The sequence below is a fragment of the Micromonospora phaseoli genome (assembly GCF_900109115.1).
GTDB classification, from domain to species: domain Bacteria; phylum Actinomycetota; class Actinomycetes; order Mycobacteriales; family Micromonosporaceae; genus Micromonospora; species Micromonospora phaseoli.
The window spans coordinates 343323-458261 of sequence record NZ_FNYV01000002.1; the positions used below are offsets into that span (position 1 = coordinate 343323).

Annotated in this window: 102 protein-coding genes (2 of these 102 running past the window's edge); 56 read left to right on the top strand and 46 right to left on the bottom strand. The window is 70.8% G+C overall.

What is annotated here, in order from left to right; all coding sequences use genetic code 11:
- Positions 1-830, bottom strand: the 5' portion of a protein-coding gene (locus BMY89_RS06360; RefSeq protein ID WP_175510314.1) for an ABC transporter substrate-binding protein. The gene continues 532 nt to the left of window position 1, outside the view; 830 of the gene's 1362 nt are visible here — the first part of the coding sequence; the start codon lies at positions 828-830; the stop codon falls past the left edge of the window.
- Positions 831-1237: 407 nt separating this feature from the next.
- Between BMY89_RS06360 and BMY89_RS06365 the strand changes: the two genes are divergently transcribed.
- Positions 1238-2233, top strand: coding sequence for a LacI family DNA-binding transcriptional regulator (locus BMY89_RS06365; protein WP_232521088.1), 996 nt, complete (start codon positions 1238-1240; stop codon positions 2231-2233).
- A 77-nt stretch (positions 2234-2310) separates the two neighbouring features.
- A complete protein-coding gene (locus BMY89_RS06370; protein WP_092376414.1) occupies positions 2311-3246 on the top strand; it encodes a glycoside hydrolase family 68 protein in 936 nt (311 codons plus the stop codon).
- Here the strand turns inward: BMY89_RS06370 and BMY89_RS06375 are convergent, their stop codons facing one another.
- From BMY89_RS06375 to BMY89_RS06390, 4 genes are read right to left on the bottom strand one after another with little or no spacing between them, the layout of a single operon-like run.
- Positions 3247-4290, bottom strand: a complete 1044-nt coding sequence (locus BMY89_RS06375) for a sulfate/molybdate ABC transporter ATP-binding protein (RefSeq protein ID WP_092376417.1) — start codon at positions 4288-4290, stop codon at positions 3247-3249.
- Positions 4287-5123 (bottom strand): sulfate ABC transporter permease, encoded by an 837-nt coding sequence (locus BMY89_RS06380; protein ID WP_092376420.1) that lies wholly within the window; start codon positions 5121-5123, stop codon positions 4287-4289. Before BMY89_RS06380 ends, BMY89_RS06375 begins: the two co-directional genes overlap by 4 nt.
- Positions 5116-5964, bottom strand: coding sequence for a sulfate ABC transporter permease subunit CysT (cysT, locus tag BMY89_RS06385; RefSeq protein WP_092376423.1), 849 nt, complete (start codon positions 5962-5964; stop codon positions 5116-5118). The genes BMY89_RS06380 and cysT overlap by 8 nt, the downstream gene beginning before the upstream one ends.
- Positions 5961-6983: a sulfate ABC transporter substrate-binding protein gene (locus tag BMY89_RS06390; RefSeq protein ID WP_092376426.1), complete on the bottom strand. Its 1023-nt coding sequence runs from the start codon at positions 6981-6983 to the stop codon at positions 5961-5963. Before BMY89_RS06390 ends, cysT begins: the two co-directional genes overlap by 4 nt.
- A gap of 433 nt (positions 6984-7416) precedes the next feature.
- Here BMY89_RS06390 and BMY89_RS06395 point away from each other — a divergent pair, with 433 nt between their 5' ends.
- Entirely contained in the window at positions 7417-8607 is a 1191-nt protein-coding gene (locus BMY89_RS06395; protein WP_092376429.1) for an epoxide hydrolase family protein, read from the top strand.
- Positions 8608-8635: 28 nt separating this feature from the next.
- Here the strand turns inward: BMY89_RS06395 and BMY89_RS06400 are convergent, their stop codons facing one another.
- The 5 genes from BMY89_RS06400 to BMY89_RS06420 are packed head-to-tail and all read right to left on the bottom strand — an operon-like array spanning position 8636 to position 14005.
- Entirely contained in the window at positions 8636-9637 is a 1002-nt protein-coding gene (locus tag BMY89_RS06400) for an ABC transporter ATP-binding protein (protein ID WP_092376432.1), read from the bottom strand.
- A complete protein-coding gene (locus tag BMY89_RS06405) occupies positions 9634-10620 on the bottom strand; it encodes an ABC transporter ATP-binding protein (RefSeq protein ID WP_092376435.1) in 987 nt (328 codons plus the stop codon). Before BMY89_RS06405 ends, BMY89_RS06400 begins: the two co-directional genes overlap by 4 nt.
- Entirely contained in the window at positions 10617-11510 is an 894-nt protein-coding gene (locus BMY89_RS06410; RefSeq protein ID WP_092376439.1) for an ABC transporter permease, read from the bottom strand. Before BMY89_RS06410 ends, BMY89_RS06405 begins: the two co-directional genes overlap by 4 nt.
- Positions 11507-12451: an ABC transporter permease gene (locus tag BMY89_RS06415; RefSeq protein WP_092376442.1), complete on the bottom strand. Its 945-nt coding sequence runs from the start codon at positions 12449-12451 to the stop codon at positions 11507-11509. The genes BMY89_RS06410 and BMY89_RS06415 overlap by 4 nt, the downstream gene beginning before the upstream one ends.
- Positions 12452-12469: 18 nt before the next feature.
- Positions 12470-14005 carry an ABC transporter substrate-binding protein gene (locus BMY89_RS06420; RefSeq protein WP_092376446.1) on the bottom strand — a complete coding sequence of 512 codons (1536 nt, stop codon included), beginning with the start codon at positions 14003-14005 and terminating at the stop codon, positions 12470-12472.
- Between the two features lie 454 nt (positions 14006-14459).
- On the opposite strand from BMY89_RS06420, the gene kdpF reads away from it, so the two are divergent.
- From kdpF to BMY89_RS06450, 6 genes are all read left to right on the top strand, one after another.
- Positions 14460-14549 carry a K(+)-transporting ATPase subunit F gene (kdpF, locus tag BMY89_RS06425; protein ID WP_092376449.1) on the top strand — a complete coding sequence of 30 codons (90 nt, stop codon included), beginning with the start codon at positions 14460-14462 and terminating at the stop codon, positions 14547-14549.
- Positions 14549-16204, top strand: a complete 1656-nt coding sequence (gene kdpA, locus BMY89_RS06430; RefSeq protein WP_092376453.1) for a potassium-transporting ATPase subunit KdpA — start codon at positions 14549-14551, stop codon at positions 16202-16204. The genes kdpF and kdpA overlap by 1 nt, the downstream gene beginning before the upstream one ends.
- A 20-nt stretch (positions 16205-16224) precedes the next feature.
- The gene (gene kdpB, locus BMY89_RS06435) at positions 16225-18435 is read left to right on the top strand and encodes a potassium-transporting ATPase subunit KdpB (protein ID WP_092377460.1); all 2211 of its coding nucleotides are present in this window, start codon (positions 16225-16227) and stop codon (positions 18433-18435) included.
- Complete coding sequence (locus BMY89_RS06440; RefSeq protein ID WP_092376456.1) at positions 18435-19316, top strand: potassium-transporting ATPase subunit C; 882 nt, start codon at positions 18435-18437, stop codon at positions 19314-19316. Before kdpB ends, BMY89_RS06440 begins: the two co-directional genes overlap by 1 nt.
- Before the next feature lie 71 nt (positions 19317-19387).
- A complete protein-coding gene (locus tag BMY89_RS06445; protein WP_092376459.1) occupies positions 19388-21940 on the top strand; it encodes a sensor histidine kinase in 2553 nt (850 codons plus the stop codon).
- Positions 21937-22620, top strand: coding sequence for a response regulator (locus BMY89_RS06450; protein ID WP_092376463.1), 684 nt, complete (start codon positions 21937-21939; stop codon positions 22618-22620). Before BMY89_RS06445 ends, BMY89_RS06450 begins: the two co-directional genes overlap by 4 nt.
- Positions 22621-22632: 12 nt before the next feature.
- Here BMY89_RS06450 and BMY89_RS06455 read toward each other — a convergent pair whose 3' ends face one another.
- Positions 22633-23265, bottom strand: a complete 633-nt coding sequence (locus BMY89_RS06455) for a M23 family metallopeptidase (protein ID WP_092376466.1) — start codon at positions 23263-23265, stop codon at positions 22633-22635.
- 42 nt (positions 23266-23307) lie between these two features.
- Positions 23308-23772, bottom strand: a complete 465-nt coding sequence (locus BMY89_RS06460; RefSeq protein ID WP_092376469.1) for a universal stress protein — start codon at positions 23770-23772, stop codon at positions 23308-23310.
- 235 nt (positions 23773-24007) lie between these two features.
- Between BMY89_RS06460 and BMY89_RS06465 the strand changes: the two genes are divergently transcribed.
- The gene (locus tag BMY89_RS06465) at positions 24008-24856 is read left to right on the top strand and encodes a fumarylacetoacetate hydrolase family protein (RefSeq protein ID WP_092376472.1); all 849 of its coding nucleotides are present in this window, start codon (positions 24008-24010) and stop codon (positions 24854-24856) included.
- A complete protein-coding gene (locus tag BMY89_RS06470) occupies positions 24853-25629 on the top strand; it encodes an SDR family NAD(P)-dependent oxidoreductase (RefSeq protein ID WP_092376475.1) in 777 nt (258 codons plus the stop codon). The genes BMY89_RS06465 and BMY89_RS06470 overlap by 4 nt, the downstream gene beginning before the upstream one ends.
- 8 nt (positions 25630-25637) lie before the next feature.
- Here the strand turns inward: BMY89_RS06470 and BMY89_RS06475 are convergent, their stop codons facing one another.
- A complete protein-coding gene (locus tag BMY89_RS06475; protein WP_092376478.1) occupies positions 25638-26093 on the bottom strand; it encodes a MerR family transcriptional regulator in 456 nt (151 codons plus the stop codon).
- A 41-nt stretch (positions 26094-26134) separates the two neighbouring features.
- On the opposite strand from BMY89_RS06475, the gene BMY89_RS06480 reads away from it, so the two are divergent.
- Together BMY89_RS06480 and BMY89_RS06485 are read left to right on the top strand one after the other, a co-directional pair.
- Positions 26135-27307, top strand: coding sequence for an MFS transporter (locus BMY89_RS06480; protein WP_092376481.1), 1173 nt, complete (start codon positions 26135-26137; stop codon positions 27305-27307).
- A 1-nt stretch (position 27308) separates the two neighbouring features.
- Positions 27309-27695, top strand: a complete 387-nt coding sequence (locus BMY89_RS06485; protein WP_092376484.1) for a GNAT family N-acetyltransferase — start codon at positions 27309-27311, stop codon at positions 27693-27695.
- 214 nt (positions 27696-27909) lie between these two features.
- On the opposite strand, the gene BMY89_RS06490 is transcribed toward BMY89_RS06485, so the two are convergent.
- On the bottom strand, positions 27910-28416 hold the full coding sequence (locus BMY89_RS06490; protein ID WP_139217913.1) for a hypothetical protein: 507 nt from the start codon (positions 28414-28416) through the stop codon (positions 27910-27912).
- Positions 28417-28532: 116 nt separating this feature from the next.
- On the opposite strand from BMY89_RS06490, the gene BMY89_RS06495 reads away from it, so the two are divergent.
- The 3 genes from BMY89_RS06495 to BMY89_RS06505 all read left to right on the top strand — a co-directional run bounded on the left by BMY89_RS06495 (position 28533) and on the right by BMY89_RS06505 (position 31205).
- A complete protein-coding gene (locus tag BMY89_RS06495; protein WP_139217914.1) occupies positions 28533-29714 on the top strand; it encodes a helix-turn-helix domain-containing protein in 1182 nt (393 codons plus the stop codon).
- Between the two features lie 82 nt (positions 29715-29796).
- Positions 29797-30990, top strand: a complete 1194-nt coding sequence (locus tag BMY89_RS06500; RefSeq protein WP_170147667.1) for a helix-turn-helix domain-containing protein — start codon at positions 29797-29799, stop codon at positions 30988-30990.
- Positions 30987-31205 (top strand): hypothetical protein, encoded by a 219-nt coding sequence (locus BMY89_RS06505; protein ID WP_092376493.1) that lies wholly within the window; start codon positions 30987-30989, stop codon positions 31203-31205. Before BMY89_RS06500 ends, BMY89_RS06505 begins: the two co-directional genes overlap by 4 nt.
- A gap of 12 nt (positions 31206-31217) precedes the next feature.
- Here BMY89_RS06505 and BMY89_RS06510 read toward each other — a convergent pair whose 3' ends face one another.
- The 5 genes from BMY89_RS06510 to BMY89_RS06530 form a co-directional block, all read right to left on the bottom strand.
- On the bottom strand, positions 31218-33761 hold the full coding sequence (locus BMY89_RS06510; RefSeq protein WP_232521089.1) for a DEAD/DEAH box helicase: 2544 nt from the start codon (positions 33759-33761) through the stop codon (positions 31218-31220).
- A gap of 214 nt (positions 33762-33975) precedes the next feature.
- Positions 33976-34749, bottom strand: coding sequence for a hypothetical protein (locus BMY89_RS06515; protein WP_092376496.1), 774 nt, complete (start codon positions 34747-34749; stop codon positions 33976-33978).
- Positions 34739-35257 (bottom strand): sigma-70 family RNA polymerase sigma factor, encoded by a 519-nt coding sequence (locus tag BMY89_RS06520; RefSeq protein WP_092376499.1) that lies wholly within the window; start codon positions 35255-35257, stop codon positions 34739-34741. Before BMY89_RS06520 ends, BMY89_RS06515 begins: the two co-directional genes overlap by 11 nt.
- 84 nt (positions 35258-35341) lie before the next feature.
- Positions 35342-36022 (bottom strand): hypothetical protein, encoded by a 681-nt coding sequence (locus tag BMY89_RS06525; protein WP_092376502.1) that lies wholly within the window; start codon positions 36020-36022, stop codon positions 35342-35344.
- Positions 36023-36164: 142 nt separating this feature from the next.
- On the bottom strand, positions 36165-36578 hold the full coding sequence (locus BMY89_RS06530) for a hypothetical protein (protein WP_092376505.1): 414 nt from the start codon (positions 36576-36578) through the stop codon (positions 36165-36167).
- Between the two features lie 389 nt (positions 36579-36967).
- On the opposite strand from BMY89_RS06530, the gene BMY89_RS06535 reads away from it, so the two are divergent.
- Positions 36968-37321 carry a DUF4212 domain-containing protein gene (locus BMY89_RS06535; protein WP_092376507.1) on the top strand — a complete coding sequence of 118 codons (354 nt, stop codon included), beginning with the start codon at positions 36968-36970 and terminating at the stop codon, positions 37319-37321.
- Positions 37318-38997: a sodium:solute symporter family protein gene (locus BMY89_RS06540; RefSeq protein ID WP_092376510.1), complete on the top strand. Its 1680-nt coding sequence runs from the start codon at positions 37318-37320 to the stop codon at positions 38995-38997. The genes BMY89_RS06535 and BMY89_RS06540 overlap by 4 nt, the downstream gene beginning before the upstream one ends.
- A 252-nt stretch (positions 38998-39249) precedes the next feature.
- Here BMY89_RS06540 and BMY89_RS06545 read toward each other — a convergent pair whose 3' ends face one another.
- A complete protein-coding gene (locus tag BMY89_RS06545; RefSeq protein WP_092376513.1) occupies positions 39250-39510 on the bottom strand; it encodes a YciI family protein in 261 nt (86 codons plus the stop codon).
- Positions 39511-39559: 49 nt separating this feature from the next.
- On the opposite strand from BMY89_RS06545, the gene BMY89_RS06550 reads away from it, so the two are divergent.
- The gene (locus BMY89_RS06550) at positions 39560-40216 is read left to right on the top strand and encodes a Crp/Fnr family transcriptional regulator (RefSeq protein ID WP_092376516.1); all 657 of its coding nucleotides are present in this window, start codon (positions 39560-39562) and stop codon (positions 40214-40216) included.
- A gap of 314 nt (positions 40217-40530) precedes the next feature.
- A complete protein-coding gene (locus BMY89_RS06555) occupies positions 40531-41760 on the top strand; it encodes a multidrug effflux MFS transporter (RefSeq protein WP_092377468.1) in 1230 nt (409 codons plus the stop codon).
- Between the two features lie 10 nt (positions 41761-41770).
- Here the strand turns inward: BMY89_RS06555 and BMY89_RS06560 are convergent, their stop codons facing one another.
- Positions 41771-42241 carry an SRPBCC family protein gene (locus tag BMY89_RS06560; RefSeq protein ID WP_092376519.1) on the bottom strand — a complete coding sequence of 157 codons (471 nt, stop codon included), beginning with the start codon at positions 42239-42241 and terminating at the stop codon, positions 41771-41773.
- Positions 42242-42350: 109 nt separating this feature from the next.
- On the opposite strand from BMY89_RS06560, the gene BMY89_RS06565 reads away from it, so the two are divergent.
- Together BMY89_RS06565 and BMY89_RS06570 are read left to right on the top strand one after the other, a co-directional pair.
- A complete protein-coding gene (locus tag BMY89_RS06565; RefSeq protein WP_092376522.1) occupies positions 42351-43688 on the top strand; it encodes an SWIM zinc finger family protein in 1338 nt (445 codons plus the stop codon).
- Complete coding sequence (locus BMY89_RS06570; RefSeq protein WP_232521091.1) at positions 43685-46336, top strand: DUF6493 family protein; 2652 nt, start codon at positions 43685-43687, stop codon at positions 46334-46336. Before BMY89_RS06565 ends, BMY89_RS06570 begins: the two co-directional genes overlap by 4 nt.
- A 145-nt stretch (positions 46337-46481) precedes the next feature.
- Here BMY89_RS06570 and BMY89_RS06575 read toward each other — a convergent pair whose 3' ends face one another.
- The 3 genes from BMY89_RS06575 to BMY89_RS06585 all read right to left on the bottom strand — a co-directional run bounded on the left by BMY89_RS06575 (position 46482) and on the right by BMY89_RS06585 (position 49702).
- Positions 46482-48743, bottom strand: coding sequence for a catalase (locus BMY89_RS06575; RefSeq protein WP_092376525.1), 2262 nt, complete (start codon positions 48741-48743; stop codon positions 46482-46484).
- Between the two features lie 102 nt (positions 48744-48845).
- Positions 48846-49343, bottom strand: coding sequence for an SRPBCC family protein (locus tag BMY89_RS06580; protein ID WP_092376528.1), 498 nt, complete (start codon positions 49341-49343; stop codon positions 48846-48848).
- Entirely contained in the window at positions 49340-49702 is a 363-nt protein-coding gene (locus tag BMY89_RS06585; RefSeq protein ID WP_092377472.1) for a metalloregulator ArsR/SmtB family transcription factor, read from the bottom strand. Before BMY89_RS06585 ends, BMY89_RS06580 begins: the two co-directional genes overlap by 4 nt.
- 220 nt (positions 49703-49922) lie before the next feature.
- On the opposite strand from BMY89_RS06585, the gene BMY89_RS06590 reads away from it, so the two are divergent.
- The 5 genes from BMY89_RS06590 (at position 49923) to BMY89_RS06610 (ending at position 54118) form a co-directional block, all read left to right on the top strand.
- Positions 49923-50624 carry a DUF998 domain-containing protein gene (locus BMY89_RS06590; RefSeq protein WP_092376531.1) on the top strand — a complete coding sequence of 234 codons (702 nt, stop codon included), beginning with the start codon at positions 49923-49925 and terminating at the stop codon, positions 50622-50624.
- A gap of 7 nt (positions 50625-50631) precedes the next feature.
- Entirely contained in the window at positions 50632-51804 is a 1173-nt protein-coding gene (locus BMY89_RS06595; RefSeq protein ID WP_232521092.1) for a sensor histidine kinase, read from the top strand.
- Between the two features lie 2 nt (positions 51805-51806).
- On the top strand, positions 51807-52487 hold the full coding sequence (locus BMY89_RS06600) for a response regulator (protein ID WP_092377475.1): 681 nt from the start codon (positions 51807-51809) through the stop codon (positions 52485-52487).
- A 130-nt stretch (positions 52488-52617) separates the two neighbouring features.
- Positions 52618-53010, top strand: coding sequence for an SCO5389 family protein (locus tag BMY89_RS06605; protein ID WP_092376537.1), 393 nt, complete (start codon positions 52618-52620; stop codon positions 53008-53010).
- Positions 53000-54118 (top strand): LLM class flavin-dependent oxidoreductase, encoded by a 1119-nt coding sequence (locus BMY89_RS06610; RefSeq protein ID WP_092376540.1) that lies wholly within the window; start codon positions 53000-53002, stop codon positions 54116-54118. Before BMY89_RS06605 ends, BMY89_RS06610 begins: the two co-directional genes overlap by 11 nt.
- On the opposite strand, the gene BMY89_RS06615 is transcribed toward BMY89_RS06610, so the two are convergent.
- From BMY89_RS06615 to BMY89_RS06625, 3 genes are read right to left on the bottom strand one after another with little or no spacing between them, the layout of a single operon-like run.
- Positions 54090-54479, bottom strand: a complete 390-nt coding sequence (locus BMY89_RS06615) for a VOC family protein (protein ID WP_092376542.1) — start codon at positions 54477-54479, stop codon at positions 54090-54092. The genes BMY89_RS06610 and BMY89_RS06615 overlap by 29 nt on opposite strands.
- On the bottom strand, positions 54461-54745 hold the full coding sequence (locus BMY89_RS06620; protein ID WP_232521093.1) for a metalloregulator ArsR/SmtB family transcription factor: 285 nt from the start codon (positions 54743-54745) through the stop codon (positions 54461-54463). Before BMY89_RS06620 ends, BMY89_RS06615 begins: the two co-directional genes overlap by 19 nt.
- A 33-nt stretch (positions 54746-54778) precedes the next feature.
- The gene (locus BMY89_RS06625) at positions 54779-55345 is read right to left on the bottom strand and encodes a hypothetical protein (protein WP_092376545.1); all 567 of its coding nucleotides are present in this window, start codon (positions 55343-55345) and stop codon (positions 54779-54781) included.
- A gap of 189 nt (positions 55346-55534) precedes the next feature.
- Between BMY89_RS06625 and sthA the strand changes: the two genes are divergently transcribed.
- On the top strand, positions 55535-56938 hold the full coding sequence (gene sthA / locus BMY89_RS06630) for a Si-specific NAD(P)(+) transhydrogenase (protein WP_092377480.1): 1404 nt from the start codon (positions 55535-55537) through the stop codon (positions 56936-56938).
- Between the two features lie 99 nt (positions 56939-57037).
- Here the strand turns inward: sthA and aceB are convergent, their stop codons facing one another.
- Positions 57038-58648, bottom strand: coding sequence for a malate synthase A (gene aceB / locus BMY89_RS06635; RefSeq protein ID WP_092376548.1), 1611 nt, complete (start codon positions 58646-58648; stop codon positions 57038-57040).
- The gene (aceA, locus tag BMY89_RS06640; RefSeq protein WP_092376552.1) at positions 58645-59916 is read right to left on the bottom strand and encodes an isocitrate lyase; all 1272 of its coding nucleotides are present in this window, start codon (positions 59914-59916) and stop codon (positions 58645-58647) included. The genes aceB and aceA overlap by 4 nt, the downstream gene beginning before the upstream one ends.
- 217 nt (positions 59917-60133) lie before the next feature.
- Here aceA and BMY89_RS06645 point away from each other — a divergent pair, with 217 nt between their 5' ends.
- On the top strand, positions 60134-61528 hold the full coding sequence (locus tag BMY89_RS06645) for a short-chain fatty acyl-CoA regulator family protein (RefSeq protein ID WP_198413967.1): 1395 nt from the start codon (positions 60134-60136) through the stop codon (positions 61526-61528).
- Here the strand turns inward: BMY89_RS06645 and BMY89_RS06650 are convergent.
- Positions 61503-62525: a LacI family DNA-binding transcriptional regulator gene (locus BMY89_RS06650; protein ID WP_232521094.1), complete on the bottom strand. Its 1023-nt coding sequence runs from the start codon at positions 62523-62525 to the stop codon at positions 61503-61505. The genes BMY89_RS06645 and BMY89_RS06650 overlap by 26 nt on opposite strands.
- Before the next feature lie 160 nt (positions 62526-62685).
- Here BMY89_RS06650 and BMY89_RS06655 point away from each other — a divergent pair, with 160 nt between their 5' ends.
- A complete protein-coding gene (locus BMY89_RS06655) occupies positions 62686-65034 on the top strand; it encodes an AbfB domain-containing protein (protein ID WP_092376557.1) in 2349 nt (782 codons plus the stop codon).
- 158 nt (positions 65035-65192) lie between these two features.
- A complete protein-coding gene (locus tag BMY89_RS06660) occupies positions 65193-66044 on the top strand; it encodes an endonuclease/exonuclease/phosphatase family protein (RefSeq protein WP_092377485.1) in 852 nt (283 codons plus the stop codon).
- Positions 66045-66051: 7 nt separating this feature from the next.
- On the opposite strand, the gene BMY89_RS06665 is transcribed toward BMY89_RS06660, so the two are convergent.
- Positions 66052-66909: a DUF4253 domain-containing protein gene (locus BMY89_RS06665; protein WP_198413968.1), complete on the bottom strand. Its 858-nt coding sequence runs from the start codon at positions 66907-66909 to the stop codon at positions 66052-66054.
- 265 nt (positions 66910-67174) lie between these two features.
- On the opposite strand from BMY89_RS06665, the gene BMY89_RS06670 reads away from it, so the two are divergent.
- Together BMY89_RS06670 and prfH are read left to right on the top strand one after the other, a co-directional pair.
- Positions 67175-68353, top strand: coding sequence for an RNA ligase RtcB family protein (locus tag BMY89_RS06670; RefSeq protein WP_092376560.1), 1179 nt, complete (start codon positions 67175-67177; stop codon positions 68351-68353).
- The gene (prfH, locus tag BMY89_RS06675) at positions 68350-68958 is read left to right on the top strand and encodes a peptide chain release factor H (RefSeq protein WP_092376563.1); all 609 of its coding nucleotides are present in this window, start codon (positions 68350-68352) and stop codon (positions 68956-68958) included. The genes BMY89_RS06670 and prfH overlap by 4 nt, the downstream gene beginning before the upstream one ends.
- 30 nt (positions 68959-68988) lie before the next feature.
- Here the strand turns inward: prfH and BMY89_RS06680 are convergent, their stop codons facing one another.
- Positions 68989-69486, bottom strand: a complete 498-nt coding sequence (locus BMY89_RS06680) for a DinB family protein (RefSeq protein WP_092376565.1) — start codon at positions 69484-69486, stop codon at positions 68989-68991.
- Positions 69487-69544: 58 nt separating this feature from the next.
- Between BMY89_RS06680 and BMY89_RS06685 the strand changes: the two genes are divergently transcribed.
- The 6 genes from BMY89_RS06685 (at position 69545) to BMY89_RS06710 (ending at position 75339) form a co-directional block, all read left to right on the top strand.
- Positions 69545-70585 carry a sigma-70 family RNA polymerase sigma factor gene (locus BMY89_RS06685; RefSeq protein ID WP_232521095.1) on the top strand — a complete coding sequence of 347 codons (1041 nt, stop codon included), beginning with the start codon at positions 69545-69547 and terminating at the stop codon, positions 70583-70585.
- A gap of 33 nt (positions 70586-70618) precedes the next feature.
- Positions 70619-71467 carry a YybH family protein gene (locus tag BMY89_RS06690; RefSeq protein WP_092376567.1) on the top strand — a complete coding sequence of 283 codons (849 nt, stop codon included), beginning with the start codon at positions 70619-70621 and terminating at the stop codon, positions 71465-71467.
- Between the two features lie 132 nt (positions 71468-71599).
- On the top strand, positions 71600-71830 hold the full coding sequence (locus tag BMY89_RS06695) for a hypothetical protein (RefSeq protein WP_092376570.1): 231 nt from the start codon (positions 71600-71602) through the stop codon (positions 71828-71830).
- Positions 71831-71850: 20 nt separating this feature from the next.
- Positions 71851-73359 (top strand): multicopper oxidase family protein, encoded by a 1509-nt coding sequence (locus tag BMY89_RS06700; protein ID WP_175510316.1) that lies wholly within the window; start codon positions 71851-71853, stop codon positions 73357-73359.
- Between the two features lie 67 nt (positions 73360-73426).
- A complete protein-coding gene (locus tag BMY89_RS06705; RefSeq protein ID WP_092376576.1) occupies positions 73427-74659 on the top strand; it encodes a sensor histidine kinase in 1233 nt (410 codons plus the stop codon).
- Positions 74656-75339 carry a response regulator transcription factor gene (locus tag BMY89_RS06710; protein ID WP_092376579.1) on the top strand — a complete coding sequence of 228 codons (684 nt, stop codon included), beginning with the start codon at positions 74656-74658 and terminating at the stop codon, positions 75337-75339. Before BMY89_RS06705 ends, BMY89_RS06710 begins: the two co-directional genes overlap by 4 nt.
- A gap of 34 nt (positions 75340-75373) precedes the next feature.
- On the opposite strand, the gene BMY89_RS29805 is transcribed toward BMY89_RS06710, so the two are convergent.
- Positions 75374-75628, bottom strand: coding sequence for a hypothetical protein (locus tag BMY89_RS29805; protein WP_332455091.1), 255 nt, complete (start codon positions 75626-75628; stop codon positions 75374-75376).
- 83 nt (positions 75629-75711) lie between these two features.
- Here BMY89_RS29805 and BMY89_RS06715 point away from each other — a divergent pair, with 83 nt between their 5' ends.
- Entirely contained in the window at positions 75712-76815 is a 1104-nt protein-coding gene (locus BMY89_RS06715) for a pyridoxal phosphate-dependent aminotransferase (RefSeq protein WP_092376582.1), read from the top strand.
- Positions 76816-76817: 2 nt separating this feature from the next.
- On the opposite strand, the gene BMY89_RS06720 is transcribed toward BMY89_RS06715, so the two are convergent.
- Positions 76818-77930: a sugar kinase gene (locus BMY89_RS06720; RefSeq protein WP_092376585.1), complete on the bottom strand. Its 1113-nt coding sequence runs from the start codon at positions 77928-77930 to the stop codon at positions 76818-76820.
- On the bottom strand, positions 77927-78565 hold the full coding sequence (eda, locus tag BMY89_RS06725; RefSeq protein WP_232521096.1) for a bifunctional 4-hydroxy-2-oxoglutarate aldolase/2-dehydro-3-deoxy-phosphogluconate aldolase: 639 nt from the start codon (positions 78563-78565) through the stop codon (positions 77927-77929). Before eda ends, BMY89_RS06720 begins: the two co-directional genes overlap by 4 nt.
- 46 nt (positions 78566-78611) lie before the next feature.
- Here eda and BMY89_RS06730 point away from each other — a divergent pair, with 46 nt between their 5' ends.
- Positions 78612-79388, top strand: coding sequence for an IclR family transcriptional regulator (locus tag BMY89_RS06730; protein ID WP_092376590.1), 777 nt, complete (start codon positions 78612-78614; stop codon positions 79386-79388).
- 91 nt (positions 79389-79479) lie between these two features.
- Here BMY89_RS06730 and BMY89_RS06735 read toward each other — a convergent pair whose 3' ends face one another.
- Entirely contained in the window at positions 79480-80853 is a 1374-nt protein-coding gene (locus BMY89_RS06735) for a glycosyl hydrolase family 18 protein (RefSeq protein WP_092376593.1), read from the bottom strand.
- Between the two features lie 394 nt (positions 80854-81247).
- Here BMY89_RS06735 and BMY89_RS06740 point away from each other — a divergent pair, with 394 nt between their 5' ends.
- Together BMY89_RS06740 and BMY89_RS06745 are read left to right on the top strand one after the other, a co-directional pair.
- Entirely contained in the window at positions 81248-82681 is a 1434-nt protein-coding gene (locus tag BMY89_RS06740) for a glycoside hydrolase family 62 protein (RefSeq protein ID WP_092376595.1), read from the top strand.
- Positions 82682-82843: 162 nt separating this feature from the next.
- On the top strand, positions 82844-84412 hold the full coding sequence (locus BMY89_RS06745) for a glycoside hydrolase family 43 protein (RefSeq protein WP_092376598.1): 1569 nt from the start codon (positions 82844-82846) through the stop codon (positions 84410-84412).
- A 191-nt stretch (positions 84413-84603) separates the two neighbouring features.
- On the opposite strand, the gene BMY89_RS06750 is transcribed toward BMY89_RS06745, so the two are convergent.
- Positions 84604-85983 (bottom strand): glycoside hydrolase family 10 protein, encoded by a 1380-nt coding sequence (locus BMY89_RS06750; RefSeq protein ID WP_092376601.1) that lies wholly within the window; start codon positions 85981-85983, stop codon positions 84604-84606.
- A gap of 586 nt (positions 85984-86569) precedes the next feature.
- Here BMY89_RS06750 and BMY89_RS06755 point away from each other — a divergent pair.
- The 7 genes from BMY89_RS06755 (at position 86570) to BMY89_RS06785 (ending at position 97340) form a co-directional block, all read left to right on the top strand.
- The gene (locus BMY89_RS06755; protein WP_092376604.1) at positions 86570-87175 is read left to right on the top strand and encodes a DUF4956 domain-containing protein; all 606 of its coding nucleotides are present in this window, start codon (positions 86570-86572) and stop codon (positions 87173-87175) included.
- Entirely contained in the window at positions 87172-88002 is an 831-nt protein-coding gene (locus tag BMY89_RS06760) for a polyphosphate polymerase domain-containing protein (protein ID WP_092376607.1), read from the top strand. The genes BMY89_RS06755 and BMY89_RS06760 overlap by 4 nt, the downstream gene beginning before the upstream one ends.
- Entirely contained in the window at positions 87993-90122 is a 2130-nt protein-coding gene (locus tag BMY89_RS06765; RefSeq protein ID WP_232521097.1) for a CotH kinase family protein, read from the top strand. Before BMY89_RS06760 ends, BMY89_RS06765 begins: the two co-directional genes overlap by 10 nt.
- Positions 90123-90358: 236 nt before the next feature.
- Positions 90359-91960: a lectin gene (locus BMY89_RS06770; protein ID WP_139217915.1), complete on the top strand. Its 1602-nt coding sequence runs from the start codon at positions 90359-90361 to the stop codon at positions 91958-91960.
- Between the two features lie 101 nt (positions 91961-92061).
- Entirely contained in the window at positions 92062-92844 is a 783-nt protein-coding gene (locus tag BMY89_RS06775) for an SDR family NAD(P)-dependent oxidoreductase (RefSeq protein WP_092376613.1), read from the top strand.
- A gap of 602 nt (positions 92845-93446) precedes the next feature.
- Positions 93447-96443: a glycoside hydrolase family 95 protein gene (locus BMY89_RS06780; RefSeq protein ID WP_092376616.1), complete on the top strand. Its 2997-nt coding sequence runs from the start codon at positions 93447-93449 to the stop codon at positions 96441-96443.
- Positions 96444-96644: 201 nt separating this feature from the next.
- Positions 96645-97340: a FadR/GntR family transcriptional regulator gene (locus tag BMY89_RS06785; protein WP_092377497.1), complete on the top strand. Its 696-nt coding sequence runs from the start codon at positions 96645-96647 to the stop codon at positions 97338-97340.
- Positions 97341-97459: 119 nt separating this feature from the next.
- On the opposite strand, the gene BMY89_RS06790 is transcribed toward BMY89_RS06785, so the two are convergent.
- The 4 genes from BMY89_RS06790 to BMY89_RS06805 all read right to left on the bottom strand — a co-directional run bounded on the left by BMY89_RS06790 (position 97460) and on the right by BMY89_RS06805 (position 102517).
- On the bottom strand, positions 97460-98788 hold the full coding sequence (locus BMY89_RS06790) for an enolase C-terminal domain-like protein (protein ID WP_092376619.1): 1329 nt from the start codon (positions 98786-98788) through the stop codon (positions 97460-97462).
- An 87-nt stretch (positions 98789-98875) separates the two neighbouring features.
- On the bottom strand, positions 98876-99916 hold the full coding sequence (locus BMY89_RS06795; RefSeq protein WP_092376622.1) for an ABC transporter permease: 1041 nt from the start codon (positions 99914-99916) through the stop codon (positions 98876-98878).
- Positions 99909-101450 carry a sugar ABC transporter ATP-binding protein gene (locus tag BMY89_RS06800; protein ID WP_092376625.1) on the bottom strand — a complete coding sequence of 514 codons (1542 nt, stop codon included), beginning with the start codon at positions 101448-101450 and terminating at the stop codon, positions 99909-99911. The genes BMY89_RS06795 and BMY89_RS06800 overlap by 8 nt, the downstream gene beginning before the upstream one ends.
- Positions 101447-102517, bottom strand: coding sequence for a sugar ABC transporter substrate-binding protein (locus tag BMY89_RS06805; protein ID WP_092376628.1), 1071 nt, complete (start codon positions 102515-102517; stop codon positions 101447-101449). The genes BMY89_RS06800 and BMY89_RS06805 overlap by 4 nt, the downstream gene beginning before the upstream one ends.
- A 643-nt stretch (positions 102518-103160) precedes the next feature.
- On the opposite strand from BMY89_RS06805, the gene BMY89_RS06810 reads away from it, so the two are divergent.
- The 4 genes from BMY89_RS06810 (at position 103161) to BMY89_RS06825 (ending at position 107974) form a co-directional block, all read left to right on the top strand.
- Positions 103161-103364, top strand: a complete 204-nt coding sequence (locus BMY89_RS06810) for a cold-shock protein (RefSeq protein WP_092376630.1) — start codon at positions 103161-103163, stop codon at positions 103362-103364.
- 121 nt (positions 103365-103485) lie between these two features.
- Complete coding sequence (nudC, locus tag BMY89_RS06815; protein WP_092376633.1) at positions 103486-104400, top strand: NAD(+) diphosphatase; 915 nt, start codon at positions 103486-103488, stop codon at positions 104398-104400.
- 146 nt (positions 104401-104546) lie between these two features.
- Entirely contained in the window at positions 104547-106226 is a 1680-nt protein-coding gene (locus BMY89_RS06820; protein ID WP_092376636.1) for an ABC transporter transmembrane domain-containing protein, read from the top strand.
- Positions 106223-107974 carry an ABC transporter ATP-binding protein gene (locus BMY89_RS06825; protein WP_092376639.1) on the top strand — a complete coding sequence of 584 codons (1752 nt, stop codon included), beginning with the start codon at positions 106223-106225 and terminating at the stop codon, positions 107972-107974. The genes BMY89_RS06820 and BMY89_RS06825 overlap by 4 nt, the downstream gene beginning before the upstream one ends.
- 50 nt (positions 107975-108024) lie before the next feature.
- On the opposite strand, the gene BMY89_RS06830 is transcribed toward BMY89_RS06825, so the two are convergent.
- Complete coding sequence (locus BMY89_RS06830; RefSeq protein ID WP_443673925.1) at positions 108025-108726, bottom strand: winged helix-turn-helix transcriptional regulator; 702 nt, start codon at positions 108724-108726, stop codon at positions 108025-108027.
- Here BMY89_RS06830 and BMY89_RS06835 point away from each other — a divergent pair.
- Positions 108608-108940 (top strand): YciI family protein, encoded by a 333-nt coding sequence (locus tag BMY89_RS06835; protein ID WP_092377503.1) that lies wholly within the window; start codon positions 108608-108610, stop codon positions 108938-108940. The two genes, BMY89_RS06830 and BMY89_RS06835, sit on opposite strands and share 119 nt — an antisense overlap.
- Here the strand turns inward: BMY89_RS06835 and BMY89_RS06840 are convergent.
- The 3 genes from BMY89_RS06840 to BMY89_RS06850 form a co-directional block, all read right to left on the bottom strand.
- Positions 108937-109722 (bottom strand): DUF4184 family protein, encoded by a 786-nt coding sequence (locus BMY89_RS06840; RefSeq protein ID WP_170147747.1) that lies wholly within the window; start codon positions 109720-109722, stop codon positions 108937-108939. The two genes, BMY89_RS06835 and BMY89_RS06840, sit on opposite strands and share 4 nt — an antisense overlap.
- 134 nt (positions 109723-109856) lie before the next feature.
- Entirely contained in the window at positions 109857-111206 is a 1350-nt protein-coding gene (locus BMY89_RS06845) for a CE1 family esterase (RefSeq protein ID WP_092377506.1), read from the bottom strand.
- 250 nt (positions 111207-111456) lie between these two features.
- Positions 111457-112293: an aldo/keto reductase gene (locus tag BMY89_RS06850; protein WP_092376645.1), complete on the bottom strand. Its 837-nt coding sequence runs from the start codon at positions 112291-112293 to the stop codon at positions 111457-111459.
- A 160-nt stretch (positions 112294-112453) separates the two neighbouring features.
- On the opposite strand from BMY89_RS06850, the gene BMY89_RS06855 reads away from it, so the two are divergent.
- The gene (locus BMY89_RS06855) at positions 112454-114337 is read left to right on the top strand and encodes a Xaa-Pro dipeptidyl-peptidase (RefSeq protein WP_092376648.1); all 1884 of its coding nucleotides are present in this window, start codon (positions 112454-112456) and stop codon (positions 114335-114337) included.
- Between the two features lie 433 nt (positions 114338-114770).
- Here BMY89_RS06855 and BMY89_RS06860 read toward each other — a convergent pair whose 3' ends face one another.
- A protein-coding gene (locus BMY89_RS06860; protein ID WP_092376650.1) for a low temperature requirement protein A crosses the window boundary here: on the bottom strand, positions 114771-114939 show its 3' end. 1043 nt of this gene lie beyond the right edge of the window; only the last 169 of its 1212 coding nucleotides appear in the window; its start codon lies off the right edge, out of view; the stop codon is at positions 114771-114773.

A 114939-nucleotide genomic window follows, 5' to 3' on the forward strand; every position in this document is an offset into this window, starting at 1 on the left:
GCGTTCGCGTCCTTCGGGAAGTAGCCGGACTCGGCCCACTTCTGGATGGTCTGGGTGGCCTTGAGCGCGGCGGGCGTGTCGAAGGTCGCGCCCGGCTTCTGGAAGATCCAGTCGGCGATCGGGGTCGGGTCGCCGTACTGGTTCTGCAGCGCCTGGTGCGGGAAGTTGATCCCGGCGGTGTTCTTGTTGAACTGCATGATCGGCTGCAGGCCGGCGGTCTTGGCCTTGGCCAGCAGCTCCTCGAACTCGGCGATGGTGGCCGGCGGCTGGGCCATGCCGACCTGCTCGGCCTGCTTCTTGTTGTAGAAGACGCCGGTCACGCTGTAGCCCAGCCCCATGCCGTAGAGCGATCCGCTGCCGCGCACCGCGCCACCGTCGGCGAGGCGCAGCTGGACCAGGGACGAGGCGGGGAACTTGTCCCAGCCGTACGCGTCGAAGTACGGGTCCAGGTTCTTCAGCAGCCCGTCCTTGACCAGGTCGACCATGGTGGGCAGCCGGATGACGTCGGGCGCGTTGTCCGAGGCGAGCACCCGGGGCGCGTTCTCCGTGATCACGGTGAACTGGTCCTCGCGGATGTTGAACGTGACGTTCGGGTGCTGCTTGGTGAACTCGTCCGCCAGCGCCTTGGCCAACGGGAAGCCGGTCTCGGCGTACATTTCCAGGGTGATCGGGTCGCTGCCGAGTTCCGTGCTGACCGTCGCGTCCGAGTCGTCCGGCGAGGTCTGCTCCGAGCCCGGTGCGCTACAAGCGGTGATGGTCATACCGACGGCCAGTAGTGGCACCAGCAGTGCCAACCGGCGTCGGGTGAATCTGGTCGAGAACTCCGACACCTCATGCTCCTTGACTCGTCCGCGCGCCTCGCCGGTCGACGGCCTCGCTCGTGGCGACCACCACGAGCCTCGACCCTCGGCCGCCACGTGTCCCATGTCGCGCGCCCAACCCCGGCTCGCGGCCCGCGGTAACCAATATGACGTCGGAGGACGCGTCAGCGTCCACCGCAGAGGCGAAACAGCGCCGCTAAACTGATTTAGCAGAGCATGCGCGCGTTGCCGGGGGCTGTCAAGGACGAGTTCGCAACGGTCTGGAAACAGACGGTTCACCGACCCGCGCACCCGGCACGGAACACCGCCGATGACCGGGAACGTGGCTCGACGCAGAATGGTGGGACAACGGCGGCGTCCGACGTACCGCCGTGATCGGAGGACTCATGGGCCGCGACAGAGCGACACTGGCCGACGTGGCACGACGGGCGGGCCTTTCCAAGACCGCCGCGTCGATGGTGCTCAACGGGCGTGAGGGCACCCGGCTCTCCGCCGAGGCGCACCAGCGGGTCTTCGCGGCGGCGGAGGAGCTGGGTTACCGGCCCAACGTGGCCGCGCGCAGCCTGCGTACCCGCAAGACCGCGACCATCGCCTTCGTCTCCGACATCGTCGCCACCACCCGCTTCGCCGGCGGCCTCATCCGGGGCGCGCTGGACGCATCTCGCGAGCGCGACCACGTCCTGTTGATCACCGAGACGCAGGGCGACGCGGCATTCGAGCAGTACGCCATCGAGGCGATCCTCGACCGCCAGGTCGACGGGGTGATCTACGCGGCCATGGCGACCCGCCGCCTGGCGGTGCCGCCGGCCATCCTCGGCGGCCCGGTGGTGCTGCTCAACGCGACCAGTCCGGAGCAGTTGCCGTGCGTGCTGCCGGACGACGAGCGGGCCGGCGCCATGGTGGCCGAGACCTTGCTCGCTCAGGGGCACCGGGACCGGATCGCGCTGATCGGCCGAAACCGGCAGAAGGAGCGCGATCCGGAGATCTCGCTGGCCGCCGAGGCTCGGCTACGGGGCATCCGGGACACCCTCACCGCGGCCGGCGTCTCGCTCTGCGCCGAGGTCTTCAGCCCGGAGTGGCTCTCGGAGCACGGTTACGCCGCCATGCGTACGCTCCTCGACCGACCGACCCGCCCCAGCGCGGTGATCTGCATGAACGACCGGCTCGCCTTCGGCGCCTACCAGGCGCTCGGCGAGGCCGGCCTGACCATTCCCGGCGACATCTCCGTGCTCTCGTTCGACGACGACCCGATCGCCGGCTGGCTGCGGCCGGGGCTCTCCACCGCCGCGCTGCCGCACGAGCAGATGGGGCGCCGGGCGGTGGAGATCCTGCTCGACGGCGAGGGCAAGGGCCCGTGGCTGGTGCCGATGCCACTGCGTCGCCGTCGGTCCGTAGCCGCTCCCGCCGACTGAGCCCCGGTCGGCCGGCGGGCCGCACAGTCCGTCACCCGACGTCGCCGCTAAACCGATTCACTGGTACGTTTCCGGCCATGCTACGACTGCCCGACCACTGGGTGTGGGACAGCTGGTACGCCCAGGACGACGACGGACTCCGGCACGCCTTCTTCCTGCGCGCGTCCCGGGCCCTGCTCGACCCGCACCGACGCCACCGGCGCGCCTCGATCGGTCACGCCGTCTCCACCGACCTGCGCAACTGGCGACTGCTCCCCGACGCGCTCGTACCCGCGGACGCGCCGGCCTGGGACGACCTGGCCACCTGGACCGGCTGCACGGTCCGTGGCCCGGACCGGCGGTGGTACCTGTTCTACACCGGGGTCGACCGGGCGCACGACGGGCTGGTCCAGCGCATCGGGCTCGCCGTCTCCGACGATATGGTCAGCTGGCACCGGCACGGCGACGGTCCACTCGTGCAGGCCGACCCCACCTGGTACGAGCTGCTCGATCGCGAGATGTGGTACGAGCAGGCCTGGCGCGACCCGTGGGTCTTCCCCGATCCCGACGGTCACGGCTGGCACATGCTGATCACCGCCCGGGTCAACCACGGAGCCGCCGACGCGCGTGGCGTCCTCGGCCACGCGACCTCTCCCGACCTGCTGAACTGGACCGTCGGGCCGCCGCTGTCCGCACCGGCCGGATTCGGACACCTCGAGGTGCCGCAGGTCGCCGTCGTCGACGGCCAACCGCTGCTGCTGTTCTGCACCAACGCCGTCGCCGCCGGCCGGGAGTCCGGGCAGCGGCTCTGGGTGACGACCGCGCCGAGCCTCCAGGGCCCGTGGGACGTGGCGTCCGCCCGGCCGGTGGCGCAACCGCACCTGTACGCGCCACGCCTGGTCCCCGACGCCGACGGCTGGTCCCTCATCGGCTTCGTCGAGCACGCCGACGGCGAGTTCGTCGGTGAACTCAGCGACCCGGTTCCGGTCCGCTACGACCCCACCGCCGGCCTCATCCCCGACATCCAGTCGTGATCAAGAAGTTTGCGTCAGATTCGCTCCGCCGGCCGACGCAAACTTCTTGGTCAACGAGACCGGTGCGCTCTGGGCGGGCGTGGTCGAGGTGGTGGTGGGACTCTCCGGGGCCAGCCGGATCCGTACCTCGTCGCCGACCTCGGTGCCGAGGGCGAGGAGTTCGTTGCGGGTGAGGGTCACGGTCACGGCCTGCCCGTCGTCCGTGATGACCCCCACCCGGCTCTCGAAGCCGACCCGGGTGACCCGGGTGACCCGACCGGGTACCCCGGCGCGGTCGCCGGCACCGGTGGAGAGCTGTAGGTCGTGCGGGCGCACCAACTGGTCGCCGAGCTGGGTGACCGGGCCGAGGAACCGCATGACGAACTCGTTGGCCGGGCGGTCGTACAGGTCGTCGGGTGACCCGATCTGCTCCACCCGCCCTTCGTTGATCACCACGATCTCGTCGGCGACCTCAAGGGCCTCCTCCTGGTCGTGGGTGACGAAGACGGTGGTGACGTGCACCTCGTCGTGCAGCCGACGCAGCCAGTCCCGCAGCTCCTTGCGGACCTTGGCGTCGAGGGCACCGAACGGCTCGTCGAGCAGCAGCACCGTCGGCTCCACGGCCAGCGCTCGGGCGAGCGCCATCCGCTGACGCTGCCCACCGGAGAGCTGCGCGGGCAGCCGGTCGCCGAACTGTTCCAGGTGGACCAGCGCGAGCAGTTCGTCGACCCGACGCCGGATGTCGTCCTTGGACCGCTTGCGGATCTCCAGCCCGAAGGCCACGTTGCGCCGGACCGAGAGGTGTTTGAACGCCGCGTAGTGCTGGAACACGAAACCGACGTTGCGCTTCTGCGGCGGCAGGCCGGTCGCGTCCACCCCCTCGATCTCGACCCGCCCGGTGTCGGCGCGCTCCAGTCCCGCGATGATCCGCAGCAGCGTGGACTTGCCCCCGCCGGACGGGCCGAGCAACGCCGTGAGCCGGCCGGACGGGATGTTCACCGACACGTCGTCCAGCGCGACGAAGTCTCCGAACCGCTTGCCGACGTTGGAAATCTCGATGCTCAACGCTCTTCCTTCGGCCTGAGAACGGATACGACGATGATGCAGGCCACCGCGACGAGGGCGAGGAGGAAGGCGGTGGCGTACGCCCCGCCCTTGTCGAAGTTCAGGTACTTCTCCTCGACCACGAGGGTGGCCGTACGGGTGTCACCGAGCACGTTGCCGGAGACGACCTTGACGGCGCCGAACTCGCCGAGCGAGCGGGCGAGGCTGAGCACGACCCCGTAGACCACGCCCCATTTGATGGACGGCAGCGTGATTCGACGGAACGTCTGCCACGCGTTGGCGCCCAGGCTGCGGGCGGCCTGCTCCTGCTCGTCGCCGACCTCCTGCAGGACCGGCACGACTTCCCGGACGACCAGCGGCAGCGCCACGAAGACGGTCGCCATCACCATGCCCGGCACCGCGAAGATGATCTGGAATCCCGCGGCTTCCAGGCTCGGACCGAACCAACCGTCGCGCCCGCCGTAGACCAGGATCAGCGCGAGCCCGACGACGATCGGCGAGACCGACAACGGCATGTCGAGCAGGGCGTTGAGCGCCCGCTTGCCGGGGAAGTCGTAGCGGACCAGCAGGATCGAGATGCCGACACCGAACACGGTGTTGATGACGACGGCGACCACCGCGATGACCACGGTGAGTTGCAGCGCGTGGGTCACGTCGGGGTCCGTGAGGATGTCCTGGAAACTGGCGGACCCCCCGGCGAAGGCGTTACGGCCGACCAGATACAACGGCCAGGCCACCAGGAAGAACAGGTACGCCGTGACCACGGTCCGCAGGACGTAGCGGCCAGGGCGGTGACCGACCGGGGTACGGGCGGCAGTGAGGCGGTCAGCCACGGCGCATCACCCTCCGCTGCAGGACGTCGAGCACGACGATGACGGCCAGCGAGATGGCCAGCAGCACCACCGCGACCGCCGCCGCGCTGTCCGGGTTGTCGTTCTCGATGCTGCTGAGGATGCGCACCGACGCCACCTCGGTACGCATCGGCAGGTTGCCGGAGAGCAGCACCAGTGAGCCGTACTCGCCGACCGCGCGGGCGAAGGAGAGGGCCGCGCCGGCGGCGATGGCCGGCGTGAGGCTGGGCAGGATGATCCGTCGGAACGTACTGAATCGGCTGGCGCCCAGCGATGCCGCCGCCTCCTCGGCCTCCTGGTCCAGTTCGGCCAGCACCGGCTGCACGGTCCGCACGATGAACGGCAACGTCACGAAGAGGAAGGCGAGGAACACCGCGATCCTGGTGTTGGCGATGTTGACGCCGAGCGGGCTGTCCGGCCCGTACAGCGACAGCAGCACCAGGCCGGCGACGATCGTCGGCAGCGCGAACGGCACGTCGATGAGGACCTCGAGCGCCCGCTTGCCGAAGAAGCGGTCGCGCACCAGCACCCAGGCGATCAGGGTACCCATCACGATGTTGACCAGCGTGACGAGCAGCGCGGTACCCACGGTCAGCCGGATGGTGGCGGCGGTCTGTTCGTTCGTGACCGTCCGCCAGAACCCGTCCCAGCCGCCCTCGGAGGCGGTCACCACGACGGCGGCGAGCGGGATCAGCACCAGCAGGCTGAACCACACCATCGCCACGCCGAGGCCCAGGCCGGAGACCCGGGTCAGCGGGCGGCCGGCCCGGACCGGCCGGCGGTTGCCCGCCGGCAGGTCCGGAACCAGGGTCGTCGTGGTCACGTAGCCTTCCCGGAGGCCGCGATGACCTTGCTGACGATGCCGTCGCTCTCGTCGAAGAACTTCTCCGACAGCGCCGACCAGCTCTCGAAGTCGTTGTCCACTGTGAGCAGCTTCTGCGGTGCGGGGAACGGGTTGCTCGGGTCGACCGCGCCCTCGATGCCGCTGGTGTCGACGCCGTCGATGATCGGCCGGAAGCCGGTGCGCGCGAACTGGCGCTGCCCCTGCGGGCCGAGGACGAAGTCGAGCCACTCCTTCGCCTTCGGGTCCGCGTCCTTGAGGATCGCGCCCGGGTTCTGAATCAGGATGGTGGTGGCCGGCAGGACCCAGTCCAGCTTCTCGCCGTTCTGCCGAGCCAGGATCGTCTCGTTCTCGTAGGCCAGCAGGACGTCGCCGGTGCCGCCGAGGAAGGTGGTGGTGGCGTCCCGGCCGCTGTTGGGCAGCGACACCACGTTGGCGAAGAGCCTGGTCAGGTACTCCTGCGCCTGGGCTTCGGTGCCGCCGTTGGCGGCGATGTGCCCCCACGCGGCGAGGGCGTTCCACCGGGCGGCGCCCGACGAGGCGGGGTTCGGCGTGACGATGCCGATGCCCGGCTTGATCAGGTCGTCCCAGCCCTGGATGTTCTTGGGGTTGCCCTCACGGACGGCGAGGACCACGACCGAGGAGGAGACGATCCCCTTGTTCGGCCCGTCGTCCCAGCTCTCCTCCACGAGCCCGGCCTCGACCAGCCGGGTCACGTCACTGCTCACCGAGAAGTGGACGTAGTCGGCCTTCAGGCCGGAGACCACGGCCCGACTCTGGTCGCCGGAGGCGCCGTACGAGGTCCGGAAGCGAACCCCCTTGCCCGCCTCGGTCTTGTTCCACTCCGCGGCGATGGCCTTGTTTGCCGCCTCGGGTACCGCGAAGCCGACGATGCTCAGCGTGGCGGCGCTGCCCGTCGCGCTGTCACCGCCACCGCAGCCGGTGAGCGCCAGGCCAGTGACCATGGCGAGGGCGATGGCTGCTCTGATCCGGTGCCTCATGTGCGAACCCGTCCTCCTCCAGTGCGCAGCCGCACCTCGTAAAACCAACCAAACAGATAGGTAATTTTGCCTGCTGAACTGCCGTCACAAAACGATGGAGAGTGCGGCCGGAGACCGGGCCTTGATGCCCACACGTACGGAATCAGGCGGCACCGTTGCCAGCCCGGACCCTTGGGCGGCGCATGACACCCCGATCAACACGCCGACCGCGCACCGAATATCCCACTAACTTGACGGGTTTTCAAGACTTGCTGTTTGCAGGGTTTGCCGAGCGAGCGGCGGACGAGGCGTAGCCGCGCCGCCGGGGCACGGTCCGTTGGCCCGACCACGAAATCGCGTTCCGGCCCACCGGTCGCCGGGCCGGTGTGAAGATGGGCGCGTACCGGCTGCGCCGGGGCCCGGTGCCGGTCGATCCGACCCGACAGGTGGAATCATGTCCAACGACAACGGAATCCGTCCCTTCCAGCTCGACACACCGGAAGAGGCGATCGCCGACATGCGTCGCCGGATCGCGGCCACCCGCTGGCCCACGCGAGAGCTGGTCACCGATCGCTCCCAGGGCGTGCAGCTGGCGACGATCCAGGAGCTGGCCCGCTACTGGACGACCGATCACGACTGGCGCGCCTTCGAGGCGCGGCTGAACGCCCTGCCGCAGTACACGACGGAGATCGACGGCGTCGAGATCCACTTCATCCACGTGCGGTCGCGACACGAGGACGCGCTACCGCTGATCATGACGCACGGCTGGCCGGGCTCGGTGGTCGAGCTGCTCGGCGTCGTCGGCCCGCTCACCGACCCGACCGCGCACGGCGGACGGGCCGAGGACGCCTTCCACCTGGTGCTGCCCTCCCTGCCTGGCTACGGCTTCTCGGGCGAGCCGACCGAGCTCGGGTGGGACTCCGCCCGCATGGCACGCGCGTGGGCAGAGCTGATGGACCGCCTCGGCTACCCGCGCTACGTCGCCCAGGGAGGCGACGTGGGCGCCTCCGTCACGGACGCGCTGGGCCGCCAGGCACCCGAGGGGCTGCTCGGCATCCACGTCAATCTGCTCGCCGGGGCGATCGATCTCAAGGACCAACTCCCGGCGGAGTCCGAGCAGGAACGCGCGGCGCACGACGCGCTCGCCACGTTCATGACGGACGGTTTCGGCTACTTCCTGGAGCAGACCACCCGACCGCAGACGGTCGGCTACTCCCTGCTCGATTCACCCGTCGGGCTGGCGGCCTGGATGCTCGACCACGACACGGACAGCTACTACAAGATCTCCCGCGCGTTCGTCGACGGCGAGCCCGTGGGTAGCCTGACCCGGGACACCATCGTCGACAACATCATGCTGTACTGGCTGACCGGCACCGGCACCTCGGCCGCCCGATGGTACTGGGAATTCGGACGGTTCCTGGCCGCAGCTCGTGCCGCTGGCCAGGCTCCTCCGCCGGTCGCGGTTCCGGTCGGCTTCACGACGTTCTCCGGCGAAATCTGGGCAGCCCCACGCAGCTGGGTCGAGACCGTCTACCCCGGCCTCGCGTACTTCAACGAGGTCGACCGCGGCGGCCACTTCCCGGCCTGGGAGGAGCCGGAGCTCTTCTCCGCCGAAATGCGGGCCGCGTTCCGGCCGCTCCGATAACCCTGAGTGCAGGCGGCGGCGCGCCGGATCAGGGTGACCGCATCGCCCGTACCGCCGCCCCGGCGAACAGGCAGGCAGCGCGATGGTCGGGATCGACCTCGGCGAGCACCGGATCGGTCTCGGCGCACTCCGGCCGGGCCTGCGGGCATCGGGTCCGGAACCGGCAGCCGGCCGGCGGGTCGACCGGGCTGGGGATGTCACCACTGAGGATGATCCGGCGGCGCTCCCGCTCGACCTGCGGATCGGCCACCGGCACGGCCGACAGCAGGGCGGCGGTGTACGGATGGGCCGGCTCCCGCCAGATCTGCGCCGGGGTGCCGCTCTCCACTATCCGCCCCAGGTACATCACGGCCATCCGGTCGCTCATGTGCTCGACGGCGGCGAGATCGTGGGCGATGAAAAGGTAGGTCAGTCCCAGGTCCCGTTGCAGGCGGCGGAGCAGGTTCATGATCTGTGCCTGGACGCTGAGGTCGAGCGAGGCGATCGGTTCGTCCAGCACGATCAGGTCGGGCTCGCCGGCCAGCGCACGGGCGATGCCGACCCGCTGCCGCTGGCCGCCGGAGAGTTCGTGCGGGTGCCGGTCGGCGAGGTCGCCGCGCAGCCCGACCATGTCGAGCAACTCCTCGACGCGCCGGCGACGGGCGGCACGACCGTCCGAGAGACGGTGGACGACCAGCGGCTCGGCGATGCTCGCCCCGATGGTGCGCCGTGGGTCGAGAGACGCCTGCGGGTCCTGGAACACCATGGCGACCCGGCGGCGCAGCGCACGCAGCCGCCGCCGGGACCACCGGGTGACGTCCTGCCCCGCCACCCGCACACTGCCCGAGGTGGGGTCGACCAGCCGCAGCAGCGCCAGCCCCGTGGTGGACTTGCCGCTGCCGGACTCGCCGACCAGCCCCAGGGTCTCGCCGCGACGAACCTGCAACGACACCCCGTCCACGGCACGAACCATCCCGGCCGGGCTCGGAAACCACACCGTCAGGTCGTTCAGTTCGGCCACGACCTCGGCCGGCGTTCGCGGCGCGCTCATTGGGCCTCCTCGTCGACGCGCCGCGGATAGAAGGTGCGTACCTGGTGCCCCGCCGACACCGGGACCAGCGGCGGCAGTTCGTGCTCGCACCGGGCGTCCCCGCGTACCGGGCAACGGGGCCAGAAGGCGCAGCCCGGTGGCAGATCCAACGGGTTGGGCGGCGCGCCGGCGATGGTGACCAGGTCGCCGCCGCCGGCCGCCGGGTCCGGCCGGGCCGCCAGCAGAGCCGAGGTGTACGGATGCGACGGCGCACCGAAGACCGCGTCGACCGGCCCCTGTTCGAGGATGCGGCCGGCGTACATGACCGCCACCGTGTCCGCGATGCCGGCGACCACACCGAGGTCGTGCGTGATCCAGACGACCGCCGTACCGAGCCGCCGCTGCAGGTCGGCGACCAGCTCGACGATCTGGGCCTGAGTGGTGACGTCGAGGGCCGTCGTGGGTTCGTCGGCGATCAGCAGGTCAGGCTCGCAGATCAGGGCCATCGCGATCACCACGCGCTGACGCATGCCCCCGGAGAACTGGTGCGGGTAGGCGTCCACCCGCTGCGCGGCGGACGGGATGCCGACGAGGTCGAGCAGTTCCACGGCGCGGGACCGGGCGGCCCGCCGGGTCAGGCCGAGGTGCTCCTCACCCGCCTCGGCGACCTGCCGGCCCACGGTCAACACCGGGTTGAGCGAGGTCATCGGATCCTGGAAGACGAAGCCGACGTGTCGCCCGCGCAGTCGCCGCCGGCGCGCCTCGGGCAGCTCGGTGAGTTCCGTGCCGAGCAGACGCACCCGCCCGGTCACCCGCGCGGAGCGGGGCGCGAGACCTGTGGCGGCGAGCACGCTCATGCTCTTGCCACTGCCCGACTCGCCGACCAGCGCCAGGGTCTCCCCCGGGCGCACCGACCAGTCCACCCCGGCGACCGCCCGCGCCGGCCCTCGCCGCGTGCCGATGGTGACGGTGAGGTCCTCGATCGCCAGCACATGCTCGCTCATGTGGCGCTCCTCCTCGCTTCGCTGACGGTCAGCTGACGGGGATCGAGCACGTCGCGCAGAGCGTCACCGACCAGGTTGAACGCCAGCACGGTCAGGAAGATCGCCGCGCCGGGAAAGAAGCCCAGCCACCACGCCTCGGTGACGAACCCTCGCCCGTCGTACAACATTCGCCCCCACGCGGGCGCCGGCGGTTGCACGCCGAGGCCGAGGAAGGACAGCGCCGCCTCGGAGAGAATGGCGAAGGCCAGCGACAGCGAGGTCTGCACGATCAGCGGTGCCGCGATGTTGGGCAGCACGTGCCGCCGCATGATGCGCAGGTCGGACGCGCCGATGGAGACCGCCGCCCGGACGAAGACCTGCTCCCGGACGGAGAGCACTCCGGCGCGGGTGACCCGGGCGAAGATCGGGGTGTAGACCACTCCGATCGCGACCGTCGCGGTGAGCAGCCCCGGCCCCAGCACCGCCACGATCGCCACCGCGAGCAGCAGGACCGGGAACGCGAAGAGCACGTCCATGCAGCGCATCAGCACGTTGTCGAGCCAGCCACGGTAGTAGCCGGCGAACAGTCCGAGGGTCACCCCCACCGCCAGCGCGATGCCGACGCTGACCAGCCCGACCTGTAGCGAGACCCGAGCCGCGACCATGACCCGGCTGAGCACGTCGCGACCCAACTCGTCGGTGCCGAACGGGTGCGACCAGCTCGGCGGCTGGAGCATCCGGTCGACGTCCACCTCGTTGATCCCCGACGGCGCCAGCCACGAACCGGCCACGCCCACCACGACCAGCAGGGCGAGCACCACGCTGCCGGTCAGTGCCAGCGGATCGTGCCGCAGCGCCGACAGCGCCCGGCGCAGCTGCCCCTCGCTCGTCCGCTCGCTGTGCTCGCTCATTTGACGGTGATCCGGGGGTCGAGGCGGGCATAGAGGATGTCGACCAGCAGGTTGACCAGGAGGAACAGCGCCGCCACCAGCAGCACGGCGCCCTGCAGCACGGGATAGTCACGGGCCTGGACCGCGTCGTAGGTGAGCCGGCCGATGCCGGGCCAGGCGAACAACACCTCGATTACGATCACCCCGCCGAGCAGGCTGGCCAGCTGCACCGCCACCACGGTGACCACCGGGATGAGCGCGTTACGCAGCACGTGCCGCAGCACCACCACCCGGGTACGGAGCCCTTTCGCCTCGGCGGTGCGCACATAGTCCTCGGAGAGCACCTCCAGCATCGACGAACGGATGAACCGGGTGAGGATCGAGGCGGTGACCAGGCCGACCGTGGCCGCCGGCAGCGCCACGTGGGAGGCCCATCCGGCCGGATCCTCGGTGAGCGCGACATAGCCCGACGGTGGCAGCCAGCCGAGCACCCCGGCGAAGAGCAGGATGCCCATGATGCCCATCCAGAAGTCGGGCACCGAGACGCCGACCTGGCTGAAAACCCGGGCCGCATGGTCGATCAGCGAACCGCTGCGGATGGCCGAGACGATCCCCAGCGGGAAGGCGATCAGCACCGCGAAGAGCACTGCGGTGACCGCCAGCGACAGCGTCGCCGGCAGTCGCTCCAGCACGATCGTGGTCACCGGCCGTCCACTGCGGAAGCTGACACCGAGGTCGCCGGTCAGCGCCCGCCCGAGGTAGTTGACGTACTGCACCACGAGGGGTTGGTCCAGCCCCGCCCGGGCCCGCAGCGCCTCGTACGTCTGCGGGTCGAAGCGGGTGCCGAGGGCCACCCGGACGGGGTCACCCGGCACCAGTTGAAGCAGCAGGAACACGACGACGGTCACGCCGAGCAGCACGACGGCCGACTGCAACAGCCGACGGATGACGAAGCGGGCCACCTGTGGTCACCCGCCGGCTCACTTGGCCAGTGCCACGTCGCGGAACCGGATCGCCCTGTCGGTGCGTACCTCGTAGCCGGAGACCCGCGTGGACCAGCCCTGCGCGACGTCGGGGTTGTAGAGGTAGATGTAGCTGGCGTCGTCCACGATCTGCTTGGCCACCTGGTCGTACTGCTGCTTGCGGGCGGCCTGGTCGACCTCCGTCCGGGCCTGGTCGAGCAGCCGGTCAACGTTCGGGTTGTTGTACTTGTGGAAGTTGAACGTCCCGCCGCTGTGGTGCTGGGCGTAGTAGAACTCGTCGGGATCGATGTTGCCCAGCCAGCCGAGCATGAACGAGTCGAAGTTGCCGGCGCCCTGCTCGTCGAGCCACTGGGCGAAGTCCAGCGTACGGATCTTGACGGTGATGCCGACGCCCTCCAACTGCGACGCGATGACCTGCGCGGCGGTGACCGTCTCCGGGTACTCGTTGGTGACCATCAGGTCCATGGTCAGCCCGCTGACGCCGGCCTGGTCGAGCAGTTGCCGCGCCTGGTTCACATCGTGCGAGTACGGCGCGTACTCGTAGTGGAAGGCGCTGTTCTGTGGGATTGCCGCCTGGTTCACCGTGGCCAGCCCGAACTTGGCGGCCTTGGTGATCGCCTCCCGGTCCAGCGCGAAGGCGATCGCCCGGCGCACGTTGACGTCGTCGTACGGCTCGCGGGCCTGGTTGAGGGCGAGGTACCAGTAGTCGGTCGACGGTACCGACTGGACCGTGGGGTCGTCGCCGTCCCGCAACGCCGGGACCTGCTGGGGCGGCAGGTTGTCGGTCCACTGGACCTCACCGCCGCGCAGGTTCTGCAGCGCCACGGTGGGGTCGCTGACGAAGGTGAAGGTGACCCCGTCGAGCTTGGGCCTCTCGCCCCAGTAGTTGTCGTTGCGGACCAGTTTGATGCTGTCGCCGGAGGTGTAGCTGCCGATGGCGAAGGGGCCGCTGCCGACCGGCTTGGTCGTCACCTCGCCGGACTCCACGTTGGCCTTCTGGACGATCGCCACGCCCTTGAAACCGCCGAGGTTGGCGAGCAGGTTGGGGGTGGGCGCGTCGAGGGTGACGACGACGGTCCTCGGGTCGGGCGCGGTCACCGACTCGACGGTGCCGAACTTGTACGCGGTGTTCAGCTTCTCGTCGATGATCCGGTTGTAGGAGAAGACGACGTCCTCGGCGGTGAGCGGCGAGCCGTCGGAGAACTTCACTCCCTCGCGGAGGGTGAACGTCCAGGTCAGCTGGTCGTCACTGGTGGTCCACTCGGTGGCCAGCGAGGGCTTCATCTCCAGGTTCGCGTCCGGCTCGACCAGCGTGTCGTAGACGTTCTCCAGCACCTGGAAGCTGTAGTACGCGGAGGTCTTGTGCGGGTCGAGCTGGTCGGGCTCACCGCCGATGGCGGCATTGAGGACGCCGCCGGCGGATGCCCCGTCGGCTCCGTCGACCTCGACGCCGTCGCCCGCGCTACAGCCGGCCGCAGCGGCGAGCATCAGTGCGAAGGTGGCACCGGCCATTCGGAATCTGGTGCTGGACATGGTCCTCCCCCTGGATTCTTCCCCGGCAGTTGAAAGATTTTTGCGAGTCTGGCCTCCAGGCCGGCGGATGTCAACACAAATCGTGGCAAATTGCCCGTCCGACCGGGCTCCGGCCTCCCCTCCTCGCCCCACGCTAACCGCAAACCCGCCGGCCGGCAGACCACGGACCGTGCGGGCAACCCCGATCGCCGCCGTTCTGTGACCTGCTGTGAACGGCGTCACCCGACGGTTGGGCCAGCGTGAAAGCCGCGTCAAGAATTCGGCGTCTCTCGTCATGGTCGCGTCACGGCCGCTTCCACCGGCGCAGTGGCGGCGTTGTGATTGCCAGGCGGCCGGAGGGCGGTCGCCGAGGCAATCTGTCAAGGGAGTCAGCAGTGTCTGACGTGCTGTTCGTGGTGTCGACGGTGGTGCTGTTCGCGGCACTCACGCTGGTCGTGCGGGCGGTGGAGAAGCGGTGACCGGAGTCAACGTCGTGGGCCTGGTGCTGGCGATCGGCCTGGCCGTGTACCTGGTGGTCGCCCTGCTGTTCCCGGAGCGCTTCTGATGAGTACGACCACAGCCGGCGTCATCTTCGTCCTGTCGCTGGCCGCTGCGCTGGCCGCCGTACACCGACCGTTCGGTGACTATCTGTACCGGGTGGTCTCCGGCACGCGGCACCTGAAAATCGAGCGGGGCCTGTACCGGCTGGTCGGGGTGAACCCGGCCACCGAGCAGTCCTGGGGCGTGTACGCCCGCGCGGTGCTGGCCTTCTCGGCCGTCTCGGTGCTGTTCCTCTACGCCTTCCTACGATTGCAGCACCATCTGTGGCTGTCGCTCGGACTCGACCCGGTGGTCACCCACGAGGCCTGGAACACCGCGGTCTCGTTCGTGACGAACACCAACTGGCAGTGGTATTCGGGTGAGTCCACCCTGGGTCACCTGGTGCAGATGTCCGGGCTGGCGGTGCAGAATTTCGTCTCCGCCGCGGTGGGCATCGCCGTCGCGGTCGCGCTGGTCCGTGGGTTCGCCCGCAGCCGAACCGGCGAGTTGGGCAACTTCTGGGTCGACCTGACCCGGATCACGGTGCGGGTGCTGCTGCCGATCTCGGTGCTCGGGGCGGTAGTGCTGATGCTCGGGGGCGTGGTGCAGAACCTCTCCGCCGGTACGGAGATCACCACGCTGACCGGGGGCAGCCAGACCATCACCGGTGGGCCAGTGGCCAGCCAGGAGGTCATCAAGGAGTTGGGCACGAACGGCGGCGGCTTCTACAACGTCAACAGCGCCCACCCGTTCGAGAACCCGACCACCTGGACGAACTGGCTGGAGATCTTCCTGCTCCTGGTGATCCCATTCAGCCTGCCCCGGGTCTTCGGCCGGATGGTCGGCCAGGTCCGGCAGGGCTACGCGATCGTCGCGGTGATGGCGATCCTGGCGCTCGCCAGCATCACCCTGACCAACGTCTTCGAGCTGTCCGGTCACGGCACGGTCCCGCAGGCGGTCGGTGCGGCCATGGAGGGCAAGGAGGCCCGGTTCGACGTGTCGAACTCGGCCACCTTCGCCGCCGCCACCACACTCACCTCCACCGGTGCGGTGAACTCGTTCCACGACTCGTACACCTCGCTCGGCGGCATGATGCCGATGGTCAACATGATGTTCGGCGAGGTCGCACCCGGCGGCGTCGGCGCCGGCCTGTACGGCCTGCTGGTCCTCGCGCTGATCACCGTGTTCGTCGCCGGGCTGATGGTCGGCCGTACCCCGGAGTACGTGGGCAAGAAGATCGGGGCCCGGGAGATCCAGTTCGCGTCGCTGTACTTCCTGGTCACCCCGGTGCTGGTGCTGATCGGCACGGCGGCGGCGTTCGCCACCGGGAACAACTCCACCGCGCTCAACGTCGGCCCGCACGGTCTGTCGGAGGTGCTCTACGCCTTCACCTCCGCCAGCAACAACAACGGCTCCGCGTTCGCCGGCATCACCGTCAGCACGCCCTGGTGGAACACTGCCCTGGGCCTGTGCATGCTGCTCGGCCGATTCCTGCCGATCATCTTCGTGCTCGCACTGGCCGGCTCGCTGGCCCGCCAGCATCCGGTACCCGCCTCCGAGGGCACCCTGCCCACGCACCGGCCGCTCTTCGTCGGGATGGTCGTCGGCGTCACGGTGATCCTCGTCGCGCTCACCTTCCTACCCGCGCTCGCACTCGGCCCCCTGGCCGAGGGGCTGTGACCACCATGAAAGAGAAGGACATGACCACGTCCACGCCGGCACCGCACGGCACCGCCGACGCGGCGACCGCCGGCACACCGGCCACCCAGGGCAACCGGGCCGGCGGCGGCCTGCTCGACCCCGGGCAGCTGATCAGATCCCTCCCCGACGCTCTACGCAAGCTGGACCCGCGCACCCTGTGGCGCACCCCCGTGATGCTGATCGTCGAGATCGGGGCCGCGTTCACCACCGTGCTCGCGGTGCTCGACCCCTCGGTCTTCGCCTGGGCCATCACGGTCTGGCTCTGGCTGACCGTGCTCTTCGCCAACCTCGCCGAGGCGGTCGCCGAGGGGCGCGGCAAGGCGCAGGCAGCCACCCTGCGCAGGGCGAAGAAGGACACCATCGCCACCCGGTTGACCGGGTGGACCCCGGGCGCACCGGCCAGCCGGTACCAGGAGACGGCCGTGCCGGCCCCCGATCTCCAGCAGGGCGACATCGTCCTGGTCGAGGCCGGTGGCATCATCCCCGGTGACGGCGACGTGGTCGAGGGCATCGCGAGCGTCGACGAGTCCGCGATCACCGGCGAGTCGGCCCCGGTCATCCGGGAGTCCGGTGGCGATCGCAGCGCGGTCACCGGCGGCACGAAGGTGTTGTCCGACCGGATCATCGTCAAGATCACCCAGAAGCCGGGTGAGAGCTTCATCGACCGGATGATCTCCCTGGTGGAGGGCGCCAACCGGCAGAAGACGCCGAACGAGATCGCGCTGAACATCCTGCTCGCGACACTCACGATCATCTTCCTGCTGGCCGTGGTCACCCTCCAGCCGCTGGCGATCTTCTCGAAGGACTTCCAGGCCGCCGCGGCCGACACCCAGGCGATCACCGACGAGGGCGTCACCGGCATCGTGCTGGTCTCCCTGCTGGTCTGCCTGATCCCGACCACCATCGGGGCGCTGCTGTCGGCGATCGGCATCGCCGGCATGGACCGCCTGGTCCAGCGCAACGTGCTCGCCATGAGCGGGCGGGCCGTGGAGGCCGCCGGCGACGTCAACACCCTGCTGCTGGACAAGACCGGCACCATCACGCTGGGCAACCGGCAGGCCGCCGAGTTCCTACCGGTCGAGGGGGTCACCGCCGACGAGGTGGCCGACGCGGCCCAGCTCTCCAGCCTCGCCGACGAAACCCCGGAGGGCCGGTCGGTCGTGGTGCTCGCCAAGAACGAGTTCGGACTTCGCGAACGCGAGCCCGGTTTCATGCCGCACGCCACCTTCGTACCGTTCACCGCGCAGACCCGGATGAGCGGCGTCGACCTGACGCCCGACGCCACCGGCGACGGTGACACCGCCGGAGGGGCCCGCCGGATCCGCAAGGGCGCCGCCGCCTCGGTGATGAAGTGGGTACGCGACCTCGGCGGCCACCCCACCGAACAGGTCGGCCAGCTCGTCGACGAGATCAGCGGCGTCGGCGGCACCCCGCTGGTCGTGGCCGAGCACCTCGACGGCCAGCCGGCGCGGGCACTCGGCGTGATCCACCTCAAGGACGTGGTCAAGGCCGGCATGCGGGAACGCTTCGACGAGATGCGCCGGATGGGCATCCGGACCGTCATGATCACTGGCGACAACCCGCGTACCGCCAAGGCGATCGCCGAGGAGGCCGGGGTGGACGACTTCCTCGCCGAGGCCACGCCGGAGGACAAGCTCGCGCTGATCAAGCGGGAGCAGGAGGGCGGCCGGTTGGTCGCGATGACCGGTGACGGCACCAACGACGCCCCGGCGCTCGCCCAGGCCGACGTGGGAGTCGCCATGAACACCGGCACCTCCGCCGCGAAGGAGGCCGGCAACATGGTCGACCTCGACTCCGACCCGACCAAGCTGATCGAGATCGTCGAGATCGGCAAGCAGTTGCTGATCACCCGGGGTGCGCTGACCACCTTCTCCATTGCGAACGACATCGCGAAGTACTTCGCGATCATCCCGGCCATGTTCGCCGGCATCTACCCGAGCCTCGACGCGCTGAACATCATGCGGCTCTCCAGCCCGGAGTCGGCGATCCTGTCGGCGGTGGTCTTCAACGCGATCGTCATCGTCGCGCTGATCCCGCTAGCGCTACGCGGTGTGCGGTACCGACCGGCAGCCGCGTCGAAGCTGCTCGGCCGCAACCTGCTGGTCTACGGCCTCGGCGGCATCATCGTGCCGTTCATCGGCATCAAGCTCATCGACCTGCTCATCCAGTTCATCCCAGGGATCTCGTGATGCGCCTCCCCAACTGGCTCGCCCAACACCTCGCCGCCCTGCGCGCGCTGCTCGTCTTCACCGTGCTGCTCGGCCTCGCGTACCCCCTCGCCCTGGTCGCCGTCGGCCGCGTGCCCGGCCTCGCCGACAAGTCCGCCGGCTCGTTGATCACGGCCGACGGAACGACCGTCGGCAGCGCCCTGATCGGCCAGTCCTTCACCGACGCCGACGGCAACCCCGTCCCGCGGTACTTCCAGTCCCGCCCGTCAGCCGCCGGCGACGGCTACGACCCCACCTCCACCGCCGCCAGCAACCTCGGCCCCGAGAGCGTGGTCGACACCGTCGCGATCGATCCGGAGGAGTCGACGCAGAGCCTGCTCACCCAGGTCTGTGCCCGCAGCGCGGCCATCGGTCAGCTCGACGGGGTCGACGGGCGCCGCCCGTACTGCACCGCCGACGGGGTCGGCGCCGTCCTCGCGGTGTTCCGCAGCGACGGGCTGACCGGCCCGATCACCCGAGTGGTCAGCGTCAACCAGACCGCCCCGGCCACCCCGTTCCTCGCCAGCTACGAGGGCGTGGCGGTGGAGTTGGCCCAGCCCGGGCAGGACTACCTCGCCGCCGGTGGGCTGGTCACCCCGATCCGCGGCGACGCGCCGGCCGAGCCCGCGGTACCGGCCGACGCGGTCACCGCCAGCGGCAGCGGTCTCGACCCGCACATCAGTCCGGCGTACGCGCGAATCCAGGTCGATCGGGTGGCGCGCGAGCGCGGCGCGGAGCCGGCCGAGGTCTCTCGCCTGGTCGCCGCACACACCAGCGGCCGGGCGCTCGGTTTTCTCGGCGCGCCCACGGTCGACGTGCTGCGGCTGAACCTGGCGCTGGACCGGGAGTTCCCCGCCGGTTGAGGTGTTAAGAAGGGCCCCCTGCTATACAAAAGGCGATAACAGGGGGCCCTTCCTTCGGAGGGAGGGATGCGATGGCGCGGGGTGAACTGCGCATCTATCTCGGCGCCGCCCCCGGCGTCGGCAAGACGTACGCGATGTTGGAGGAGGCGCACCGGCGGGCCGCGCGCGGCACCGACGTGGTGATCGGGTTCGTGGAGACGCACGGCCGTGAGCACACCGCGGCGATGATCGGTGACCTGGAGCAGGTGCCTCGGCAGACCGTCCCCTACCGGGGCACCGAGTTCACCGAGATGGACCTCGACGGCGTCCTCGCCCGCCGGCCCGAGATCGCCGTGGTGGACGAGCTGGCCCACACCAACGTCCCGGGCTCTCGCAACGTCAAGCGCTGGCAGGACGTCCAGGAACTGCTCGACGCCGGCATCACCGTGCTCACCACGGTCAACATCCAGCATCTCGACTCGCTCAACGACGTGGTCGCCCAGATCACCGGCACCGTGCAGCGGGAGACCGTGCCGGACGCCGTGGTCCGCGCCGCCGAGCAGGTCGAGCTGGTCGACATGACTCCCGAGGCGCTGCGCCGCCGGATGGCGCACGGCAACATCTACCGACCCGACAAGATCGACGCCGCGCTCGGCAACTACTTCCGGGTCGGCAACCTCACCGCCCTGCGCGAGCTGGCCCTGCTCTGGCTCGCCGACAAGGTCGACGACCAGCTCGACCGCTACCGCAACCAGCAGGGCATCTCGGCGACCTGGGAGGCACGCGAACGGGTCGTGGTCGCCCTCACCGGAGGGCCGGAGGGCGACACCCTCGTCCGCCGTGCCGCCCGCGTCGCCGCCCGCAGCAAGGGCGCCGATCTGCTCGCCGTGCACGTGGCCCGCAGCGACGGCCTGGTCGGTGCCGACCCCGCCCAGCTCGCCCGGCAGCGGGTCCTTCTGGAGAGCCTCGGCGGCACGTACCACCAGGTGCTGGGTACCGACATTCCGGCGGCGCTGCTCGACTTCGCCCGAGGTGTCAACGCCACCCAGCTCGTCCTCGGCGCCAGCCGTCGGGGACGGTTCGCGCAGTTGTTCTCCCGGGGCGTCGGGGTCACCGCGACTGCCCTGTCCGGGCCCATCGACGTACATCTGGTCACGCACGCCGAAGCCGGTCGCGGCCGGCGCACCGGCGGGGTGCCCGCCGCGTTGTCGCGGCGGCGCCGGCTGCTCGGCTTCGCGCTGGCGGGACTCGGCATGCCGCTGCTCACCCTCCTCGTCGGTGCGCTGCCCGACCTCACCCTGACCAGCGACATTCTGATCTTCCTGGCCGCCGTGGTGGGCGTCGCGCTGGTCGGTGGGCGGTGGCCGGCCCTGGTCGCCGCGCTCGGCGGCACCTTACTGCTGAACTGGTTCTTCACCCCGCCGTCGCGCACCCTGACGATCGCCGGCGCGGACAACGCGATCGCCCTGGCGGTGTTCGTCGGGGTCGCGGTCGCGGTGAGCTGGGTGGTCGACACGGCCGCCCGGCGCACCCGGGAAGCGGCCCGAGCGTCCGCCGAGGCGCAGACCCTCGCCACCGTCGCCGGCAGCGTGCTGCGCGGCGGAGATCCCCTGCCGGCCCTGCTCGACCGGCTGCGGGAGACCTTCGCGTTGCGCTCGGTGAGCCTCCTCGAGTCGGTCACCGACGCCGCGGGGCGGCCGGACCGGGCCCGCGCGGAGGGCGCCTGGCGGGTCGTGGCGAGCGTCGGCGAGGCCCCGGCCACCAGCCCCGCAGCCGGTGAGACGGCCGTGCCGGTGGACGAGCGGCTCACCGTCGTGCTCTGCGGGCGCCGGCTGGAGGCCGCCGACCGGCGCGTGGTCGAGGCGTTCGCCGCCCAGGCCGCGATCGCGCTGCGTCAGGAACGTCTCGCCGAGGAGGCTGCCACGGCCCGTCCGCTCGCCGCCGCCGACCGGATGCGCACCGCGCTGCTCGCCGCCGTCAGCCACGACCTGCGTACGCCGCTCGCCTCGGCCAAAGCGGCCGTGTCCAGCCTGCGCAGCCACGACGTCGAGTTCGACGCCGAGGATCGGGACGAGTTGCTCGCCACCGCGGACGAGTCCCTCGACCGGCTCGGCCAACTGGTGGCGAACCTGCTCGACATGAGCCGCCTACAGGCCGGTGCCCTCGGCGTCCACCCGGTCGCCGTGTGGCTGGAGGACGTCGTCCCCCGGGCCCTGGACGAACTCGGGCCGGCCGCGTCGCAGGTCGGCACCGAGATTCCCGCCGACCTGCCGGCCGCCACCGCCGACCCCGGCCTGCTGGAGCGGGTCCTGGTCAACATCGTCGCCAACGCCCTGCGGCACAGTCCACCCGACCAGCCACCGGTCGTCACCGCGAGCGCCCACGCCGGGCACGTCGAGCTGCGGATCATCGATCGTGGCCCGGGCATCCCCGTCGACCAGTGGGAACACGTCTTCCAACCGTTCCAGCGCCTCGGCGACCGCGACAACACCACCGGCGTCGGGCTCGGCCTCGCCCTGTCCCGTGGCCTCGCCGAGGCGATGGGCGGCGGCATCACCCCCGAGACCACCCCCGGTGGTGGACTGACCATGGTGCTGCGGCTACCCGCCGCGCCGACCGGGCCCACGGAAGGCGTGCCGCGATGACCCGCATCCTCGTCGTCGACGACGAGCCCCAGATCCTGCGCGCCCTGCGGATCAACCTGCGCGCCCGCGGCTACGAGGTGGACATCGCCGCGACCGGTGCCGACGCGCTCAAGGCCGCCGCCAGTCACCCGCCCGACCTGGTCGTACTCGACCTCGGCCTGCCCGACCTGGACGGCGTCGAGGTGATCGGCGGGCTGCGCGGCTGGACCACCGTGCCCATCATCGTGCTGTCCGGGAGGGCCGGCAGCGACGACAAGGTGACCGCCCTCGACGCCGGCGCCGACGACTACGTGACCAAGCCCTTCGGCGTCGACGAACTCCTCGCCCGCATCCGCGCCGTCACCCGCCGGCTCGGCCCGGCCGGCGAGGCAGCCGGCGCAACGGCCCAGGTCGGCCGGCACACCGTGGACCTCGCCGCCCGCACCGTGACCCGCGACGACGGCACCGAGGTCAGGTTGACGCCCACCCAGTGGGGCGTGCTGGAGAAGCTGCTGCGCAACCCGGGCAAGCTGATCAGCCAGCGGCAGCTGCTGCACGACGTGTGGGGTCCGGAGTACCAGACCGAGACCAACTACCTGCGGCAGTACCTGGCCCAGCTGCGCCGGAAGCTGGAGGACGACCCGGCCCGGCCCCGTCACCTGATCACCGAACCCGGCATGGGCTACCGCTATCAGCCGTGAGCGGCCCCGGTCCTACGGGCAGTTGTTGCTGGTCAGCCGCGCCGTGTACTCGGCCTCGTCGGTGGTGATGCCCGACGGGGCACCGTCGAACCAGGTCTCGACCTTCTGCCAGCCCTGACGCTGCTCGTAGTGCAGGTGCGGGGCGCCGGAGTTGCCGGTGCTGCCGACCCGCCCGATCTGGTCGCCCTGGGAGACCCGCTGGCCTTCCGCCACCAGGGGCGGTTCCAGCAGGTGCAGGTACTGGGTCTCCCACCGGCCGCCGTGGTCGATCTTCACCCAGTAGCCGCCGCCCCGGCCCCGGGGACCGTCCGGGTTGTCCGGGGTACGACCACCCAACGACCCGTTGATGCCGGCCACGGTGACCGTGCCGTCGGCGGAGGCGAGCACCGGCTGCCCCCAGGGGTCGCCGGAGAGCGGGAAGAAGTCCACGTCGTAGTCGCCGTGACCGGGGTAGGTGCCGATCTGCCACGTCTCACCGCAGGCGACGGGCATCTGGAACAGCGGGCGCGGACCGGGCGGGCGGAGCACGAACACGGCCGCCACCGCCAGGGCGATCACGACACCGAGACAGAGCAGGGCCCACCGGGCCCGTCGGCGGGCGCGGCGGTGGGAACGAGGGTGGCCGGACGTCACCGTCCAGAGCATGGCAGACGCCGGCCACACCCGATCTCTGGGCACCCGGCGGGATCAGCCGGGCAGCACCGGCACGGCGGCGTTGGTCGGTACCGGAGCCGGCACCGGGATCACCACGACCGGGCAGGTCGCCTTGCGTACGCATTCCTCGCTGACGGAGCCGAGCACGGTGTGCCGCAGTCGACCGTGGCCGTGGCTGCCGAGCACCAGCAGGTCGGCGCCGCGGGCGGCGGCGGAGAGCACGTCGGCGGGCCGGCCCTCGACGACCTCGGCGGCGACCGGCGCCGCCGTCCCGTCCCGGGTGACCGCGGCGATCTCCCGCGCCAGCAGGGCGTGGGCCCGCTCCTCCTCCTCGATCGGATTCGGCGCGACCATGGCGCCTCCGTCCAGGCCGTCCCACCGCCACGCGGTGACCGCCTGCACGGTGCCGCCACGACCGGCCGCCTCCTGCACCGCCCACCGCAGGGCTCGCCGTCCACCGTCCGAGCCGTCGACACCCACAACGATCAGATAGGTCATCGTCCTCACTCCTCTCCTGCTCCCCTCCAGTGCAGCGTGCCGGCGGTGGCCGTACCAGAAGCCGAGGTCCCGAAGCGGCGGGGCTGACGGTCCGATCGGACGGGACCTGCGGCCCGGGTCGACCACCTCGGGCAGCTGTCCTGATCGATCTCGCGGCCTTGTGACACGTCTCGATCACCTGGTAGACATCAGACGTATTGCTGGCCCATTGCGACGCGGATTCTGGGGGCGACCGGTGAAGCTGTTGCGGGTGGGCGCGCCGGGGCGGGAGCGCCCGGCGCTCCTCGACGAGGCCGGCGGGCTGCGTGACCTCAGTGGGCTCATCGACGACCTGGATGCCGCCTTCCTGGCCGCCGACGGTCTCGCCCGGCTGGCCAGGGTGAGGCCGGACGAACTGCCGGCGCTCGACGGCGTCGACCTGCGGATCGGTCCCCCGCTGCGCCCCGGCAAGATCGTCTGCATCGGCCTGAACTACCGGGACCACGCCGCCGAGACGGGCGCGGCGCTGCCCGCCGAGCCGGTGGTCTTCCTCAAGGCACCGGACACAGTGGTCGGTCCGGACGACACTGTGCTGGTGCCCCGCGGCAGCACCAGGACCGACTGGGAGGTGGAACTCGCCGTCGTGATCGGCCGGAAGGCGCGCTACCTGGCCTCCGCCGAGGAGGCGTCGGAGTGCGTGGCCGGCTACGCCATCTCCCATGACGTGTCCGAGCGGGAGTTCCAACTCGACCGGGGCGGCCAGTGGGACAAGGGCAAGTCCTGCGAGACGTTCAACCCGCTCGGCCCGTGGCTGGTGACCGCCGACGAGATCCCTGATCCGCAGGACCTCGGGCTGCGGCTCTGGGTCAACGGCAGGCTCCGTCAGGACGGCACCACCAAGAACATGGTGTTTCCGGTGGCCGAGATCGTCCGCTATCTGAGCCATTTCATGGTGCTCTACCCCGGTGACGTCATCAACACCGGCACTCCGGCCGGCGTCGCCCTCGGGCAGCCGGACCCGAAGCCGTACCTGTCCGCCGGCGACGTGGTCGAGCTGGAGATCGACGGCCTGGGCCGGCAACGTCAGACACTGGCACCGGCGTGACCGGCGCCGAGGCACCGGAGTTCGCCGGGCTGTCGGCGGTGGTAACCGGTGGGGCCTCCGGCATCGGCCTGGCCACGGCCACCCTGCTCGCCGAGCGTGGCGCCCGGGTGGCCTGCCTGGACCTGAACCCACAGCAGGTACCCGAGCCGTTGCTCGGCCTGGCCGCCGACGTGACCGACGACGCGTCCGTCCGGTCCGCTGTCGCCGCCGCGAACGAGGCGTTCGGCGGCCTCGACGTCCTGATCAACAATGCCGCCATCGGCGCGGTCGGCACCATCGAGGCTGACACCGATGACGAATGGCACCGGGTACTCGACGTCAACGTGGTCGGCATCGTCCGGGTGACCCGGGCCGCGCTGCCGCACCTGCGCGCCTCCGCGCACGCCGCGATCGTCAACATCGGCTCCATCGCCGCCTGGCTCGGGCTACCGCAGCGGGCGCTGTACAGCGCCAGCAAGGGCGCGGTGCAGGCACTCACCCTGGCGATGGCCGCCGACCACGTGACCTCCGGCATCCGGGTCAACTGCGTCAATCCGGGCACGGCGGACACCCCGTGGGTGCGCCGGCTGCTCGACGCCGCCGACGATCCGGCGGCGGAACTGGCCGCGCTGCGGGCTCGCCAGCCCACCGGCCGCCTCACCACCCCGCGAGAGGTGGCCGCCGCCGTCGCGTACCTGGCCAGTCCGCTGTCCGGGTCGACCACCGGCAGCGTGCTCGCCGTCGACGGCGGGATGCACGGCCTGCGGCTGCCCACACCGCCGGGTGGGGCCTGAGCGGCGACTCAGCGGGCGTGACCGACGGCCGGGCCCGCCTTGCGGACCGACCGGCGGACCACCGCGCGGCCCGGGTCACCGGGACGGCCCGGTCCCACCACGTCACCGCGTACGTCGGCGACGATGGTGGCGAGCAGGTCCCGGCTGGACCGCAGCGACTCGATCTTCCCGGTCAGCAGGTCCAGCTCCCGCTGAAGGGTGTCGGCCAGGCGGGCACGGTCAGCCGGCTGGTCGGGGATCGCCGCCCGGCCGTCCAGCAGGAACCTCAGCGCCTGTCCGACCACTCCGGACGGCAGCGCGGCCGACAGCATGCACCGGATGCGGGCCACCCGGTCGACGTCGGACTCCTGATAGATCCGGTAGCCCGAGTCGGTGCGTACCGGCGTCAGCAGGCCCTGCTCCTCGTAGTACCGCAGCATCCGCACCGACGCGCCGGTCCGCGCGCTCAACTCACCGATCCGCATCGCTTGACTCTAACGTCGATGTCAGGCTTTAACGTCCGTCTGTGATCATCTATGTGCTCTTCGTCTGCTCGTTCGCCGTGGCCACCGCCGAGTTCGTGCTGGTCGGCCTGCTCCCCCAGGTCGCCACCGACCTGGACGTGTCCGTTGCCGCCGCCGGACAGCTGGTCACCGCGTACATGATCGTGGTCACCGTGGGCGGCCCGGTCGCCACCGTGCTGACCCGACGGCTGCCGCGCCGCGAGCTGCTCGCCGGCACCATGGCGCTGGCCACGGTGTCCGCGATGGCCAGCGCCATGGCCACCTCGTACCCGATGCTGCTGTCGGCCCGGCTGGGCTCGGCGCTGGCACAGGCGCTGTTCATGGCGGTGGCCTCCCAGGTGGCCATGGCCTCGGTGCCGCCGGAACGACGGACCGTCGCGGTGGCCCGGCTGTTCGGCGGATTCGCCCTGGCCACCGTGCTCGGCCTGCCGCTGGGCAGCCTGATCGGTGAGGCGCACGGCTGGCCGGTCACCTTCGTGGCCGTGGCCGGCATGGCCGCGCTGGGGCTGCTCGGCGTGCTCGTCTTCTGCCCTCGGATCCCCAACCCACCACCGGCCGGCGTCCGGGACAGCGTCGGCGCGCTGCTGCGCCCCAGCATCTACGCCGGACTCGGGGTCACCCTGCTGGCGCTTACCGGTTTCGTGGCCGCCTTCACCTACGTCGCCCCGATGCTGCGCACCGTCACCGGGCTCTCCCCCGGCTGGGTCAGCGTCGGCCTGGTCGGCTACGGCCTCGGCACCATCGCCGGCAACCTGCTCGCCGGCCGGGTACGCCCCGAGGCGATCACCCGACGACTGCCCCTCGCCGTCGGCGCGCTGACGGCGATCCTGCTGGTACAACCCCTGCTGCTGCCGATCGCCCCGCTGGCGCTGGCCGGGCTGGTGCTGTTGGGTGCGGCGGCGTTCCTGGTCGTACCGCTGGTCCAGACCTGGCTGATGGGTCAGGTCGAGGCGTCCACCACGGGCTTGGTCGCCGCCGTCAACATCTCGGTCGCCGGTGCCGCCGGAGCCCTCGGCGCCGCGCTCGGCGGCACCGTGCTCGCGATCGGCCTCAGCCCGGCCTGGATCGGCCCGGTCGCCGCCGTCTCCGTGCTGGCGGCCACCATCGTCGCCACCCGCCTCAACCGGGTCTCGTCGTCTCGCAGGGCTTCGTCCGACGCACTGCTCGGGCGATGAGGTGAGCTATGGTCCGCCGCATGCGGTTGGAGAGGATCACGCCGGAGAACTACGAGGCTGCGCTGGCGTTGTCCGTGCGCCCCGATCAGGAGGATCTGGTCGGGCCGGTGGTCAAGTCCTGGACATCCCATGGAACTCCGGTCGTGATCCCGAAGATCGCCGGTCCGGCCTCTGGCGGCTGAACATCGCGGCTGACGCCCAGGGACGCGGCTATGGCCGTTTCGCCGTGGAAGCCGTGTGCCGGGAGATCCGGGCCAGGGGCGGCACTCGGGCGTACGTGACCTGGAAGCCCCGGGCCGGCGGACCGGCACCCTTCTATCTCAGGCTTGGCTTCCGCCCGACCGGCGAGCAGAGCGGCGGCGAGACGGTCGCTGTGCTCGACCTCTGAGCACCGCCCCTTGTCGTGCCGCTGGCCCGGCCCTGACTGACCCTGCTCGTGCCGCTGGCCCAGACCTCACCGGTGAGCGAGAAGCAGTCTTCATTGGAGGCCTCATGTCAGGAAGACATAATCATGTCTCCCTGACATGACATCAGATTCAGTCGGTCCAGTCCTCGATCCGCGTCGTAGGCGTGGCGCACAGGAAGGGACGCGGCGCAGGGTGTCAGCGGATGATCGGGGTGGTCTTGACGAAAATGGGTGGTGGCTCTGGCGGCCGGGGCGGCAGCGCGATGCCGACCGGCAGCGTCTGACCGTCCCACAGCAGCAGGATCTCGTTGGTCCGCGAGCCGGTGCTGATCCACTCGTTCAGGATCACCACGAAGGAAGCGCCCGGCAGGACCACGCCCTCGTCAAGCCCCTCGATTCGGCTGATCTTGAATCCTCGGGACATCACTTCGACACCGGTCGCCGGTTCGCTGCCGACGTTTCGGATCACGTACGGCGTCCCGATCTCCCCCCAACGGGTGCGGGGAAGCTCGGCCTGCCAGGACACCGGTGGCGGTGCCGGCGGCACAGCTAGTTCGGCGGCAACCGCCTGGCGCTCGGCGGCATCAGCGGCGCGCTGAGCGTGCCGCAACGACCGTACCGACACCGCCAGTGCCGTCGTGGAGAAGATGACCGACGATACGACGCCGGCCCAGGCCGCCGCGTCGGCGTAGCTCACCGCCATGCGCGGAAGCGTAGCCCCACCCCGCACCTGCTCCACCCGCTGTCGAGGCAGGCCAACCCGGCCGATGTCCGCACTCGTCGGGACCGGCCACGTGAGGTCACTCAGCGATTACTTCGGTGTACCGTCCGAAGTGGCGGCTCTGCGGTGGAGCCTGCCAAATCCTCGCGCTCGGGGGTATCGCCATGGCAGCCATCGCGGATGGCCGGTTCGGTGCTGAACTGCGCAGGCTCCGCATGTCGACGGGTCTGTCGCTGCGGCAACTCGCTCCGCTCGTCCTGTCCAGCCGAGGGCACCTGCACGACCTGGAGACGGGTCGACGCCGTCCGACCGTAGACCTGGTCGCCCGGCTCGACGACGCGCTCGTCACCGGCGGCGTCCTTTCCGGCATGCTGCACCCGTCTCCCACGCCGCGTGACCCTGAGCGCCTGGCCTACGTCGCCCAGCATCCCCGCCGTGTCGATCCGGCGACCCTGCACACCTTGGCCGAGTTGCTCGCCGCGCATCGTCGGCTGGAAGACACCCTCGGCTCCACTCCGTTGTTGCCGACAGTACGCACGCAACTCGACCTGATCGCCACGCTCGTCGCGGAGACGGCCTCGGCGCTGCGACCGCAGGTGGTTGACCTTGCCGCGCAGTGGGCCCAGTTCGGTGGATGGCTGTACGCCGCCAGCGACCGGAGTCGACTCGCCAGCCGCTGGTACGGCACGGCCCTGGAGTGGGGCACTGAGGCGGGCAGTCCGGACATGGTCGCCACGGTACTCAGCATGCGCGGGCATATCGCATGGTCGGAGCGGCGTCCAAGCCCGTTGATCGGGCTTTCGGCGGCGGCAGCACGACAGCCGGCCAGCCCTGGCATTCGGGCCATTGCCATCCAGCAACAGGCCCGTGGTCACGCGCTGACCGGCGAAGCGGACTTCGTCAGCGACCTGCTCGATCAGGCCGCGGAGCTGGTCGAGGCGGCCCGTCAGGCACCCGACCGCGAGCCACCGTGGATCTACTTCCACTCGGCTGCCTACCTGAGCATGCAGCGTGGCCTCGCCTATCGGCTCCTCGGCTGGAACGCGCAGGCGATCGAGCATCTGCGGCTGGGGCTGGCCGGGCTGCCGCCAGAGTCTGCCGGTGCCGCGTGGACCGGGCCCTACCTCCTGCGTCTGGCGGCGGCGCTCGTGGACACTGGAGACGCCAGCGAGGCGCTGAGCATCTACGAGGGGGTCCGAAGCATCGGGCAGGCAACCCGCACGGTCAGCCTGGTTGACCAAGCCGAGGACGCCGTCCGCGCGTTGTCCGCAGGCGGATAGCAGACACCTCCAGCCTCGACCGTAACCACCCGATCACTGAATGCTGATCGAGGGCACACAGTGCCTGCTCAGGGAGGTGACGATGACGGATACGGTGCCGATCGGGCGACGGGTGGCGTACTGGCGGGCGCGGCGGAGGATGTCGCAGCAGGTGTTCGCCGATCGGCTCGGCAAGTCGAAGAGCTGGGTGGACAAGGTCGAGCGCGGGGTGCGGGCCCTGGACAAGGTTTCCACGCTGCGGGACATCGCCGCCGCGCTGCGGATCGATCAGGCGTTGCTGCTCGGCCAGGACAGTCGACCCGCCGAGGTGACCACGCGGGTCGAGGGCGTGGAGTCGATCCGGGCGGCACTGTCCGCGTACGACATCGCTTTGGATCGGCCGGCGGCGCGCCGTGACGTGCCGGACGCGGCTCGGCTGGCGCGCGGCGTCGCGCATGCCTGGACCAGTTTCCAGCATGCGCGGTACCCGGCGCTGATCGACCTGCTGCCGGAGTTGCTGGCCGGGGCGCAGCGCGGTAACGCCCACGATCCGGCCGCGGGCCCGGTGTCGCTGGTGGAGGCGTACCGGGTGACCGCGTCTCTGCTGGTGAAGCTCGGCGAGACCGAGCTGGCCTGGCTGGCCGCCGACCGGGCGATGACCGTCGCCACCGGTGATCCGCTGCTGGTGGCCGCCGCCACCGTGCAGCTCGGCCAGGTGTTGCGGGCCGCCGGTCGGGCGCGGGAGGCGGGCACGGCGACGCTGGCCGCCGCGTACCGGATCGGGACGCCCGACCTCGACGTGGCGCGGCTGTCGCTCTGCGGGACGCTGCTCGTGCAGGCGGCGCTCGCGGCGGCCCGGCACGGCGACGACCGGGCCGCCGCCGTCCGCGTCGATGAGGCCGCCGACCTGGCCGCCGAGGTCGGCGACGGCAACGATCATCATCACACCGGCTTCGGTCCGACCGTGGTGGCGCTCGCCCGGGTCACGGTCGCGATCGATCTGGGTACGCCGGACGAGGCGATCGCCCGACACGAGGCGGCTGTCGGACGGGACGGCTGGCGGTGGCTGCCACCGGAGCATCGGGCCGCGCACCTGATCGACGCCGGGCGGGCCTACCTTCAGGTTGCCGACCCGGTCAACGCGGCCCGGGTGCTGCTGGAGGCCGACCGGACCGCACCCGCCGAGGTACGCCACCGGCCCGCCGCCCGGAACGTGCTCGCCGCCACGGTCCGCCATCCGGGCGCTCCCGCCACGATCGTCGCGCTGGCGGCCACCCTCGGGGTGAGCCGCCGATGACCGCACCGTTGCTCACCCTGGCGCAGATCCTCAACCGGCTCACCCTGACCGCTCGCTGGACCCTGCGCGATCACCAGCCCGGCCCCGACGGCCGCTGCCCGATCTGCCGCATCGCCGACTGTGCCGTGGCCACCGCCGCCCGCGACCTCCTCACCGCCCTCAGGCAGACCCGCTGGACCGGGGGTGCTGGCACGACCCGATCGGGTGGCCGATGAGGACGCGTCTGGTCAGCGGGATGGGGCGGGGAGTTCGGGTGGGTGCTCGAACAGGCGTTGCCGCTCGGCGGCCAGGACCTCCCGGACGAGTTCGGCCTCGGACAGGTCCACCGCTTCCGGGCTTGAGTCGGCCATGTCGCTGACCCGGGCGAAATCGTCGAAGATGCGCCGCTTCCCGGCCAGCAGTTCGGTGATCCGCTGGTCGACGCCCTCCTCGGAGAGCAGCCGGTGGACCTGCACCGACTGGACCTGCCCCATCCGGTGCGCACGGGCGATGGCCTGCGCCTCGGTGGTCGGCTTGAGCTGGGGTTCACAGATGACGACGACGGAGGCCGACTGGATGTTGAGCCCGACGCCACCGGCCACGATCTGGGCCACCAGGACGGCACCGTGGCGGGCGGCCGAGAACTCGTCCACCATCTGCTGACGGTGGTTGGCGGGCACCGATCCGGTCAGGGGCCCGAACAACGGACCGGGAAGGGCGCCGGCAACCCGGTCGAGTACGGCCCTGAAGTGGGAGAACACGATGACCCGGCGCTCGTTCTCCGCCGCTTCCCGGACGATCTCGACGAGTCGCTGCATCTTGGTGGACTGGGCTGCCTGCAGCATGGCCACCTGGCGCATCTGCATGAAGTTCCCACGCTTGACCGCCTCGCGGTAAGCCGTGGTGTCCGCCGCGGACATCGGCAGCCACTCCTCGACCTCGATGAGCTCGGGAAGTTCGGCGAGCACATCGTCCTGGTTACGGCGTAGGTACGCCGGTGCGATCTGCCGGCGGAAGCGCTTGGGCGACAGGTCGGTGGCGTCGACGGTGAGGTCGGGGCGTACGTAGGAGGCGAGGTTGCGGAGCTCGTCGACCCTGTTCTCCAGCGGCGTACCGGTGAGCAGGATGGCCCGTTCGGCGCGCGCGACCAGCTCCTTCGTCCTGGCCGTCCGCTGCGCCTGCGGATTCTTGATGTAGTGGGCCTCGTCGACCACGACGCACGCCAGGTCGGGAAACTCCCGCAGCACCGGCTCCCACCAGGCGAGGGTCTCGTAGGTGGTGACCGCCACGCCCCCGTGCCGCAGCCAGGTGCGGGCTGCGACATCGCGTTCCGGGCCGTGCACCCGGTGTGGACGCAGCGTCGACTTGCCGATGATCTCGCGGACCCAGTTGGTCACCACGGCGGCCGGGCACACCACCAGGAAATGGGTGCTTCCCCTGCTGTGCAGGTGCGCCAGCACCGCGATCGCCTCGACGGTCTTACCGAGGCCCATCTCATCACCGATGATGACCTTGCGCTGTACGAGGGCGAAGCGCGCGGCGAAGCTCTGATAACCGCGCAGGGAGGCGGTCAGGTGTTCACCGTCGAGTGCCTGGTCGCGTACCGCCTGAATGATCTCGTCTGGGAGGTCGCCGTGCACCGCGTTCTCGTCGTCGGTGGCGAATCCCAGCTCGGAGAGCATGGCGAGGTAGTCGGCGGGTCGGGTGAGGAAGTCGTCCCACGGATCGAGGCGCACGCTCCGCCGGCCGGCTGCGGACGACCCACCGAGCAGCTCGGCTCGCCGTTTGACGATCTGGATGCTCTCGCGCAGTCCGGTGGCGGCGAGCCCTCGGGTCGGTACCACGAGGAGATGGCTGGTCTTACGGTCGATGGTGCTGCCCAGCGGCGCGAGTTCGGCGGCGCGTTCGAGGTCGGCTGCCGCACCGTGCGTCCGCCGGTGCGCGTCCCACTCGGCAAGGCACCGCAGCAGGTGCGTGGTATCGGGGCTGCGGTGGTCGATGTCGATCCGGACCGGGCTGTCGTCGTACGTCGTCTGCCAGAGGGCGCGGGCTGCTCCGATCATGCGACGGGCTGAGGTCTCGCCGACCCCCGGAAGCGCTTGAAGGGACGCGCCGACGCGCAGCACGTCCTGCACCGTGTTGATTCCCGCCTCGGCCAGTGGCCCGAGTCGGAACCGGTCGCGGGTGACGGTCCGCAACGCATCCACCGGCATGTCCCGCAGGATCCGTTGCACCTCGGCGTGTCTGACCTTCTCACCCGCTTCACGTGCCGCCGAGCGGTACGAGGCTTCGCCGGCCACGACCTTGTCGATGGTGGCCAGGGCCGCCGGCAGGCCCCCGAAGACCGACCGGTCCACCAGCTCGGGCTCCGGGCCGGTCCGCTCGGCGAGGAGGGCGAAGCGAAGGGCCGGGTCGAGCAGGTCGTCGATGCTGGCCGGGGCCGGGTCGAGGGGCGCGGTGTGGACGCCGAGGTGCGCCAGACGCTCGGGGCCGCCGGCGCCGATGACCTCCGCGTGCCGGCGACGCAGGAGTTCACTCGCGGTGACCGCCGACTGCATCTTGGCCGGCCCGGTGAAGTAGCGACGTACGCCGAGCATGGGTGCGACATCGGCGACGGCGCGGGGTGCGTCGTCGGTGAGTAGGCGCAGCAGGGCACGATCGGCGGTCGTCGTCGCGGGAAGCAGGGCCCGCTCCCGTAGTCGCTGGACGACGTCGCGGTCGCTCTCCCGCAGCGCGAGCACGCGCCACGCGGCCCGGCCGGACCGGTCGACCACGACGCTGCGGGCACGCATGGTCCCTTCGGCGCTGCTGGCCGCGTGCTGCACAGCCCGGTGCCAGTTCTGTGCCGTCTCCGCAAGATGACCCCATCGCCTGAAGTCCGCCACGAGGCGACGGAGTTCTTCACGCTCGGTCTTGTTCAAGCCCACCCGAAGCCGGTACCCGACCGCCTGCCTCACCATGCGCCGTGGCCTGATCATGCAGTTCTGCCCACTCGGACACCCTCGGTCACCCCGGCGCGGCTCCGTTGTCGACGAGCCGGAAGTAGGTGGTCAAGCTCGCGTCGCCGAGCTCTTCGAGGATCAGACCCCGGGTCGGTGAGTTCTGCAGATAAGCCGAGTTGCTGCTGATCGCATACGTCGGCTCGCCGTCGCGCTGCCCGTCGCGGACAACCGAGAACTGCTGCCTCGGCTCGTCCGGCAGGCAGGGTGCCGCGGCGACCCGCAGCGGATCGCTGCCCGACGAGCGCACCTCCCAGCACGTGTCGGTCAGCCCCTGCTCCACGGCACGGATCAGATAGGTGTCGGGCCCCTGCGGCGCGAACACGAACAACTGGCGACCCTCGTCACCATCGACCTCGGCGAGCCGACCGTCGTCGAGCAGTGACACCCCAGCGGCCTGGTCGGACACCCGCACGACAGTGACCTGACGCTGGCCGGACAGCACCGGATCACTGCTCTGCGGGATGCCGGGCGAGCCGGACGTCACGCTCGGGCTGGCCGGCACGCTCGGGCCGGTGCTCGGCAGGGCGGTGGCCGGAGGCAGTGTCGGGCCGGCCGGACCGACGGGCATGCCGTCCGGCCCGCCGGCCAGGCGGACCAGGACGGCACCGGCACCGAGGACCACGACGAGCAGGGCGCCGAGCCCGACGGAGGTGGCCTGCCGGCGGCGCCGACGGTTGTCGCCGCGACGCCGGATGTCGGCGGCGGCCGGGACTCTGCCCTGCCCGCCGTGCCGGGCCAGCGCCCGCAGCGCCTCATCGAGATGCGGCTCAGGCCCCATGGCTGTTCCCCCCGCCCGTTCTCTGGTAATCGTCGTCATCGGTCAGGTGTGCGGCGAGCGCTCGGCGTCCCCGGGCCAGCCAGGTCTTGACGGTGTTCGCGTTGGCGTCGACCTCCACCGCGATCTCGGCCACGCTGAGACCGACCAGGTGATGCAGCACCACGACCCGACGCTGATCGGCGGGGATCCGGCGCAGCGCCGACACGACCGCCACGTGGTCGACCCCGCTGGCCTCGACCTGCTGGCCGGCGATCTCCCGGCGGTGGGCCCGCAGCCGGTTCACTGTCTTGCGCCACGCGCTCACCGCGAGGCGGTACGCCACCCGGCGGACCCACGCCTCCGGGCTGTCACACTCCCGCACCGTCGACCAGCGGTCCCAGGCTCGGGCGTACGCCTCCGCCACCGCGTCCTCGGCGTCGGCCCGGCTGCCGATCATGGCAGACAGGTGCCCCAGGACGCGCTGCGCCGACGCCGCGTAGAAGGCGTCGAACTCCTCAGCGTCGCGCATCGCTCACGTTCCCACTCGTACTGGTCGTTGCTGGTCAGCCCGGCGGCGGACGGACGCACCCGGACCGGGTGCGCCGCCGGAACCCTATCCTCGGGGCGCCGGGCCGGTGTCGTTGAACCGGAAGCTGCTCGCCGGCGGCGCGTCGCCCAACTCCTCCATGATCAGACCCGATCGCGCGGAATCCCGCAGGTACGCCCACCGGTTGCTGATCACGAACTCCCGGGGACCGCCACCGGCTGCGGCGGCGATGCCGAACCGCTGGGCGGGGTCGTCCGCGCGGCACGGCGCACCTCGTACGACCAGCGGATGCGAGTTGCCCGGGTTGTGCACCTGCCAGCAGACCGGCTGCCCGGTGCCGCCGCTGCGGTACGCCTTGACCAGGAACTCCGCTCCACCCAGCGGAGTCGGCACGAACACCTGCCGGCCACTGTCGTCGTCCACCTCGGCCAGCCGTCCCCGGTCGAGCAGCGACAGCCCTGACTCGAACGCGCCGACCCGGACGATCGTCACCCGCCGCGTACCGGTGAGCACCGGTGGCGGGCTCGGCGACGCCGCCGGTACACCCGTCGCCGGCTCGGCCGGTGCCGCTGGCACCGCCGGTATCTCGGCTGCCGGTGCCTCGGCTGCCGGGACCACCACGACCGGAGCCGGCCCGGCGGACCCGCCGCCGTCGGTACCCGTCGCGGGTGCCACCTGGCACGCCCCCAACGCCGCTGCGGTCAACCCCAGCAGGCCCACGCCGACGAGCCTTCTACCCACCAACATCGTTACCTCCCCAGCTGCTGTGGCCGCCGCGTGCACGCCGGCCGTCGTGCCGGTCGCTCGCGGCCGGTACAGCCTCGTGACGTCTGGGCGCGGGGAGTGGTTTCACCGGTCCGCCCAGGAATTTCCGGGCGGATGGGACGGGCTATCGCAGCGAGATCAGCCGCATACCGGTACGGATCAGGACCACCGCACCGCCGGCAGCCATGACCAGGCCGATGCCGGGCATCAACTGGCCCCAGCTGCCAGTGCTGGCGCTGAGACTGATCAGCCGGGCGACCTGCCAACCGACGATGACGGCGACAACGAGCCCGGGAATCAGGCTGTGCGCGATGGCGACCCTCCGGTACGGCAGGAGGGCACCTGCGATGGCGAGGAACGCCACGCTCAGCGTCCACAGGCCGGGTCCGGCCACGCCGGACAGCGACCCGAACGGCGTGATGACCCAGGGCAGCAGCGAGCCGACCAGCGCCAGCAGGCCGCCGACGATCATGCCGATGCTGCCGGCGTGCAGGATCCGGCGACGGGCCGGTACGGCGGTGGATGCGGTGTCTGCCATGTCCGGATGCTAGGCGCTCTCCGCCGCCGACCGGACGGGCAGATCGGTGAGCGGTCGGGCAGCGTCGGTGGGCGGCCGGACCGCCACCGCGAACGCCCACAAATCGGTCGACACCCGCCGCTGTCAGGGGCCGGGCGACCGTTCACTGCGCCCAACGGACCGTTCACCGACCCGATCCCGCGCCTGGCGGATCGCCTCTTGCCTGGCCAGGCCCCGTCACGTTCGCTTCGCAGAACGTGTGACCGAGCGCACAACCACGTCGAGCAGGACGGCGGCGTGGAGGTGCGAATCGGGCAGCGGCACCAGCACCGCGTCACCACCAGCCGGGCGCCGTGTCGTAGGCCCCTCGCCGGATCAACCGGTTCCGTACCGACTAGGAGGCTCCAGACATGACCGAGGTAACCCCCGATAAAGAAACCCGAGGCGGGGAACCGCCACCTGCATCACCACCACCGGCGTCCCCGCCGGACAACGGGTGGCGTAAGGAGTACTGGAGCCGGAACCTTCGGCTCATGGTGATCCTGCTGGCCATCTGGTTCATCGTCTCGTTCGGCTTCGGCATCCTCCTGGTCGAACCGCTGAACGAAATCGTCATCGCCGGCTTCCCGCTCGGCTTCTGGTTCGCCCAACAAGGATCGATCTACGTCTTCGTGATTCTCATTCTGGTGTACGCGAAGATGATGGACCGTCTGGACAGCCAGTTCGGTGTCGATGAGCAGGAGAACCAGGAGGCTGGCAAATGAGTCAGATCCAGACCTGGACGCTCATCTTCATCGTCGCGTCCTTCTCCGTCTACCTCTACATCGCCTGGCGCAGCCGGGTGAAGGAGACCGCCGGCTTCTACGTGGCCGGCCAGGGCATCCCCACCATCGCCAACGGGGCCGCCGTCGCCGCCGACTGGATGTCCGCGGCGTCGTTCATCTCGATGGCCGGCCTGATCGCGTTCCTGGGGTCGGACGGCACCATCTACCTGATGGGCTGGACCGGCGGCTACGTGCTGCTGGCCCTGCTGATCGCCCCGTACCTGCGCAAGTGGGGCAAGTTCACGGTCCCGGAGTTCGTCGGTGACCGGTACTCGGAGACCGTCCGCACCATCGCCGCCGTCGCCGCGATCATCATCTCCTTCACCTACGTGGTCGGCCAGATGCGCGGTGGCGGCATCGTCTTCAGCCGCTTCCTGAAGCTGGACGTCACCCAGGGCGTCATCCTCGCCGCGGTCATCATCGGCCTGTACGCGGTGCTCGGCGGCATGAAGGGCATCACCTGGACCCAGGTCGCCCAGTACACGGTGCTGATCACCGCCTACCTGATCCCCGCCATCGCGGTGGCCCAGCAGATGACCGGCATCCCGATCCCGCAGGTGTCGTTCGGGCAGATCCTCGCCGAACTCGACGCGATCAGCATCGAGATGGGGCTGAACCAGTACACCGAGGCGTTCGCGGCCCGCCCGCAGATCGACGTCTTCCTGGTGACCATGGCGCTGATGATCGGCACCGCGGGCCTGCCGCACGTGATCGTCCGGTTCTACACGACGAAGAGCGTCCGGGGCGCCCGCTACTCGGCGTTCTGGGCGCTGTTCTTCATCGCGCTGCTCTACACCACCGCCCCGGCGGTCGGCGCGTTCACCAAGCTGAACCTGCTGCAGGACGTGAACGGGATCTCCGCGAACGCGCTGCCCTCCTGGATCGACAACTGGGCGGCGACAGGTCTGGTCACCGTCAGCGACGGTGCGCAGACCATCAACTCGGTCAGCAACAGCCCCACCTCGGGTGCCGACCTGATCGTCAACAACGACATCCTGGTGCTGGCCAGCCCCGAGATCGCCGGCCTGCCGGCACCGATCGTGGGTCTGGTGGCGGCCGGTGGCATGGCCGCGGCGATGTCCACCGCGGCCGGGCTGCTGCTGGTGATCTCGTCGTCCTTCTCGCACGACCTGTACTTCCGACGGGTCAAGCGGGACTCCACCGACAAGCAGCGGCTGCTGGCCGGCCGGATCGCCATGGGTCTGGCGGTGCTGATCTCGATCTACGCCGGCATCAACCCGCCCGCGTTCGTGGCGCAGGTGGTCGCCTTCGCATTCGGCCTGGCAGCGGCGAGCTTCTTCCCGGCCATCGTGCTCGGCATCTTCTGGAAACGATGTAACGCCACCGGAGCCGCAGCCGGCATGGTGACCGGCATGGCGTTCACCGCCACCTACATGATCTACACCCTGCCCGTGTTCGGCACCGCCGCCAACCCGCACATCTTCGACATCAGCCCCGAGGGCATCGGCACCATCGGCGCGATCGTCAACTTCGTCGTCACCATCGTGGTGTCGAAGATGACGGCGCCGCCATCGGACGAGATCGTCGAGATGGTGGAGAACATCCGCTACCCGTCCGCCCGCCGGGAGGTGACCGCCGGCACCGCCGCCGACTGACCTTCAGCCCCTGCTCGGAAGCACCGGTCGCCGGTCCCAACACCGACGTTGGGACCGGCGACCGGCCGCCGTCCGCGTCGGAGGAGAACCGACGCCGTCGGCGACGGCTTCCGGCCGGGCGGACGGCCTAACGGATGAATGGCCTACCAGCCCAGCTCCGAGCAGCACCCGGCTCGACCCGTCCCGCACGACGACGCCGCAGACAGTCCGGACGGTGACGTCCTCCATGCGCTGATGCCGCCAGAGACCCCCTCACACCAGGAACGGAGCCCACTCACGGACCTGGACGACGGTGACGCCCTCGGTGGTGAAGTACGGATCAGCATCGAGGAAGCCGTCGACGTCCCGGCGGTCGGGCAGGTCCACGATGATCAGGGCACCGCTGTCGTCGGCGAGCGGACCGGCCATCCGTACCGTGCCCTCCTCGTGCCTGGCGGCGAGTCGGCCACGATGGTCGCCGCGTGCGGCGAGACGCTCGGGTGTACCGGTCAGTGACAGCTCGACGATCCACATGCCGCGACCGTATGCCGCCGTCGGAGCGCCGCGCTGTATCACTTGATACATGACTTTCCTCGGTGCGATACCCGCGCTGCGCGGGCTGCCGGAAGCGGTCCTGGTTCGGACGGCAGCCGAGGCACGACCGGCCCGGTACCCGGCCGGGACGCGGTTGCGCCCGGCCGGGCAACCCGCCGAAGGCGTCCTGCTGCTGCTGTCGGGCACGGTGGTGGCAGCCCAGCCGGTGTCCGGCGGCGGCGAGGTGTGGACCGGGCGGTGGACCGGGCCGGCCATCGTCGACAAGCCCGCGGTGCTGGCCGGCGGCGTACCCACCAGTGGACTGCTGGCGGTCACCGCGATCAGCGCGCGAATGCTCGCCGCAGCCCGGTTCCGGGTTCTGCTGGAGGAACACCGATCGGTACGCGAGCACGTGCTCCGACATCTGGCGCGCGACGTCGGGTACGCGCGGCAACGGCTCGTCGACGCGGCCACCCTGCCAGCCGTGGCCCGCGTCGCGGCGTGGCTGCACGCACAGGATCCGGGCGACGCGGTGGCCTGGCGTGGTTCGCAGGAGCAACTCGCCCGACATCTCGGGCTGAGTCGGGTCACCGTCAACCGTGCGCTGGCCCGCCTGACCGGCGACGGGGCCGTCCGGCGTACCCCCCGCGGCATCGTCGTCACCGACCGGGATCGGCTCGGCGCGTCCGCCGCCGACCTGAGGTAGCGAATCCGTCCGGTCCAGGTGCTCCGAGGTTCGCAGGTGCCCCGTCGGTCACCCTCCCTAGGGCATCCTAGGCAGATAGGTTGATAAGTCTCCGCTGGGTGCCAGCGCTCGCCTCGACGCCCGACAACCGCGGCGCGACCGGCTGTGAGCTGCGTTACCTCTGCGCGGACCGGGAATCAGCTCACCGGTTGCGGGTTGCAGCCAGATATGACCGTCGCACCACACGCCCCACGGCCGGCCCCGCCGGAGAACGCCCGGTGACCGCCGCCGACACCGTCGCCGCGCCGCCGGCCGCCCTGATGCCGGGAGACCTGATGACCCGCCGGCAGCGCCTGCGGCTCATCCTCGTCCTCGGCTCGCTGATCGCGGTGGGCCCACTGACCATCGACATGTACCTGCCAGCGCTGCCCGCGATCGTCGACGACCTCGCCACCAGCTCGGCGGCGGTCCAGCTGACGCTCACCGGCACCCTGATCGGCCTCGCCCTCGGCCAGTTGCTGATCGGCCCGCTGTCGGACGCCGTCGGCCGACGCAAGCCACTGATCGCGGGCACCGCGCTGCACATCGTGGCCTCCGTCTGCTGTGCCCTCGCCCCGAACATCGCGGTGCTCGGTGCGCTGCGGGTCGTCCAGGGCCTGGGTGCGGCGGCGGCCGCCGTGATCGCCATGGCCGTGGTACGCGACCTGTTCAGCGGCTCGTCCTTCGCCCAACTGCTCTCCCGGCTGCTGCTGGTGATGGGTGCCGCCCCGGTTCTCGCCCCGACGCTCGGCAGCGAGTTGCTGCGCTGGACGCAGTGGCGGGGCGTGTTCGCGGCCCTGGCCGTCTTCGGCGTTCTGCTGTTGCTGATCGCGATCCTTGGCCTGCCGGAGACGCTGCCGCCGCTGCGCCGCCAGCGCGGCGGGGTGGTGCCGACGGTCCGGCTCTACGGCTCCCTGCTGCGCGACCGCGCCTTCGTCGGTCTGGTGCTGGTCGCCGGGCTGGCGATGGCGGCGCTGTTCGCCTACGTCGGCGGCTCCTCGTTCGTCCTGCAGGGGCAGTACGGGCTCGACGAGCAGCAGTTCGGGCTGGCCTTCGGTGCCGGGGCGATCGGCCTGATCGCGGCGACCCAGGCCAACGTACGCCTGCTGCGCCGCTACTCCCCCCAGCGGATCCTGTTCACCGCCCTACTCGTGGGCTCCGCCGCCAGCCTGGTGCTGCTCGGCTTCGCCGCGACCGGCATCGGTGGCCTGCCGGCCCTGCTCGCGGCGCTGTGGGTGGTGCTCGCCACGGCCGGCCTGGCGCTGCCGAACGCCCCCGCGCTCGCCCTGACCCGACACGGCGAGGCGGCCGGCACGGCCTCCGCCCTGCTCGGCGCGGCACAGTTCGGCATCGGCGCGGTGGCCGCGCCGCTGGTCGGCGTGTTCGGCACCGGAGCGATGGCGATGGCCCTGGTGATCGCCGGCGGCATGGTCTCGGCGCTGGTCGTGCTGCTGCTCGTGGTGCGGCCCGGCCGACTCCCCGCCATGCAGCCGGAGACCGAGACCATGGCCGTCGCGGTCCACTGAACGGCGCAGGTCACCGGCGAATCTCGCCCGCCTCGACGAGCCGGGCGAGATTCGCCAACGCCATCCGGGTGCCGGTCTCGTTGTCGGCGGCCGCGATGCCGTCCGGGATGCCGTCGTGCACCACCAGTACCTCGGTCCCCGCGTCGACGTCGGTGAGCGTCGTGGTCATCGTCATGACGCCTCGCAGCGCCGGGTCCTCGGTCTCGAACTCCAGCACCTCGACCACCTGCTCGCCCGGCACGAGCCGGACGAAGTGCCCGTGGTAGGTGTCGGTGTGCGGCGCCGACTTACCCACCCCGTCCGGCGCGTCATAGCTGAGCGAGACGCGGAAGGCGCCACCCTCGCGGGCCTCGAACACGTGCACCTGACCGCTCATGCCGTCCGGCACCCGCCACCGCACCAGCGCGTCCGGATCCAGCAGCGCCCGGTAGACAGCCGCCCGCTCCGCCCTGACATGCGCCGAGATCCTGGTTGAGTACATGAGCCAGACCGTACCGCCGGTCAGTGGGCAGGAACCGGAGTACCCGCTGACGGCGACGGTGCCCCGGGAAGGCCGGCGATGTCGGTGGGTTGCTCTACCGTCCGTCGGCGTGAACGCAGTGCAGACGTACCGATATCTCGCCTCCTCCGCGCTCGGCCAGGGGTCGCTCGCCCTGCAGACCAGCGGCGGTCCGACGCCGAACCCTCGCTTCTTCTCCGGTTTCCTCACCACTGCGCAGGCGGCGGCGGTCGGCCTGCTGGCCGTTGCCGAGGTGGCCCGCACCAGATACCACCGGCCGGTCAGCCCGGCCAGCCTCGACCCGGTGGTCACCGGCAGCCGCGACCGGCTGCGGTTCGAGTCCTTCTCCGGCTGCTGCGGCGTGTACGCGCGGCTCGACGCGCTGCCCGCCGGCCTCGACGGCGACGTGGTCGAGCACGGCACCACCAACGTCGACGTCAACACCCCGTTGCGCGCGGCGCTGGCCCGGGTCGGTGGCCTGGACCCACTGCACCTGTCGGTCGGCCCCGACGACCTGACTGTCTCCACCATGGACGGTGAGGTGGTGGAGAAGAAGGTTCCGCTGCCGGTGCGCTGGCTGCGCGGCTTCGCCGAGGTGCAGGTACTGGCCGCCCGGTTCGAGCCCCGGGCGGAGCTGCCGGCGGCCGAGGCCACCGCCTTCCTGCGTCGGCTACCCAGGGGCAACGACCGCTCGGTGCTCTGGGTGGTGCCGGCCGGCCGGTCGCTGCGACTGACCTCGCGGCCCGTCGCCGGGGCGGTCTGCCTGGCCGGGGCGGGCCGGCTGGCCGCGCTGCACCCGATGCTGCGCTTCGCGAAGACCCTGCGGGTGTACGGGCCGACGGTGGCGGCCGGCTCCGCTGCGGTGCCCAGCGTCTGGGAGCTGGACACCGGTGCGCTGCGCCTCTCGCTGACCCTCTCCCCCGAGCCCTACCGGGGCTTCTCCGGCGAGGGCGCTGCGCTGACCGCGTTGGCCGGTGACGATGTCGTCGACGACGCCGACCTGATCTCCGCGCTGCTGTCCTGGGATCCGACCATCGACACCGACCGGCTGGCCGCCCAGGCGGGCATCGACGTCGTACGGGTGCGGGGCGCGCTGGCGCAGCTCGGCACCGCCGGCCGGGTCGGCTACGACGTCGCCGAGGCGGCCTACTTCCACCGGGTCATGCCCTACGACGCGGGCCGCGCCGAACGGGACAACCCTCGGCTGGTCGGCGCGCGGGCGCTGCTCGACGCCGGGGCGGTGCAGCTCGACGGCACGTCCGCCACGGTACGCAGCGACGATCAGGTGTACCGGGTCCGCCGGCTCCCCGACGGCGGGTTCACCTGCACCTGCCCGTGGTGGGCCAAGCACCGGGGGCAACGCGGGCCGTGCCGGCACGCGCTGGCCACCCGGATGCTGCTCACCGAGCGGGTCGAGGAGCGGGTGTGAGCCGGCCGGCGGAGATCAGCAGGAGCACCCTGCGGCGCCGGCAGGAGCTGGCTGCCGGTGGCACGAGCGACCTGTTCGGCGCGGTGGACAACGGTGCCGCCGAGCAGGTGGCGGCGGCCCTGGAGGGGCTGCCGGAGCAGCGCCGCCGGGAGATCGGCGTCGAGTTGACCGCCTGGTTCAAGCAGCGCGGCCGGGACACCTGGTGGTCGCAGGGCACCGGCACCGCCCTGGCGGTCGCCGTGGTCGGCTGCCTGCCGACCGCCGCCCAGGCCGCGGCGATCCTCGGCCGTTCCTCGGTCAACCCGCACGGTCGCCGCGCGGCCGAGCTGGTCCGTGCCGTGGCGCAGGACCGGGGCGTCGACTGGCTCGTCGACCTGGCGCTGCGGATGGCAGCCCGGTTCGGTCAGGACTCCTGGGTCGGCCGGTGGCACTTCGTCGCCACGCTGCTACACGCCGAGGGGGCCGCGCCGCCGACCGACGACCGGTCCGTGCAGCTGTGGCTGACCGCGGTGGATTCTCCGGACCGGTTCCACCGGGGCCAGCCCGCGCCGGTGGTGGACCGGCTACGCGACGATCCTTTCCTGGCCGCCATGCTGCCCCGGCTGTTCGAGGTGGACGGCATCGGCACCCAGATGATGTTCATCGCCGCCCACCAGAACTGGAACGACCCGGGACCGCCCGCCGTGCCGGCCGCCCTGGCCCGGCTCGCCACCGAAGGGGTGGTCGACCGGGCGATGCTGCTCGACGGTGCGATCGGCCGGCTGCTGCGCGGCGACCGGCCCGCCGCGTTACGCGCCTTCACCACTCTGCTCGACCAGCTCGCACCGACCACCGCCGAGGTCACCGCCCGCACCACCGACTACCTGCGGCTGCTCACCGACGCCCCCGCGCCGGTGGCCACGATGGCGCAGAAGGCGCTGCGGAAGCTACCCGAAGTGGAGCTGGAGTCGCTGCTGGAGATGTCCCGGCAGGTGCTGCTGCGTCCCGACAAGGCCCTGGTCAAGGCACAGCTCAGCTGGCTCGACCGGCTCGCCCGGCAACACCGGGACCGGGCCGGGCAGATCGCCGAGGTGATCGCGGTGGCCGCCGGGCACCCCGCCATCGAGCTGCGGGAGCGGGCGGTGGCGCTGGCCGCCCGGCACGGCGTCGACCCGGCAACCGGCGACGGTGCTCCGGCACGCACCCGGCCACGCGGCGACGACCTGCCCCCACCTCCTGCGCTCGCGCCGGCTGCCGAACCCGTCACGGAGCTGGACGAATTGGTCGAGGAGGTCGCCGCGCTGCTGGGCACGCCATATCAGGGGGCACCGCTGGAACGCGTACTCGACGGGCTGGTGCGGCTCACCGCGACCGACGGTGCCCGGGTACGCGCCGCCCTCGACCCGGTGATCGAACGACGGCACTGGTCCTGGGCCGGCGAGCACCGCTGGGATCCGCTCTGCCTCTGCGAGACGGTCGTCGAGGTCCTCAAGAGCGCCGGCGTCCGCCGCCCCGACCGGCGGCGGGACCGGTGGGAAAAGCTGCTCGCGTCGATCCGCCGCAGCGGCCCGGCGGCACCGGAGCTGCTCGCCACCGATCCCCGGGTGCCGCCGGTGCACCGGCTGCTACGCGCCCGACTCGCCGAGATCGGTGCGCGCCTCGACACGCCGGGCCACCCGGGTCTGGTGGCCGCCCCCACCGCGACCAACGGCCTGCTCGACCCGCTGGCGCTGCTGGAGCGGCTCGCCGCGCTCGGCGACCGGGAGCCCGGTTACTGGGACCTCACCCAGGCACTGCTGCGGCTGCCGGCCGGCACCGACCAGACGATCCACGACAAGGCGGCTGCCCTCGGCACGCCCGCCGGCCAGCGGTTCGCCGCCTGGCTACGCGACGGTGGCCTACCACAGCCGGTCATGCGGGCCCGCACTCTCACCCGGGATCCCCGCCGGAGCGACCGCCACTGGGAGTACGCGTACCTGCCGGCCGAGCGGGTCACGGTCGAGCTGCACCCACCCGACGGGCACGTCGACCGGTACGGTCTGCTCACCGCCCCCGCGACCCACCTCGTCGGCGACCACTACGGCTGGGTACACCTCTGGCCGTCGCTGCTACCCGGGCACCGGGGCGTGGTCACCGCGTACGCGCTGCCGCTGGTCGCCGCTGCCGCGGACATGGACCAACGCGACGGCACGACGGTCCTGCCGCTGCTCGCGGAGGCCGGCGGTCCCGGCGGGGTGGCCCTGGATCTGGCCGTGGCCTACGGTCTCGGCGCCCGACACGCCCCCGACCGGGTGGCGACGGTGGACGCGCTGCTCGCCCTCGCCGCCGCCGGTGACCTCGACGCGACCGGCACCGGAGCACAACTCGGCACGCTGGCCGCCCGGCAGCTGGTGAAGCTGACCCGGGTCGTCGAACCGCTGCGCGACGCGGCGCAGGCGGGCGCGCCGCTGACCGTGTGGCGGCTGCTGGCCGCCACGCTGCCGGCGGTACTCACCGCGCCGACGCCGACGCGTGGCATCGGCGACCTGCTGACCCTCGCCGCGGAGACCGCCACCGCCACCGGCGTCCGGATCGAGGTGCCCGGTCTGGCCGATGTCGCCGGTCGGGGCGGGTCCAGTCGCCTGGTCACCGAGGCCCGCCGCCTGCACCGGGCACTGCAAGAGGCGTGAACCAGCCTCGTCTACGCGGACTGCGCACCCAGCCGGTCCCGATGATCGGTCAGTACGGCCGGGAAATTCGAACCGAAGCCTCGAACGACTGGAGGGGCTGCCCGCCGACGACGCGGCGGGCAGCCCCTGACAGCAGACGAGCGGGTCAGGCGATCGAGGCGGGGAACCTCTCCCAGACCCGGTGGTTGGCCATCAACTGCCCCACGGCGGCGAAGACCTCACTGCCGTCCTCGCCGGTGACCACGCCGGGCGAGCCGGCGACGCCGGCCTGCTCCAGCACGGTGACGCCGCTCCCCCACGCGCCGATGGCCTTGGCGTGCCGCCAGCACTCCTCGACCATCAGCAGCACCCGGGGGTCGACCGTGCCGGAGCCGGCGGCGCCGGCCTTGGCGTCGCGGGCCGGCAACGCGTCGGGTGCCGGCGCGGGTGCCGCGGCGAGCAGGACCGCGTCGAGCTCGACCGAACGACCGGTGGCGAAGCTCCGCTGCGCGGGCAGGTCACCGATCATCCCGCCGTGTGGGGCGATGAGCAGCGGCACCATGTCGGCGGCGAGCACGGCCCGGCGTACCGCGCGGACGCCGTCCAGGTCGCTGTCGGGGGCGACGACGATGCCGACCATCCGCCCGTCGGCCGGCCACTGCCGGCCGACCTGGGACAGCGCGGGGCTGGGGGTGACGTCGGCCAGCGGCACGGTCGGCTCCGGCGCGGGCAGACCCAGGCCGGTGGCGACCTGCGCACAGAGCACCGGGTCGATGTTGGCCAGGCACTGGAGCTGACGCTCCTTGATCGCCTGGTGGTAGCACTTGCCCAGCTCGAAGGTGTACGACCTGATGATGTGCTCCTGCTCGACCGGGGACATGCTCAGCCAGAACAGGCGGGCCTGGCTGAAGTGGTCGTCGAACGAGGCGGGGTTCGCGCGCACCTTCGGAGCCTCGGCGACCTGCACGGGCACGTCGACGAAGGCGTTCTCGTCGTCGCCGGCCGGGAACGGGTTGCCGCCGTCGAGCGAGTTCGGCCGGTAGGGTGCCACTCCCGCGTGGACGGCCTGCTGGTGGAAGCCGTCGCGCAGCATGTCGTTGACCGGAGCGTGCGGGCGGTTGATCGGGATCTGCGAGAAGTTGGGGCCGCCGAGGCGGGTCAGCTGGGTGTCGACGTACGAGAAGAGCCGGCCCTGCAACAGCGGGTCGTTGGTGACGTCGATGCCCGGCGGCAGGTGGCCCAGGTGGAAGGCGACCTGCTCGGTCTCGGCGAAGAAGTTCGTCGGCGTCCGGTTGAGCGTCAGCGTGCCGACCGGCTGCACCTCGGCCAGCTCCTCCGGCACCATCTTCGTCGGGTCGAGCAGGTCGATGCCGGCGAAGGTCTCCTCGGGGGTGTCGGGGAAGACCTGGATGCCGAGTTCCCACTCGGGGAACGCGCCGGCCTCGATGGCGTCGTACAGGTCCCGCCGGTGGAAGTCCGGGTCCATGCCGCTGAGCATCTGGGCCTCCTCCCAGACCAGGGAGTGCACGCCCAGCTTGGGCTTCCAGTGGAACTTGGCCAGCACCGTCTCACCGGCGGCGTTGATCAGCCGGAAGGTGTGGACCCCGAAGCCCTCCATCGTCCGGTACGAGCGGGGAATGCCCCGGTCGGACATGTTCCACATGGTGTGGTGCTGAGCCTCGGTGTGCAGCGACACGAAGTCCCAGAAGGTGTCGTGGGCGCTCTGCGCCTGGGGGATCTCGCGGTCGGGATGCGGCTTGCCGGCGTGGATGATGTCGGGGAACTTGATGGCGTCCTGGATGAAGAAGACCGGCATGTTGTTGCCGACGAGATCGAAGGTGCCCTCGTCGGTGTAGAACTTCGTCGCGAAGCCGCGGGTGTCGCGGACGGTGTCGGCCGAGCCACGCGAGCCGAGGACGGTGGAGAACCGGACGAAGACCTCGGTGCTGCGGCCCTTGGCGAGAAAGCCCGCCCGGGTGACCGCCTCGGCGGTGCCGTAGGCGGTGAACACGCCGTGCGCGCCGGCGCCACGGGCGTGCACGACCCGCTCGGGGATGCGCTCGTGGTCGAAGTGGGTGATCTTCTCCCGCAGGTGGTGGTCCTGCAGCAGCACGGGGCCGCGCCGGCCCGCCTTGAGCGAGTGGTCCGTGTCGCGTAGCCGCGCCCCCTGCGAGGTGGTGAGGAAGGCGCCCTGCTGACCGTTCGCGGTGGCCGGTGCGCCCGTCGTCGCGCCGGTCGGCGTGCGGGTCTGCGGGGCGCCCTGCTCGGGCTTCGGCGGCAGCGGTTCGTGCGGCGTGGTCGGCTCCGCCAACGTCGGCGCAGCGCTGCCCGGAGCACCGGGCAGGTCCGGGGCGAGTACGTCGGTCACCTTCTCCGCTGCGGACTCCACGACGTCCTTGACCGCCTTGGCGGGGTTGCGGGCATCCATCTTGACGAGTACCTCCCTGGGACACGATGGCCAGATCTCAGGGCGATACCCCGGGCAGAACGAGCAAAACGGAGCGAATGGCGCGGATCTGGGTATCCTCGGTCACGCCAGCGGCAGCTGCTCGAAGTACGCCTTCATTGACGGGTAGTAGTCGTCGAAGGACGGCATCGGTGTGTCCTCGCGGGCCGCCACCAGACGGTCAAGGTAGTACTCCCAGCCAGGCCCGACCTCACCGACGCCGGCGGTCTCCGTCAGGTGCTGAACGAAGCGCAGCTCGGTCCGATCACCCTGCGTGGTCAGCAACAACTCCAGTCGCCAGTGGCCGAACTCGTCACGCATGGACACGGCCAGCCGCCGGGGCGGCTCGCACGCGTCGATCCGCAGCTCTGACCAGGGAGCCCCCTCCTCGTACGCCATCTGCACCCGGATGCTGCGCCCCGGCGCGGCCTCGCCTTCCCAGGGGCCGTACCAGCGTGCCGTGCGGTCCGGCTCGGTCAGGCTGGCCCAGACGTCCTCGACCGGGGCCCGGAAGGTGCGGGTGACGACCAGGTCGGGCCCGCTGTCGGTGCCGAAAAGCCGACCGGATGGGGTGGGTGTCATGCTGTCCGCTCCTCGAAGGAATTCGGCGAGCCACCGGTGCGGCGCTCGCGGCGGGTACGGTGAACCTCGGTCTCCAGCGCGTCGAGCCGGCGCTCCCAGCGCTCGGCCTGGTCGAACTGGGCCAGCCAGCGGGTCAGGTCACCGAAGCGGGTCGGGTCCAGTTCGTAGCGACGCTCGCGGCCGACCACGGTGTCCCGCACCAGACCACTTTCCCGCAGTACGCGCAGGTGGCGACTGATCGCCGGCCGGCTGAGCTCGAACTGCTCGGCGATCCGGCCGGCGGTGAGCCGACGCTCCCGCAGCAGTTCGAGGATGCGTCGGCGAACCGGATCCGCGATGGCCCCGGCTATCTCGTCCACGAACAGAAGCGTAACTGATCGGTTACGTGTTTCGCCACCACTCGTGCACACCACGGTGTCGAGTTGCCCTTCGGCGATCGGCAGGCGGTAGAACCCGGCCACGTACACCGATCGGTGTACGCCGTACTCCCACGGCGTCGAGGCAGGTGACGCCGTCCGGACGACGCGTCGGCGCCCCCTCGCGCCGTAGCTTTCGGCACACGCCACCAAGGAGGTACCGATGCTCACTTCCGAGTTGCCCGCCGTCCCGGCCGGAGCGAGGCGGTCGCCGCGTTCGCGCCTCGCCGCCGACGCCGCGCTCGCTGGCCTGGTCCTGGCGCTGGCCGCGATCGCCGTGGCCGACGCCGTCAACCCACAGTGGAGCTGGGTCGAACACATGGCCAGTCACTTCGTGCACGGTCGGGCCGGTTGGCTGATAACGGTCGCCGGCGTGACCATCGCCGGCGCGTCGGCGATGCTGATCAAGCTGTCCGCCGAATTCAACCGGACCAGCCGGGCCGGGCGGATCGGCCGGTGGATGCTCGGTGTCTGGGCGCTGGGCATGCTCGTGGCCGGGGTGTTCCCGGCCGACCCACCAGGCCAGTGGGATCGGCCGCCGTCCACGGCTGGCCTGGTGCACGGGGTGGGCGGGCTGGCCGCCTTCCTGGCGCTGCCGGTGGCCGCGGTGCTGCTCACCCGGGCGTGGCGGCAGCAGCCGCGATGGCAGGCGGCCGGTCCGGCGCTGCGGGTGGCCAGGGCATTGGTGCTGGCCGCCTTCGCCGTCTTCATGGTCACCTGGGTCGACGTGATGGTCGGCCCCAACCTCTCGATCGGGTCCCAACACACCGTGGTCGGCCTGACCGAGCGGGTGATGCTCTGGGCGGACGTGGGGTGGCTCGCGGTCGCCGCGACCGGGCTACGCCGAATGACCCGGGCCGCATAATCGACTGATGGTGGGAGCAGGCGCGGCGATGGCGTACCTGGGGGGCGCGGCGCGCACACTGGGGCAGGCGTGGGCGGTCACCGCACTCCTGGCGGCGGCCACGGCCGTCGGGGTGCCGGCCGGAGTGGCGTTGGCCGGCGGCAGTGTGACGGTGGCCGGGGCGCTGCCGCTGGCGCAGATCCTGGCCGCACTGGTGCTGCTGCGTACCCGGTGGCCAGTCCGCACACTGCTCGCGTCGATCGCGACCGTGGCGGCCTACCGGAGCGCCGGTCTCGTCGACACCGGCTGGGTCTGGCCGGCGACCGTCGCCTTCGCCGGGGTCGTGCTGGCCGGACGTGCCGGCTGGGCCACGCTGATCGGGGCTGCCTTCCTCACCTATGCCGCCAGTTGGGAGTCGACGGTCGGCGGGCACACCCCGGAGTGGGTCGCCGGGCAGCTCGGCGGCGAGACCTTGTGGTTGGCCGTCGTGGTGGCGGGCACCATGGCCTATCGCAACCGTCGGCGCTGGCGGGACGAGGTGGCAGCACGGCTGCGGCAGTCGCAGCACGAACGGGAGCTCCAGGCTGGCCGGCGGCGCGCGGAGGAGCGGGTACGCATCGCCCGCGAGCTGCACGACGTGGTGGCACACACGCTCGCCGTGGTCGGCGTACACCTCAACGTGGCGCTGGACACGGTCGATTCCGCGCCCGGCGAGGCCCGTGACGCGTTGCGGCTGGCGCAGGACGTGCGCGGCCGGGCGATGACCGACCTGAAGGCCATGATCGGTGTCCTGCGGGACGACACCACGGCTGGTGTCGACTCACCCATGGCCCAGCTGGACGGCCTGGCCGCGCTGATCGATCAGGTGCGGATGACGGGCCTGGCGGTGACGCTGGACGAGGCGGGCGATCGGTCACACGTGCCGACCCCGGTGGCGCTGGCCGCGTACCGGGTGGTGCAGGAGGCGTTGACGAACACGGTCCGTCATGCCCGCGCCTCGCGGGTCGTGGTCACCCTCCGGTACGCGCCCGCGCAGCTCACCGTCGCCGTCACCGATGACGGCTCGGCGAGGTCAACCGACGGGGGTCACGGCATCGCCGGGATGCGGGAACGGGTCGAGGCGCTGGGCGGCTCCCTGGCGGCCGGGCCCGCCGACCACGGCGGCTTCCTGGTGCGGGCTGTCCTGCCGGTGGTGTGCTGACCATGACGATCTCCGTCCTGCTCGCCGACGACCAGCACCTGGTCCGGGCCGGATTCCGCAGTCTGCTGCAACGGGATCGAGGCATCGTGGTGGCCGGGGAGGCGTCCACCGGTGACGAGGCGGTCCGGGCGGCCAGGGTGATGCGACCCGACGTCGTACTCATGGACATCCGGATGCCGGGCCTGGACGGGATCGCGGCGACCAGGCAGATCGTGGCCGACCAGGAGTTGAGCGGCTGCCGTGTCGTCATCCTCACCACCTTCGAGACCGACGACCACGTCTTCGCCGCGCTCGCCGCCGGCGCGAGCGGCTTTCTCACCAAGGAGGTCGACCCGAGCGGGTTGCGCCACGCGGTCCGGGTGGTCGCGGCGGGCGAGGCTCTGCTCTCCCCCGGCGTTACCCGGCGCGTCATCGACCAGTTCGCGCACCGGCCGGTCGCCGGAGGCGGAGGCGGGACGCGGCTCGCGGCGCTGACCGACCGGGAACGGGACGTCGTGCGGCTGGTCGCGACCGGCCTGTCCAACGAGGACATCGCCCGGAGGCTGGTGATCAGCCCGCTGACCGCGAAGACCCACATCACCCGCGCAATCGGCAAGCTCGGCGTCCGTGACCGGGTCCAGTTGGTGATCCTGGCGTACGAGGCGGGTCTGGTCCGGCCGGGCGAGTTCCCCGCGACGGAGTGACCGGGCGCGACCGAGCAACCCGGCGAGCCCGCATGCGGCTGGTGTGGCGGGCATTGACACCGCCGACAGTGACGTGATGTGCTCAGACGGTAGCGGTAATGACAACCGTGATCGTTAGTTGAGGAGGAGCATGTCTCTCACCGTGCCGCCTGACCTGCTGCGGGCCGCCGAGTCCGGGCCGGTCGACGACGAGTCGTTCGTGGCCTGCGTCCGGGAGTCGCTGCCGTACGCCTGGCAGACCGTCAGTCGGGTGGCGTCGGACCTGGCCGGGTCCGACGCCGACTTCGCCGACAACGAGATCCCGCCACCGAGTGAGGCGGACCGGGGGCAGCTGCTGCGCGCCCTGGCCAGCGACGCTATCCGGGCCAGCCTGGAGCGGCACTTCGGCGTGAAGCTGGCCTTCCAGAACTGTCACCGGGTCGCGGCGTTCCGACCGTCCGCGGTGGACTCCGACGCCTACCGCCGATTCACCTCCGTTCGAGGTCAACTGCTCAACCAGTCACCCGAGCTGCGTGACTGCTGATCCGACCGAGGCCCGGCGGGCCGGACGGGGCGTACGCACGCACCTGTTCCTGCTCGCCGGGCAGCGACCCGGCCAGACCCACGCCGCCGCCCTGACCAACGCCCACCACTACGGCCGGGCCGCCGAGCTCACCGGGTTCGACGGGGTGTGGATCGCCGAGCACCACTTCATCACCTACGGGGTGTGCCCGTCGGCGGTCACGTTCGCCGCGCACCTGCTCGGCGCGACGCGGAGCATCGAGGTCGGCACCGCCGCATGCATTCTGTCCAACCGCCACCCGGTCGCGCTGGGCGAGGAGGCGGCGGTGCTGCACGAGTTGTCCGGCGGCCGGTTCCGGCTGGGTGTCGGCCGCGGCGGCCCCTGGGTCGACCTGGAGGTCTTCGGCACCGGGCTGGACCGGTTCCACGAGGGGTTCGCCGAGTCGCTGGAGCTGCTGACCCGGTGGCTGTCCGGCCAGCCCACGGTCGGCGGCAACAGCCGCTTCCCGTTCCGGCCGGTACCGGTGGTGCCCCGGCCGACCGGCCGGCTGCCCGTCTGGGTCGCCGCGACCTCGGCCGGCACGGTCGACCTCGCGGCACGGCACGGCCTGCCGCTGCTGCTCGGCCTGCACGCCGACCTGCCCGAGAAGGCGGAGTTGCTCGACCGCTACGCGCGGACGGCCGTCTCGCACGGCCACGACCTCACCGGCATCGATCATGCCAGCGCCCACCTCGCCCAGGTGGCGGAGACCGACGAGGCCGCAGCGCAGGCGGTAGGCGCCGGGCTGCTGCCGCTGCTGGCCGGCGTCGGGGAGTACGTCCGCCTGGACGGCGCGCCGGCCGGGCAACGGGATCCGGCCGACTACGTGCGGCATCTGATCGACATCCACCCGGTCGGCTCACCACGCCGCTGCCGGCAGGCCGTCGCGCGGGCCGCGGCCCTGCCGGGCGTACGGCACCTGCTGTTCATGGTGGAGGCGGTCGGCGGCCGCGAACCCACCCTGGACAACATCGAACGACTGGCCACGACGGTGCTCGACCTCGCACCGCGCCGTGCGCCACCAGCGTCGGCGATGAGGCGCACCTCATCGCCGAGCGTGGTCAGGACTGCGGGGCCGCGATCTGGATGAGGTTGCCGCAGGTGTCGTCGAAGACCGCGGTCGTCATGCCGCCCATGCTCAACGGCTCCTGGGTGAAGGTCACCCCCAGAGCGGTCAACCGCTCGTACTCGGCGGCCACGTCCGGCACGCCGAACATGGTGTAGGGGATCCCGTCGGCGACCAACGCCTTCTTGTAGGTGGCCGCCGCCGGGTGCTGGTCGGGCTCCAGCACGATCTCCACACCGTCGGGATCCTCCGGGGACACCACGGTCAACCACCGGTACTCCCCCAGCGGGATCTCGGTCTTCTTCGTGAAGCCGAGCACGCTGGTGTAGAACGTCAACGCCTTCTCCTGGTCGTCGACCAGGATGCTCATGTGTCCGATACGCACGGTCCCACCCTCCATCGTCGGTAGATCTGCTCGAGTGGTGACATATCAAGATCGAGAAACACGTACCGGCCCTCGCGGCGGATCACCACCAGACCGGCGTCGGACAGGACGGCGAGGTGCTGGGAGATGGCCTGCCGCGTCGAGGTGAACCCCTTCCCCGTCAGGCGGGCGCAGAGCTCGAACAGCGTCTGCCCACTGCGGTCCTGCAACTCGTCGAGGATGGCACGCCGCGTTGGGTCAGCCAGCGCCTTGTACACGTCACCCACCACCGGAACAATAGGCAAGCGTCCGCTTGCATGTCAAGCGGTCGGGGCTGGCGGCGATGTGCTCCCGCCCGGCGGGGGCAGGGGCAGCTCGACGGCGGCCACCTGGCCGACCTGCGCGACGGAGTGCGCGGGTGGCAGCTTCTCGGTGCGCGGCAGGCGGCTGTACACCTGACCCCCGCCGGCCGGGTCGGGCCGCCGGGTCACCTCACAGGTCACCATCAGGATGGGTGGGGGTGGCGCGATGAATCGGCCGGCACCCCAACGCACCCAGAGGGGAACCCGTCCGGCCTCGGCCTCGGCGAGCAGCTTCTCCCAGGTGCGGCGACGCGTACCGTGATCGACCTCGACCACCACCGGCGGCCCGTCCGGGCGGGCACAGGCCACGTCGAGCACCGAATGCTGCGCGGACATCGGCGGCGGCAGCGGCAGCACGCTGGACGCGCGTCGATAGACCCGCCAGCCCCGCTCCTGGGCCCAGCCGACCACCACGTCGATCAGCCTGGCGGTGACCTGGTCCGTGGTCAGGTCGCTGAAAGCGACCGTGTCGAGTCGGTCGGCCAGCGACACCGCCAACCGCTCCCAGTCCGCACCGACCTCCACCGCCGCAGGGTAACCACGCCACCGGCGGTCCTCGCCACCCGGGGCGGCGGGCGCGGCGGCGGGACGCGAGCGGCCGGGGACCTGATCGGCGGCGCAGGACCGGCGCGATTGTTCCGGCGAGGTTAAGGTCGGATCCCGCATGGACGGCAGGCCTGGCGCGGGCCGCGACATCTTGCGAGGCTAGTGATCGTGTATGACTACGACCTGTTGGTACTGGGCTCCGGCCCCAGCGGCCAGAAGGCCGCGATCGCCGCCGCCAAGCTGGGCAGGCGGGTCGGCCTCGTGGAACGACGCGACATGATCGGCGGGGTGTGCATCAACACCGGCACCGTCCCGTCCAAGACCCTGCGTGAGGCCGTGCTCTACCTGACCGGCCTCAGCCAGCGGGACCTCTACGGCAGCAGTTACCGGGTCAAGGACGAGATCACGGTCAGTGACCTGGCCGCCCGGACGCAGCACGTGATCAACCGGCAGACCGACGTCATCCGCAACCAACTGGCTCGCAACCGGATCGCGATGATCACCGGTACCGGCCGGTTCGCCGACCCGCACGCGGTCTGGGTCGACGGCGGCTCCGGGCGCGAATCCAAGGTCACCTTCGACAAGGCCATCATCGCAGCGGGTACCCGACCCGCCCGCCCGGACAGCGTCGACTTCGACGACCGCACGATCGTGGACTCCGACGGCGTCATCAACCTGCAGGCCGTACCCCGCAGCATGGTGGTGGTCGGCGCCGGCGTGATCGGCATGGAGTACGCCTCGATGTTCGCCGCGCTCGGCACCAAGGTCACCGTGGTCGAGCGCCGGGAGCGGATGCTCGACTTCTGCGACGAGGAGATCATCGAGTCGCTGAAGTACCACCTGCGCGACCTCTCCGTGACGTTCCGCTTCGGCGAGGAGGTCGCCGCGGTGGAGAAACACCAGAGTGCTGCGCTGTGCATCCTCAAGAGCGGCAAGAAGATCGTCGCGGACACCGTCATGTACTCGGCCGGCCGGCAGGGCCAGACCGACGGGTTGGCCCTGGAGGCGGCCGGGCTGGCGGCGGACCGGCGCGGCCGGATCGAGGTCGACGCGAACTACCGCACCGCGGTGCCGAACATCTACGCGGTCGGCGACGTGATCGGGTTCCCGGCGCTCGCCTCCACCTCCATGGAGCAGGGACGGTTGGCCGCGCAGCACGCCTGCGGCGAACCGGACCGTCCGATGCACGAGTTGCAGCCGATCGGCATCTACACGATTCCGGAGATCAGCTTCGTCGGGAAGACCGAGGAGCAGCTGACCGACAGCGCCACGCCGTTCGAGGTGGGCATCGCCCGCTACCGCGAGCTGGCGCGCGGCCAGATCGTCGGTGACTCGTACGGGATGTTGAAGCTGCTCGTCGCACCGGGCGACGGTCGACTGCTCGGCGTGCACGTCTTCGGCACCGGAGCCACCGAGATCGTCCACATCGGGCAGGCGGTGATGGGCTGCGGCGGGACCGTCGACTACCTGGTCGACACGGTTTTCAACTACCCGACCCTGGCCGAGGCGTACAAGGTGGCCGCCCTGGACGCCTCCAACAAGATCCGCAACATCACCCGGATCGACGGCTGAGGACACCCCGAGGGCGTACCCGCGGGGACGGCGGCAGCCGGTCGTGGCCGCCGCCGTCCCCGGCACGCAGTAGATCGAAACAACGCGGGTGGTTGCCGCTTAACGGGCCGCCATGGCCGGCTCCCGGGCGGGGCCGAGGTGTCGGGCGTACGCGCCGGTGGTGAAGAACGACGGCAGGTCCTCGCCGAGCGCGGTCTCCTCGACGATCCGCGCGGCCTGCTCGGCGCGTTCCCGCTCGGTGTCCACACGTCCCTCGGTCAGCGTGGCCAACTCCTCGGCCAGCATCGACCGGACCAGTTCGTCGGTGACGCAACCACCGCCGGCCAGCGGCGTGCGGTGGTGCAGCCACTGCCAGACCTGGCAGCGGGCGATCTCGGCGGTGGCCGCGTCCTCCATCAGGTTCCACAGCGCCACCGCGCCCGCGCCGCCGAGCCAGGCGTCGATGTAGCACAGCGCCACCGCGATGTTCGCGCGCACGCCCGCCTCGCTGACCTGGCCCGGGGTCTTGTCGACGGAGAGCAGGTCGCCGGCGGTGACCTCGACGTCGTCGCGGCGCCGGTCGATCTGGTTCGGGCGCTCACCCAGCACCGCGTCGAAGACCTCGCGGCAGGTCTCCACCAGTCCGGGGTGGGCCACCCACGAACCGTCGAAACCGTCGCCGGCCTCCCGTTGCTTGTCCGCCCGCACCCGGGTCAGGGCGAGCGCGTTGACCTCCGGGTCGCGGGCCGGCACGAAGGCGGCCATCCCGCCGATCGCGTGGGCGCCGCGGCGGTGGCAGGTCCGCACCAGCAGTTCGGTGTACGCGCGCATGAACGGCACGGTCATGGTCACCTCGGACCGGTCCGGCAGGACGAAGTCCGGCCACTGCCCGAAGTTCTTGATGATGCTGAAGATGTAGTCCCACCGGCCGGCGTTCAGCCCCGCCGAGTGCTCGCGCAGCTCGTAGAGGATCTCCTCCATCTCGAACGCGGCGGTGATCGTCTCGATCAGCGTCGTCGCCCGGATGGTGCCCTGCGGCAGGTGCAGGTAGTGCTGGGCGAAGACGAAGATGTCGTTCCAGAGCCGCGCCTCGCGGTGGCCTTCCAGCTTCGGCAGGTAGAAGTACGGTCCGGCACCGGCGGCGAGCTGGCGGCGGGCGCAGTGGAAGAAGTACAGCCCGAAGTCGACCAGGCTGGCCGAGATCGGCCGCCCGTCCACCACGATCCCCTTCTCCACCAGGTGCCAGCCGCGCGGCCGGACCACGATGGTGGCCAGCTCGTCGCCGAGCGCGTACCGCTTGCCGCGCGCGTCGGTGAAGTCGATCCGGCGGTCCAGGGCGTCGATCAGGTTGAGTTGCCCGCTGATGATGTTGTGCCAGGTCGGGGCCGTGGCATCCTCGAAGTCGGCGAGCCAGACCTTGGCGCCGGAGTTCAGCGCGTTGATGGTCATCTTGCGGTCGGGCGGGCCGGTGATCTCCGCCCGCCGGTCCAGCAGGCCCGGCGCGGGCGGCGCCACCTGCCAGCTCGGGTCGGCGCGAAGGTCGGCGGTCTCGGGAAGGAAGTCGGGCAGCTGACCGGTGGCGAACCGGTCCCGACGCGCCCGGCGGGTGTCCAGCAGGGCGACCCGGCGGGCCGCGAACTCGCTGTCCAGCGCGACCAGGAAGGCCAGCGCGTCGGGCGTGAGGACCTCGTCGAACCGCTCCGCCATCGGGCCGATGATCTCGTGTCTCATGAGAACTGCTCCTCCTCGGTGGAGCCACGCAGCGCGGTGGTCTCGCCGGCCGGGTTGAGCACCGTGCTGATCAGGTCGAAGTAGCCGGTACCCACCTCGCGCTGGTGCTTGGCCGCGGTGTAGCCGGTTGCCTCGGCCGCGAACTCCCGCTCCTGCAGGGAGACGTAAGCCGGCATGCCGTCGGCGGCGTAGCCCCGGGCCAGGTCGAACATCGAGTAGTTGAGCGCGTGGAAGCCGGCCAGCGTGATGAACTGGAACTTGTACCCCATGTGGCCGAGTTCGCGCTGGAACTTGGCGATGGTCGCGTCGTCGAGGTGCTTGCGCCAGTTGAACGACGGCGAGCAGTTGTAGGCGAGCAGCTGATCCGGGTACTGGTCCTTGATCGCCTCGGCGAAGCGGCGGGCCACCTCCAGGTCCGGCGTGCTGGTCTCCATCCACAGCAGGTCGGAGTGCGGGGCGTAGGCCAGGCCCCGGGCGATGCACGGCTCGACGCCGTTGCGGACCCGGTAGAAGCCCTCGGCGGTGCGTTCACCGGTGACGAACGGCTGGTCCCGCTCGTCGACGTCGGTGGTGAGCAGAGTGGCGGCCTGGGCGTCGGTGCGGGCGATGACCACGGTCGGCACGCCGGCCACGTCGGCGGCGAGCCGCGCCGACTCCAGGGTGCGGATGTGCTGACCGGTGGGGATGAGCACCTTCCCGCCCAGGTGGCCGCACTTCTTCTCGGAGGCGAGCTGGTCCTCCCAGTGCACACCGGCGGCGCCGGCCGCGATCATCGCGCTCATCAGCTCGTACGCGTTGAGCACGCCGCCGAAGCCGGCCTCGGCGTCGGCGACGATCGGGGCCAGCCAGTCGATCGCCGAGGTGTCCCCCTCGGCGGTGGTGATCTGGGCGGCGCGCAGCAGGGCGTTGTTGATCCGGCGCACCACCGCGGGCACCGAGTTGGCCGGGTAGAGGCTCTGGTCGGGGTAGGTGTGCCCGGCCAGGTTGGCGTCCGCGGCCACCTGCCAGCCGGAGAGGTAGATCGCCTTGAGGCCGGCCCGGACCATCTGCACCGCCTGGTTGCCGGTGAGCGCGCCGAGGGCGTGGATGTAGTCCTCGCTGTTCAGCAGCCGCCACAGCCGGTTGGCCCCGTGCCGGGCCAGGGTGTGCTCCTCCTGGATCGCGCCGCGCAACCGCACCACGTCCTCGGCGCGGTAGCTGCGCTGCACTCCCCGCCAGCGGGGGTTGGTGTCCCAATCGTGACGCAACTGCTCGACCGCGGTAACCATCGTTTTCTCATTCCCTTCGGATTTCGTCGGCACCCCGGTGACACTGCGCCAACGCCGAGCCTCCGGTGTGCAGCCCACGGTCACACGGCCGACGGGACGGGTCGAGAGACGGAAGAAGCCAATTATTGAAAAGTCAACGAGCGCTTTTGCCAAGTTGTGAAAGCCTCCATTCGCAGCAGTGCTAATGTGGCCGGATCCGGTTCCGCGGAGCAGGGAGGTGAGGGCGATCGCCAAGACCTTTGCCGGCGCCCGGCTGCGCCGGATGCGCGAGGAGCGCGGGCTCAGCCAGACGGAGCTGGCCCGTCACCTCGGCATCTCCCCGAGCTACCTCAACCAGATCGAGCACGACAGCCGGCCGCTGACCGTGCCGGTGCTGCTGCGGATCACCGAGCTGTTCGGCGTCGACCCGACCGTGTTCGCCGCCCACGACACCCCACGCCTGGTCACCGGGCTGCGCGAGGCGCTGCCCGGCCGGGCCGGCCTGGCCGAGCTGACCGAGTTCGCCACCCGGCTGCCCGAGGTCGCCGCGGCCGTCATCGAGCTGCACCGCCGCTACCAGCAGGCCGACGAGCAGCTCGCCGAGCTGGTCGGCGACCGCGAGCGGGTCGGCCGCAGTCCGCACGACCAGGTGACGGAGTTCTTCTACCGCCGGCAGAACTACGTGCCGGACCTGGACGAGGAGGCCGAACGGCTGGCCGCGCGGATGGGGCTGCGTCGTGGCGAGGTCCGCGCCCTGCTGCGCGACCGGCTGGCCCAGCGCCACGGGGTACGCGTCGCCCGCGAGGACGCCGCCGCGCTCGGCGGCGAACTGCACCGCTACCGGCCGCAGACCCGCACCCTGCACCTGTCCACGTCGCTGCGCGCCGGGCAGGAGGCGATGCGGATGGCCGCGCAGATCGCGTTGCTGGAGTTCGCCGACGTCATCGACGAGATCGTGGAGTCGGAGAAGTTCGACGACGCGCAGACCCAGATCCTCACCCGGGTCGGTCTGGCCAACTACTTCGCGGCGGCGCTGATCCTGCCGTACGAGCACTTCCTCGCCGCCGCCGAACAGCGCCGCTACGACATCGACCTGCTCACCCAGCACTACGCGATGGGCTGGGAGACGGTCTGCCACCGGCTCAGCACCCTGCAACGCCCCCGGGCGCGCGGAGTGCCGTTCTCGTTCGTCCGGGTCGACCGGGCCGGCAACATGTCGAAACGCCAGTCCGCCACCGGCTTCCCGTTCTCCCGCACCGGCGGCACCTGCCCCCTGTGGAACGTCTACGAGGCGTTCGGCTCGCCGGGTCGGGTGGTGACCCAGGTCGCGGCGATGCCGGACGGGCAGCGCTACCTGTGGATCGCCCGCACGATCACCCGACACCACGGCGGTTACGGCCAGCCCGGCAAGGTGTATGCGATCGGGCTGGGCTGCGAGACCCGGCACGCCAGCCGGCTGGTCTACTCCACCGGGATGGACCTGCACGCGGCCGAGGCGGCGACGCCGATCGGGCCGGGCTGCAAGACCTGCGAGCGGATGACCTGCCCGCAGCGGGCCGCCCCGCCGATAAGCCGGCAGTTGGACGTGGACGAGAACCGCAGCACCTTCATCCCGTACCCGCTGCGGAACTGAACCCGGTGGTCTCCCGAGGGACCAGGCGGAACGGCGTGGCCAGGGCGAGCGGCCCGGTTACCGCCGCGCCCTCGATGCGGGCGACCAACCGGCGCACGGCCAGGTGGGCGATCTTCTCCTTGTCCGGGGCGATGGTGGTCAGGGTCGGTGTGCCGAACCTGCCCTCCTCGATGTCGTCGATCCCGACCACGGCGATGTCCGCCGGCACGCCGAGGCCGGCCTCCAGCACCGCGCGCACCGCACCGATGGCGATCAGGTCGTTGTAGCCGAACACCGCGTCGGGCGGTTCGTCGAGGGCCAGCAGGTTCCGCATGGCGCGTACGCCGTCGTGCCGGCCGAACCCGGCGGTGAGCGCCACCAACTCCGGGCGGTACGGCAGTCCCGCCTCGGTCAGCGCGGCCCGGTAGCCGCGCAGCCGCAGGTGGGCCGCCTGGCTCTCGTCACCGACGCGGGCGCCGATGAACGCGATGCGCTGACGGCCGAGTTCCATCAGGTGTTGGACCGCGCGGCGGCTGGCGGCGACGTTGTCGATGGCGATGTGGTCGTGGGGAACGTCGTGGACCCCCTCGCCGATCAGCACCAGGGGCGTGTCGCTGGTGCGGGCCAGCACCTCGTCGCGGCCGACGCGCACCGGGCCGAAGATGAGCCCGTCGATGACGTGCCGCTGGGCACCGTTGAGCAGCGACAGCTCGGCGTCGTACGCGGCGGCGGTGTTCTCCATGACCAGGGTGTAACCGTGGCGACCGGCCTCCCGGATGGCGATCTCGGCAAGCTCGGCGAAGTACGGGTTGGTCAGCTCCGGGATGGCCAGGGCGATCAGCCCGGTGCGGCCCCGGCGAAGGTGCCGGGCGCTGAGGTTGGGGGTGTAGCCGAGTTCGTCGATCGCCCGCTGCACCCGTTGCCGGCTCCGCTCGCCGACCGGTCGGTACCCGTTGACCACATTGGAGACCGTGGCCAGCGAGACCCCGGCCCGCTCGGCGATGTCCTTCAGGCTCACGCCCACCCGCCACCTCCCACCGCACGCATCGACGCCAATTATTGACTACCGCCCGGAGATGCCTCTATAACGTTATAGAAGCGCTCGTCGATGCTTCCACCACCGGAGTCGCGTCGGTCCATCATCCCGCTCGCGGCTGTCCGTCCACATCGGAGACGGCATGACACGTCACGTACGCATCCGCATCCTGTCCCCGCTGGCCGCGCTGATCGTGCTGGCCGGCCTGCTCGCCCCGGTCTCCGCCGCCCAGGCGGTCCCGCCGAAGACACCCCCGCTGACCACGCCCTGGACCAGCCAGGCGCTCGCCGGCACGCCGCTGCCGGAGTACCCACGACCGCAGATGACCCGACCCGACTGGCTCAACCTCAACGGCGAGTGGCAACTGCGCCAGTCCGCCACCAACGACGCCCCACAGTTCAACACCGACCTGCCCGAGCGGGTCAACGTGCCGTTCGGCGTCGAAAGCGCGCTCTCCGGCGTGCAGCGGGCTGCCAACGACAACCGCCACTACCTGTTCTACCGGCGCACCTTCAGCGTGCCGGCCGGCTGGTCCGGCCGCCGGACCCTGCTGCACTTCGGCGCGGTGGACTGGCAGACCACGGTCTGGGTCAACGGCGCCCAGGCCGGCACGCACAGCGGCGGCTACGACGCGTTCAGCTTCGACATCACCGGCCACCTCACCGGCGGCACCAACGAGATCGTCGTCAAGGTCTGGGACCCCACCGACAGCCGACAGAACGGCAGCCTCCCGCCGATCGGCAAACAGACCAGGACCCCGAACGGAATCTTCTACACCCCGGTCTCCGGCATCTGGCAGACCGTCTGGCTGGAACCCGTACCGACCGCCTCGATCAGCCGCGTCGACACCTACCCGAATCTCGCCACCAACACCCTGCGGGTGCGGGTACACACCCGTGGCGAGACCGGCGGGCACAGCGTGCTCGCCGAGGCGCTGCACGGCGGCACCGTGGTCGGCACCGCCACCGGCGGTCTGACCGAGTTCAGTGTGCCGGTGCCCGCCGCCCGCCGCTGGTCGCCGGACGACCCGTTCCTCTACAACCTGAGGGTCACGCTACGCAACCCGGGTGGCACGCAGGTGGACCGGACCACGCACTACTTCGGCATGCGGGAGATCACCACCGGGATGGTCGGCGGCGTGCTGCGTCCCCTGCTCAACGGGCAGTTCGTCTTCCAGGCCGGCACGCTGGACCAGGGCTACTGGCCCGACGGCCTCTACACCGCGCCCACCGACGCGGCACTCGCCTTCGACCTGCAGAAACACAAGGACCTCGGGTTCAACATGGTCCGCAAACACATCAAGGTCGAGCCGCAGCGCTGGTTCTACCACGCCGACCGCCTCGGGCTGCTGGTCTGGCAGGACATACCGTCGCTGACCGCCCAGGAGGTCGACGCCACCGATGCCCAGCAGGCCCAGTTCGAGCTGGAGGCACGCGAGATCGTCGACGAGCATCGCAGCAGCCCCTCGGTGGTCGCCTACACCGTCTACAACGAGGGCTGGGGCGAGCGGTCCCTCGCCGACACCCGGCGGGTCGGGCAGAACGTCAAGAACCAGGATCCGACCCGGCTGGTGAACGTGCACAGCGGCCACAACTGCTGCCAGTCGCTCGGCGACCCGGGCAACGGGGACATCGACGACTGGCACGTGTATCTGGGCCCCGCCTCCCCGGCACCGTCGACCTCGCGAATCGCCGTGCTCGGCGAGTTCGGTGGCCTGGGACTGCGGGTACCCGGACACGAGTACAGCCCGAGCGGCGGCTTCTTCGCCTACGAGTGGCAGCCCAACTCCACGGCGCTGACCGACCGGTACGTCGGGCTGGTCCAGGGCACCCAGAATCTGATGATCGGCACCGGCCTCAGCGCCTCCGTGTACACCGAGATCACCGACCTGGAAGGCGAGCTGAACGGCTTCCTCAGCTACGACCGCCGAGTGGTCAAGATGGACGAGGCCCGGGTCCGGGCGGCGAACCTGGCACTGGTCCACGCGTCCCGCTCGATCAGCCCCCGGCAGCCGGTCGCGCTGCCGTTGAACAGCCGCCGATCCCTCCAGGTGACCACCCCCGGGCACACCCAGCGGTACCTGCGGCACCAGAACAGCCTCGCCTACACCGAGGTGGTCACCGCGGCCAGCCCGGCACTGCTCAAGGGCGACGCGACCTACACGATCCGGCCCGGGTTGGCCGATCCGTCGTGCTACTCCTTCGAGTCGGTCAACTATCCCGGCCAGTACCTGCGCCACGCCGAGTCCCGGGTCCGCAACTCACCGAACGACGGCTCCGCGCTGCTGCGCGCCGACGCCACCTGGTGTGCCCGCACCGGGCTCACCGGCAACGGAGTGTCGCTGGAGTCGTACAACTTCCGGGGTTCGTTCCTACGCCACCACAACTCGGAGGTCTGGTTGAGCAACGGCGCCGGCGGCGGCGCGTACAACACGCCCGCGCTCTGGGCGGCCGACAGCACCTGGAACGTCGCGGCGCCCTGGGCGCCCTGACCGATCCGTCGAACGCGCCCGGACCAGCCACCGGTGCCGGTCCGGGCGCGGGCCGCACACGCGGCCCGAAGACCATGATCACGGGCCGTCACGACGGGACCGTCAGGCCTGGCGGTACGGATACACTTTCAGCCCCTCCGCGAGTGCAGGGCAGGTGCATGGCTTCTCGTCCGTCCCGCGTCCCGCGCCCGCTGGTCGCCGCCGCCGTCTGCCTGGTCTCGGTCGCCGCGCTGCTGGTCGGCTGTTCGGGGTCGGACGCGACCGGCCCCACCCAGCTGCGGGTGCTGCAGCTGAACCTGTGCAACAGCGGCATGGCGAAGGGCTGCTACACGGGTCGGTCGGTGGCTCGCGCCGCCGAGGTGATCGGCAGCGAGCGCCCCGACATCGTCACCCTCAACGAGATCTGCTCCGGCGACGTGGACACGCTGGAGCAGGCGATGCGACAGGCACACGACGGCACCGTGGTGGCCGCCTTCCAGCCGGCGCGCAACGGCCGCACCGGCGAGCCCTACCGCTGCGTCAACGGCGAGCAGTACGGCGTCGGAGTGCTCGCGCACGTCGCGGCGCCCTACCGTGGCCACGAGGTGCACGCCGGGATCTACCCGGCGCAGGATCCGGCGGATCCCGAGCAGCGGGCCTGGCTCTGCGTCGACGCCACCACCGTCTACTACGCGTGCACCACGCACCTGGCGTACACCAGCTCGACGCTGGCGCTGGCCCAGTGCGGGCACCTGCTCGGCACCGCCATCCCGGCGCTGCACTCCCGTCACCGCTACCAGCCGACGGTGGTCAGCGGCGACCTCAACCTGCGGTACGGCGGCACACCCGACGTGCGGTCCTGCGTGCCGGCGGACCACCTGCACCTGCACGACGGTGGGGTGCAGCAGTTCATGGCCACGGCCGACGTCACGATCCGCGACAGCAGGTCGATCAGCATGGACCGGACGACCGATCACGCGGCGTTCCTGGTCACCCTCGCGATCCCCGGACCAGGCGACCTCTCCCACTGAGCCGCCGTCAGTCCCACCAGAACGCCCAGGTCGGCGCGTCGATCAGGCGGTCGGCGTAGGCGGCGAGCGTGCACGGTCGCTGCCCCTGCCACACGTTGTCCGGGCAGAACGCGAAGTGCTCGGCGGCCACCCGCAGCGCCTCGTCGGTGTCCGTCGGCGGCGCGGCGACGCTCAGGTACAGCTCGGCGAAACCGACACCGATCACCCGGACCCCGAACCGGTCCTCCCAGCTGCGCAGCACGGCGGAGAGCTGGGCGGTGTCGTTGGTGTGGTTGATCGCGCCCTGCCAGCCGAGCACGGCCAACGCGTCACTGCCCCGGCCCGCAGCGACCAGTCCGAGCCGCATCGCGGGCTGAGCCTGCGACAGCTGCTCGGCCCAGTGGTCGGCGTGCTGCTCCGGCGCCACCCAGGGCTCGGCGGCCACGGCCAGCCCGGGCCAGTCCTGACCGTACGGGGCGGTCACCGCGAGCCGCCGCTCGTTGGACAGCTGGTCGTCGCCGTCGTAGGGGGCCGTCTGGGCGGCCCACCAGCCGGCGAGCAGCCGCTCCGGATCATGCTCCGCCGGCGACGAGACGCGGTCCGGCCAGAACTCGCCGGCCGCCCAGGGGCGCGATGGTTCGCCGTCGTAGCCGTCCAGCAGCAACGGCCACAACCCGGACTGCCGGTGCGCCGCGCGCAACCGCGGCCACAGCCCGGCCGGCGCGGGATCGTCGGAGAGCCACAGTGCGGGCCGCTCGGCGTCGCCCTCGTCGCCGCGCACCGCACGGCCAGCCGGGAGCGGCACGGACAGCGTGCGCGGGGCCGCGTCCGTCCCCGCGAACAGCTCCCGCAGGTCGGACGGCATCTCGTTCAGCTGCGATGTCACGAGGCGGAAGGATATCGGTCAGCTCCGACAACCGGTCAGAGACAGGCCGGTCCACTTCGGGCGGCAGACGAGATGGCGACACCGCACGGATGCGCTGTCGGCGGACGCCGGCAATGCGGAAAGTCGGTTGCCCCGGACGGACCGGACCGAAAGAGTGTGCGCATGACGTACTGACGAGCCGCACCAGCGTTGCGCCGAGGATCCTCGGTGCCGAGCCGTGTCCGTGACGCCGTCCGTACCGTCCGCCCCTTTGGAGAGAACGTCCTTGTCTCAGCCGCACCGCCGGCAGGCATGCCTGCCGGCGTCCGCCCCTGCCACGATCACCGTCTTCGCCTCCCCCACCAGCTGGATCGAGTCCGACGCCGTCGCACAGTGTCATCAGGTCGCCGCCCTCGACGGCATGCGCCACGTCGCCGCCATGCCGGACCTGCACCCCGGAAAGGGCGCCCCGATCGGCGCCGCGATGGACTCCACGGTGCTGTACCCGTTCCTCGTGGGGTCCGACATCGGCTGCGGCATCGCGGTGTTCCCAATCAAGATCAAGCGTCCCGTCCCCGAGCGGCTGGCCGGCCGGTTCCCCGACCTCGACCGTCCGCTCGACCCGGAACGGGACGCCGACGACCCGGCCTGGACGGTCGTGACGGGCGATGTTCCCGCCGGTCACCTCGATGGCCTCGGGACAGTTGGTCGGGGCAACCACTTCGTGGAGCTGGCCCGGGTCGGCACCGTCTTCGCGCCCGAGCACGCGAACCGCCTCGGGCTCGCCGTCGGCCACCTCGTGCTCGTCGTGCACAGCGGTTCACGCGGGCTGGGCGAACAGATCCTCCGCGAGCACACCGAGGTGCACGGCGCCGGTCCCGCCGCGGATCCAGCCGCCTACCTCTCCAGACACGACGAGGCGGTGCGGTGGGGGACGCTCAACCGGCGCGTGATGGCCGCCCGCGTCGCTCACGCGCTGGGCGCCGAGCCGACCGACCCGATCGTCGACGAGTGCCACAACCTGGTCGAGGTCCGCGACGGGGGCTACCTGCACCGCAAGGGAGCAGCACCGGGCGACGGCCGGGACGTGCTGGTCGCCGGCACCCGGGGCACACCGTCCTACCTGGTCGCCGCGCACGCCGGCCCGGAGGCCAACCACTCGGTGGCGCACGGCGCCGGCCGCAAGATGTCGCGCGCCGACGCCCTGCGCCGGGGCCGCGCCAAACACACGGTCGAGGAGCTACGTCGTACGCCGGCGGGATCGTTGGTGGTGTGCGGCGACCGTCAACTCCTCTTCGAGGAGGCGCCGACGGCCTACAAGCGCATCGAGCAGGTGATCGGTGACCTGGTCGCGCACGGCATGGCCACGCCCGTGGCCACCACCGTGCCCCTGGTGACGTACAAGACGGCCGACCTCGGGATCGGGTCAGGGCGCGACGAGCGGCGCAGGCGGGGCCGGCGGTGAGCGTCCACCTGGTCATGTCCGCCGGCCGCGGCCCGCGGGAGTGTGCCTGGGCGCTGGCTCGGCTGCTGCACCGCTTGGAGGCCGAGGCGGTACGGCGGCGTCTGGCCACCCGCCGGATCGAGACCGTCCCCGGTCACGGCCCGGGCACCTGGCGGTCGGTCCTGGTGGAGATCTCCGGTGCCGGTGCCGAGGAGTTCGCGAGCGGGTGGACGGGAACGCTGTGCTGGCAGTCACCGAGTCCCTACCGGGCCGGCACCGGCCGTAAGAACTGGTACGTGAGCGCCCAACCCTGCCGGGTGGAGACCCAGCGCACGCGGTTCCTGGAGACGGATGTCGACATCGTCGCCTGCCGCACCGGCGGACCCGGCGGCCAGCACCGAGACAAGGCCAGCACGGCGGTGCGGGCGACCCACCGCCCCACTGGAACCGTGATCGTGGTCGACGCCGAGCGGCAGTTCAGTCTCAACCGCCGAATCGCGCTGCGACTGTTGCGTGAGCGCCTCGATCAGACCGACGAGGCCGCGACCCGTACGGCGGCCAACGGCCGCTGGCACCTCCATGACCAGCTCGTACGCGGCAACCCGATCCGGATCGAACGCCCCTGAGGCCGGCAGGCGGCGCGGCGCGGCGCGGCGTCAGTCGGCGAGGATCTGCTCGCGGAGGATGTCGGCGTGCCCGCCGTGCTGCGCGAGTTCGCGCAGCACGTGCAGGTAGACCCAGCGCAGCGGGATCGGGCCGCGCCGGTTGCCGGGCAACAGGTCGTCCAGGTCCAGATTCGCCGTGGCGCGTCGGGACGCCACGCAGGCTTCCCGGTGCGCCCGCTGGACGCTCTCGACGGTGTCGGTGTCGTCGAGGACGAACGACTCGTCCGGCGTCGCGGGGATGCCGATCTCGGCGCGCGACCGGCCGGTCACCGCCTCGTCGAACCAGACCGTCTCCACGAAGGCAGCATGCTTCACCAGCCCCAGCAGGGTGGTGCGCGACGGCACCAACGATCGGCGGGCCTGCTCCTCGGTCAGCCCGTCGAGACAGCCGTTGAGCATGGCGCGGTGCTGGTCGAGGAACGCCTCGAACTGGGCCCGGATCGGCTCGTGGAGAACGTCCTCGGCGGAGCTCTGCGGCAGGGAAGGCATGGCCGGAGCATCCCAGAAGCGGCTGCGCCCGGCAACGGGCGACCGCTACGGTCCACCGATGGAGTCGAGCGGCACGGATCTGTTTCTGGCGGCCCGGGGTGGTGATGGCGAGGCGTTCGGCCGGCTGGTCGGGCCGCTGCGCGACGAGCTGCGCGGGTACTGCTATCGGATGCTGGGTTCGATGCACGACGCGGAGGACGCGGTCCAGGAGTCCCTGGACCGGGCCTGGCGGAACCTGCCCCGGCTCGACGACCAGGAGTCGATCCGGCCCTGGCTCTACAGGATCGCCACGAACCGGGCGTTGACCATCATCGAGCGGCGCGGCCGGCGGGAGCTGCCCACCGACCTCAGCCCGGCCGGCACGCCGCTGGCCGAGGCGGCATGGCTGGAGCCGTACCCGGACCAGGTGCCGGGCGCGACGACGTCGGATCCGGCGGCTCGGGTGATCGCCCAGGAGAGCGTGGAGCTGGCGTTCATCGCGGCCCTGCAACACCTCACGGCACGGCAACGGGCCGTCCTGCTGCTACGTGAGGTGCTCGGCTACCCGTCAGTCGAGGTCGCCGACCTGCTGGACACCACGGTCGCCGCGGTCAACAGCGCGCTGCAACGGGCCCGCTCGGTCCTGGCCGGACGGCTGCCCGGGCACACCCAGCGGGCGACCCTGCACGCTCTGGGCACCGCGGCACAGCGGGATCTGGCCCGGCGGTACGCGGCGGCCTGGGAGGCTCAGGACGTCGAGACCATCGTGGCGATGCTGACCGACGACGCGCGGTACTCGATGCCGCCACTGCCGGTCTGGTACTCGGGCCGCGAGGCGATCCGCGGGTTCCTCGCCGAGGCGCTGCTCGGGCGTCGCTGGCGGTTCCGGCCGACGCGGGCGAACGGGCAGCTCGCGTTCGGTACGTACCTCTGGGACGACGACCGGGGCTACTACCTGCCGGCGGGCCTGGACGTGCTCACGTTGCGCGGCGCACGGGTGGCCGAGGTGGTCTCGTTCCTCGACGCGCCCTTCGCCGCCTTCGGCCTGCCCATCCGGCTCACCGAAATTGATCCGGTGGCGAGCGATGAGTTCGCTGCCCGCGCCGGGTTGTACCCCTGACGGAGTCATCAACCCGAAGGGACCGAGCCGAGCATGACGACGAACGAGGAACAGATCCGGGCCCTGATCGAACGCTGGGCCACGGCGGTACACGACGGCGACCTCAGCACCGTCCTCGCCGACCACGACGAGGACATCGTGATGTTCGACGTGCCGCCGCCGCAGCAGGGTGTACGCGGCCTGGCCGCCTACCGCGAGAGCTGGCCGCCGTTCTTGCGGTGGCAGGCACAGGGCGCTTCGTTCGAGATCGAGTCGCTGGACGTGACCGCCGGCGATGACGTGGCGTACGCGTACGCCCTGCTGCGCTGCGGCACGAAGGAGGACTTCGCCGACGACCCCGACCGGCGGCTACGTCTGACTCTCGGCCTGCGGCGGCGCGACGGCCGGTGGGTCGTCACCCACGAACACCACTCCTTCCCGCTCGACTCCACCACCGAACCGGCCCGCGATCGCGCTGCTGACGAACGGGAGCTACACCGGCTGCACCAGCGGTGGTTCGCCGCCACGGCCGCGAAGGACCTGGACGCCCTGATGGCGCCGATCGCCGCCGACGTGGTGTCCTACGAACACGACCAGCCGCTGCGGTACGTCGGTGAGGCGGCGGTACGGGCGGTCTGCGCGGCCGGTCTGGACGCGGCCGGTGCGGGCGACGTCGACTGGGACGTGCCCGACCAGACCCTGGTGGTCGACGGCGATCTCGCCGTGGCCTGGGGCCTGAACCGGATTCGGGTCGCCCCGCCCAGCGGCCCCGGCGTGCAGAGCTGGTCGCGCGGCACCCGGGTCTTCGCCCGGCGCGACGGTGCCTGGCAGTTGATCCACCAGCACCTGTCCTACCCGTACGACCCGGCCACCGGTGCCGCCCGGACCGACCTTCGTCCCTGACCCGCCGGCGCACCCGTTGCTGCCCGGGTACACCGACGGGAGTAGGAAATCGACTCCCACCAGCGGATGTCGGGGAGTTCACCCTTGCCTAGCGTCGAATCGCACCCGGAAGCGAGACGGCGAGGAGCAACGATGAGTGACGATCCGACGCGGCCCCGGCTGCGCAGACCCCTACTGTGGTGCGGGCTGGCCGTGGCCCTGCTCGGCATCGTCTTCAACCTTGGGCTGTTCTTCGTCCCGCTCGACGTGTGGCTGGAGGACCCGGGGCTGGTGCCGATGCCGGAGGTGCTCGTCGGCTGGTGGGCCCTGACGGTGGGCCTGGTGATGATGGTCTGGAGTCAGCTCGGCCGGGCCCGCCGATGAGGGCGCCACGGCGCCGTACGGTGATCAAGAGCCTCGCGGCGGCCGGGATCGTGCTGGTCACGCCGGCCGCTGGCTTCGTGGGGTGGCTCTGGGTCGACTCCGACCGGGGCAACGCCGGTAACCTGTCCTTCCGCAACGCGCTGAAGATCCCGCCGCTGCTCGACCCCACCGTCGACAGCGACGGGCGCAAGCGGTTCCGGCTCGAACTGGGCGAGGCGTACACCGAGTTCCTGCCCGGCACGCGCACCGCCACCTGGGGGGCGAACGGCCCCTACCTCGGGCCCACGCTGCGGGCTCGGCGCGGGCAGCGGGTGGCGGTGGACGTGCGCAACCGCCTGCCCGAGCAGACCACGGTGCACTGGCACGGCATGCATCTGCCCGCCGAGATGGACGGTGGCCCGCACAATCCCATCGGGGTGGGGGCCACCTGGCAGCCGTACTGGACGATCAACCAGCCCGCCGCGACTCTCTGGTACCACCCGCACCTGCACGAGGTGACAGCGCAGCACGTCTACCGCGGCGTGGCCGGCCTGTTCATCGTGGACGACCCGGACGCAGACGCCCTGCCGCTGCCCAAGCGCTACGGCGTGGACGACGTTCCGCTGATCGTCCAGGACAAGAAGATCAAGGACGACGGCACCCTCGACACGTCCCGGATGAACTTCGGCGGTCTCGCCATCACCGGCCTGCTCGGAGACAAGATCGTGGTCAACGGCACCTACGACCCGCACTTCAGGGTGACCACCGAGCTGGTCCGCCTGCGACTGCTCAACGCCGCCAACGCCCGGATCTTTCACTTCGGTTTCGCCGACGACCGGGAGTTCACCCTGATCGCCAGTGACAGCGGCCTGTCGCAGGTGCCGCAGCCGATGGAGCGGATCATGCTGTCCCCGGGGGAACGTGCCGAGATCGTGGTCCGATTCCGGCCCGGCGACGACGTGATCCTGAAGAGCTTTCCGGCGCCGCTGGGGGCGAACTTCGCGTACGCGAGGCTGGCCGGTGGGGGCGACGAGCACGATGTCATCAGGTTCCTGGCCGCCGACGCGTTGCGGCCCTCCGCCGCCCTGCCCGCGGCGCTGGGCGCGCCGCCCGCGGCGCCGAGGCCCAGCGGCGAGCCGTTCCGGCTGGAGATGGGTGACTTCACCTTCAACGGTCAGACGATGGACATGCAGCGGCTCGACCGGGTGGTCGCCAGTGAATCGGTCGAGCGTTGGGAAATCATCAACAACCAGGCGATCCCGCACAACTTTCACGTGCACGGAGCGTCCTTCCACGTCCTCGACATCGACGGCGAACCACCGCCGGGGCATCTGCGCGGGGTGAAGGACACCGTCTACGTCGCGCCGAACAGCACCATGAATCTGGCCGTGTCGTTCCTGCCGCACTCCGATCCCGAATTCCCGTACATGTTCCACTGCCACCTGCTCGCGCACGAGGACGCCGGCATGATGGGGCAGTTCGTCACGGTGTCCGAGGCGGACCGCGCCCTGGTCCGGCAGGCCGTGACAACCCACCAGCACGGCGGGTGAGGCAGGCGTGGAATTCGGCGGGTAACGTCGCGCTCAGTCGGCGACGCTCACGGAAGGTCGTACTGCGATGACGGTCTTCGTGCCAGCTCCGCAGGCCGTCGAGCAGCCTGGTCGGTTCAGCTGGCTGGTCGACCTGCTCGTCGCGGGTGCGGTCGGTGCGGCGATGACCGTGTTCACCCTGGTGGCCAGCGAGCCGACGAGCCGCTCGGCGGGCCTCGCCGCGTACGCCCTCGGGGTCGCGCTCGGCGCCATGCTGGTGTTCCGGCGGCGGTGGCCGATGGGCGTGCTGGTCGGCTCGCTGCTGGCGGTCCTCGCCTACAACCTGACAGACTTCCCCAGCGTGTCGCCGGTCTGGCCGCTGCTCGTGCCGCTCTACACCATCGCCCGGGCCGGTCGACTGCTCGCCGCCAGCCTGGTCGGCGGCGCGATGCTGCTGATTTCGGTGGGCTGGTTCGCCTGGTCCAGACCGCAACCGCTGGAACTGCTCGACGGCGCGCTCCGCGAGTCGGTGCTGCTCGCCCTGGCCCTGGCTCTGGCCACCGCGACGCGGCACCGCGAGATGTGGGGTCGCGAGCTGCGCGCCCGGCTCCGGATGGAGCAGGACCAGCGGGATCGCGAGCTGAGTCGCCGCCTGGTGGAGGAACGTCTGCGCATCGCCCACGAGCTGCACGACGTCACCGCCCACACCCTTGCCGTGGTCGGTATCCAGGCCGGGCTGGCGCGGGAGCTGATGCACGACGATCCGGCCGCGGCGCAGGAGGCGCTGGAAACCGCCGAACGGGTCAACACCGAGGCGATCGGCGAGTTGCAGGCCGCCGTCCGGGTGCTGCGGGGCGGCGACGTCAGCCCACCGCCGGAGCTGGCACCGACCCCCGGCCTGACGCAGCTGCCGGCGCTGATCGCCACGGCCGGGGAGAACGGCCTGGACACCACCCTGGTGCAGAGCGGACACCGCCGGGACGTCGCCCCGGCAGTCGGTCTGACCGTCTACCGCGTCGTACAGGAGTCGCTGACCAATGTGCTCAAGCATGCCGATGCCACCCAGGCGACGGTGACCGTCGACTACGCCGACCACGGCATCCGGGTACGCGTCGGTGACAACGGCCGCGGCACGGCACCGACCGTCACCGAGGGGCACGGGCTCACCGGCATGCGGGAGCGGGTGACCAGCATCGGAGGCTCGATCACGGTTGGCCCGGATGAGGACGGCGGGTTCATGGTCGACGCGCGGCTGCCCTGGACCTACGCGCTGGGGTCCCAGCTCGACGGCCTGGTCGTTGGGGGAAGGTCGGCCGGATGACGATTCGGGTGCTGATCGCCGACGACCAGCAGTTGGTGCGGGCTGGCCTGCGCGGACTGCTGGAGCTGGACCCGGAGATCCAGGTGGTGGCAGAGGCCGAGGACGGCCTGGTGGCGCTGCGGCTGACCACCGAGCATCGGCCGGACGTGGCACTGGTCGACATCCGCATGCCGGAGCTCGACGGACTGGCGCTCACCAGACAGATCAGCGCCGACCCGCGCCTCGCCGACGTACGGGTGATCGTGCTGACCACCTTCGAGATCGACCAGTACATCTTCGAGGCGCTCAAGGCCGGAGCCAAGGGCTTCCTCACCAAGACGGTCAGCCGCACGGAGCTGTGCGGGGCGGTGCGGGTCGTCGCCGCCGGTGCGGCGTTGCTGAGCCCGAGCGTGACCGAGAAGGTCATCGCCGAGTTCTCCCGCCGGCCGGACCCGGCCCGGTCGTCGCCGGAGCGACTGTCGCAGCTGACCGTGAGGGAGCGTGAGGTCCTGGGCATGATCGCAACCGGGCGGAGCAACTCCGAGATCGGCGAGGCACTGCGGATGAGCCCGCTGACCGCCAAGACACATGTCAGCCGGATCATCACCAAGCTCGGTGTGCGCGACCGAGCCCAGCTGGTGATGATCGCCTATGAGACGGGGTTGGTGCTCCCCGGCACATCGGAGAACCCGACCGGTTGAGGCACCGGGACGAGTGGAGACGCCGCCTGAATCCCTACTGCGTCGCGGTGACGGTGCGGCGGCGTAGCTCGGAGACCGCCTCCGGCGGACCCTCGACTGTCACCGCGCTCGGCCCGCCAGGCGACGCACGACTCCACAGCCAGCGCAAGACCGCCTCAGGCGGACCGCTGACCACGACGTCGGTCAGGGCCACCCGGCTCCTCGTCGGCCAGCTCCTTCGGCGGCCAGGGGTCAGGCTCGACACCTGCCCGGATGGCGTGCGGATGCTCCATGCCGAGCACTCCACCACATGCCTGCGACAGTTCAGCGGCGCGGACCAACACCGTGGAACTGGCTCTGCCCCGTCGGCGCGCGCTCCCCGAGTATGTCACCATGACCACCTTCGCGCCCGGCCCGATGAGCCGGCTGATCGACGTCGCGGTTCGCTACGACCTGGCGGAGAGCACGAGCCCGCCGCTGCGCCTCGACGAACTCGTCAACCCCGCCACGCCCGCCGAGCTCACGCTCGACTACGGCACCTCACGCGGGGATGCCGAGCTGCGGACGTTGATCGCCACGGACGCCGGGGTGGACGAAGACCAGGTGCTGGTCACTGTCGGGGCGGTCGCCGCGATGTTCCTGCTGGCCCAGGCCACCTGCTCTCCCGGCGACCGGATGCTGATCACCACACCGTGCTTCCCGCCGGCCCGGACCGTCCCGCAAGGACTCGGGGCCCAGCTGGACGTGGTGCCGCTCTCCTTCGACGACGGCTACCGGATGCCGCTGGCCGCGATCGCCGAGGCCCTAACGCCGCGGACCCGGCTGGTCTCGGTGGCCTCCCCACAGAACCCCTCCGGCGTCCGGTTCACCAACGGGGAGTTGGGCGACCTGGTGAGTGCGGTCGAGGAACGCGCGCCGAACGCCATCGTCCTGGTGGACGAGACGTATCGCGAGTCCACCTACGGCGACGCCCGCGCCCCGCGCTCGGTCGCGCCGATGTCGTCGCGGATCGTCACCTGCGCCTCGCTTTCGAAAGCACACGGCGCGCCGGGGTTGCGGCTCGGCTGGCTGACCACCACCGACGCCGAGTTGTACGCGCAACTGCGGGAGGCGAAGTTCCTCACCACGATCGCCTGTTCCACGGTCAGCGAGTTCCTCGCCACGCGGGTGCTGCGCAGCCGGGCGGAGATCCTCGCGCCACGCGCCACGCGACTGCGGCAGGCGTTGGACGAGTTGCTGCAGTGGTCCCGGGACCAGCCGGTGGAGATCGTCGTGCCGGACGGCGGTGCCCTGTGCTGCCTGCGCCTGCCCGCGGACCGGTTTCCCGACGAGGCTGTCGCGGGATTCTACGCCCGCTTGGCCGAACACGATGCCCGGGTCGCGCCGGGCTCCTGGTTCGGCGAGGACGACCGGGTGTTCCGGCTCGGCTTCGGTCACCTCTCGCCCGGCGACTTCACCTCAGCCCTTGAGCGCCTCGGCGAGGCGCTCAAGGGCTGAGCTCAGCGCTGCACGCGGGCTCCGGCTCCGCGCATGAGTGCTTCCACCTCGGCGACGCTGGCCATCGACGTGTCGCCGGGGGTGGTCATCGCCAGGGCGCCGTGCGCGGCGCCGTACTCCACCGCCAGCGCCAGATCGCCGTCGCGTTCCAGCAGGCCGTAGATGAGCCCGGAGGCGAAGCTGTCGCCGCCGCCGACCCGGTCGAGGATCTCCAGGCCGGGCCGGTGGGTGGCCTCGGCGAACGCGCCGCCGCCCCAGGCCACGGCACCCCAGTCGTTGACGGTCGCGCTGCGCACGCCGCGCAGGGTGGTCGCCACGACCTTGAAGTTGGGGTACGCCTCGACGACCGCCTCGATCATCGCCTTGAAGTTGCCGGCGTCCAGCGCGCCACTGTGGATGTCGGTGTCCGGCACCGGGAAACCCAGACAGGCGGTGAAGTCCTCCTCATTGCCGATCATGACGTCGACCAGGCCGGCGAGCCGGCGGTTCACCTCCCGCGCACGATCCTGGCCGCCGACGGCCTTCCAGAGGCTGGGCCGGTAGTTCAGGTCGTAGGAGACGATGGTGCCGTGCCGACGGGCGGCGGTCATGGCGGCCTCGGCGGTCAGCGCGGCCGTCTCCGACAACGCCGCGTAGATCCCGCCGGTGTGCAGCCACCGCACTCCGAGCGTGCCGAACAGGTGGTCCCAGTCGACGTCGTCCGGCTTGAGTTGGCTGGCGGCGGAGTGCCCGCGGTCGGAGGTGCCGACCGCCCCGCGTACGCCGAAGCCCCGCTCGGTGAAGTTGAGCCCGTTGCGGACGGTGCGGCCGATCCCGTCGTAGGGCAGCCAGGTGACGAAGCTGGTGTCGACGCCGCCCTGGAGGATGAGGTCCTCCAGCAGCAGGCCGACCTCGTTGCGGGCGAACGCGGTGACGACCGCGGTCCGCAGGCCGAAGCAGCGGCGCAGGCCACGGGCGACGTTGTACTCCCCGCCGCCCTCCCACGCGCGGAACTGCCGTGCGGTGCGGACCCGGCCCTCACCGGGATCGAGGCGCAGCATGACCTCGCCGAGCGAGACCAGGTCGAAGCGGCAGTCGGCCTTCGGTCGGGCAGTCACGATCGGCCGGTCGCTCATGCCCCACCTCCGGCCGCCGCCAGTGCCGCCCGCGTCCTGGAGGTGATCTCGTCCCACTGCTCGCCGGCGATGAGGTCCGTCGCCACCATCCAGCTCGCGCCGACCGCCAGGACGGCCGGGACGGCGAGGTACTCCGCGATCACGGCGGAGGTGATGCCGCCGGTGGGGATGAACCGGACCTGACGGAACGGGGCGGCCAGCGCCTTGATCATCGCGGCGCCGCCGAGTTGCTGGGCGGGGAAGAACTTGACGACGCCGAGGCCGGCGTCGAGGGCCATCTGGATCTCGGTGGCGGTGGCGACACCCGGCACCACCGGCACTCCGGCCTGCTGGCAGGCGCGGACCACGGCCGGCGCGAAACCGGGGGTCACCACGAAGCGGGCACCGGCCGCGACCGCCTGCTCGGCCTGCTCGGCGGTGAGCACCGTGCCGGCGCCGACCGTCAGATCGCCGCGGGCCGCGAGCGCCTTGATGGCGTCCAGCCCGGCGGCGGTACGCAGGGTCACCTCGACCGCCGTCAGACCGCCCCTGACCAGGGCCTCGCCGAGTGGATCGGCGTGTCGCGCGTCGTCGAGGACGACGACGGGCAGCACCCGACCGAGGGTCATCTGTTCAAGTCCGTGAACATCAGTCACGTACGTGACCTTACTGGAGGCGTATCTCCTTCGCTAGAGTGACCACGTGTCCAGCGCGCCCGAGGAATTCCAGCCGGTCAAGTCGGCCGGGCGCACCCTAGACCTGCTCGAACTGCTCGCCGACCAGCCCCACCCATGGGCGTTGGGCGACCTGGCCCGCGCCCTCGGCATCCCGAAGAGCAGCCTGCACGGCCTGCTGCGCACGCTGACCAGCCGGGGCTGGGTGCAGACCGACGAGACCGGCACCCGGTTCCGGCTCGGGCTGCGGGCGCTTCGGGTCGGCGCCGCCTACCTCGACGGGGACGACCGGGTCGGCCTGCTCGCCGGCGTGCTCGACGAGCTGTCCCGCCGCTTCGGGGAGGCAGTGCACCTCGGCCGACTCGACGGCGACCAGGTGGTCTACCTGGCCAAGCGGGAGTCGGTGCACCGGCTGCGCCTCTACAGCGCCATCGGCCGCCGGTTGCCGGCCCACGCCACCGCCCTCGGCAAGGCGCTGCTCGCCGAGCACTCCGACCAGGAGGTCGACGGGCTGCTGTCCTGGCCGCCGCCCCGCCTCACCCCGCACACCGTCACCGACCGCGACGCCCTGCACGCGGCGCTGGCCGCCGTGCGGAGGACCGGCTACGCCGTGGACCGCGAGGAGAACGCCGAGGGCATCATGTGCTTCGCGATGGCCGTGCCGCTGGTCACCCCGGCGGTCGACGCGGTGAGCGTCTCGGTGCCGGTGACCCGGCTGCGACCGGAGCTCGAAGCGTCGATCGTCACGGCGCTTCGGGAGACGGTCGGCGGACTCACCCGGGCCCGCAGCATGCTGAGCACATAGCCGCAGCGCCGCTACCCCGCTCACCGAAACGGCGGACGGTCAGCGGCTCCGCTGACCGTCCGCCCATCCGGACGTGGCGACGAGCACCACCTCAGGCCGGCAGCCTCCACACCTGGTTGGCGCCGCCGAAGCAGTCCCAGATCTGCAGTCGGGTGCCGTCGGCGGAGCTGTTGCCGCTGGCGTCGAGGCACCTGTTCGACACCGGGTTGCGCAGCGTGCCGTTGGACTGGGCCTGCCACACCTGGGCAGCGGTGCCGTTGCAGTCCCAGAGCTGGATCGGGGTGCCGTTGGCGGTGCCGGCGCTGGTCACGTCCAGGCACTTGCCGAGGGCACGCAGGGTGCCGTTGCTGGCGACGGTCCAGCTCTGCGCGGCGGTGCCGTTGCAGGTGTAGAGCTGGATGGCGGTGCCGTTTGCGCTGCTGGCCGCGGCCACATCCACGCACTTGCCGGCGATGCCGGTGATCTGGCCGGTCCGTCCGCTCGGCGGCGGCGTGCCGCCACCCATGACGGTGTCGTAGATCGCGCTGACCAGCGAGGTGGCACCGGTGGTGTCCTGGGTGAGTTCCCAGTTCATCATGCCGCCGGCGTTGGCCATCGCCCACTGGGTCTTGCGCTTGACGGTCGGGACGCCGTTGTAGCACTGCTGGGCGCCGCCGGCCGTGGTGCAGTCGCGGTTGGCGTTGGCCGGATCCATGCCGACCAGCTGCGAGTAGGTGTAGTAGCCGGGTCGGCTGTAGAACGGCACGCCGAGGATCGCCTTGCTGGCCGGCAGGCCACGGGCCTTCCAGCCGTTCACCGCGTTGATCGACCAGTCGTAGTTGGCGTGTGGGCTGCCGCCGTCGTACGCCATGATGTTGAGGAAGTCGACGTGGTTGAAGACCGCCGTCGGCACCCCGTCACGGTAGTAGCCCTCGGCGACGACGGCGGCGGTGAGCAGCTTGCCCTGCGGGCGCAGCGCGCCGCTGAGCTGAGACATCAGCAGGCTGAAGTTGTTGGCGGAGGCGCCCGGGTCCGGGTACTCCCAGTCCATGTCGACGCCGTCGAGGCCGTACTGGTTGACGAAGCTGACCACGCTGTTGACGAAGGTGGTGCGGGTGCCGGCGTTGGCGGCGAGCGCCTCGAAGGCGCTGTCGTCGCCGTCGTTCCAGCCGCCGATGGCGATGGAGACCTTGACGTTGTTGGCCCGTGCGAGCGACACCAGCGAGGAGAGTTTGCTGGGGTTCTCCACCGCGCGCAGGGTGCCGTTGCTGTTGGGCAGCACGAACGCGTAGTTGATGTGGGTGAGCTTGTTGTACTGGACCGAGTTGACGTTGCCGGTCCAGGACGGCATGTAACCGACGCTCTTGAAGTTGTTCGGCAGGACCACCGCCTGCGCGGCGGTCGGGGCGACTGCGAGGGTCGCACTGGCGGTGACCAGGGCGAGCAGGCCGGCGGCCAGGGCCGATCGGGGGCGTGGTGCGGACATCGAGGGCCTTCCCGTAGGCAGGTGAGGGTGCCGTGCAGCCACGGCCGGTCACTGGCGGTGCCACCGTGACCAGCCGGGCGTACGGGTGATGGGTTCCTCGAGGCAGCCAAATCTTAAAGAGTGTTAACGGTAAGGTCAATGACCACGTTCGATGAGCCCCGCCGCCAGGGCCAGCGGACGGCGACCGGCACGAGGAGGCGTCGACCTCGCCGCCGCTGGAGAAGACCTGTGCACGTTCACAAAGGTGGCCCTTTTTCGTCATGCAATTCCTGTCGACACATCGAGGTTGAGGGTTTGGGAGCGCTCCCGTAACATGCCTGACGCGGCTGTTAACGCTCACCTAACAATGATCCCGGCGAATGCGTGAGCCGCCATCCCGTCAGGAGGCTGCTTTATGATCAGATCCAGAGCGACAAATGTAGGACTGGCGGCGGCCGGCGTCGCGCTGCTGGCGTCGACGGCGGTCGTGGTAGCGCCATCCGCCAGCGCCGCGGCCGCAGGCTGCTCGGTCAGCTATGCCGTGTCCTCACAGTGGCAGGGCGGATTCGGCGCCAACCTGTCGATCACGAACCTGGGTGATCCGTTGACCAGCTGGACGTTGACGTGGTCGTTCAGCGCCGGGCAGACGGTGACGCAGGCGTGGAACACGTCACTGACACAGAGCGGCTCGGCGGTGACCGCGAGAAACGTGAGTTACAACGGCTCGGTCCCGACCAACGGCACGGTGTCGTTCGGTTTCAACGGAGCGTGGACGGGCAGCAACCCGGCACCGACGAGTTTCGCTCTCAACGGTGTGACATGCACCGGAAGCACGACCCCGACCACGCCGCCACCACCGACCACGCCGCCGCCGACCACGCCGCCGCCGACCACTCCGCCGCCGACCACTCCGCCGCCGACGACGCCGCCGCCGGGTGGTACGTGCAGTCTGCCGTCGTCGTACCGGTGGTCGTCGACGGGTGCGTTGGCGCAGCCGAGGTCGGGTTGGGTGTCGTTGAAGGACTTCACCCACGCCCCGTACAACGGCCAGCAGTTGGTGTACGCCACCACCCACGACACCGGCACCAGCTGGGGCTCGATGAACTTCGGTCTGTTCTCCAACTGGAACCAGATGGGCTCGGCCAGTCAGAACCAGATGCCGTTCGCGGCTGTCGCGCCGTCGTTGTTCTACTTCGCGCCTCGCAATGTGTGGGTGTTGGCCTACCAGTGGGGTGGACCGGCGTTCTCCTACCGCACCTCCACCAATCCGACCAACGTGAACAGTTGGTCGGCGCACCAGACGCTCTTCACCGGCAGCATCTCCAACTCCTCGACCGGCCCGATCGACCAGGCGCTCATCGGTGACGACCAGAACATGTACCTGTTCTTCGCCGGGGACAACGGTCGGATCTACCGGGCCAGCATGCCGATCGGGAACTTCCCGGGCAGCTTCGGTTCGAACTACACCACGATCATGACCGACACCACGAACAACCTGTTCGAAGGTGTCCAGGTCTACAAGCTTCAGGGCGAGAACCGGTACCTGATGCTCGTGGAGGCGATCGGCTCACAGGGCCGCTACTTCCGGTCGTTCACCGCCACCAGCCTCGGCGGCACCTGGACCCCGCAGGCGGCCACCGAGAGCAACCCGTTCGCCGGCAAGGCCAACAGCGGCGCGACCTGGACCAACGACATCAGCCACGGCGAACTCATCCGCACCAACGCCGACCAGACCATGACCGTCAACGCCTGCAACCTGCAACTGCTCTACCAGGGACGCTCCCCCAACTCCGGTGGCGACTACGGCCTGCTGCCCTACCGGCCAGGCCTGCTCACCCTGCAACGCTGACGGCGTAGAACGGACGTGGCGGGCTCGGTGCGAACCGAGCCCGCCCGCGTCACCCAGCGAGCCCGGATCGTGCTGACGTCCGCACGGGGACCTCGCCCTCGAAGTGCCTCGGCTGTCCTGCCGACCGGTGGGCGGCCCACGATGGGCATAGCATCGGTCCGTATGACCGCCCCCTCCGCCACCTTCCGCAACCCGGTCGTCCCCGGCTTCCATCCCGACCCGAGCGTCTGCCGCGTCGGCGAGGACTACTACCTGGTCTGTTCGAGCTTCGAGTACTTCCCCGGCGTACCTATCTTCCACAGCCGGGACCTGGTGAACTGGCAGCAGATCGGCAACGTGCTCGACCGTCCCAGCCAGTTGGAGCTGCCCTCCGACACGCACGCCTCACGCGGCATCTTCGCACCGACGATCCGCCACCACGACGGCCGATTCTGGCTGGTCACCACCAATGTCAGCATCGGCCGGCACCTGATCGTCACCGCCACCGACCCGGCCGGGCCGTGGTCGGAACCGGTCTACTTCGACCTGCCACACGTCGACCCGTCGCTGGCCTGGGACGACAACGGTGACTGCTGGATGACGGTCTCCGGGGTGGAGTCGTACCGGATCGACCCGGAGGCCGGCACCGTCCTGGAAGGACCGGTTCCGATGTGGTCCGGCACCGGCGGGCAGTACCCGGAGGCGCCGCACCTGTACCGGATCGGCGACTGGTGGTACCTGCTGGTCTCCGAGGGCGGCACGCACACCGGCCATGCCGTCTCGATCGCCCGTTCGCGCAGCATCCGGGGTCCCTTCGAGCCCGGGCCGGCCAACCCGTTCCTCACCCACCGCAGCACCGACCGGAAGGTGCAGGCGACCGGCCACGCCGACCTGGTCCAGGCAGGGGACGGCAGCTGGTGGATGGTCCTGCTCGGCATCCGGGCCAAGGGTCAGTGGCCGCCCTACCACGTGCTCGGCCGGGAGACCTTCCTGGTACCGGTGCGGTGGGTGGACGGCTGGCCGGTGGTCGAGGAGGTCGAGGAGGTGATGGCCGCGCCAGCCGGCAGCCCGCCGGCGCACGCCGCTGCGCCGGATCCCGGCGGGCACCGGGACGACTTCGACGGTGCCGAGCTGGCGCCGGGCTGGATATCGCTGCGCGGCCGGCCGGCCGCCTCCTGGTCGCTGACCGAACGGCCCGGCTGGCTCACCCTGCACGCCGACGGTACGACCCTCGACCGGGCCGGGGCCACCATCCTCGCCCGCCGGCAGCTGCACCACGACTGCCGCGCCGCCGTCCACGTCGACCCCGGCTCCGGACGGGCCGGGTTGACCCTGCGGGTCGACGAAGCCCACCACTACGATCTCGAGGTCTCCGGCGACACGGTGCAGGTCGTCGGCCGGGTCGGGCCGTTCCGCCAGGTCTTCGGCGAGCAGCCGCTGCCCGCCGGGCCGGTCACCCTGACGATCGCCACCAGGACCCACGACCTGCTCCCGCCGATGGTGACCGCCGCCGACCAGGTGGCGGCGCCCGGAGCACCCTTCGGTGTCCGTCCCACCGCCTGCGACATGGTCAGCTTCGAGGTACAGACCGAGGCCGGTCCGGTCGTCCTGGCCGAGCTCGACGGGCGTTACCTGTCCACCGAGGTCGCTGCCGGCTTCACCGGCCGGGTTTTCGGCCTCTATGTCACCGAGGGCAGCGCCGCCTTCGACTCGTTCGACTACCGCCCCACGCCGCCGGTGGTAGAGAAGTGACCGCAGCCGGCGAGCGGCTCCGGGGTACGCCGCTGCCGCACGCCGTGCCGTACCTCGTCGAACACGGCGGTGTGGGCCGGTGGTGCCCCCGCTCTTGCGGGACCTCGTGCTCCGGCGACGCCGGGTAGGCACACGCACCGCCGGCCGTACGGGTCGGACCCGTACGGCCGGCAGGCGGTTCGCTGCACCGGTCAACCGGCGGTGCAGGACCTGATCTGCGGTCGGGCGCTGGAGTTGCCGTTCATCATGGTGGTGAAGCCGAACGTGTTGCCGCTGCCGTTGGAGCGCATCGTCATCACGTTCCCGCTGCTGTCCCAGGTGGGGTTGCCGCTCCAGGTGGAGGAGATCTTCTGCGGGGCGGTGATCGCGACGACCACCGACCAGGTGCTGGCACCGCTGACGGTCACCGAGGTGTTGTAGCGGTCACTCCAGACCTGGCCCGGGGTGATCGATGCCGTGCACCCGCCGCCGGGCGGCGGAGTGGTCGGGTTGCCAGTGGGCGGCGGGGTCGTCGGGGTGGGGTTGCCAGTGGGCGAGGTGCCGCTGTTCAACGCCGTGAGAACGGCGTTGTATGCGGCCTTCTTGTTGCCGTTGCCGTCGAACAGCAGCGGGCTCTCGCCCGAGCGCCACGAGTCGGAGTCGCGGATTCCCCAGACGGTGATGCCCTTGCAGCGTGCAACGGCGAGGCAGTCGTTGACCACGTTGCGGTATGCGTCGGACGGTGCGTTGCGGATGTCCAGCTCGGTGATGTGCACGTCGACGCCGAGCGCGGCGAAGCTGGACAGCGTGGTGCGGTAGTTGCTCGGGTAGTTCGAGCCGCCGGTGAAGTGTGACTGCAGGCCCACGCAGTCGATCGGCACGCCACGGCTCTTGAAGTCCTGCACCATCCGGTAGACGGCCTGGGTCTTGGCGTCGTTCCAGTTGTCGATGTTGTAGTCGTTGTAACACAGCTGCGCGTTCGGGTCCGCCTGGCGGGCGGCGCGGAAGGCGGCTTCGATCCAGTCGTTGCCGGTGCGCTGGAGGTTCGAGTCGCGCCGGGCGCCGCTGGAGCCGTCCTGGAACGCCTCGTTCACCACGTCCCACCACGCGATCTGGCCCCGGTAGTGGGTGGCGACCTGGGTCACGTGGTTGAGCATCGCGTTGCGCAGCGTGGTGCCGGACATGTTCTGCATCCAGCCGGGCTGCTGCGAGTGCCAGGCCAGGGTGTGTCCCCGGACCTGCATGCCCTGGCTACGGGCATGCTGGACGAGCCGGTCGCCGTTGCCGTAGTTGAACTGCCCCTGCTGCGGCTGGAGCGCGTCGATCTTCATCTCGTTCTCGGCGGTGACCTGGTTGAACTCTCGGTTCAGGATGGTCGTGTACGCCGAGTCGCTCAGCCTGTTCACCGCGACGGCGGTGCCGAAGTACCGGCCACCCTGCTCGGCCGCCGAGGCGCCCAGGGTGCTCGCGGCGCTGGCGCTGCCCGGAAGGACCACGGCGCCCGCCGCTGCCAGCAGGCCGATGGCCGAGAGGACGAGCGCTGTACGCCGTCGTCTCGGCCGCCTGAGTGCATCGGGTGATTCCTTGGTCATCTGAGTGCTCCTTCCGGGTACCGGTGGCCGCCCAACCCGGGCAGCACAAATCCGGACGTGCAGGTGCGGGTGCGGAGGATCGTGCGATTCCAGTCAAAGGGATCGCATCGACCTAACTTGACCGGAGTATTTCAACAAGATTTCACGCGCGTCAATGATTTCCGGAACAACGGACTCGGCGCACCGACGCGATCCGGTGCCGGCCCACCGCCCCACCAGCCCGGACGAGCGCCGCCACACACCGAAAGTTCCAGTGATCTAGCCAACCGGACGGGTCTGCCGACAGCGGGCGTCCGCCCCGCATTCATCGCCGGTCCATCCGCCATAGGTCCGCCCGTAACCTCTCATCGACCAGCGGCGTTGCCCCTGGCAGGCGGCCGATCGCCGGGGCAGGCACGCCGCAAGCCCAGGCAGACACCCGAAAGCAATTGACGTAGGTCGATGAAAAGTCCTACTATTCTCGAAATAGTTCCCGTAAGTTTACCGGAATTTCCGGTGGCGTTCGGCCGCCCGCCCGCAGGTCCCGGCAGGGACAACCTGGACGGTGCCGAGCCGGCGCGGCAGCGACCCAGGAGGAACGTACGAGATGCCGCAGCTCATCCTGTTCGCGATCGACATCTGCGCAGTGGTGCTGCTCGTCTTCGGGCTCTACTTCCCACGGCACCGCCGCCGCGACCTCGTCGTCGCCTACCTCGGAGTCAACGTCGGGGTCCTCGCGGTGGCGAGCGCGCTGAGCGCCAGCAACGTCGGCGCGGGACTCGGCCTCGGGTTGGCGCTGTTCGGCGTACTGTCGATCATCCGCCTGCGCTCGACAGAGCTCGACCAGCACGAGGTCGCGTACTACTTCTCGGCCCTGGCCCTGGGCATCCTCGGCGCGCTGAGCACCACCTCGATCTGGCTCAGCGGTGGCCTGATGGCGCTCATCGTCGTGATGATGTTCCTCGGCGACCATCCCCGGCTGCTGCGCCACTACCGGCACCAGATCATGGTGCTCGACTCGGCCGTCACCGACCAGGTCGCCCTGGTCGCCCAGCTGGAACAGCTGCTCGGCGCGCGAGTGCACACCGCCACCGTCGCACGGGTCGACCTGGTCAACGAGACCACCATCGTCGACGTCCGGTACTCGGTGAAGGGTCGCGCCACCAACACCGGCACGTCCGGCGCACCGGCCAAGGCGGGAGCCCACCGATGAGCAGCTTGCCGATCACCCCGCCGCTGGCGGAGATGTCACCCGTCGGCCTGGCCGAGCTGATCGACCGGGCCGCGTTGCAGACCAGGGTCGACCGCAAGTACATCGTCCCGCTCGACGAGCTGCCACACCTGATGCGCCAACTCGTCCCGTACGCCCAGGTGCTGGAGATCGACGGCGAGCGCAGCTTCCGCTACGAGTCGGTGTACTTCGACACCCCGTTGCTGGCCAGCTACCACTGTGCGGCGTACCGGCGGCGACGCCGCTTCAAGGTGCGGACCCGCACCTATCTCGACTCGGCGCACTGCTGGCTCGAAGTCAAGATCAGTGGGGCGCGTGGCAGCATCACCAAGCACCGGTTACCGTACGATCCGCGCGACCGCACCACCGTGCGCCCCGGCCGGGAGTTCGTCGACGAGGCGCTCGTCCGGGAGGCGGTCTGTCCGCCCGCCGGCAGCACCTTCGACCCGGTTCTGGTCACCACCTACCAGCGGGCGACGCTGCTGCTGCCGGCCACCGCCAGCCGGGTCACCATCGACACCGGCCTGAGCTGGCAGGACGGCGACACCGTGCTGCGGCTGCCCGACCTCGCCGTGGTCGAGACCAAGACCAGCTCCGCCGCCTGCCCCGCCGACCGGATGCTGTGGCAGCGCAGCCTGCGCCCCGCCCGCATCTCCAAGTACGCCACCGGGCTGGCCGCGCTCCGTCCGGACCTGCCGGATTCACCGTGGCGGCGGACCCTGCGCCGCCACTTCCACACCACACCGTCGGTGGGCACGGCACCGACCTCCGCCCCCCACCGTCCCGTTCAGGAGGCATCGTGCGTCTGACCGTCCGCAGCGCCGGTACCGCGGCGACATCCCTGCGTATCGCAGGGGGCGCGGCCGTCGCCGTGCTGGTCGCCGGGTTACTCGTCCCGTCACCGTCACCGGCCGTCGCCGAACCCGTCGCCGGCTCGTCCACCACCTCCGCCACCGACACCTCGGCGGCGGACGCCGTCGCGGCGGCGGACGCCGCCGACGACCTGGTCGGCGACATCGGGTTCTCCGTGCCCAGCGGCACCTTCTCCGGCGAGGTGTCGGTATCGCTGAGCACCACCGTCAGCGGCGCCCAGATCCGCTACACCACCGACGGGCGACTGCCCACCGCACAGTCGTCGCTCTACGCCGGATCCCCGCTGCGGCTGACCCGGACCACGCAGCTGCGGGCACAGGCCTTCGTCGGCCAGACCGCCTCCGGGGCACCCGGCACCTCCATGTACGTCGCACGCAACACCACCACCGCCCATGACCTGCCGGTCATCCTCGTCGACTCGTACGGTGCCGGCCGCCCAGACCGGGAGTACCTCGACGCCGCCACCATGATCTTCGAGCCGGGTGGCGGGAGCACCTCATTGGCCGCCACTCCGACGGTGGCCACCCGCGCCGGGTTCCGGCTACGCGGCCAGTCGTCGTCCACGTTCGAGAAGACGCCCTTCCGGCTCGAACTCTGGGACAACGAGGACGACGACGCCGACTACCCGGTGCTGGGCATGCCCGCCGACTCCGACTGGGTACTGCGCGGCCCGTTCACCGACAAGGCCCTGATCCGGGAGGCGTTCGTCTACGACCTCGGGCGGCAGATGGGGCTGCCGGCGCCGCGGTACGCCTTCGCGGAGTTCTACCTGAACACCGATGCCGGTCCGGTCGCCGCCAACGACTACATGGGCGTCTACATGATCGTCGAGACGATCAAGAACTCCAAGAACCGCCTCGACCTCAAGCAGTTGCGCGAGGACGACCGGACCCTGCCGAGGATCACCGGCGGCTACATCTGGAAGTTCGAGTGGATGGCCGCCGAGGAACCCATCCTGCCGTGCACCGGCCCGGCAGCGAGCTGCTGGAACTACCTGGAGGTCGCTGACCCGTCGCCACTGCAGCCCGAACAGCGGGACTGGCTACGCAGCCACCTGCAGGAGTTCCACAACGTGCTCCGAGCGCCCAACTTCGCCGACCCGGTGAGCGGGTACCGCGCGTACATCGATGTGGACTCCTTCATCGACCAGCTCATTATCAACGAGCTGAGCCGTGAGATGGACTCGTACGTCCGCAGCGCGTACTTCTACAAGGACCGCGACACCAAGATCTTCGCCGGTCCGCTCTGGGACTACGACCTCAGCTTCGGGGTGGGCGGATACTTCGCCAACGACCAGACCTCCGGCTGGCAGTACCAGCAGGGGCGGCAGCCCCTGGCCAACGACTGGTACACCCAGCTGATGCGGGACCCGGCCTTCGTCAACCAGGTCCGGCTGCGCTGGCAGACGCTGCGCCGCAGCACGCTCTCCGACGCGTCGCTGCAGTCCCGGATCAACGCCCTCACCGCGCCGCTGGCGGCCGGCGCGCAACGCAACTTCCAGCGCTGGCCCAACCTCTCCACCCGGATGATCGGGCCCTTCATCACCCCGACCGCGTCCACCTGGCAGGGGCAGGTCCAGTACATGCGGGACTGGATGCTGCGCCGCGCGGCCTGGCTGGACTCGACCGCCGGCTGGGGTGGGTCCACGACTCCGCCGCCCACCACTCCCCCACCGACCACCCCGCCGCCCACCACGCCGCCACCGACCACCCCGCCGCCCACCACGCCGCCACCGACCACCCCGCCGCCGGGCGGGAGCGGCTGCACCGCGACGTACGCGGTGACCAGCCAGTGGCCCGGCGGCTTCCAGGGTGAGGTGCGGGTCACCGCGGGCGGCAGCGCAATCAACGGCTGGACCGTGACCTGGACGTTCGCCGCCGGCCAGACGATCAGTCAGGCGTGGAACGCGACCGTCACCAGCCAGGGTTCGGCGGTCACCGCGCGCAACGTCAGCTACAACGGCAGCCTCGCCGCGGGTGCCAACACCACGTTCGGCTTCCTCGGCTCCGCCACCGGCGCGCCCAGTACACCGACGCTGACCTGCGCGGCCAGCTGACCTGACGCAGACGGACACCCCGGCACCGAGGGCTCGCTCCCGGTGCCGGGGTTCCCGCGTGCGGAGATTGATATCGATCCAATCCTCTGCAATGATTAACACACCTTACAATTGGATCCGCCACACCGGACCGCGCCCGCCACCGCACCACCGGCAGCCCGCACCCGCCGGTGACCGGCGTACCCGCTCGTCGGCGGCCTCCCGATCTGCCGCTGCGCGGTGGGAAGGACCAGGAGATGGCGCGACGATTGGTCGGGAACACTCCCCACCGGACCCGGTTGGCCGCCGCGCTCGTCGCGGCCCTGCTCGGCGTACCGACGAGCCTGGTCGTCGCTGTCCAACCCGCCGCCGCCGCGGCTACCGGCACGATCACCGGGCTCGGCGGCAAGTGTGTCGACATCGCCGCCGCGAACTCCGCCAACGGCACCCAGGTGCAGCTGTACGCCTGCAACGGCACCACGGCACAGCAGTGGACGGTCGCCGACGACGGCACGATCCGGTCTCTCGGCAAGTGCCTCGACGTCGCCGCCGCGAGCACGGCCAACGGCGCCCGGGTGCAGATCTACGACTGCAACGGCACCGGGGCGCAGCGCTGGTCGGCCGGCGGCGGGCAGTTGGTCAACCCGAACTCGGGAAAGTGCCTCGACGCGACCGGCCAGAGCTCGGCCGACGGCACCCCGCTACAGCTCTGGACCTGCACCGGCGGCGCGAACCAGACCTGGACGCTGCCCACCGGCGGCACCCCTCCCCCGTCGACCGGGTTCGTCCACCCCGGGGTGCACGTCAGTCGCGGTCAGCTCGACTTCGTCCGGGGTCGGGTGCAGGCCGGCGCCCAGCCCTGGACGTCCGCCTTCAACCAGATGATGAACAGCCGGTACGCCTCGCTGACCCGGACCCCGGCCCCGCGCGCGGTCGTCGAGTGCGGCTCCTACTCCAACCCCAACAACGGGTGCACCGACGAGCGGGAGGACGCGATCGCCGCGTACACCCACGCGCTCGCCTGGTACCTCACCGGGGACTCCCGGTACGCGCAGAAGTCGATCGAGATCATGGACGCCTGGTCGGCGACGATCACCTCGCACACCGGGAGCAACGGGCCACTGCAGACGGGTTGGGCGGGGTCGGTCTGGCCCCGGGCGGCGGAGATCATCCGGTACACGTACAGCAGCTGGCCCAACGCCACCCGCTTCGCCACCATGCTGCGCAACGTCTACCTGCCGGTGGTGCGCAACGGCTCCGGCAGCAACGGCAACTGGGAACTCACCATGATGGAGGCCGCGGTCGGCATCGCCGTGTTCCTGGAGGACCGGGGGGCCTACGACGCGGCGGTCACCCGCTTCCTGAACCGGGCCCGCGCCTTCATCTACCTGCCCAGCGACGGCGAACTGCCGTACACCGTGCCGGGCAGCGGCCTGACCACCCGTACCCAGATCATCAACTACTGGCACGGGCAGTCGACCTTCGTCGCCGGCCTCGCCCAGGAGACCTGCCGCGACTTCACCCACACCGGGTACGGGATCTCCGCCATCTCGCACGTCGCGGAGACCTCCCGGATCCAGGGCCGGGACCTGTACCCGCAGGTAGGTGAGCGGCTGCGGCACGCCCTGGGCTTCCACTCGACGTACCAACTGGGTGAGCCGGCGCCCGGCTGGCTCTGCGGCGGCAACCTCACCCGCGGGCTCGGCCCGATCACCGAGATCGGCTACAACGCCATGGCCAACCGGTTGGGCAACTCGATGACCAACACCCGGACCCTGACGTTGCAGCAGCGCCCGGCCGGCAGCAACAACCTCTTCGTCGCCTGGGAGACGCTGACCCACGGGGACAACATCTCCTGACGGCGGGGACGCCCGCCGGCTCCGTCTCCGCACCTCACCGGCGACGGCGCAGCTCGACAGGGCGCACGGCACGAACGTCCGCCTTTCGGCAGAATGACAGGATGAGAATCGATCTTGCTGGCCGGACCGCGCTCGTCACCGGCTCGACCCAGGGCATCGGTCGGGCCATCGCCGCCGGGCTGGCGGCGGCGGGAGCCCGGGTCGGCATCAACGGACGCTCGCCGGAGTCCGTCGACCGGGCACTGACCGAGCTCGGCGAGGGGGACTTCGTCGCCGTACCCGCCGACGTTTCCACGGCCGACGGCGCGCTCGCGGCGGTCGACGCCCTTCCCCGGGTCGACATCCTGATCAACAATCTCGGCATCTTCGGCGCCCAGCCCGCCCTGGAGATCAGTGACGACGACTGGCGGCGCTACTTCGAGGTCAACGTGTTGGCGGCGGTCCGGCTGACCCGGGCGTACCTGCCCGGAATGCGCGAGCGTGGCTGGGGACGGGTCCAGTACATCGCCAGCGACTCGGCCGTGGCGATCCCGGTCGAGATGATCCACTACGGCGTCTCCAAGACCGCCCTGCTGGGCGTCGCCCGGGGCTTCGCCAAGGAGGCGGCGGGCTCGGGCGTCACCGTGAACAGCGTCATCGCCGGGCCCACCCACACCGGCGGGGTCGAGCAGTTCGTCCGCTCGCTGGTCGGCACGGACCTGCCCTGGGAGCAGGCGCAGCGCGAGTTCATGGTCCGGTACCGTCCGCAGTCGCTGCTGCAACGCCTCATCGAGCCGGCGGAGATCGCCAACATGGTCGTCTATCTGGCCTCGCCGCTGGCGTCGGCGACCACCGGCGCCGCGGCACGGGTGGACGGTGGCTACGTGGACTCCATCCTGCCGTGATGCCCGTCCGGCTGCCGTCCCGGATGCCGTCCGCGACAGTCCACGCGCCGCGCAGGGCACTCTCGTTCGGGCCGGATCACCCGCCGCGACCAACTCCGCGCGCACGCTCCGTCGGCCGTCGCGGCCGGCACGGTGAAGCCAGCGGGCACGGTAGGGCGGGACGGACAAGTAGGCGAGGAAGCCGCACCGCATACATCGGATGTATCGCCAGCCTTCTCCACGGGCCGCTCCACTTTCCCGCACCAGCGCAGCGCTGACCCCGACGGCACGCCCAACGAGGACCCCATCCGGCGCGAACCCAGAGGGCATCAGCGCCTACGGTCTACTGGCTTGTGACGTGGCCAGACGGTCCTGAGCGAGGCTCGCAATCGACCATTGCCTATTTCATCACGCCGGAGTAACCTTCGCGAAACACATCAGATGTCTGGGTGTTGAAATCGGAGCGCCGCCTGGCCACCGGAGCCACCTCACGACACCCCAGGATCACGGTCCGTCGCGGACTGCCACACCTTTCGGCCCGATCCGGCCGCGAGGCTCCGGTACCGACGTTCGTTCACTTGGCGCGCTTCGGCTGGCCGAATCGGCCGGCGATTGGAGGATCGATGTCAGACGTGACCCGACGGCAGGCCCTGAAGATGGGAGCGGCCGGCGCGAGCGGCGCGCTGCTGCCCGGCGCCTGGACTGCCGTGGCACAGGCCGATTCGGTGGCGCCGCCTCAGGTGCTGGCCGCCGGCGACCTGGCACTCTGGTATGACGAGGGTGCGGGCACCGACTGGCTGCGGGCGCTGCCGATCGGCAACGGACGCCTCGGTGGCATGGTGTTCGGCAACGTCGATGCCGAACGTCTCCAACTCAACGAGGACACCGTCTGGGCCGGGAGCCCACACGACCCGAGCAACACCCGAGGTCTGGCAGCGCTGCCGGAGATCCGACGGTTGGTCTTCGCCAACCAGTGGACCCAGGCGCAGAATCTGATCAACCAGAACATGCTCGGCAACCCGGGCGGCCAGTTGGCGTACCAGACGGTGGGCAACCTCCGGATGGCCTTCCCCTCGGGATCGGCATCGCAGTACCACCGGCAGCTCGATCTCACCACCGCCACCACCACCGTGTCCTACGTGATGAACGGCGTGCGCTACCACCGGGAGACGTTCGCCAGCGCGCCGGACCAGATCATCGCGATGCGGCTGACCGCCGACCGTACCGGCTCGATCAGCTTCACCGCCACGTTCGACAGCCCGCAGCGGACGACGTCCTCCAGCCCCGACGGCGCCACGATCGCCCTCGACGGCGTCTCCGGCAACCAGGAGGGCATCACCGGCGCGGTCCGTTTCCACGCCCTGGCCAGCGCGGTCATCAGCGGCGGCAGCGTCACCAGTTCGGCTGGCACACTGCGGGTCACCAACGCCACCAGCGTGACGCTCCTGGTCTCGATCGGCTCGAGCTACGTCAACTACCGCAACGTCGGTGGCGACTACCAGGGCATCGCGCGCCGGCACCTCAGCGCCGCCCGCACCGTCAGCTACGACCAGTTGCGCAGCCGGCACGTGGCCGACTACCAGGCGCTGTTCGGCCGGGTGAGCCTCGAGCTCGGCCGGACCTCGGCCGCCGACCAGACGACCGACGTGCGGATCGCGCAGCACAACAGCGTCAGCGACCCCCAGTTCTCGGCGCTGCTGTTCCAGTTCGGCCGGTATCTGCTGATCTCCTCCTCCCGCCCCGGCACCCAGCCGGCCAACCTCCAGGGCATCTGGAACGACTCCCTGACCCCGTCGTGGGACTCGAAGTACACCATCAACGCCAACCTGCCGATGAACTACTGGTTGGCCAACACGACCAACCTGTCGGAGTGCCACGGCCCGGTGTTCGACATGGTCCGGGACCTCGCGGTCGCCGGCGCCCGGACCGCCCAGGTGCAGTACGGGGCCGGTGGCTGGGTGACCCATCACAACACCGACGCCTGGCGCGCCACCTCGGTGGTCGACGGCGCGTTCTGGGGCATGTGGCAGACCGGCGGAGCCTGGCTGGCCACCCTCATCTGGGACCACTACCTGTTCACCGGCGACATCGAGTTCCTGCGCACGAACTACCCCGCCATGAAGGGCGCCGCGCAGTTCTTCCTCGACACCCTCGTCACCGAACCCAGCCTCGGCTACCTGGTCACCAATCCGTCGAACTCACCGGAGATCGGCCACCACGCGGACGCGAGCGTCTGTGCCGGCCCCACCATGGACAACCAGATCCTGCGGGACCTCTTCGACGGCTGCGCCCGGGCCAGCGAGATCCTCAGCGTGGACACCACCTTCCGGGCACAGGTCCGGGCCACCCGGGACCGGCTGGCCCCGATGCGCGTCGGGTCCCGCGGCAACATCATGGAGTGGCTCTACGACTGGGTGGAACCCGAGCGCACCCACCGGCACATCTCCCACCTGTACGGACTGGCCCCCAGTAACCAGATCACCAGGCGCGGCACGCCACAGCTGTTCGAGGCGGCCCGCCGCACCCTGGAGATCCGCGGTGACGACGGCACCGGCTGGTCACTCGCCTGGAAAATCAACTTCTGGGCACGGATGGAGGAGGGCAACCGCGCCCACGACCTGATCCGTTACCTCGCCACGCCCGCCCGACTCGCCCCGAACATGTTTGACCTGCACCCGCCCTTCCAGATCGACGGCAACTTCGGCGCCACCGCCGGCATCGCGGAGATGCTGCTCCAGAGCCACGCCGGCGAGCTGCACATCCTGCCGGCGCTGCCGGGTGCCTGGCCCACCGGTCAGGTGAGCGGCCTGCGGGCCAGGGGCGGGTACACCGTCGGTATCGCCTGGAGCAGCAGCCAGGCCGCCGAGGTCGTCGTCCGGGCGGACCGCGCCGGCATCGTCCGGCTGCGTGGTCGGCTGTTCGCCGGCAATCACAGCGTGGTCGACGCCGCGGACGGCACGCCGGCCACGACCCGACGACTGGAGACCGACCTCGTCGAGGTCACCGTGCAGGCCGGCCGCACCTACCGGGCCACCCCCACCGGCGCCAGCACCGGGCCCACCTTGGAGCAGAGCTTCTCCAACGCCAGCACCACGAACGACAGCAACACCGGTGTCGGCAACTTCGACGGCAACGGCGCGACGCTCTCCGCGCAGGCTCTGGCCCAGGCCGGCGTCACCCCGGGTGCGACGGTGAGCCGCAACGGGGTGAACTTCCGGTGGCCCAATGTGGCACCTGGTGGCGCCGACAACGCGATCGCCTCGGGGCAGTCCATCAGCCTGGCCGGCACTGGACGTACGCTCGGTTTCCTCGCCACCGGCACCTACGGCGCCGTCTCGGGCACCGCCGCGGTGGTCTACGCCGACGGGGCACGGCAGACCTTCACGCTGAGCACCCCGGACTGGTACGGCGGCCCGCACTCCGGTGGCACCGCCGCCATCGTGACGCAGTACCAGAACCGGCCGAACAACCAGCGCCAGAACACCGCTGCATGTATCTACTACGTCGGCGTGACGCTGCAGAACAAGGCGGTGGCCCGCGTCGAACTGCCCAACATCAGCGCCCGCCCGGCAGCCGGCGTGCCGACGATGCACGTCTTCGCGATCGCCATCGGCGGATGAGCAGGGTCGAGATCAGCTAGGGCGGCGATCCGCTCCACGTCGGCGGGTCTTCGCCAAGACCCGTGAAGACCCGCCGACGTGGATCCTGGCGGCGATAAACATCGGATGTCTTTATAGTGATGCGTGTCGCCGGCTTGCACCGAGCCTGCCGGTAGCGGTCCATGCCGACGGCGCATGGCGGTCCGGTTCGAAGGGGGCCTGGTGGCACTGACCGACGACGCGATCGCGCGGATCCGAAGCATGATCCAGAGTGGCGAGCTGCCGCCGGGCGCGAGGCTCCCACCGGAGCCACAGCTGGCCGCCCAGATGGGGCTCTCCCGTAGCGGCGTGCGGGAAGCGGTGAAGGTGCTCGAATCGGCCCGAGTGCTCGACGTGCGGCGCGGCGACGGGACCTACGTCACCAGCCTCGCTCCCCGGCTGCTGCTGGAGGGGCTGGGGGTCGCCGTTGAGCTGCTACGCGACGACACCCTGCTGGAGGTCATGGAGGTGCGCCGGATGCTGGAGCCGGTGGCGACCGGACTGGCGGCGCTCCGGATGACCGAGACCGAACTCGACGATCTCGCCCAGATCCTGGAGGACATGCGGGCCGCGGCCGACGACGCGGAGAAACTCATCCAGTTCGACACCGCCTTCCACCACACCGTCATCGCGACCACCGGCAACGAGACACTGACCTCCCTGCTGGACGGATTGTCCAGCCGCACCGTGCGGGCGCGGGTGTGGCGGGGATTGATAGAGGGCAACGCGGCGCACAAGACGATCGACGAACACCACGCGATCTACCTCGCGCTGCGTTCGCGCGACCAACTGCTCGCCCACGCCAGCGCGTTGATGCACGTCAACACCTCCGAGGCGTGGTTGCGTACGGTGCTCGCCGCGCAGCCGACGGAAGGGTAGATCGCGGCGGTCGTGGCCATGCCGGCGGTGCGGCCAGGGCCGGGTGGTCGACCCTGCCGTGGCTGAGCAGGCAGCACGACCACCGAATCAGACATCAGATGTGCAGAGCGAGGACTTTCCTATCGCGACCCCGATGGCAGGTCGACGACCGGCTCGCCGGCCCACTCGGGCCCGTCCGGGAAGCGGTAGGCGGCCAACGCGGCGGGGACGATCTCCGCGCTCATGCCCGCAGCGGTGGGCGCCAGGTAGCGCCCGCCCTCGACGCGTACCGGATCCGCGAAATGCTCGTGCAGATGGTCGACGTACTCGATGGCCCGGTCGTCGGTGCTGCCGCTCACCGCGACGAAGTCGAACATGGCCAGGTGCTGGACCAGTTCGCACAGGCCCACTCCGCCGGCGTGCGGGCAGACCGGCACCCCGAACTTCGCGGCGAGCAGCAGGATCGCCAGGTTCTCGTTGACACCGGCGACCCGGCACGCGTCGATCTGCACCACGTCGACGGCGTCTGCCTGCAACAACTGCTTGAACATCACCGCGTTGTGCACGTGCTCGCCGGTGGCCACCTTCACCGGGGCGAGCGCCTTGCGCACGGCGGCGTGGCCGATGATGTCGTCCGGCGAGGTCGGCTCCTCGATCCAGTAGGGGTCGAATTCGGCGAGCTCCCGCATCCACCGGATCGCCTCCGGTACACCCCAGATCTGGTTGGCGTCGACCGCGATCCGGACGTCCGGCCCGACGGCGTGGCGGGCGATGCCCATCCGGCGTACGTCGTCGGCCAGGTCGCCACCGACCTTCAGCTTGATCAGCCGGTACCCGGCGTGCACCGCCTCCACGCAGAGCCGGGCCAACTTCTCGTCGTCGTAGCCCAGCCACCCGGGAGTGGTGGTGTAGGCCGGATAGCCCGCCGCCCGCAGCAGGCGCTCCCGCTCCGCCCGCCCGCCTTCGACGGCGTTCAGCAGCGCCAGCGCCTCCGCTTCGGTGAGGGCGTCGCGCAGGTAGCGGAAGTCGACCTGTGCCACGAGCTGTTCGGGGGTCAGGTCGGCCAGCAACTTCCACAGCGGCTTGCCGGCCCGCCTGGCGGCCAGGTCCCAGACCGCGTTGACCAGTCCGCCGGCAGCCATGTGCACGACGCCCTTCTCCGGCCCCAGCCAGCGGATCTGACTGTCACCGACGAGCCGCCGGGCCAGGGCCCCGGGGTCGGCGATCAGCTCGGCGACCGGCTGACCGACCACCATCGTGGCGAGCGACCGCACCGCCGCGACCTGGATCTCGGTGCCGCGACCCACCGTGAAGACGAGCCCGTGGCCTTCGGCGCCAGAGGTGGCACGCAGCCGGACGTAGGCGGCGGAGTAGTCCGGGAACGGGTTCATCGCGTCCGATCCGTCCCGGTGCCGCGAGGTGGGGAAGCGTACGTCGATGGTTTCCACGGACGAGATGCGGTCGGTCACCGGAACTCCTGAGGGGTAGAACGTTTGCCGCTTGTGCCCGGAAACGTGGGTCTGTCGCGTCCGGCCCGGCCGCCTGGCCGCGCCGTCTCACGTCTGTGCCTTGCCTCCGGTGATGCGGGAGACCACCAGGGCCACCAGGATGACCGTGCCGTTGAGGAAGTTCGTCCATTGAGCGGGCACCCCGGCCAGGGTCAGCACGTTAATGATCATGAAAAGTAGCAGGACACCGGTGAATGCGCCGAAAACGCTGCCCTTGCCACCATTGAGGCTGACGCCGCCGATCACCGCCGCCGCGAAGACCTGGAAGATCGCGCCGCTGCCCTGGGCCGCCGGCACCGCCGCTAGCCGACCGCTGATCAGCAAGCCGGCCAGCGCCGCGAGCACACTGGCCACGATGAGAGCGATCCACAGCACCCGGTCGGTACGGATGCCCGCCGCGCGGGCCGCGTCGACGTTACCGCCGATCGCGTAGAGGGCGCGGCCGGCCCGGGTGTAGCCGAGCACCACGATCCCGGCGGCGAACAGCAGCAGCGACACCCAGATCGACGCCGGCACCCCCCACCAGGTCGCCGAGCCGAGGTAGGTCATCGACGCCGGCAGCGCGAAGAAGGTCTGGCCGCCGGAGATGCCGGTGAGCAGGCCGCGCAGCACGATGAGCATGCCCAACGTGACGACGAAACCGTTGAGGCCGAAGCGGACGATGAGCAGCCCGTTGAAGGCGCCGACCAGGGCACCGACGAGCAGCACGACCGGCACCGCCCAGGCATCCGGCAGCAGGTCGAGCCCGAGACCACGGGTGAGCGCGGGGTCGATGATCAACCAGGCCGCGATGCCGGGCGCGAGGCCGAAGGTGGACTCCAGCGACAGGTCCATCTTGCCGGTGATCAGCACGATGGTCTGGGCGAGCACGAGGATGGCGATCTCCGACATGCTCTGCAACACGTTGACGATGTTGTCGGACGTCAGGAAGACCGGGTTCACGATGAACCCGACGATCGCGACCGCGATGATCGCCGGCACCAGCGCGAGGTCCCGCAGCCGGGCCAGCGCCAGACTCCTCGGTGGTGGCGCGGAGGGCGACGGTGGTGGCGGAGGTGTCGACGCGACGGCGGACAACGTCTCAGACATGGTGGAGATCCACCCCTTCCATGGCGGCTACCAGATCGTTGTCACTCCAGCCCTGGGCCGTCTCGTGGACGACCCGTCCCTGGAACATCACCGCCACGCGGTCACAGATACGCAGGTCGTCCAGTTCGTCGGAGACGACGAGCACGGCCGTGCCACGACGGCGTACGTCCTCGACGACACCGAGCAGGGTCTGCTTGGAGCGCACGTCGACACCGGCGGTCGGCGTGATGAGGACCAACAGCTTCGGATGGCTGGCCAGCGCCCGGCCCATGACCACCTTCTGCTGGTTGCCGCCGGACAGGTCGGAGACCGGCACCTGCGGCCCGGACGCCTTGATGGCAAGGTCGGCGATGGTACGCCGGGCCAGCCCGTCCCGCCGGGCCGGCGAGATGATCCCGTGCCGCCCCACCCGGTGCGGCACGGTCATCGTGACGTTCTCCGCGATGGACAGCAGCGGCACCAGGCCCTCGCGGTGCCGATCCTGAGGCACCAGCCCGACGCCGGCGGCGAGGGCGTCTGGCACGCTCCCCGGTCGCAGCACCCGTCCGTCGACAGCGACGATCCCGCCGGCCGGGCAGGACAGGCCGACGATCGCCTCGGCCACCTCGACCTTGCCGCTGCCGCCGCCACCGGCGATGCCGACCACCTCGCCGGCCTTCACCTCCAGCGAGATCTCGGCGCCGGAGCGGGTCACCAGGTCGCGTACCGACAGCAACACCGCCGCTCCCGGCGAGGGCGGGCGACGATCGGCCTCGGGCATGGTCACGTCCTCACCGGTCATCGCGGCGACCAGTGCCTGACGACTCAGCTCGGCCACCGGCGCGGTGACGATGTGCCGGGCGTCGCGGAAGACCGTCACCTGGTCGCAGATCTCGTAGACCTCCTGTAGGTGATGGCTGATGAACAGGAAGGTCACCCCCTGGGCCCGCAGGTCCCGGATCCGGGTGAACAGCCGGCTGATGCCCGCGCCGTCGAGCTGGGCCGTCGGCTCGTCGAGGATGATGAACCGGGCGCCGAAGGAGAGCGCCCGGGCGATCTCCACGAACTGCCGCTGTTCGACGGAGAGCGTCGAGGCGGGTTGCCGTACGTCGACCTCGACCGACCAGGTGGCCAGCAACCGCTCGGCGTCGCGTCGCAACTCCGACCAGCGGATCAGCCGGCCGGAACCGCGGGCGTGCCGGTTGAGGAACAGGTTCTCCGCGACCGTCAACGTCGGGATGATCGTCGACTTCTGGTAGACGCAGGCCAGCCGTTGCCGCCAGGCGTCACGGTCGCCCAACGGCGGTGCGGGGCGCCCGTCGAAGGCGACCGCTCCGGCATCGGCGGCCGTCAGGCCGGAGAGGATGCTGACCAGGGTCGACTTGCCGGCGCCGTTGCGTCCCACCAGGGCGTGCGTCTCACCCCGGCGCACCACGATTCCAGCCTCGGACAGGGCCACCGTCGACCCGAACCGCTTGCTGATGTTGACGGCCTCGACGACGGGCCGGTCGCCGCCGGCCGGCCCGTCGATCGCCGCTCGCGAGGTACCACTCATGCGTTGTTGCCCCAGAGCGACGCGTCGTCGAACTTCAGTGTCGGCTCACCCGCGATCGGCCCACCGTCCAGGGTCACCAGCGGCGCCGGCAACTGGTCCTCCAGCAGCCCTTCCCGTACCTGGATGATCGTGCTGCCGTGGTCGGTCGGCCCGGGCTGGAAGGTCTTGCCCTCGATCGCCGCCTTCACGTACTCCAGGCCGTGCTTGGCGTACAGGTCGGCCGGCTGGCTGACGGTGGCGTCGATCAGCCCTGCACCGATGTTCTTCAGCTCTTCCGGGATGCCGTCGTTGGAGACGACGAAGACGTGCTTGGGGTCGGTCGGCGGCACCTGGAGACCCCGCTGCTTGAGGATCTGCAGCGTGCCCGAGAGCGCGAACGAGGACTGCATGTAGATTCCCTTGATGTCCGGATCCGACGCGAACCGGGTCTGCAGCTTCGACGCGGCCACGTCGGCCTTCCAGTCGGTCGCCTCGCCGAAGACGGTGATGCCGGGGAACTCCTGCTGCATGCACTCGTTGAACGCCTCGGTCCGGTCCCGGCCGTTGATCGAGTCGAGGCCGCCCTGAAGCATGACGACCTTGCCCGTACCGCTGAGCTTGGTACCGAGGAACTGGCACGCCTTGATGCCGTAGGCGCGGTTGTCAGCGCGGACCACCATGAAGACGTTGCCGGTGTCCGGCCGGGTGTCGATGGTCACCACCGGGATCTTCCGGTCGTCCAACTGCGCCAGTGTCGGCGCGATGGCGGCGGTGTCCTGCGGGGCCATCACCACGCCCTTGACGCCCTGGCTCATGAAGGCCTGCGCGTTCGAGATGAGGTTCGCGATGTCGTTCTGCGAGTTGGTGGTCTTGAGTTCAACATCCGCCTCGTCGGCGAACTGCGGCACGTACTTGATGTACGAGTTCCAGAAGTCGGTGTCCGAGCGCGGGTAGTCGACTCCGACGAGCAGTTCGGACCCGCCCGCGCCGGTCCCGCCGCCCGCGCCGTCGCCGCAGCCGGCCGCGAGGGTGACCGACGCGCCCAGCATCAGCGTCAGCCCCACGCTCAGCAGAGCTCTACGGTTCATGGTGGTTCCTCCATATCCGGGACTCGTCCGACGCGCGCTTCGAAGGATCAAACTGCGCTGATGGTCCACAGCAGGCTGCTGCCGCCCCAGATCCACAGCTTCAGGGCACCCGGAGGATGGTTCTCGTTTGCCTCAGACATCAGACGTTAGACGTTTCCATCGTGTAACGTCAACGCCTTAATGTCGGAGATTCACCCCGTCAGGGTCGCCCTCATCCCGCACGTAGCATCACTCAAAGCGCGAGACATCACATGATTGTGGCCCGGACGCCGGGCAACTGGCACAGCCGTCCGAGCCCGGCGATGCGCACGTTAACATCGATGACCCTGATGTTCCAGCGTCCCCGCCGGTTCGCCGCCCAGGGTCGGGCCAGACCCGACAGCGCGCTCTTGGACCGCTCGCACAGCAACCGACAGGACCATGCCGTCCGGTCAGTTCGAAAAAAGGTTCAGTGGGGCAATCGTTGATATCCGTGCTACGGTGGCCGCGTTGCAGTTTTGGTTTCCGTAGACGTTGCTGGCGCCTGATGGGTATCCGAACCCGGGCGCCTTTTTTGTTTCGTCCTTTCCGGACGCGGGCGATCAACACAGCGACACGAGATTCCGCACGATGCGGCGTCTCAGGAGCCTGCAGAGGAGAAGACATGGCTTCGGGTACCGTCAAGTGGTTCAACGCGGACAAGGGCTTCGGCTTCATCGCACAGGATGGGGGCGGTGACGACGTGTTCGCCCACTTCTCGGCCATCTCGGCGAGCGGCTTCCGCAGCCTGGAGGAAAACCAGCGGGTGGAATTCGAAGTCACCCAGGGCCAGCGCGGCCTGCAGGCGGAGAACATCCGCCCACTCTGACGTCATTTAGCGGGTACGGCGGTCCGACTGGTTCAGCGGACGGCCGTACCCGTGCACCATGTATTCGTTTCATTTTCCGCCGGCTGTTTCTCGCGCCGAGTTCATCGGGCAAGATCAGGACATGATCTTCAACGGGTTGGCGTACACCGCGACACCCCACGACCGGGCCGCGAGCCTGCGCACCGACCCGGACTGGGTCGCCGACCAGCTCCGGCGCGACGACAGCCGGGTGCTGCCGATGTGGCGCGACCGACCGTTGCTGACGGCCGCCGGCCGGCCCGCCACGCTCACCGGAGCCTCGGGCCGCACCCTGGTCGCGGCCGCTGGTCAGACCACCCTGCTGGGCCTCGACGGGCCGACAGCGATCTTTGCCGCCGACCTGAGCGAGGCCGACGAGGCCGACGCGCTACAGCTCGGCGCCGCGCACGCCAGCGCCGACCTGCGGAGCCTGGCCGGCACCCTGCCCGCCACGCTGGCCGCCACCCTGGCGTACGCCCGTGGGTTGCTCTACTGGAACCGGCACACCCGGTACTGCGGCACCTGCGGTGCGGCGACCGCCAGTGCCCACGCCGGGCACCTGCGGGTGTGCCGGAGCCCGACATGCGGCCGGCAGCACTTTCCCCGGATCGAACCGGCCGTCCTCGTGCTGGTGGAGAGCCCCGGCCCGCAGCCACACTGCCTGCTGGCCCGCCATCACGGCGCCGCCGCGGACGGCTTCTCCCTACTGGCCGGATTCGTCGAGATCGGCGAGAGCCTGGAGGGTGCCGTCCGCCGTGAGGTTGCCGAGGAGGCCGGGGTGAGGATCGGTCAGGTGACCTACCGCAGCTCCCAGGGGTGGCCCTTCCCGGCCGGGCTCATGGTCGGCTTCGTCGCCCGGGCCGTCGACGAGACGATCGCCGTGGACGGGGCGGAGCTGGTGGAGGCGCGGTGGTTCACCCGCGCCGAGATCGTCGAACGCATCGTCCACGGCCCCGGCTCGGGTCCGGTCGACTCCATCGGCGGGTGGCTGCTGCGCTCCTGGGCCGGTCTCGGGTGAGGTTGCTCGCCCGCCGGTTCTCCGCGCGCCGCTGCGGCCTTACGGTCTGCGCTGCCGGTCCTCGGATCGGTCTCGGGCGCGGAATGGCGCCAACCGGTGGCCTCAGGTTAGCCTCCCCTAATTTGCAGGAGAAGTAAGGCGGGGGCATGCCACAGACCACGGCGCGGCTGATCGGCCAGATGTTCTGGCGCCAGCGCCGGGACACCTCGTTGTGTGCCGCCTTCTGGTCGCTGCACCAGGTGTGCGAGGCGCTCGTCCCGGTGGCGATCGGCCTGGTCATCGACCAGGCCGTCGGGACCGGATCCACCTCCGCGATGGCCTGGTCCGTGCTGGGCATCTTCGCGCTGTTCACCGCCCTCACCATGGGTTGGCGGTCGGGCTTCTGGTTCCTGTCCAAGGCGGTGGTGGAGGAGTCGCACGAGCTGCGGATGCGGGTGGTGCGCCGCGTCGTCGGCGGACGGGGTATCCGGACCAACCGCCAGAGCGGCGAACTGCTCTCGATCGCGACCTCCGACACCCAGTCCGCCGCCGAGCTGCTCGAACTGGGTTCGCGGGGGGTGAGCGCGTTCGTCGGTCTGACGGTGTCGACGGTCGTGCTGCTGCGGATCGACTGGTCGCTCGGGCTCGGGTTGGTGGTGGGCGTCCCGATCCTGGTGCTCGGGCTCAACGCGCTCGGGCCGATCGTGGGACGCCACACCTCGGCGCAGCAGCAGGCCATCGGCCGAGCCGCCGCCACGGCGTCGGACCTGCTGCGCGGGCTCCGACCACTGCGCGGCTTCGGTGGCGTCGACGAGGCCGCTCGCCGCTACCGCGCGGCGAGCCGCACGTCGCTGCGCGCCAGCGTCGGCACCGTCAAGGCCGGCGCCACGTTCGTCGGTGCGTCGACGTTCACCACCGGCCTGCTGATCACCGTCGTCGCCGCGCTGGCGGGCTGGTACGCGCTGCAGGGGCGGATCACGGTCGGGCAGCTGATCACGATCGTCGGGCTGGCGACGTTCATCACCGATCCGGTGCTCAACCTCGCCGACTGCGTCTTCCGGCTGGCGACCGCGCGGGCCAGCGCCGCCCGCGTGGCCGAGGTGCTCGCCGCGCCCGAACGGGCCGCGTCCGGCGTACGGACCGCCGAGCCGGGCATGTTGGCCCTCGACGAGGTACACGCCCCGGGTCTGGACGGCGTCGGCTTCGCCGTGCGGCCTGGCGAGATGCTCGGCGTCGTCACCGGGGAGAGCGACACCGCCGACGACGTCACCGACCTGCTGGCGGGTGCGCGGTCGCCCGAGCGGGGCGAGGTGACGTTGGCCGGCATGCCGTTGCCGGAGCTGGACGTCGCCTCGTTGCGTCGGGCCGTACTCGTCGAGCCGCACGGGGTCGACCTGCTCGGTGCCACGCTGCGCGAGGTGTTGCAGACCGGGGACGACCGGGACGACGCCGCACTGAGCGCCAGCATGACGGCGGCCTCCCTCGGTGACCTGCTCGCCGACGGCGACGCCGGGCTGGACCGCGAGCTGACCGACCACGGCCTGAACCTCTCCGGCGGCCAGCGGCAGCGCCTCGCCCTGGCGCGGGCGTTGCTGGCCGACCGGCCGGTCACCGTCTTCCGCGACCCGACGACGGCCGTCGACGCCGTCACCGAGCAGGCCATCGCCGACGGGATACGCGCCTACCGGGCCGGCCACGGACATGCGACGGTCCTGGTCACCACCAGCGCGCCGCTGCTCGACCGGTGCGACCGCGTCATCTTCGTCCGGGCCGGCCGGGTGGCGGCCACCGGCCGACACCGTGACCTGCTCGCACAGCCCGCGTACGCCGAGGTGGTGCGGCGATGAACCCGACGCCCGCGATCCTTCCCGTCGCTACCGGCAGGGTGACCGGCGCGGCCTTCTGGCAGGCTCTGCGGCGCTACCCGCTGCTCGGTTGGACGTCGGTCGCGGCATCGACGGCGGCGAGCGTGGCGGCGGTCGCCGTACCGATCCTGCTCGGCCGGCTGGTCGACCTGGTGGTCGCCGGTGACACCGTCCGATCGCTGCTGCTGACCTCGGTGTGGATCCTCGTCGCGGCCCTCGGCGCCGCGGTGCTGACCGGCACCGCCAACTGGCTGGTCAGCGAGTGGGGCATGCGGGCCTGCGCCGATCTGCGGGAAGAGGTGCTCGACCACGCGCTACGGATGGACTCGGCCCGGCTCGAGAGCGCCGGGTCCGGTGACATCGCCTCCCGGGTCACCGAAGACGTGGAGAAGGTGACGGATTCGGTCCGGCTGGCCGCGGGCGTCTTCACCGCGCTGGTCACCGTCGTCATCACCTTCGCCGGCTTCGCGACGCTGGATTGGCGGATCGCCGCCGCGTTCCTGATCGTCTTCCCGGTGCACGTCATGAGCCTGCGCCGCTTCGTGCCCCGGGCGAAGCGGCTCTACGCCGCCGAGCGGGAGGCCGCGGCGGTCCGGACCCAGAGCCTGCTGAACACCTTCACCGGGGCCCGGACGGTACACGCGTACGGCATGGAGGACCGGCAGAGCCGGCGGGTCGAGCAGACGTCGCGCGCCGCGGTCGTGGCGCGACTGCGGGCCGTCCGCGGGTTCCTCTGGTTCGCGAACATGATGAACTACGCGGAGGCGATCGGGCTCACCGCCGTGCTCCTCACCGGGTTCCTGCTGGTACGCGCGGGCGACAGCACGGTCGGCGACGTCACCGCCGCCGCCCTGCTCTTCCACCGGCTCTTCGGTCCGCTCGGAATGCTGTTGATCTCGTTCAACGACGTCCAGTCGGCCGGCGCGGCGCTCGCCCGGCTCGTCGGCATCACCGGGCTCGACGTGCCGGCGGCGAGTGCCGTCGCGCCCGCGACCTCGCGGCGGCCCACCGGCATCACCGTCACGTCGGTGTCGCACCGCTATCCCGGGGGCCCCACCGTCGTGCATGACGCGTCGCTCGAGATCGCCGCGGGCGAGTCAGTTGCGATCGTCGGTGAGAGCGGGGCCGGCAAGACGACTCTCGCGGCCATTCTCGGCGGGGTCCTGTCCGCCGCCGAGGGTGAGGTGTGGCTGGGTGACCGGCCGATCGGCGAGCTGCCGCCGGACGAACTACGCCGCGCTGTCGGTGTCGTCACCCAGGAGGTGCACGTCTTCGCCGGTACACTCGCCGACGATCTACGGCTGGCCGCCCCGCACGCCTCCGACGAGGAGTTGCGCGCCGCGCTGACCCTGGTGGGTGCCCACGAGTGGGTCACCGCGCTACCCGACGGCCTGGCGACCAGGGTCGGTGACGGCGAGCACCCGGTCAGCCCCGGCCAGGCACAGCAGTTGGCGCTGGCCCGGATCGCCCTGCTCGACCCACCGATCGTCGTCCTCGACGAGGCGAGCGCCGAGGCTGGCAGCGCGGGCGCGCGGCAACTGGAGCAGGCCAGCACCGCCCTGATTCGCGGCCGTACCGCTGTGGTCGTCGCCCACCGGCTCACCCAGGCGCACACCTGTGACCGGGTCGCCGTGATGTCGCACGGCCGGATCGTCGAACTCGGCAGCCCGGAGGAGCTCGTCGCGGCCGGCGGCAGGTACGCCGAACTCTGGTCGGCCTGGCGACGCTGACCTGGATCCCGCCGGGAACCGCCACGTTCGGTGACGGCCGCAGCCTCAACCTAGTGCGAGGCGACAGCCAGGTACGCCGCCTGTAGGCGTTCGCGGACCGACTGGCCGTCGAGCGCCGGATCGGCAGGGATGGCGAGGTGCTCCTCGCGAAGCTCGGCCATGAACCGCTGCCACAGCGCGGGGCCGCCATCGGCGAGAAGCTGGGCACGGATCGACAGCTCCGCACTGACCGGCAGCCATCGGGTGCCCCAGGAGCCGAGCTGCGCAAGGACGGGCACCAGGTCGATGGCCTGCTCGGTGAGGCTGTAGATCACCTTCTGCCGGTGCGTCGGGTCCGGCTGCCTGGTGAGCATGCCGGTGTCGACCAGGTTCTTCAGCCGGCTGGCGAGGATGTTGGAGGCGATCCCCTCTTCGGAGTCGTTCAGGAGCTCACGAAAGTGCCGGCGACCACCGAAGATCATGTCGCGAAGCACGAGCAGGCTCCATCTGTCGCCCAGGACCTCCAGCGACAGGTTGATGGGACATCCGGATCGAGACCCCTCGGCCAACACCCCTCCTGCAACTGGTTGCGTTCCGATAGCAGCATACCTACCCTGATTCTGATTGCATTCTGCAAGCAGCATGGAGGCGCACATGGCGAGGTTCGTGACCATCGGATACGGCGACCAGGACGGGTACGACCGCACCGACCCGGCCGTACGCGAGGAGGCCCACGCCCACGACGCACGCCTGCGGGAGGCGGGCACCGCCATGGGTGTGGCCGGCCCGCCCCACCAGGTGCGTAACCACGACGGTGCCGCCACACAGGTCGAAGCCGGCCCCTTCATGTCCGCCGCGCTGCCGGTCGCCGGTTTCGCGATCATCGAAGCAGCGACGCTGGAGGAGGCCGTCGAGATCGTCTCGAGGACCCCGTGCGCCGTCGCACACGGGGTCGTCGAGGTGTGGCCGCTCCTGGAAGTGTCCTAACTCGATCCCGGTCGGGTCGGCGTGTCGTGGCGTCGTCGGAGGGGCCCTGCGCGCCGGCGGCAGAATCGAACGGCGAGCCCGCCGACCAGCAACGCCAGGGCGAGGACGTGCAACACCCGGACCACGGTCACCGCGAGAAAGGCGGCGCCCGGCAGCAACGGTACGACCGCCAGCCCGGCAATGGCGACCGTGGCGGCGACGCCCCAGAAGAGGCACGGTTGACGGACATGGGACGCAGCCACCTCGTTCGCAGCCACACCCTGCCTACCGACACGTGCGGCGAGCATGACCGCCACCACGGCACCGACCACGGTGCTCGACAGGTCCGACACCGTCCACCAGGCGATGTCCGTGACGCTGGACCACCGGACGCCGAACACCATCCACAACCACTCGTCGGTGTGGGTGAGCCAGTCCCACCCGAGGTGGCTCACCGCGCCGACCAGCGCCGAGCTGATCGTGATCCACCAGCGGTCGGGCCGCCGGCCGAGCGACCCATGACCTCGCCAGCCGAACCAACGGTCGCCGGGCAGGTGGGCGACGATGCTGTCGGCACCGGACCGGACCACCAGCGCGTAGACCAATGCGACGGGCAGGCACCACCAGAACAGGGCGGGCCAGGAGTGGGTGTCCGCGAAGCTCCGGGCGCTCGGCCCGGACGCCAGGTAGGCGACATCGGGTGCCATCGCCCCGGTGCCCAACGCCACGCCGTCGAACCATCGCGGGCGCCACACCTTGAGCGCCAGCACCGGCGCCAGGTGCGAGGGGAAGGTCAGCGGCACGGCGCGGAGCCTAGACGAGTCGGCCGGCCTGAACGCGTCGTTCGGCCTCAGACCTCACCAGCAGGGGTACGTCCGCGGGACGTTGGGGGTCTGGGGACGGATCCGGCGAATCCGTCCCCAGACGATCTGGTCGCTCAGGCGATGGTGCAGGTGGCACCGTTGAGCGTGAACGAACTCGGTCTGGCGGTGTTGCCGGTGTGGGTGGCCTGGAAGCCGATGCCGACCGACGCGCCGGGGGCGATGGTGCCGTTGTAGGAGACGTTGCGGGCGGTCACCTGCCCGGAGGTTGGCGAGTAGCTGGCGTTCCAGCCGCCGGTGATGTTCTGCCCACCAGGCAACGTGAAGACCAGCGACCAGCCGTTGATGGTGGAGCTGCCGGTGTTGGTGATGGTGATGTCCTCGGTCAGGCCGGTGTTCCAGGCGTTGACCGTGGCGGCCACCCGGCAGGCCCCGCCTCCGGGCGGCGGGGTGGTCGGGCTGGGCGGCGGGGTGGTCGGGCTCGGCGGCGGGGTCGTCGGGCTCGGCGGCGCAGTGGTGGGGCTCGGCGGCGGAGTGGTGCCGCCGAACTGGGTGAAGAAGCGCCAGGTCTCGCCCGGGAGCCAGGTCCGCGAGCCGCTGTCGCCGGCTGCGCCGTCCTGCGGGGCGGCGATGTGTCCCTCGTCGAAGGCCGCCCAGACCACCGGGTAACCGGCCGCGCAGCCGGAGTAGGTGGTGCTGCGGTGCGTGAGGCTGCCCTGTGACGGCTCGGGCGGGTTCTGCGCCGTGCACCCGTTGTTGCGGACGAAACGGTCACGCAGCGACCGCCCGTTGGAGATGTTCAGGACGGAGTCCCGGATGCCGTGCGCACCGAAGTAGGCGACCGGCTGGGTGCCACCGCTGCATCCACTGAGCTGCGCGCCGCCGTAGACCGCGACGGCGCGGAAGACGTTCGGCCTCGCGCACGCCACCGCGTAGCTCATGGCGCCGCCGTAGCTGAATCCGAGCGCGAAGCGCTGCGTCGTCTCGACGCAGAGGTCGCTCTCGATCCGCTGCAACATGTCGTCGACGAAGGTGACGTCCTGACCACTGGAGTTGGCCCAGCCGCTGTTGAGTCCCTGCGGCGCGACGAAGATGGTGCTGTTGTTCGACAGCGGCAGGAGTCCGTAGTAGGCCCAGGTGTCGCGCTGCACGGTCTGACCGGTGGCGACGTCGGTGGCCGAGCCGTTCAGCCAGTGGAATCCGAACACCAGCCGGTAGGGGTGGTTGTTGTTGTAGTTGTCGGGGATGCGCAGGATGAAGCTGCGGTTCTGGCCGCTGCTCTGGATGGTGTGCGTACCGCTGCGCAACGTCGGCGCCTTGCCGCAGCCGGCGGTCGCGGCGAGGGTGCCCGCCTCCGCGGCCGAGGCGGTGCTGCCGAGGTTGCCGGTCAGCGTCGTGCCGGCGGCGGCCACTACCAGGAGGGCCGCGATCGCGATGGGCGCGAGGAACGATCTGCGCCTGGACATCGTGTACTCCATTCCGCGTCTGGGTGGACGCGCGGGGGGTGCGGTGCACCGTCGGTGGTGGGTTCGGCCGGGATGCCCGTCAACCGACCCTGTGTGCGCTCGGCCGCACCGGATCATCGACCCGGTGCGGGTCCGACGCGTGCCCTTCACTCCCGCAGGAAAGGTAACCTGTTAGCGGTAACATCGCAAGATGTCGATCCTTAACGGCTGTGGTCGACCGGGCCCGGTCGACGCGCCGGCACCCTCGCGCTCAGAACTCCTCGTACACCGCCGGGTCCTGGCCTGCGATACGACCGTCCGGCCGCCCGAGCGCGGTGATCGCCTCGATCTCCCCGGCATCGAGGTCGATGCTGAAGATGTCCGCGTTCTCCCGCTGCCGCTCCGCGGTGCTGGCCTTCGGCAGTGGGATCACCTGACGGGCCAGGTGCCAGGCGAGGACGGTCTGCGCCGGGCTGATCCCGTGGCCGTGGGCGATCTCGGCGATCGTCGGGTTCTGCAGCAGGTCGCTGCGCCGGCCGAGCGGGCTCCACGCCTGGACGAGGACGCCGTGCGCGCGGTGGTGGTCTAGCGCCTCCCGCTGCGGGAAGTACGGATGGATCTCGATCTGGTTGACGACCGGGGCGACGCCGGTCTCGGCGACCAGCCGGTCGATGTGTTCGGGCAGGAAGTTGGAGACGCCGATGTGCCGGACGAGGCCGCGATTCCGCGCCTCGATCAGCGCCGTCCACGCCTCGACGTAGAGATCGACCTTCGGGTTGGGCCAGTGGATCAGATAGAGCCCGATCCGGTCGAGGCCGCTGCGGTACACGCTCTCCTGGATCGTGGCCAGCGCCTCGGCGTACCGGTGGCGACGCCCCGGCAGCTTGGAGGTCACGACCAGATCGTCCGGGGAAACGCCGGCGGACCTCGCGGCCCTACCGACCGCGCCCTCGTTCTCGTAGTTCACCGCCGAGTCGATCAGGCGGTAGCCGACCCGGATCGCGTGACCGACCGCCTCGACGCCGGCCTCGCCGGTCAGCTTGTAGGTGCCCAGGCCGATCGCCGGCAACACCGTGCCGTCACCTGCCGTCAGGCTGGGAAAACCCACCGTCGCCCCCTCACCGCTCGCTCCGGACCATCACCGCCCTGACCGTACCCGCCGGGCACCGCGCCCCCGCAGCGGCACCAGCGGGCATAGCATGTCGTCAATGGATCTCCCGTCCACCCTGGCGGACTCCGGCCACCAGCCCGAACGAAGGGAGACGCGCGTGCGTCGCTCCCCCCATCTGGCACTACTCGGCGTCGGTCTGTCCGGCGCGCTGGCGCTGGGCGCGGCACCGGCACCGGCGGCGGCCCAGCCCACGGCGACGGCACCACCGGGCATCGTGGTCGTCGACGGGATGACCCAACCGGTGTTCTCGCTCGCCGACGCGATCGAGGAGCGGGTGTACGTGGAGACCACCGTGGACACCGACCACGACGGTCGCCGCGACCGGGTGGCGATCGACGTCTCCCGACCCCGGGAGACCGCCACCGAGGGTTTCAAGGTGCCGGTCATCTTCGAGCACAGCCCGTACCGCAAGGACGTCTGGTACGACGTGCCGTACCCGAGCGTGCTGGTGGACGAGCTACCGCAGAACGGCCTCGCCCGCCGCTCCGGGCTGCGCTCGACCGACGTGCAGCTCCAGCGGGCGGGCGCCAAGGCCAACCTGCCGGGCTCGCTGGACGACTACTACGTGCCACGGGGGTACGCGGTGGTGCTCGGTCAGAGCGTCGGCACCGGCGACTCGGACGGCTGCCCGACCAGCGGCGACCAGGCCGAGACGCTGGGCACCAGGGCGGTCGTCGACTGGCTGAACGGGCGGGCGAAGGGGTACGACGCGAACGGCGCGGCGGTCACCGCCGACTGGAGCACCGGCGCCGTCGGCATGACCGGCGTCTCCTACAACGGCACGCTGCCCAACCAGGTGGCCACCACCGGGGTCCCCGGGCTACGGACCATCGTGCCGGTCGCCGCGATCAGCAGCTGGTACGACTACTACCGGGCCAACGGCCTGGTCGTCGCGCCCGGGACGTACCAGGGTGAGGACGTCGACGTGCTGGCCCAGTTCACCGCCGGCCGGGCCCGCGCGCAGGGCAGCTGCGCCGACGAGATCGCCGAGCTGACCGCGCGACAGGACCGGATCACCGGCGACTACTCGCCGTTCTGGGCGGATCGCGACCACCTCGACGCCCGGAAGGTGCGGGCGAGCGTCCTGGTCGTGCACGGCCTCAACGACTGGAACGTGAAGACCGAGCACTTCGCCGGCTGGTGGGACGAGCTCACCCGGCACCGTGTCCCGCGCAGGATCTGGCTGCACCAGGGCGGGCACGGCGGCCCGGGCAACACCGCGTCGGTGACCCTGCCCGACGGCCGCACCTGGACCTGGAAGCAGACCGAGAACCGCTGGTTCGACTACTGGCTCTGGGACGTGCGCAACGGGATCATGGACGAACCCACCGCAGTGGTGCAGCGGGAGGACCGGGTCTACACGACGTACGCCAACTGGCCCGACCCGGGCGCCCGGACGGTGCCGCTCCGGCTGGCCGCCACCGACGCCGCCGGCACCGGCGCGCTGACCTCGGGCAGGCCCCCGAAGGCGAAGATCGAGCAACGCTTCGTCGACGAGGGTCGCACCCTGCACCCGGACGCCCTGGTCGCCGACCCGGACGTGGCCAGCCCGAACCGACTCGCCTACCGCTCCCCCACGCTGACCCGCGACGTCCGCATCTCCGGACGCCCCGAGATGCGGCTGCGGATGGCGGTCGACAACAAGCCGGACGCCAACCTCACCGCGTACCTGGTCGACTACGGTCCGGCCGGCTCGGCCGTCGCGCCGAGGGTGGTGACCCGGGGCTGGATGGACCCGCAGAACCGTCGGGACCCATCACGCACCGAGCCGCTGAGGCAGGGCAGGCTGTACGACCTGCGGTGGACCCTGGAACCGAAGGACCATGTCTTCCCGGCCGGTCACCGGATCGGCCTGGTGGTCTTCTCCAGCGACCAGGAGTACACCCTGCTGCCGCTGGGCGGCACCCGACTGCGGGTCGCACCGCACCACAGCGAGCTGCGTCTTCCGGTCGTCGGAGGTCGGACCGCACTCGCCTTCTGAGCACCAGCCGGGGCGGTCGGGGGGACCGGACCGTCCCGGCTGGCGCCAGCAACTGTCAGGTGGCGCGCGTTCCGGTCCGTAGGTGGTCGAGTGCGACGTCGAGGGCGGCCTCGAGGTGCGCCATCCGCCCGGTGGAGAGCAGCCGGCCTCGAGGTACCGCCGGAAGATCGGCTCTGCCTCCGCCTCGGTCCGGCCGTAGGCGGCGTGCAAGCCACCGGTGCCGCAGTTCGTCGTGCCCAGCGCCAACCGGCTCACCCGTAGCCCGGACCGGCCCAGCAGGTAGTAGTGGTTCATCAAGGGTCCTCCCCGTGCGTGTGGCCGGCCCCGGTCGGACCGCCCGCTCCTGACTGTGGCCGGGAAAAATGGACCCGCAAGTCCAGACAGTGGAGCGGGACAAGGACGCGGGTCACGGGCCACCTCGGCCGGCGTACCCCTAGGGTGCCCCCGAAGCCTGCCGGGCGGTCTCGCCAGGACCGCCGGAATCAACCGCACGCTGGTAGCCGACAAGGACCACCAGGCCCGCGGTGAGCAGGCCGAGCGCGACCAGGCCGGGCAGGAGGCGGCCGGCGGGAAGGAGCGCCAGCGCGACGGCCGGAGCCAGG

Coding starts and splice junctions, on each gene's coding strand:
- BMY89_RS06370 (WP_092376414.1), top strand. CDS start 2,311: ATGCTACGACTGCCCGACCACTGGGTGTGGGACAGCTGGTACGCCCAG.
- BMY89_RS06390 (WP_092376426.1), bottom strand. CDS start 6,983: ATGAGGCACCGGATCAGAGCAGCCATCGCCCTCGCCATGGTCACTGGC.
- BMY89_RS06395 (WP_092376429.1), top strand. CDS start 7,417: ATGTCCAACGACAACGGAATCCGTCCCTTCCAGCTCGACACACCGGAA.
- BMY89_RS06400 (WP_092376432.1), bottom strand. CDS start 9,637: ATGAGCGCGCCGCGAACGCCGGCCGAGGTCGTGGCCGAACTGAACGAC.
- BMY89_RS06405 (WP_092376435.1), bottom strand. CDS start 10,620: ATGAGCGAGCATGTGCTGGCGATCGAGGACCTCACCGTCACCATCGGC.
- BMY89_RS06410 (WP_092376439.1), bottom strand. CDS start 11,510: ATGAGCGAGCACAGCGAGCGGACGAGCGAGGGGCAGCTGCGCCGGGCG.
- BMY89_RS06420 (WP_092376446.1), bottom strand. CDS start 14,005: ATGTCCAGCACCAGATTCCGAATGGCCGGTGCCACCTTCGCACTGATG.
- kdpA (WP_092376453.1), top strand. CDS start 14,549: ATGAGTACGACCACAGCCGGCGTCATCTTCGTCCTGTCGCTGGCCGCT.
- kdpB (WP_092377460.1), top strand. CDS start 16,225: ATGACCACGTCCACGCCGGCACCGCACGGCACCGCCGACGCGGCGACC.
- BMY89_RS06440 (WP_092376456.1), top strand. CDS start 18,435: ATGCGCCTCCCCAACTGGCTCGCCCAACACCTCGCCGCCCTGCGCGCG.
- BMY89_RS06445 (WP_092376459.1), top strand. CDS start 19,388: ATGGCGCGGGGTGAACTGCGCATCTATCTCGGCGCCGCCCCCGGCGTC.
- BMY89_RS06450 (WP_092376463.1), top strand. CDS start 21,937: ATGACCCGCATCCTCGTCGTCGACGACGAGCCCCAGATCCTGCGCGCC.
- BMY89_RS06455 (WP_092376466.1), bottom strand. CDS start 23,265: ATGCTCTGGACGGTGACGTCCGGCCACCCTCGTTCCCACCGCCGCGCC.
- BMY89_RS06460 (WP_092376469.1), bottom strand. CDS start 23,772: ATGACCTATCTGATCGTTGTGGGTGTCGACGGCTCGGACGGTGGACGG.
- BMY89_RS06475 (WP_092376478.1), bottom strand. CDS start 26,093: ATGCGGATCGGTGAGTTGAGCGCGCGGACCGGCGCGTCGGTGCGGATG.
- BMY89_RS06490 (WP_139217913.1), bottom strand. CDS start 28,416: ATGGCGGTGAGCTACGCCGACGCGGCGGCCTGGGCCGGCGTCGTATCG.
- BMY89_RS06500 (WP_170147667.1), top strand. CDS start 29,797: ATGACGGATACGGTGCCGATCGGGCGACGGGTGGCGTACTGGCGGGCG.
- BMY89_RS06505 (WP_092376493.1), top strand. CDS start 30,987: ATGACCGCACCGTTGCTCACCCTGGCGCAGATCCTCAACCGGCTCACC.
- BMY89_RS06510 (WP_232521089.1), bottom strand. CDS start 33,761: ATGCGTGCCCGCAGCGTCGTGGTCGACCGGTCCGGCCGGGCCGCGTGG.
- BMY89_RS06515 (WP_092376496.1), bottom strand. CDS start 34,749: ATGGGGCCTGAGCCGCATCTCGATGAGGCGCTGCGGGCGCTGGCCCGG.
- BMY89_RS06520 (WP_092376499.1), bottom strand. CDS start 35,257: ATGCGCGACGCTGAGGAGTTCGACGCCTTCTACGCGGCGTCGGCGCAG.
- BMY89_RS06525 (WP_092376502.1), bottom strand. CDS start 36,022: ATGTTGGTGGGTAGAAGGCTCGTCGGCGTGGGCCTGCTGGGGTTGACC.
- BMY89_RS06530 (WP_092376505.1), bottom strand. CDS start 36,578: ATGGCAGACACCGCATCCACCGCCGTACCGGCCCGTCGCCGGATCCTG.
- BMY89_RS06535 (WP_092376507.1), top strand. CDS start 36,968: ATGACCGAGGTAACCCCCGATAAAGAAACCCGAGGCGGGGAACCGCCA.
- BMY89_RS06540 (WP_092376510.1), top strand. CDS start 37,318: ATGAGTCAGATCCAGACCTGGACGCTCATCTTCATCGTCGCGTCCTTC.
- BMY89_RS06545 (WP_092376513.1), bottom strand. CDS start 39,510: ATGTGGATCGTCGAGCTGTCACTGACCGGTACACCCGAGCGTCTCGCC.
- BMY89_RS06550 (WP_092376516.1), top strand. CDS start 39,560: ATGACTTTCCTCGGTGCGATACCCGCGCTGCGCGGGCTGCCGGAAGCG.
- BMY89_RS06555 (WP_092377468.1), top strand. CDS start 40,531: ATGACCCGCCGGCAGCGCCTGCGGCTCATCCTCGTCCTCGGCTCGCTG.
- BMY89_RS06560 (WP_092376519.1), bottom strand. CDS start 42,241: ATGTACTCAACCAGGATCTCGGCGCATGTCAGGGCGGAGCGGGCGGCT.
- BMY89_RS06575 (WP_092376525.1), bottom strand. CDS start 48,743: ATGGATGCCCGCAACCCCGCCAAGGCGGTCAAGGACGTCGTGGAGTCC.
- BMY89_RS06580 (WP_092376528.1), bottom strand. CDS start 49,343: ATGACACCCACCCCATCCGGTCGGCTTTTCGGCACCGACAGCGGGCCC.
- BMY89_RS06590 (WP_092376531.1), top strand. CDS start 49,923: ATGCTCACTTCCGAGTTGCCCGCCGTCCCGGCCGGAGCGAGGCGGTCG.
- BMY89_RS06595 (WP_232521092.1), top strand. CDS start 50,632: ATGGTGGGAGCAGGCGCGGCGATGGCGTACCTGGGGGGCGCGGCGCGC.
- BMY89_RS06600 (WP_092377475.1), top strand. CDS start 51,807: ATGACGATCTCCGTCCTGCTCGCCGACGACCAGCACCTGGTCCGGGCC.
- BMY89_RS06605 (WP_092376537.1), top strand. CDS start 52,618: ATGTCTCTCACCGTGCCGCCTGACCTGCTGCGGGCCGCCGAGTCCGGG.
- aceB (WP_092376548.1), bottom strand. CDS start 58,648: ATGAGACACGAGATCATCGGCCCGATGGCGGAGCGGTTCGACGAGGTC.
- aceA (WP_092376552.1), bottom strand. CDS start 59,916: ATGGTTACCGCGGTCGAGCAGTTGCGTCACGATTGGGACACCAACCCC.
- BMY89_RS06655 (WP_092376557.1), top strand. CDS start 62,686: ATGACACGTCACGTACGCATCCGCATCCTGTCCCCGCTGGCCGCGCTG.
- BMY89_RS06660 (WP_092377485.1), top strand. CDS start 65,193: ATGGCTTCTCGTCCGTCCCGCGTCCCGCGCCCGCTGGTCGCCGCCGCC.
- BMY89_RS06680 (WP_092376565.1), bottom strand. CDS start 69,486: ATGCCTTCCCTGCCGCAGAGCTCCGCCGAGGACGTTCTCCACGAGCCG.
- BMY89_RS06685 (WP_232521095.1), top strand. CDS start 69,545: ATGGAGTCGAGCGGCACGGATCTGTTTCTGGCGGCCCGGGGTGGTGAT.
- BMY89_RS06690 (WP_092376567.1), top strand. CDS start 70,619: ATGACGACGAACGAGGAACAGATCCGGGCCCTGATCGAACGCTGGGCC.
- BMY89_RS06695 (WP_092376570.1), top strand. CDS start 71,600: ATGAGTGACGATCCGACGCGGCCCCGGCTGCGCAGACCCCTACTGTGG.
- BMY89_RS06705 (WP_092376576.1), top strand. CDS start 73,427: ATGACGGTCTTCGTGCCAGCTCCGCAGGCCGTCGAGCAGCCTGGTCGG.
- BMY89_RS06710 (WP_092376579.1), top strand. CDS start 74,656: ATGACGATTCGGGTGCTGATCGCCGACGACCAGCAGTTGGTGCGGGCT.
- BMY89_RS06715 (WP_092376582.1), top strand. CDS start 75,712: ATGACCACCTTCGCGCCCGGCCCGATGAGCCGGCTGATCGACGTCGCG.
- BMY89_RS06720 (WP_092376585.1), bottom strand. CDS start 77,930: ATGAGCGACCGGCCGATCGTGACTGCCCGACCGAAGGCCGACTGCCGC.
- BMY89_RS06735 (WP_092376593.1), bottom strand. CDS start 80,853: ATGTCCGCACCACGCCCCCGATCGGCCCTGGCCGCCGGCCTGCTCGCC.
- BMY89_RS06740 (WP_092376595.1), top strand. CDS start 81,248: ATGATCAGATCCAGAGCGACAAATGTAGGACTGGCGGCGGCCGGCGTC.
- BMY89_RS06745 (WP_092376598.1), top strand. CDS start 82,844: ATGACCGCCCCCTCCGCCACCTTCCGCAACCCGGTCGTCCCCGGCTTC.
- BMY89_RS06750 (WP_092376601.1), bottom strand. CDS start 85,983: ATGACCAAGGAATCACCCGATGCACTCAGGCGGCCGAGACGACGGCGT.
- BMY89_RS06755 (WP_092376604.1), top strand. CDS start 86,570: ATGCCGCAGCTCATCCTGTTCGCGATCGACATCTGCGCAGTGGTGCTG.
- BMY89_RS06760 (WP_092376607.1), top strand. CDS start 87,172: ATGAGCAGCTTGCCGATCACCCCGCCGCTGGCGGAGATGTCACCCGTC.
- BMY89_RS06770 (WP_139217915.1), top strand. CDS start 90,359: ATGGCGCGACGATTGGTCGGGAACACTCCCCACCGGACCCGGTTGGCC.
- BMY89_RS06775 (WP_092376613.1), top strand. CDS start 92,062: ATGAGAATCGATCTTGCTGGCCGGACCGCGCTCGTCACCGGCTCGACC.
- BMY89_RS06780 (WP_092376616.1), top strand. CDS start 93,447: ATGTCAGACGTGACCCGACGGCAGGCCCTGAAGATGGGAGCGGCCGGC.
- BMY89_RS06795 (WP_092376622.1), bottom strand. CDS start 99,916: ATGTCTGAGACGTTGTCCGCCGTCGCGTCGACACCTCCGCCACCACCG.
- BMY89_RS06800 (WP_092376625.1), bottom strand. CDS start 101,450: ATGAGTGGTACCTCGCGAGCGGCGATCGACGGGCCGGCCGGCGGCGAC.
- BMY89_RS06805 (WP_092376628.1), bottom strand. CDS start 102,517: ATGAACCGTAGAGCTCTGCTGAGCGTGGGGCTGACGCTGATGCTGGGC.
- BMY89_RS06810 (WP_092376630.1), top strand. CDS start 103,161: ATGGCTTCGGGTACCGTCAAGTGGTTCAACGCGGACAAGGGCTTCGGC.
- nudC (WP_092376633.1), top strand. CDS start 103,486: ATGATCTTCAACGGGTTGGCGTACACCGCGACACCCCACGACCGGGCC.
- BMY89_RS06820 (WP_092376636.1), top strand. CDS start 104,547: ATGCCACAGACCACGGCGCGGCTGATCGGCCAGATGTTCTGGCGCCAG.
- BMY89_RS06825 (WP_092376639.1), top strand. CDS start 106,223: ATGAACCCGACGCCCGCGATCCTTCCCGTCGCTACCGGCAGGGTGACC.
- BMY89_RS06835 (WP_092377503.1), top strand. CDS start 108,608: ATGGCGAGGTTCGTGACCATCGGATACGGCGACCAGGACGGGTACGAC.
- BMY89_RS06830 (WP_443673925.1), bottom strand. CDS start 108,726: ATGGCGGTGCCCGCCTCCCGCAGGCGTGCGTCGTGGGCGTGGGCCTCC.
- BMY89_RS06845 (WP_092377506.1), bottom strand. CDS start 111,206: ATGTCCAGGCGCAGATCGTTCCTCGCGCCCATCGCGATCGCGGCCCTC.